Annotated in this window: 95 protein-coding genes and 1 tRNA gene (1 of these 96 running past the window's edge); 45 read left to right on the plus strand and 51 right to left on the minus strand. The window is 32.8% G+C overall.

The annotated features are described in order from the left end of the window. The 8 genes from Q0829_RS21655 to Q0829_RS21690 form a co-directional block, all read right to left on the minus strand. On the minus strand, positions 1 to 1,822 hold a 1,822-nt coding region (locus Q0829_RS21655), incomplete at its 3' end, for a PorP/SprF family type IX secretion system membrane protein (RefSeq protein WP_298546896.1). A gap of 3 nt (positions 1,823 to 1,825) precedes the next feature. Next, positions 1,826 to 3,859 carry a gliding motility-associated C-terminal domain-containing protein gene (locus Q0829_RS21660; RefSeq protein ID WP_298546897.1) on the minus strand — a complete coding sequence of 678 codons (2,034 nt, stop codon included), beginning with the start codon at positions 3,857 to 3,859 and terminating at the stop codon, positions 1,826 to 1,828. A 698-nt stretch (positions 3,860 to 4,557) separates the two neighbouring features. Then, positions 4,558 to 5,085, minus strand: coding sequence for an OmpH family outer membrane protein (locus tag Q0829_RS21665; RefSeq protein ID WP_298546898.1), 528 nt, complete (start codon positions 5,083 to 5,085; stop codon positions 4,558 to 4,560). 231 nt (positions 5,086 to 5,316) lie between these two features. Then, entirely contained in the window at positions 5,317 to 6,165 is an 849-nt protein-coding gene (locus Q0829_RS21670; protein ID WP_298546899.1) for a class I SAM-dependent methyltransferase, read from the minus strand. A gap of 388 nt (positions 6,166 to 6,553) precedes the next feature. After that, a complete protein-coding gene (locus Q0829_RS21675) occupies positions 6,554 to 7,033 on the minus strand; it encodes a hypothetical protein (protein ID WP_298546900.1) in 480 nt (159 codons plus the stop codon). Beyond that, positions 7,033 to 8,904, minus strand: coding sequence for a tRNA uridine-5-carboxymethylaminomethyl(34) synthesis enzyme MnmG (mnmG, locus tag Q0829_RS21680; protein WP_298546902.1), 1,872 nt, complete (start codon positions 8,902 to 8,904; stop codon positions 7,033 to 7,035). Before mnmG ends, Q0829_RS21675 begins: the two co-directional genes overlap by 1 nt. 84 nt (positions 8,905 to 8,988) lie before the next feature. Continuing rightward, complete coding sequence (gene ybeY / locus Q0829_RS21685) at positions 8,989 to 9,411, minus strand: rRNA maturation RNase YbeY (protein WP_298546904.1); 423 nt, start codon at positions 9,409 to 9,411, stop codon at positions 8,989 to 8,991. Beyond that, complete coding sequence (locus tag Q0829_RS21690) at positions 9,404 to 12,832, minus strand: DUF4175 family protein (RefSeq protein WP_298546905.1); 3,429 nt, start codon at positions 12,830 to 12,832, stop codon at positions 9,404 to 9,406. Before Q0829_RS21690 ends, ybeY begins: the two co-directional genes overlap by 8 nt. Before the next feature lie 102 nt (positions 12,833 to 12,934). On the opposite strand from Q0829_RS21690, the gene Q0829_RS21695 reads away from it, so the two are divergent. From Q0829_RS21695 to Q0829_RS21715, 5 genes are all read left to right on the plus strand, one after another. Next, positions 12,935 to 13,972: an alkane 1-monooxygenase gene (locus Q0829_RS21695; RefSeq protein ID WP_298546906.1), complete on the plus strand. Its 1,038-nt coding sequence runs from the start codon at positions 12,935 to 12,937 to the stop codon at positions 13,970 to 13,972. Between the two features lie 105 nt (positions 13,973 to 14,077). Next, positions 14,078 to 15,589, plus strand: a complete 1,512-nt coding sequence (gltX, locus tag Q0829_RS21700; protein WP_298546907.1) for a glutamate--tRNA ligase — start codon at positions 14,078 to 14,080, stop codon at positions 15,587 to 15,589. A 131-nt stretch (positions 15,590 to 15,720) separates the two neighbouring features. Next, positions 15,721 to 15,900 (plus strand): DUF4177 domain-containing protein, encoded by a 180-nt coding sequence (locus tag Q0829_RS21705; RefSeq protein ID WP_298546909.1) that lies wholly within the window; start codon positions 15,721 to 15,723, stop codon positions 15,898 to 15,900. Positions 15,901 to 15,965: 65 nt separating this feature from the next. Then, positions 15,966 to 16,910, plus strand: coding sequence for an SPFH domain-containing protein (locus Q0829_RS21710; RefSeq protein WP_298546911.1), 945 nt, complete (start codon positions 15,966 to 15,968; stop codon positions 16,908 to 16,910). Positions 16,911 to 17,194: 284 nt separating this feature from the next. Next, on the plus strand, positions 17,195 to 17,704 hold the full coding sequence (locus Q0829_RS21715) for a hypothetical protein (protein WP_298546912.1): 510 nt from the start codon (positions 17,195 to 17,197) through the stop codon (positions 17,702 to 17,704). 9 nt (positions 17,705 to 17,713) lie between these two features. On the opposite strand, the gene Q0829_RS21720 is transcribed toward Q0829_RS21715, so the two are convergent. Then, positions 17,714 to 19,219, minus strand: a complete 1,506-nt coding sequence (locus tag Q0829_RS21720) for a phosphoethanolamine transferase (protein WP_298546913.1) — start codon at positions 19,217 to 19,219, stop codon at positions 17,714 to 17,716. Positions 19,220 to 19,228: 9 nt separating this feature from the next. Further along, positions 19,229 to 21,274 (minus strand): glutamine--tRNA ligase/YqeY domain fusion protein, encoded by a 2,046-nt coding sequence (locus tag Q0829_RS21725; RefSeq protein ID WP_298546915.1) that lies wholly within the window; start codon positions 21,272 to 21,274, stop codon positions 19,229 to 19,231. 152 nt (positions 21,275 to 21,426) lie between these two features. On the opposite strand from Q0829_RS21725, the gene folB reads away from it, so the two are divergent. Together folB and Q0829_RS21735 are read left to right on the plus strand one after the other, a co-directional pair. Further along, on the plus strand, positions 21,427 to 21,783 hold the full coding sequence (gene folB / locus Q0829_RS21730) for a dihydroneopterin aldolase (protein WP_298546917.1): 357 nt from the start codon (positions 21,427 to 21,429) through the stop codon (positions 21,781 to 21,783). Positions 21,784 to 21,836: 53 nt separating this feature from the next. Beyond that, positions 21,837 to 21,907: transfer RNA gene (locus tag Q0829_RS21735), tRNA-Cys, on the plus strand. Positions 21,908 to 21,941: 34 nt separating this feature from the next. Here the strand turns inward: Q0829_RS21735 and Q0829_RS21740 are convergent. The 3 genes from Q0829_RS21740 to rnr all read right to left on the minus strand — a co-directional run bounded on the left by Q0829_RS21740 (position 21,942) and on the right by rnr (position 25,617). Continuing rightward, entirely contained in the window at positions 21,942 to 22,637 is a 696-nt protein-coding gene (locus Q0829_RS21740) for a LysE family transporter (RefSeq protein WP_298546919.1), read from the minus strand. Between the two features lie 40 nt (positions 22,638 to 22,677). Continuing rightward, positions 22,678 to 23,352, minus strand: coding sequence for a head GIN domain-containing protein (locus tag Q0829_RS21745; protein ID WP_298546921.1), 675 nt, complete (start codon positions 23,350 to 23,352; stop codon positions 22,678 to 22,680). A 66-nt stretch (positions 23,353 to 23,418) separates the two neighbouring features. After that, the gene (gene rnr / locus Q0829_RS21750; protein ID WP_298546923.1) at positions 23,419 to 25,617 is read right to left on the minus strand and encodes a ribonuclease R; all 2,199 of its coding nucleotides are present in this window, start codon (positions 25,615 to 25,617) and stop codon (positions 23,419 to 23,421) included. Positions 25,618 to 26,089: 472 nt separating this feature from the next. Between rnr and Q0829_RS21755 the strand changes: the two genes are divergently transcribed. From Q0829_RS21755 to Q0829_RS21770, 4 genes are all read left to right on the plus strand, one after another. Next, positions 26,090 to 26,329: a DUF2007 domain-containing protein gene (locus tag Q0829_RS21755; RefSeq protein WP_298546925.1), complete on the plus strand. Its 240-nt coding sequence runs from the start codon at positions 26,090 to 26,092 to the stop codon at positions 26,327 to 26,329. A 574-nt stretch (positions 26,330 to 26,903) separates the two neighbouring features. Beyond that, complete coding sequence (rpiB, locus tag Q0829_RS21760; RefSeq protein WP_298546927.1) at positions 26,904 to 27,335, plus strand: ribose 5-phosphate isomerase B; 432 nt, start codon at positions 26,904 to 26,906, stop codon at positions 27,333 to 27,335. Between the two features lie 12 nt (positions 27,336 to 27,347). Then, entirely contained in the window at positions 27,348 to 28,268 is a 921-nt protein-coding gene (locus tag Q0829_RS21765; RefSeq protein ID WP_298546929.1) for a cation diffusion facilitator family transporter, read from the plus strand. A gap of 3 nt (positions 28,269 to 28,271) precedes the next feature. After that, complete coding sequence (locus Q0829_RS21770; protein ID WP_298546930.1) at positions 28,272 to 28,718, plus strand: GNAT family N-acetyltransferase; 447 nt, start codon at positions 28,272 to 28,274, stop codon at positions 28,716 to 28,718. A 55-nt stretch (positions 28,719 to 28,773) separates the two neighbouring features. Here Q0829_RS21770 and Q0829_RS21775 read toward each other — a convergent pair whose 3' ends face one another. The 6 genes from Q0829_RS21775 to Q0829_RS21800 all read right to left on the minus strand — a co-directional run bounded on the left by Q0829_RS21775 (position 28,774) and on the right by Q0829_RS21800 (position 35,746). Further along, on the minus strand, positions 28,774 to 30,396 hold the full coding sequence (locus Q0829_RS21775; protein WP_298546932.1) for a S41 family peptidase: 1,623 nt from the start codon (positions 30,394 to 30,396) through the stop codon (positions 28,774 to 28,776). A 46-nt stretch (positions 30,397 to 30,442) separates the two neighbouring features. Next, positions 30,443 to 30,823, minus strand: coding sequence for a ribonuclease P protein component (gene rnpA, locus Q0829_RS21780; protein ID WP_298546934.1), 381 nt, complete (start codon positions 30,821 to 30,823; stop codon positions 30,443 to 30,445). A gap of 114 nt (positions 30,824 to 30,937) precedes the next feature. After that, positions 30,938 to 32,767, minus strand: coding sequence for a M1 family metallopeptidase (locus Q0829_RS21785; protein ID WP_298546936.1), 1,830 nt, complete (start codon positions 32,765 to 32,767; stop codon positions 30,938 to 30,940). Positions 32,768 to 32,782: 15 nt separating this feature from the next. After that, on the minus strand, positions 32,783 to 34,486 hold the full coding sequence (locus Q0829_RS21790; RefSeq protein ID WP_298546938.1) for a S8 family peptidase: 1,704 nt from the start codon (positions 34,484 to 34,486) through the stop codon (positions 32,783 to 32,785). Further along, positions 34,470 to 35,330, minus strand: a complete 861-nt coding sequence (locus Q0829_RS21795; protein ID WP_298546939.1) for an MBL fold metallo-hydrolase — start codon at positions 35,328 to 35,330, stop codon at positions 34,470 to 34,472. Before Q0829_RS21795 ends, Q0829_RS21790 begins: the two co-directional genes overlap by 17 nt. 131 nt (positions 35,331 to 35,461) lie before the next feature. Then, positions 35,462 to 35,746, minus strand: a complete 285-nt coding sequence (locus Q0829_RS21800) for a hypothetical protein (RefSeq protein WP_298546941.1) — start codon at positions 35,744 to 35,746, stop codon at positions 35,462 to 35,464. 320 nt (positions 35,747 to 36,066) lie between these two features. Here Q0829_RS21800 and Q0829_RS21805 point away from each other — a divergent pair, with 320 nt between their 5' ends. Both Q0829_RS21805 and Q0829_RS21810 read left to right on the plus strand, forming a co-directional pair. Further along, positions 36,067 to 37,902 carry a sodium:proton antiporter gene (locus tag Q0829_RS21805; RefSeq protein WP_298546943.1) on the plus strand — a complete coding sequence of 612 codons (1,836 nt, stop codon included), beginning with the start codon at positions 36,067 to 36,069 and terminating at the stop codon, positions 37,900 to 37,902. A gap of 120 nt (positions 37,903 to 38,022) precedes the next feature. After that, on the plus strand, positions 38,023 to 38,310 hold the full coding sequence (locus tag Q0829_RS21810) for a hypothetical protein (protein WP_298546945.1): 288 nt from the start codon (positions 38,023 to 38,025) through the stop codon (positions 38,308 to 38,310). A 57-nt stretch (positions 38,311 to 38,367) separates the two neighbouring features. On the opposite strand, the gene Q0829_RS21815 is transcribed toward Q0829_RS21810, so the two are convergent. Further along, positions 38,368 to 39,423 (minus strand): endonuclease/exonuclease/phosphatase family protein, encoded by a 1,056-nt coding sequence (locus tag Q0829_RS21815; RefSeq protein WP_298546947.1) that lies wholly within the window; start codon positions 39,421 to 39,423, stop codon positions 38,368 to 38,370. A gap of 125 nt (positions 39,424 to 39,548) precedes the next feature. On the opposite strand from Q0829_RS21815, the gene Q0829_RS21820 reads away from it, so the two are divergent. Together Q0829_RS21820 and Q0829_RS21825 are read left to right on the plus strand one after the other, a co-directional pair. After that, positions 39,549 to 42,548 carry a TonB-dependent receptor gene (locus Q0829_RS21820; RefSeq protein WP_298546948.1) on the plus strand — a complete coding sequence of 1,000 codons (3,000 nt, stop codon included), beginning with the start codon at positions 39,549 to 39,551 and terminating at the stop codon, positions 42,546 to 42,548. A gap of 29 nt (positions 42,549 to 42,577) precedes the next feature. Then, entirely contained in the window at positions 42,578 to 43,969 is a 1,392-nt protein-coding gene (locus tag Q0829_RS21825; RefSeq protein ID WP_298546949.1) for a DUF5689 domain-containing protein, read from the plus strand. 79 nt (positions 43,970 to 44,048) lie between these two features. Here the strand turns inward: Q0829_RS21825 and Q0829_RS21830 are convergent, their stop codons facing one another. Together Q0829_RS21830 and Q0829_RS21835 are read right to left on the minus strand one after the other, a co-directional pair. Beyond that, complete coding sequence (locus tag Q0829_RS21830) at positions 44,049 to 44,768, minus strand: hypothetical protein (protein ID WP_298546951.1); 720 nt, start codon at positions 44,766 to 44,768, stop codon at positions 44,049 to 44,051. A gap of 442 nt (positions 44,769 to 45,210) precedes the next feature. Next, on the minus strand, positions 45,211 to 46,182 hold the full coding sequence (locus Q0829_RS21835) for an endonuclease (protein WP_298546953.1): 972 nt from the start codon (positions 46,180 to 46,182) through the stop codon (positions 45,211 to 45,213). 162 nt (positions 46,183 to 46,344) lie between these two features. Here Q0829_RS21835 and hflX point away from each other — a divergent pair, with 162 nt between their 5' ends. Beyond that, entirely contained in the window at positions 46,345 to 47,553 is a 1,209-nt protein-coding gene (gene hflX, locus Q0829_RS21840; RefSeq protein WP_298546955.1) for a GTPase HflX, read from the plus strand. A gap of 14 nt (positions 47,554 to 47,567) precedes the next feature. Here the strand turns inward: hflX and Q0829_RS21845 are convergent, their stop codons facing one another. Continuing rightward, positions 47,568 to 48,593 carry a DUF3078 domain-containing protein gene (locus tag Q0829_RS21845; protein WP_298546957.1) on the minus strand — a complete coding sequence of 342 codons (1,026 nt, stop codon included), beginning with the start codon at positions 48,591 to 48,593 and terminating at the stop codon, positions 47,568 to 47,570. 172 nt (positions 48,594 to 48,765) lie between these two features. Here Q0829_RS21845 and Q0829_RS21850 point away from each other — a divergent pair, with 172 nt between their 5' ends. Beyond that, positions 48,766 to 49,197 carry a GNAT family N-acetyltransferase gene (locus Q0829_RS21850; protein ID WP_298546959.1) on the plus strand — a complete coding sequence of 144 codons (432 nt, stop codon included), beginning with the start codon at positions 48,766 to 48,768 and terminating at the stop codon, positions 49,195 to 49,197. 53 nt (positions 49,198 to 49,250) lie between these two features. Here Q0829_RS21850 and Q0829_RS21855 read toward each other — a convergent pair whose 3' ends face one another. From Q0829_RS21855 to Q0829_RS21875, 5 genes are all read right to left on the minus strand, one after another. Further along, positions 49,251 to 50,198, minus strand: a complete 948-nt coding sequence (locus tag Q0829_RS21855; protein ID WP_298546961.1) for a DUF3078 domain-containing protein — start codon at positions 50,196 to 50,198, stop codon at positions 49,251 to 49,253. Positions 50,199 to 50,392: 194 nt separating this feature from the next. Further along, a complete protein-coding gene (locus tag Q0829_RS21860; RefSeq protein ID WP_298546963.1) occupies positions 50,393 to 50,902 on the minus strand; it encodes a DUF2480 family protein in 510 nt (169 codons plus the stop codon). A 24-nt stretch (positions 50,903 to 50,926) separates the two neighbouring features. Continuing rightward, on the minus strand, positions 50,927 to 51,253 hold the full coding sequence (locus Q0829_RS21865; protein ID WP_091406545.1) for a DUF59 domain-containing protein: 327 nt from the start codon (positions 51,251 to 51,253) through the stop codon (positions 50,927 to 50,929). A 51-nt stretch (positions 51,254 to 51,304) separates the two neighbouring features. Next, positions 51,305 to 51,727 (minus strand): SufE family protein, encoded by a 423-nt coding sequence (locus Q0829_RS21870; RefSeq protein WP_298546965.1) that lies wholly within the window; start codon positions 51,725 to 51,727, stop codon positions 51,305 to 51,307. A gap of 94 nt (positions 51,728 to 51,821) precedes the next feature. Next, positions 51,822 to 53,036 carry a cysteine desulfurase gene (locus Q0829_RS21875; RefSeq protein WP_298546967.1) on the minus strand — a complete coding sequence of 405 codons (1,215 nt, stop codon included), beginning with the start codon at positions 53,034 to 53,036 and terminating at the stop codon, positions 51,822 to 51,824. A 78-nt stretch (positions 53,037 to 53,114) separates the two neighbouring features. Here Q0829_RS21875 and Q0829_RS21880 point away from each other — a divergent pair, with 78 nt between their 5' ends. After that, positions 53,115 to 54,467, plus strand: coding sequence for a serine hydrolase (locus tag Q0829_RS21880; RefSeq protein WP_298546969.1), 1,353 nt, complete (start codon positions 53,115 to 53,117; stop codon positions 54,465 to 54,467). A gap of 54 nt (positions 54,468 to 54,521) precedes the next feature. On the opposite strand, the gene sufD is transcribed toward Q0829_RS21880, so the two are convergent. The 11 genes from sufD to Q0829_RS21940 all read right to left on the minus strand — a co-directional run bounded on the left by sufD (position 54,522) and on the right by Q0829_RS21940 (position 67,610). After that, positions 54,522 to 55,835, minus strand: a complete 1,314-nt coding sequence (gene sufD, locus Q0829_RS21885) for a Fe-S cluster assembly protein SufD (protein ID WP_298546971.1) — start codon at positions 55,833 to 55,835, stop codon at positions 54,522 to 54,524. Positions 55,836 to 55,837: 2 nt separating this feature from the next. Next, positions 55,838 to 56,590 (minus strand): Fe-S cluster assembly ATPase SufC, encoded by a 753-nt coding sequence (gene sufC / locus Q0829_RS21890; RefSeq protein WP_298546973.1) that lies wholly within the window; start codon positions 56,588 to 56,590, stop codon positions 55,838 to 55,840. 32 nt (positions 56,591 to 56,622) lie between these two features. After that, complete coding sequence (locus tag Q0829_RS21895; RefSeq protein WP_298546975.1) at positions 56,623 to 57,042, minus strand: hypothetical protein; 420 nt, start codon at positions 57,040 to 57,042, stop codon at positions 56,623 to 56,625. 26 nt (positions 57,043 to 57,068) lie between these two features. Continuing rightward, a complete protein-coding gene (sufB, locus tag Q0829_RS21900) occupies positions 57,069 to 58,514 on the minus strand; it encodes a Fe-S cluster assembly protein SufB (protein ID WP_298546977.1) in 1,446 nt (481 codons plus the stop codon). Between the two features lie 44 nt (positions 58,515 to 58,558). Continuing rightward, positions 58,559 to 58,888: an iron-sulfur cluster assembly accessory protein gene (locus Q0829_RS21905; RefSeq protein WP_298546979.1), complete on the minus strand. Its 330-nt coding sequence runs from the start codon at positions 58,886 to 58,888 to the stop codon at positions 58,559 to 58,561. 128 nt (positions 58,889 to 59,016) lie between these two features. Then, positions 59,017 to 60,069, minus strand: coding sequence for a cytochrome c peroxidase (locus tag Q0829_RS21910; RefSeq protein ID WP_298546981.1), 1,053 nt, complete (start codon positions 60,067 to 60,069; stop codon positions 59,017 to 59,019). Then, positions 60,070 to 60,852 (minus strand): MbnP family protein, encoded by a 783-nt coding sequence (locus tag Q0829_RS21915; RefSeq protein ID WP_298546983.1) that lies wholly within the window; start codon positions 60,850 to 60,852, stop codon positions 60,070 to 60,072. A 3-nt stretch (positions 60,853 to 60,855) separates the two neighbouring features. Then, positions 60,856 to 62,220: a hypothetical protein gene (locus Q0829_RS21920; protein ID WP_298546985.1), complete on the minus strand. Its 1,365-nt coding sequence runs from the start codon at positions 62,218 to 62,220 to the stop codon at positions 60,856 to 60,858. A 14-nt stretch (positions 62,221 to 62,234) separates the two neighbouring features. Continuing rightward, a complete protein-coding gene (locus Q0829_RS27630; protein ID WP_366893791.1) occupies positions 62,235 to 64,724 on the minus strand; it encodes a choice-of-anchor B family protein in 2,490 nt (829 codons plus the stop codon). Between the two features lie 164 nt (positions 64,725 to 64,888). Beyond that, positions 64,889 to 66,331, minus strand: a complete 1,443-nt coding sequence (locus Q0829_RS21935) for a choice-of-anchor B family protein (RefSeq protein WP_298546987.1) — start codon at positions 66,329 to 66,331, stop codon at positions 64,889 to 64,891. A 52-nt stretch (positions 66,332 to 66,383) separates the two neighbouring features. Then, on the minus strand, positions 66,384 to 67,610 hold the full coding sequence (locus Q0829_RS21940; RefSeq protein ID WP_298546990.1) for a choice-of-anchor B family protein: 1,227 nt from the start codon (positions 67,608 to 67,610) through the stop codon (positions 66,384 to 66,386). A gap of 194 nt (positions 67,611 to 67,804) precedes the next feature. Here Q0829_RS21940 and thiL point away from each other — a divergent pair, with 194 nt between their 5' ends. Further along, positions 67,805 to 68,851, plus strand: a complete 1,047-nt coding sequence (thiL, locus tag Q0829_RS21945) for a thiamine-phosphate kinase (RefSeq protein ID WP_298546992.1) — start codon at positions 67,805 to 67,807, stop codon at positions 68,849 to 68,851. Between the two features lies 1 nt (position 68,852). Here thiL and Q0829_RS21950 read toward each other — a convergent pair whose 3' ends face one another. Beyond that, positions 68,853 to 69,122, minus strand: a complete 270-nt coding sequence (locus Q0829_RS21950) for a hypothetical protein (protein ID WP_233558491.1) — start codon at positions 69,120 to 69,122, stop codon at positions 68,853 to 68,855. A 220-nt stretch (positions 69,123 to 69,342) separates the two neighbouring features. Next, positions 69,343 to 70,122 carry an alpha/beta hydrolase gene (locus tag Q0829_RS21955; protein WP_298546994.1) on the minus strand — a complete coding sequence of 260 codons (780 nt, stop codon included), beginning with the start codon at positions 70,120 to 70,122 and terminating at the stop codon, positions 69,343 to 69,345. Positions 70,123 to 70,192: 70 nt separating this feature from the next. On the opposite strand from Q0829_RS21955, the gene brnQ reads away from it, so the two are divergent. Beyond that, a complete protein-coding gene (gene brnQ, locus Q0829_RS21960; protein WP_298546996.1) occupies positions 70,193 to 71,479 on the plus strand; it encodes a branched-chain amino acid transport system II carrier protein in 1,287 nt (428 codons plus the stop codon). On the opposite strand, the gene Q0829_RS21965 is transcribed toward brnQ, so the two are convergent. The 3 genes from Q0829_RS21965 to Q0829_RS21975 form a co-directional block, all read right to left on the minus strand. Next, positions 71,476 to 71,850 (minus strand): VOC family protein, encoded by a 375-nt coding sequence (locus tag Q0829_RS21965; protein ID WP_298546997.1) that lies wholly within the window; start codon positions 71,848 to 71,850, stop codon positions 71,476 to 71,478. The two genes, brnQ and Q0829_RS21965, sit on opposite strands and share 4 nt — an antisense overlap. 115 nt (positions 71,851 to 71,965) lie before the next feature. Then, entirely contained in the window at positions 71,966 to 73,456 is a 1,491-nt protein-coding gene (locus Q0829_RS21970; protein ID WP_298546999.1) for a serine hydrolase domain-containing protein, read from the minus strand. Between the two features lie 193 nt (positions 73,457 to 73,649). Continuing rightward, positions 73,650 to 74,939, minus strand: a complete 1,290-nt coding sequence (locus Q0829_RS21975; RefSeq protein WP_298547001.1) for an aminopeptidase P family protein — start codon at positions 74,937 to 74,939, stop codon at positions 73,650 to 73,652. A gap of 135 nt (positions 74,940 to 75,074) precedes the next feature. On the opposite strand from Q0829_RS21975, the gene Q0829_RS21980 reads away from it, so the two are divergent. The 17 genes from Q0829_RS21980 to Q0829_RS22060 all read left to right on the plus strand — a co-directional run bounded on the left by Q0829_RS21980 (position 75,075) and on the right by Q0829_RS22060 (position 95,806). Beyond that, complete coding sequence (locus Q0829_RS21980) at positions 75,075 to 77,927, plus strand: exo-alpha-sialidase (RefSeq protein WP_298547003.1); 2,853 nt, start codon at positions 75,075 to 75,077, stop codon at positions 77,925 to 77,927. Between the two features lie 102 nt (positions 77,928 to 78,029). Then, on the plus strand, positions 78,030 to 79,721 hold the full coding sequence (locus Q0829_RS21985; RefSeq protein WP_298547005.1) for a helix-turn-helix domain-containing protein: 1,692 nt from the start codon (positions 78,030 to 78,032) through the stop codon (positions 79,719 to 79,721). A 156-nt stretch (positions 79,722 to 79,877) separates the two neighbouring features. Further along, entirely contained in the window at positions 79,878 to 83,771 is a 3,894-nt protein-coding gene (locus Q0829_RS21990) for a hybrid sensor histidine kinase/response regulator transcription factor (protein ID WP_298547008.1), read from the plus strand. Between the two features lie 202 nt (positions 83,772 to 83,973). Next, positions 83,974 to 85,239, plus strand: a complete 1,266-nt coding sequence (locus tag Q0829_RS21995; RefSeq protein WP_298547010.1) for a helix-turn-helix domain-containing protein — start codon at positions 83,974 to 83,976, stop codon at positions 85,237 to 85,239. A 299-nt stretch (positions 85,240 to 85,538) separates the two neighbouring features. Beyond that, positions 85,539 to 86,849 carry a hypothetical protein gene (locus Q0829_RS22000; protein ID WP_298547012.1) on the plus strand — a complete coding sequence of 437 codons (1,311 nt, stop codon included), beginning with the start codon at positions 85,539 to 85,541 and terminating at the stop codon, positions 86,847 to 86,849. 153 nt (positions 86,850 to 87,002) lie between these two features. Beyond that, entirely contained in the window at positions 87,003 to 88,028 is a 1,026-nt protein-coding gene (locus tag Q0829_RS22005) for a kelch repeat-containing protein (protein WP_298547014.1), read from the plus strand. A gap of 34 nt (positions 88,029 to 88,062) precedes the next feature. Continuing rightward, positions 88,063 to 88,602: a peptidoglycan DD-metalloendopeptidase family protein gene (locus tag Q0829_RS22010; RefSeq protein WP_298547016.1), complete on the plus strand. Its 540-nt coding sequence runs from the start codon at positions 88,063 to 88,065 to the stop codon at positions 88,600 to 88,602. Between the two features lie 70 nt (positions 88,603 to 88,672). Next, positions 88,673 to 89,284: an SIMPL domain-containing protein gene (locus tag Q0829_RS22015; RefSeq protein ID WP_298547019.1), complete on the plus strand. Its 612-nt coding sequence runs from the start codon at positions 88,673 to 88,675 to the stop codon at positions 89,282 to 89,284. A gap of 48 nt (positions 89,285 to 89,332) precedes the next feature. Further along, positions 89,333 to 89,974, plus strand: coding sequence for a hypothetical protein (locus Q0829_RS22020; protein WP_298547021.1), 642 nt, complete (start codon positions 89,333 to 89,335; stop codon positions 89,972 to 89,974). A gap of 36 nt (positions 89,975 to 90,010) precedes the next feature. Beyond that, complete coding sequence (locus Q0829_RS22025) at positions 90,011 to 90,307, plus strand: hypothetical protein (protein WP_298547023.1); 297 nt, start codon at positions 90,011 to 90,013, stop codon at positions 90,305 to 90,307. Positions 90,308 to 90,456: 149 nt separating this feature from the next. Continuing rightward, positions 90,457 to 91,041 carry a collagen-like protein gene (locus Q0829_RS22030; RefSeq protein ID WP_298547025.1) on the plus strand — a complete coding sequence of 195 codons (585 nt, stop codon included), beginning with the start codon at positions 90,457 to 90,459 and terminating at the stop codon, positions 91,039 to 91,041. Between the two features lie 128 nt (positions 91,042 to 91,169). Continuing rightward, entirely contained in the window at positions 91,170 to 91,772 is a 603-nt protein-coding gene (locus Q0829_RS22035; protein WP_298547027.1) for a hypothetical protein, read from the plus strand. 10 nt (positions 91,773 to 91,782) lie between these two features. Beyond that, the gene (locus Q0829_RS22040; protein WP_298547029.1) at positions 91,783 to 92,487 is read left to right on the plus strand and encodes a hypothetical protein; all 705 of its coding nucleotides are present in this window, start codon (positions 91,783 to 91,785) and stop codon (positions 92,485 to 92,487) included. Between the two features lie 278 nt (positions 92,488 to 92,765). Further along, complete coding sequence (locus tag Q0829_RS22045) at positions 92,766 to 93,329, plus strand: hypothetical protein (RefSeq protein ID WP_298547031.1); 564 nt, start codon at positions 92,766 to 92,768, stop codon at positions 93,327 to 93,329. A 156-nt stretch (positions 93,330 to 93,485) separates the two neighbouring features. After that, positions 93,486 to 93,881 (plus strand): DUF2721 domain-containing protein, encoded by a 396-nt coding sequence (locus Q0829_RS22050; RefSeq protein ID WP_298547033.1) that lies wholly within the window; start codon positions 93,486 to 93,488, stop codon positions 93,879 to 93,881. 45 nt (positions 93,882 to 93,926) lie between these two features. Continuing rightward, a complete protein-coding gene (locus Q0829_RS22055) occupies positions 93,927 to 95,378 on the plus strand; it encodes a PAS domain-containing sensor histidine kinase (protein WP_298547035.1) in 1,452 nt (483 codons plus the stop codon). A 20-nt stretch (positions 95,379 to 95,398) separates the two neighbouring features. Beyond that, complete coding sequence (locus Q0829_RS22060) at positions 95,399 to 95,806, plus strand: response regulator (RefSeq protein ID WP_298547037.1); 408 nt, start codon at positions 95,399 to 95,401, stop codon at positions 95,804 to 95,806. A gap of 54 nt (positions 95,807 to 95,860) precedes the next feature. Here the strand turns inward: Q0829_RS22060 and pyk are convergent, their stop codons facing one another. The 5 genes from pyk to Q0829_RS22085 form a co-directional block, all read right to left on the minus strand. Further along, positions 95,861 to 97,288 carry a pyruvate kinase gene (gene pyk, locus Q0829_RS22065; RefSeq protein ID WP_298547039.1) on the minus strand — a complete coding sequence of 476 codons (1,428 nt, stop codon included), beginning with the start codon at positions 97,286 to 97,288 and terminating at the stop codon, positions 95,861 to 95,863. Beyond that, positions 97,288 to 97,782, minus strand: coding sequence for an IPExxxVDY family protein (locus Q0829_RS22070; protein WP_298547041.1), 495 nt, complete (start codon positions 97,780 to 97,782; stop codon positions 97,288 to 97,290). Before Q0829_RS22070 ends, pyk begins: the two co-directional genes overlap by 1 nt. Positions 97,783 to 97,981: 199 nt before the next feature. Continuing rightward, positions 97,982 to 98,719, minus strand: coding sequence for a ribonuclease III (gene rnc / locus Q0829_RS22075; protein ID WP_298547043.1), 738 nt, complete (start codon positions 98,717 to 98,719; stop codon positions 97,982 to 97,984). Positions 98,720 to 98,721: 2 nt separating this feature from the next. Next, a complete protein-coding gene (gene fabF, locus Q0829_RS22080) occupies positions 98,722 to 99,975 on the minus strand; it encodes a beta-ketoacyl-ACP synthase II (RefSeq protein WP_298547045.1) in 1,254 nt (417 codons plus the stop codon). A 17-nt stretch (positions 99,976 to 99,992) separates the two neighbouring features. Continuing rightward, positions 99,993 to 100,226, minus strand: coding sequence for an acyl carrier protein (locus Q0829_RS22085; RefSeq protein ID WP_027394586.1), 234 nt, complete (start codon positions 100,224 to 100,226; stop codon positions 99,993 to 99,995). 178 nt (positions 100,227 to 100,404) lie between these two features. Between Q0829_RS22085 and Q0829_RS22090 the strand changes: the two genes are divergently transcribed. Then, on the plus strand, positions 100,405 to 100,983 hold the full coding sequence (locus Q0829_RS22090; RefSeq protein ID WP_298547047.1) for a phosphoribosylglycinamide formyltransferase: 579 nt from the start codon (positions 100,405 to 100,407) through the stop codon (positions 100,981 to 100,983). 234 nt (positions 100,984 to 101,217) lie between these two features. Beyond that, positions 101,218 to 101,853, plus strand: a complete 636-nt coding sequence (locus Q0829_RS22095; protein ID WP_298547049.1) for a ribonuclease H family protein — start codon at positions 101,218 to 101,220, stop codon at positions 101,851 to 101,853. 106 nt (positions 101,854 to 101,959) lie between these two features. Here the strand turns inward: Q0829_RS22095 and Q0829_RS22100 are convergent, their stop codons facing one another. Further along, on the minus strand, positions 101,960 to 103,030 hold the full coding sequence (locus tag Q0829_RS22100) for a matrixin family metalloprotease (protein ID WP_298547051.1): 1,071 nt from the start codon (positions 103,028 to 103,030) through the stop codon (positions 101,960 to 101,962). 370 nt (positions 103,031 to 103,400) lie between these two features. Here Q0829_RS22100 and Q0829_RS22105 point away from each other — a divergent pair, with 370 nt between their 5' ends. Both Q0829_RS22105 and Q0829_RS22110 read left to right on the plus strand, forming a co-directional pair. After that, complete coding sequence (locus Q0829_RS22105) at positions 103,401 to 104,327, plus strand: PfkB family carbohydrate kinase (protein ID WP_298547053.1); 927 nt, start codon at positions 103,401 to 103,403, stop codon at positions 104,325 to 104,327. A gap of 92 nt (positions 104,328 to 104,419) precedes the next feature. Then, positions 104,420 to 106,318 (plus strand): amidophosphoribosyltransferase, encoded by a 1,899-nt coding sequence (locus Q0829_RS22110; protein ID WP_298547055.1) that lies wholly within the window; start codon positions 104,420 to 104,422, stop codon positions 106,316 to 106,318. Positions 106,319 to 106,593: 275 nt separating this feature from the next. Here the strand turns inward: Q0829_RS22110 and Q0829_RS22115 are convergent, their stop codons facing one another. Further along, entirely contained in the window at positions 106,594 to 107,202 is a 609-nt protein-coding gene (locus tag Q0829_RS22115; protein ID WP_298547058.1) for a superoxide dismutase, read from the minus strand. A gap of 203 nt (positions 107,203 to 107,405) precedes the next feature. Between Q0829_RS22115 and Q0829_RS22120 the strand changes: the two genes are divergently transcribed. From Q0829_RS22120 to Q0829_RS22135, 4 genes are all read left to right on the plus strand, one after another. After that, complete coding sequence (locus tag Q0829_RS22120) at positions 107,406 to 110,558, plus strand: exodeoxyribonuclease V subunit beta (protein WP_298547060.1); 3,153 nt, start codon at positions 107,406 to 107,408, stop codon at positions 110,556 to 110,558. A 284-nt stretch (positions 110,559 to 110,842) separates the two neighbouring features. After that, on the plus strand, positions 110,843 to 112,237 hold the full coding sequence (locus Q0829_RS22125) for an OmpA family protein (protein WP_298547062.1): 1,395 nt from the start codon (positions 110,843 to 110,845) through the stop codon (positions 112,235 to 112,237). Between the two features lie 74 nt (positions 112,238 to 112,311). Beyond that, the gene (locus Q0829_RS22130; protein ID WP_298547064.1) at positions 112,312 to 115,047 is read left to right on the plus strand and encodes a PD-(D/E)XK nuclease family protein; all 2,736 of its coding nucleotides are present in this window, start codon (positions 112,312 to 112,314) and stop codon (positions 115,045 to 115,047) included. Between the two features lie 2 nt (positions 115,048 to 115,049). Then, a protein-coding gene (locus Q0829_RS22135; protein WP_298547067.1) for an alpha/beta fold hydrolase crosses the window boundary here: on the plus strand, positions 115,050 to 115,343 show its start. Its footprint extends 555 nt past the window's final position; only the first 294 of its 849 coding nucleotides appear in the window; its start codon is at positions 115,050 to 115,052; the stop codon falls past the right edge of the window.

Consider the following 115,343-nt stretch of genomic DNA (forward strand, 5'->3'; position numbering starts at 1 on the left):
CAGCTAATCTTGCAGCTTCTGCTTCCTGACGTAATCGCTCTTCCTCAGCTAATCTTGCAGCTTCTGCTTCCTGACGTAATCGCTCTTCTTCAGCTAATTTTGCAGCTTCCGCTTCAGCATCTTTCTGTATGGCTACTTCTCTTTCTAAAGTTTTCTGAGATTCTTCTCTTCTTTTTTGCTCAGCCATCTCAAGCTCTAATTTCTTCTGAGCTGCCAGTCTTTCTTCTTCGGCTTTTTGAGTAGCCATTTCCAATTCTAGCTTCTTCTGAGCAGCTAGTCTTTCCTCTTCCTGTTTAGCAGCTTCTGCTTCTGCTTCCTTCCTAGCCAACTCTGCCGCAGCTATTTGCTGTCTCTCTGTTTCGGCAGCTTCTTCTGCCAATCGAACAGCTTCTTCCGCTTCTCTTTTAGCTTGTTCTTCTGCTTCTGCAGCAGCTTCCTGTTGCTCAGCCTCAGCTTCTCTTGCTGCTTCTTCAGCGGCAATTCTCGCTTCTTCTTCTTGTCTTCCTGCAGCCTCTTCAGCTTTTTTCTGTTCAGCCATTTCTAGCTCAAGCTTTTTCCGAGCAGCTAATCGCTCCTCTTCAGCCTTTTGCTCGGCCATTTCAAGCTCTAATTTCTTCTGAGCCGCCAACTCTTCTTTCTGCTTGTTAAGTAGCTTAACCTCTTCTTCTCGCTGTAGTGCCAGTTCTCTTGCTTTTCTTGCTTCTTCTTCCTTGGCTTCTTGAATTGATCTTTCTAATCTATTCATAGATCTCTGTGCCTGAGATAAAGAATCACTGTTCGTGCGTTGCAGTTCTCTTATTATCTTATTTTGATCTAAAATTTCTTTCTTTAATCTTCTTATCTCAGAATCTCTTTGTAACGAGCTTTTCGAAGAAATATTTCTTCTTTTTCTTCTCTTTTCTTCTTTTGCAAAATTAAAGGCTAAGCCAAATTCATGGGTTGCTCCAAATTCTGCAACATTAGAATCTCCACCTATTCCAGGTTCTACCGTGTACCCGATAGAAATCATCTTTGTAATATTTGCTCCAATACCAATAGAACCACCATAAAAACTATTATAGCCTAATTGTGCCCATCCGTATTTTGGTATTTCAAATAAAACATTTCCTCCATATCGTAAATCTTGTTCTCCTGGCTTAGATGCGTACACCATTCCTCGTAGTTCATTATCCATTCTCCTCCAGTCTAACTCGGTAGTATACATGACATGACCAGAATATTCAAAATTATCGGTTAATAATTCACTCGCTGTAAGATTGTATGTCACCAAATTGCCTACGGAAACTCCAACATCAAAATTCCCGTAATTAAAGTTTACTCCTGGTCGAAGTAGAAAAACAGAACTGTTCTCATAATTATTAATGATGTCATCATTTACCTGTGCCTCATCTAAATTACTTTTTAAAGCACTCTGAGAGTAACTTAAATTTAACCCAAAGGTGAAATTCATGTCTCTATTTAGTTCTATATTATATGCGTAGTTGGCTGTGGCTCCAAAGAATCTAAATATTCCAACATTTTGCTGGAATAGCCCAACACCAATTCCCGTTTTTTCTTCGAATCTTGCTGAATAACTAAGAAAATATGTCTGCGAATTATCGCTAAAACTTGCTCTAGGATTCCTATTATAAATATTTAATGAATTTTTGTTTTCTCTAACTAAAGAAAAAGTAGGATTGAACAAAAATCGATTATATTTAAGAGAATTATGTAATGGAATATCTGATGGTAATATACCTGATGTATTAGATGATCCGTCCTGTCCGCTCACTATATGTGAGCAAAAAATGAATGCGGATATATAAAGTATTTTTTTAATCATAAATTATCTCATTACTGTAATTGTCCCCTTTTTTACAACTGTATTACTTCTAGATATTATATAATAATAAATAAGTTCGTTTGCTTGCGAAGCAGAGTTAGTTGGCCAATCTCCATTATAACCTCCATTTTTTTGGAAATCTACTTTTCCATTAGAAGAGTATATAGTCACCTCCACATCTGTTTCTCTAAAGGAGTTGGGTAAAACCCAATCATTATTAGCTGCGTTACCACCGGGAGTAATAACGTTTGGTATTAGTTCTGATAACGCCTGTGGACCTCCTACCGAAGCAGTTAGTGTATCTGTTGTACACAATGAAGTACTTATTCTAGCGAAATATTCTCCCTCTTCCGTTACTGTTAAAGTATTGGTAGTTTCTCCTTCGATTAAAACTTCTTCTCCATTCTGAATCACATACCATTCATATGTAAAATTAACATTTAATGGCGCTGTTAACACTACCGATTCTCCCGCTTCTAATACCGGAGGCGTAATATCCAAAACTATATCGCTGGACAGGAAATCTATAGGTAAATTATTAGAAACAGCATCTAGCGTACCTCCTGGTTCCGGTCTAAAAATAGCTCTTAACTCAAAACTTCCTCCGCTATCTGCACGACTTACATCTAACGACAAAGAAGTCTCACCTGTAGAGACTCCATCTTTAAACCATTCAAAATCGAAAAAATCAAATTGTTCTGTGGTGAGAGGAACTGACTCATTGTCTGCTGTTATTCCCGCCATTTCAGCTAATGCAATGGTTATTGGGTCTTGTTCGCAATCGACGACTTCTTCTGGAGCTATGACTATATTAATTCTAGTAGCAGCTCTTACTTTGGTTTCTGTTACTAGGAAAGAATTACAAGGGTCATCTGCTTCAATTTCTATTCTATAATCTCCAATAAAGGGAGCGGGAAATGTTAACGTTTGACTTGTTGTTACACCTTGACTTTGAATATTCGTATCAACAATAAACCTAAAAACACTTCCTATAGGGGCATCCGTTTCTATAACTAAGTTTAAAACTTGAGTAGGTAACAATATTAAACCTTCCGGCAAGGGAAGTGTAATACTAGAACCTTCGTTTGTAACTATAACCGACTGAGTTAATAAAGTACAGTCCTCACTTAGTGTGATTTGCAATGTATATTCGCCTCCAAAATCGTTATCTGGTAATATAATCGTCGGACCAATCTCTCCTTCTAGTGGTTCATCATCTTTTAACCACTGATAATCATAAGAAAAATCTATTTCACTAGCCCTTAGCTCTTTAAGTTCATCTGGACAAAAAGAAAAATCTGGAGCATCAGTTACGATAGAGATATCCCCAACGCTTACTAAAGATGCATCTACTCTATTAGATTTATTGAATCTAAAAACATTATTACATAACCCTACCGGAACTCTTGCCTGATACGTTCCTTCTTCTGTAATTAATAGCGTAGGACTATTTTCTCCAGGAATAATTACTCCGTCTTTTAACCATTCCCAATTAAAATCATTAGCATCTAATACATCATCTCCATTGGTAACTTCTACTGCTACCTCTTTAGCAAAAGATGCTACATTACAAAATATTATATCATCTCCACTGTTTAAACGTATCAACAAATTATCATCATCAAAAAAATGAAACGGTATAGGTTCTGATATTGTATTTGTAACATTTCCTTCGGTTGCTGTTACTCTTAATCTATAGTCATCACTACCTGCGTTTTGAGGAACTGTAACACCCATAAAAGTAATATTCGAAGTACCACCTGAAGCTTCGTTAGGACCTGGAACCCTTAATAGTTCTTCTCCTCCATTCGCAAAGCTTCCTGTAGGGTCTGATAATTCTAAGATAAATTGATTACTTGCAGGTAACGCAGCACCGGGAGATAATTCTGCCACAAAATCAAAGCTGTTGGATAGTGTACCACAAGCCTGCGCTCCAGAAGTTAAAGAAGGAGGTCCAATAATACGTTGTGCTTTGACCACATGGATACCAAGTGCCAAAAATATCACGACGATTGTAAGGTTAAGTCTTTTCTTCATAGTTATCACACCAGTTAATTTTATGTGAAAATATGCACTATTAATCAACCGATTTGGGGCGCTTGTTAATAATGTTGTTAATATAATTATTGTAAAGTCATAAAATTATGAATTAAAAATTTATATCAAACCAATTTTTCGTTTTTTTTTGTAATAATATTCTTACTCGTTCTAGATGCAATAATTACATGTGCAAAAGCTATTAATCTTAACAAATTACACTTATTATAATTACCTATAAATCAATACATTAAAACACAATTTAATAAAAAAAATGAATCTATTACACAATGAATTTTTTTCATTTGAGAACCGAAAAAAAGCTAATTTATAGGCTAAAAAAATAAAAAAAGCTGGCAAATACCTTTTTTACTTGGGTTAAAAAACACGTAAAAATGACAACTTTTACCGATTAAGTGTATTAGTTTTTCTTAAAATTTCAATTATAATTTTAGGAAAAAAAGAATTTGTTAATTTATAATTAAAGTTTCCAGACGGATAGATATACCCCAGAATATTGAGTATTATTTGTTGTAGGAAAAACGCCGTCGATATGTGAATAAGTGTTCATTTCATTGGCGACGTATACATTGGAAAATTATCTTAAATAATCGCGGAATTTTCCCTTAAAAAACAAAAAAATCCCAAAAAACTTAAATGTTTTTTGGGACTTTCTTTAAACCTGATGATTTTACTTTCTACTTCTCTTCTGTAGAGGCTTTTTCACCGTTTAATTCTGCAATAATTCTATCTGTTAAATCTAGCTCTTCCTTTGCATAAAAGATATTCTTCACCTCTGTTTCTCCATAGATATATGTATATCCATTGTTTTTTCCATAATCTTTAATAAAGTTCTCAACTTTAGCAATAATAGAATCAATTTCCGTCTGGCTTCCTTGTTGAATTTCTTGCATTCTGGTTTGTTGTTCTCTTTGCAAACCTTGTTGCTTCACCATTAGTTCTTGCTCCTTTTTTTCTCTATTAGCTTTCGTCATAGATTTCATTATATTCTGATATCCTTGAACTTCAATCTGAAACTGTTTAGCTTTTTCTTCTAATTCTGCTCTAACTTCATTATTCTTTTTTGTCCACTTTTCCTTAGCAGTTTTCATTTCGCTAAAATCTGATACTACTTTCGTGTTATTTACATAACCGGTTTTTTCAATTTGTTGATTGCATGAAGTCATTCCGATTAATGCAACAGCAATCCATATAAAATTTCTCATTATTTTAAAAATTTAGTTCTGCGCAAAAATATCAAAGTTCATCTGATGTTATACTCATAACTTCATCAAATTAAGAAGGTATAAGAAAAAACAATAAATAACAAATAAACTATTGTAAAAAACAATGGAAATAGGCTAAAAACGAGCCTTTTTATGAGTTTTTTAAAAAAAACTAAAGTGTACTATAGAAAAGTTATTAGAAAAGGCTTTAAAAACTCTTAAAAACAATATTTATGTGTTTTTTAATATATATATGTGCGAAGAATATTCTTTTAAACGTCTTCCTTTAATATTTGACAATAAACCTATCCATAATGCTTTCACAAAATTCATCTTCCCATTCTTATACTTTTCCGATAAAAGAGAAACGTAAAACGCATCGAATACTAATGGCATGATTTTTTTTAGCTTCATTTCTTTTTCCTCAAAAAGTGTTTTTATAGAATTTTTCGAAAAATGCCAAAGATGCCTTGGCACGTCATAAGCAGCCCAGAAAGATTTATAATATTGAGCATCGTATGATTTAAAATTTGGAACGGCTATGACTAAATGCCCTCCTGGTTTCAAAAGACGTTTTAACTCTTTTATCTGAGCTGACAAATCAGGAACGTGTTCTAACACATGCCACATAGTGATTATATCAAAACCATTAGAATCTAAATTAACCGTGTCTGATTGTAAAACTATTCCTTTTTCTTTTGCAAGTACTCTGGCCTGCTGGTTAGGTTCAATTCCTACGACTTCCCATTTTGTTTTGTTTGCTTCTATTAAAAAATCACCTGTTCCGGCTCCAATATCTAAAAGAGTACCTGTTCCTTTATGTAACTTCGATATAAGTTTTACTTTCCTATTAAGCGAAAATTTCTTCACTAGGTGGTATGTTTTTTCGAAAATAGTTCGTTTAGCATCTGTATGAGAAATATAGTCTTCGCTTTCATAATACTTTCCTAAACTATTTTCATCTGGTTTAGGAATGGTAACCAACATATCATGATCTCTATCTCTATAAAGTTTAAAATTTTCGCCAGAAACGGTATGATCGAGACATTCTATATATAAATCTAACTTTTCTTTATTCATTGCTAATTAAAAGAAACTATTACTATAATCTTATTTTTTGATGTTGTCGGTACTCATTAAAACACTTTTATTAATAAAAAAGTGTTTTCCATAAAAGTAAATTCTATATAAACGTGAGTTTCTATATAAGAAAACTTATGTCAGTTAGAACAATTTTTGTCCAAAACCTATAGATAGAACTCACTTTGTATTAGTATCAAACATTCTTTATTTACTATTCTTATTATAAAATCTATCTACTTATTTATAATCTTCGAAAAACATTGTATCAAAACTATTGATTTTTCCATCTCTAAAAAACACTAAACTGTTTTGCGGTTATAGAACATATAAATTAAAACAATTAACACTTAAAATTAATTGTCAAAACAAAATGTTCCACGTGGAACTATTGCTTCGTCGCATCGTGAATTTCGAGATCTAGTAATTCACTAAGCTCTTGTGCTTTCTTTAGTGCTTTTTGGTAATTGTCAGTTTTATACAATGTTACTTTTCTGTTATCTGTAAAAAAGCGAACCACTAATTTATCATGTCTTTCTTTAGTTCCTATAGCGCTTACAGCACCCCATTCATTATCTAAACTAAAAGATCCAGAAAAAACAGAAATATAATCCGGGAACTCCATTTCAAGTTTTGATCTAAATAAAACTAAACTGAAAACCGAAAACAACTTTTCATTATTAAAGTCCTTATTAATTTTATACGATGTAGTAAATCCAAAAACAAATAAAGAACCTATAAAAAAAAGAAGTCTCGTATAAAATGGTTCTGGTCCCAAAAATAACATAGCTGACGAAAAAACAAGAACAATAGTAATTAAAATTCTGCCTTTTATAGCTCTATCCTGTTTACAGATTACATAGCTCATTATCGACCCATATAAACTAATAACACCGAAATATCACTTGGAGAAACTCCACTTATTCTAGACGCTTGTGAAATTGTGGCGGGTTTTATTCTTGTCATCTTTTCACACGCTTCGTAAGAAAGAGATTTAAGCTTTGTGTAATCAAAATCTTTAGGGATTTTTATATTCTCTAAACGATTCAATTTATCAGCATTATTCTTTTCCTTTTCTATATAGCCCGAATATTTGACTTGTATTTCTGTCTGTTCTAAAACCTCTTTATCTAAATCATTTTCCTTAATATATGCAGAAACTTTTTCGAAATGCCTAATATCATTCAATGTAATCTGAGGACGAGCAAACAGTTTAAACATCTTACCGCTTTGATTAATTAGCGATGATTTCTTTTCTTCCAAAACTGGATTCGCCTCTTGAGGCGTTACACTTGTTTCTTTAAAAAACTGCACAAAATCGTTTGCCTTTTTTTCCTTCTCCTCCATTCTTTTCATTCGATCATCAGATGCTAATCCAATTTTATGAGACATAGGTGTTAATCTAAAGTCTGCATTATCTTGTCTTAATAACGTTCTATATTCTGCTCTGGATGTAAACATACGATAGGGTTCCTCTGTTCCTTTTGTGATTAGATCATCAATCAAAACACCTATATATGCTTCACTTCTTTTAAGAGTAAACGCTTCCTCCTCTTTTACCTGTAATGCGGCATTTATTCCAGCCATTAAACCTTGTGATGCTGCTTCCTCATAACCTGTAGTTCCATTTATCTGTCCAGCAAAAAACAAACCAGAAACTAACTTTGTTTCCAATGTGTGTGTTAATTGAGTTGGAGGAAAATAATCATATTCTATTGCATAACCCGGTCTAAAAAATTTTACTCCTTCAAAACCGACAACCGAACGTAAGGCTTTAAATTGAACATCCTCTGGTAACGATGTAGAAAAACCGTTTACATACACCTCTACTGTATTCCAGCCTTCTGGTTCTATAAACATTTGATGTCTGTCCTTATCGGCAAATCTATTTATCTTGTCTTCTATAGATGGACAATATCTAGGTCCAATACTTTTAATTCTTCCATTAAACATCGGAGAACGATCAAAGCCTTCTCTTAACAAATCATGAACTTCTGAAGAAGTATAAGTCATATAACAAGATCTCTGATTTGTTAACGGTTTAGATAAATCCGTATAACTAAATTTTTCCGGAATTTCATCACCTGGTTGTTCTATCATTTTAGAATAATCCAAAGATCTTCCGTCCACTCGAGGAGGTGTTCCTGTTTTCATTCTTCCTGAATCAAAACCTAAGTCCACCAATTGTTCGGTAATTCCAGTAGCCGCTCTTTCACCAGCTCTACCTCCTCCAAATTGTTTTTCTCCTATATGTATCAAACCATTAAGAAAAGTCCCATTTGTTAGAACAACAGTCTTAGCTCTCACTTCAATACCAAGAGAAGTTTTCACTCCTTTTATCTTTCCGTTCTCTACTATTAGACCACTTACCATTTCCTGATAAAAATCCAAGTTTGGGGTTTGTTCTAACAACAATCGCCACTCCTCTGCAAAACGCATTCGATCACTTTGCACCCTTGGACTCCACATAGCCGGACCTTTTGACTTGTTCAACATTTTAAACTGTATTGCGGTTCTATCACTTACAATACCGCTATATCCTCCAAGCGCATCAATCTCCCTTACAATCTGTCCTTTTGCTATTCCACCCATAGCAGGGTTACAACTCATTTGAGCTATGTTCTGCAAATTCATTGTGATCAACAACGTGCTACAACCCAAATTTGCGGCTGACGCCGCTGCTTCACTTCCAGCATGACCAGCACCAACAACTATAACATCATATTCCTTATCAAACATAATACATCTCCATTTGTTCCACGTGGAACAGTAAAAATTATACATAAAATTTGTTCCACGTGGAACAAATTCATATTATCAAAACTAGCTATGTTCCACGTGGAACATAGCTAGTTTTTCATTTTCCTTATTTCTCATAACTACACTTTCATCATCAGTTTTATCCTTAAAACCACAAAAGTGTAATACTCCATGAATTATAACTCGCCTTAATTCTTCTTCAATTGAAACAGCATATGTTTCAGCATTATCAACCACTCTTTCATATGATATAAAAATATCACCGTGCAATTCATTTCCTAATGAATTATCGAAACTTATTATATCCGTATACGTGTCGTGATTGAGGAAATCCTGATTTATTTTCAATAGATAATCGTCATTGCAAAAGATAAAACTTATCTCTCCTTCTTTCTTTTTTTCAGATATTATTACATTATGTATCCATGAAGAGATACGTTTTTCGTCTATAACTATATCAACCGATTCGTAAAAAAAATTAATCATTTCCTTTCTTAAAATACTCCTGAACTTTACGCTTATAATTTTGCCGCAAAGGTAATACTTGTCTGTTTAATATTTCGGTAGTATTAAAATATTGTTTTGCCTTTAATATTTGTTCATTACTATCATTATCAAACAGCTTATTATTACTTTTACTCTCTCTTCTCTCTTCTTCTCCTTGTTCAAAAGTAGCGTCATCCAACTTCAATAATTCATGTTTTAACTCTAACATTTTACTTAATGTTTGATCATTAAAACCTTTTTCTAACAACTCACTCTCCACCTGCTCCATTCTTCTTAATAGATCACTTCCTTTTCGATTGCCTATTCCTTGTTTTTTTAATTTGTCTTGTAAAGCATTTCTAAGCTGTTGCTGTTGTTTATATATTTCATATAATTCTCCATTCAGATCCTCCTTTTGCATCTCTGATTCACCATCTTTACCATTTCCGTTTTTTCCTTTCTTATTACCATTCTTCCCATCTCCACCTTCTCCTTCACCGTCTTCTCCTTCTCCATTCTTACCTTTTCCTTTTTTACCCTCTTTACCATTTTCCCCTTTCTCTCCAGATCCTTCTCCACCAGATTCTCCTGCTTTTTCTCCTTTCTTCTTTCCTTTTCCTTTCTCCGTTCCCTCTTTCATTTTATCATTTAACTCTTCTTGTTTTTTGATAATATCCGGTAATTGAAAACCGCGAGATTTACTTCCACTTTTACCCTTACCAGATGCAGACATACTGTTTTGCATTTGATCCAAAGCCTTACTTAAAAAATATGCCAAATCATTAGAAGCCGTAATCGCATACTGTTGATTCGCCGTTCCCTGAATAGATTGGTTTTCTGCTAAACGTTCTAGTGATTTATCTATATTAAATTCTATATCGGTTAACTTACTGGTAACCTCATCTGATATTGTCGGTGTACGTAAAGCTAATGCATACAAACTATCATCAATATGAATAAAATTTTCTCTCAGTATACTTTGCTTTTTTAGTTTATTAGAATACGTAGGATTATCATTATTAATACCTTTAAACCCTTTCATAAGTTCCTCCTGCTCCATTGAAAAATCTACCAGATTATCTAAAATCTGTCTCAACATCTCCATATCCTCCTGTTGTTGTTCTCCTCCTCCCATCTGCATTTGCATTTGCATACCCTTACTCATTTCTTTCATCTTTTGCGCAGCACTTTTTTGATTTTTCTTAGCATCAGATTTTTGATTCTTATCTAAATTATCGCTCGCTTTTTGTTGTTCTTTTTTAATATCGTCTTCATCTTTCTTCTCTTGATCTAAATTCATTGGCTTCTTCAGATCATCATTATCCTTTCTTAACTCATCCATTTCTTTTTGGAATTTTTCGAATTCCTCATTCAACTTATCCTGTTCTTGCTTCGTATTTTCCTCCTCATTCTTATTAGATAATTCCTCTTGCTTCTCCGATAAATCATTCAACTTGTCCGCTAACTTTTCATGCTTTTCAATTACATAATATCTTTTCGTCAACTCCAATAATTGTTCTAAATTCTTTTTCAGATTCTTATTTTCCTTTGCTAATTCCTCTAATTTTTCAGTTAATTCTTCCTTTTGAATTTTCTCCGATAACTTATTTATTTCCTCTAAAAGCTTTTCATTTTTCTTCATTTTCTCTTCATTCCTTTCTAACATTTCCTTTAATGCATCTTTAAAAGGTTCCTCTTCTTTTTTGTTATCCAATTGCTCTAAATTATCCTTAAGCTTTTTAGAAAAGTTTTGCATCATCTTTTCTTGTTCCTTTTGGCGCTTTAAATAATCCTCAAGCTTTTTCTTATCGTTATAATCTAACTGCTTTTTTTCTTTTTGTAACTTACTTAAGCTTCTTAAATCCTGTTCTTGTTCCTTAAATTTCTTCAAAGATTTATTTAACCCTGATATAGCTTCATTCTGTTCTTTTAACTTTTTATCTTCTTCTTCTTCATTTGTTAACTTTCTAAAACCAAAAACCTGACTCTTCGTACTCTTAAATTTATGAATGACATCATTATCAAAAACTTCAAAATAAAACTCATAATTAACTCCGTCTTTTAACACAAGATTACCTGGAAATGCATAGACGAATTCATCAAATTCCGTATTGTTTACATTCAAGTCATACGTCATCTTGTTTGTCTGCTCTTCGCTATCATAATATACCAAACGCAACTTACTTAAACCATAATCATCACTAACTCTTCCGTAAAAATACATCGTACTGTTATCAACTGAATCTCTTTCCGAGCTTAAATTAATCTCTGGATATTGATCCTTTACTACCCTAATACTAAAAGACAAATTGTCGTAATCCTCTATGTTCTTATTGGAAGTTGTAATCTGATAATCCCAATCAGCATACAAATTATTTCCATAAGAAAAGCTAGAAGCATTTTTTTTAAACAATTCTGTAGAATCCTTTGATACCATATTTACCTTATCTGTATTTCTAGTGTTCACCTTCCAAGTAACCCTTGTTCCTTCAGGCACCGTAGCATTACCAGAACTTTCTAAAACTTCATCTTTTTTTTGTGTATAACCAGGATAATCCAATTCCATTTTGAAATCTAATAAAACCGGAACTGGTACTACATCCAAAGTATATTGTCTGGAATTAACATCATTAGAAGATAATACAAAGTCTATAGATTCCTTTGGTTGTATAAACGTATGTTGAAATTCGCCAACACCTGTACTCTTAAGAAAATAAATCTCATCATTATAATTAACACTAACATTCTCGGGAACAATTTCACCGGTAGTCTTCACCTCCAAAACAAAGTCCTTATTTTCTAGAGCATTGAGACTATTATTTACTACAAAAAACTGAAAAGGTGCAGGAGGTTCATACGCTGTTTCATAATTAACAACCCGTTTATAACTTTCTGAAAACCAAGTGTTTTCATTAAACAAACTTACTAGTAAAAAAACAGCGATTGGTACAAGCGCATATTTAAGATATTTTGTGTTTTTCTTAAAATCTATCGCTAACTTAAAGGGTATTGGCTTTAGTTGTAATGATTTCTGCTCTATACTAGCTAAAAGCAATGAAGATGATCTATCATCTTTACTAAGTTGTAAAAGATTTAATAATTTATCATTTACATCTGGGAAATGATTTCCTATTATTCTAGAAGCATTTACATAGTCAATGCCACTTGCTAGTCTAAACAACTTGGCAACTGGTACAAGTATGAACTTAATAAATAGTGATAACTCTACTACTACAAAAAGCCAAAATAACACAGTTCTCCAAGTACTATTTAACCACAAAAAGTATTCTATTAATAGCGTAATTAGAAAATACAAAACACCTGCAGCGAAAAAAAGTATTACCCCTTTTATCAACTCATTGATATAATATTTTTTAATAAATTGTTCTAATTTATCCTTTATGAATTCAAAACTATCCATTTTTTAAAGCCTTTCTTTTTCAGTAATCTATAAAACTACAACTTTATTTCTTATAGATTTGTTATATTTATTATAATTCAAATTCCTAGTATCTAAGCCATTATGAAAGATTTAAAATATATCTCCGCATATTCTATTCCAATCGTTGCTTTACTAAGTATATGGCTACAAGGTGTATATACATACTTAACTCCTATTTATGTCTTTGGTTTTATTCCTATTATTGAACTATTTACTCCTTCGTCTGAACAAAATCTTGAAGAAGAAACACGCTTATCCAAATCTAAAAAGAAACTGTTTGATTGGCTTCTATATATCAACTTACCAATTATATATGCCATTTTGTTTTATGCGTTATACACAGTATCTTCTTTTTCCTTAGAAACTTATGAAATCGTTGGAATAATAATATCTACAGGAATTGTACTTGGTGCTAATGGAATCAATGTTGGTCATGAATTAGGTCATCGCTTTTCTAAAGAAAGGTTTATTGCCAAGGCATTACTTCTGCCTTCTTTATATATGCATTTCTACGTGGAACATAATTTTGGACATCATCTAAAAGCCGCTACAAACGAAGATCCTGCTACAGCACGCTATAATCAACCTCTTTATTTCTTTTGGTTCAGTTCAGTTATTGGACAATACATAAGTGCCTGGAAAATTCAGATTAACTTATTAAAACAAAACAATCAATCTTTTATATCAGCAAAAAATGATATGTTTTGGTATCTTATTATCACCTTAGGATACCTAGGTATCATCTTTTCTTTTTTTAGTTTTTTCGGAATGCTAATTGCTATATTCTGTGGAATTGTTGGTTTCTTGTTATTAGAAACAATTAACTATATTGAGCATTATGGATTATTAAGAAAGAAAAATAAATCCGGCAGATATGAACGCGTTCGCGAGATTCACTCATGGAATTCTAACCATTTATTAGGTCGCATCTTACTTTTTGAACTTACCAGACATAGCGATCATCACTATAGAGCTTCTAAAAAATATCAACTTCTAGATCATCATCAAGAAAGTCCTCAGCTTCCATTTGGTTATCCAACCTCTATGGTACTTTCTTTATTTCCTCCTCTATGGTTTATGTTAATGAATAAACGCGTTCCTAAAGAAATGAAACCTTAACTTAGTTACGTGATTATTTGAAACAAATCTTTTTATATCACTTATTTAAGATTGTATCTTTGTCATCGCTTTTATACTCCTTTAATAAGGTTTAAAAACAAGATCATGACAAAAAACATCAGGGTAAGATTTGCCCCAAGTCCAACTGGACCTCTTCACATAGGTGGTGTAAGAACTGCTCTATTCAATTACTTATTTACAAAAAAAAATAAAGGAACCTTTGTTCTTAGGATTGAAGATACTGACCAAAATAGGTATGTTCCCGGAGCAGAAAATTATATTATAGAAGCATTAAATTGGTGCAATATTCCGTTTGATGAAGGGCCAGGAAAAGACGGTGGTTTTGGACCGTATCGTCAGAGCGAACGAAAACATCTATATAAACAATACGCAGATCAATTAATCGCAAACGGTCATGCTTATTATGCTTTTGATACCTCTGAAGAACTTGATTCACATAGAAAAGATCATGAAGCTCAAGGAAAAACATTTATTTATAATTGGCATAACAGAATGAAGCTGAATAATTCATTATCCATTTCTGATAGTGAATTACAACAAAAAATTAATTCTGGAAACTCTTATGTAATTCGTTTTAAATGTCCACAAGACGAAACCTTACACCTTATAGATGAAGTACGTGGTGATATTAAAATAGACACTAATTTATTAGATGATAAAGTGCTATTTAAAAGTGATGGTATGCCAACTTATCACCTGGCAAATATTGTAGACGATCACTTGATGAAGATTACCCATGTCATTCGTGGAGAAGAATGGTTACCTTCATTAGCACTGCATGTTTTACTTTATCGATCTTTTGGATGGGAAGCTCCTAGTTTTTCACACTTACCATTAATTCTAAAACCTACTGGTAAAGGAAAGCTAAGCAAAAGAGATGGTGATAAAATGGGATTCCCTGTTTTTCCATTACAATGGAACGATCCAAAAACTAACGAAACTGCATCTGGATATCGCGAAGATGGTTATCTACCACAAGCTGTTATCAATATGCTTGCTTTCTTAGGGTGGAATCCTGGAACAGAACAAGAGCTATTCTCATTAGAAGAATTGATTAAAGAATTTGACCTAGCTAGAGTTAATAAAGCCGGTGCCAAGTTTGACCCAGAAAAAACAAAATGGTTTCAGCAGCAACATTTTCAACAAGCAGCTATTAATCTACACGTGGAACAATTAGAACAAATACTTTCTGATAACAATATTTCTACCACATTTGATCTTACTGAGGTTGTTAATTTAATTAAAGAAAGAGCTGTTTTTTCCAAAGACCTTTGGGATCTTAGTATGTTTCTTTTTATAGCTCCTACTCAGTATGATGAAAAAGCGACCAAGAAAGCTTGGAAAGAAGATACTCCTGCTCTTATGGAAGAGTTAATAAAAATAATTGGTGATATAACAAACTTTACTTCCGACAATATTTCTAGTATCGTAAAAGATTGGATTAAATCAAAAGAAATTGGATTTGGAAAAATTATGATGCCTCTTCGTATTGCACTAGTAGGATCACTTCAGGGTCCAGATATTTTTGAAATAATACAAATTATTGGGAAAGAACAAACCATTAACAGAATTGAATCTATTATAAAAAAACTATAATATTATAGTTTTTAATATCTAATAAATACCCCATTATCTTCGGCAAGATAATGGGGTATACTTTTTTTAAACGTGTAACATTTTTACATAAATATCTACATATATAGTAACAATTCTAAAAACTGTCAACTATGCGAAAACAATATAAAGTGCTAAAAAGATCTAATCTATGGTCTACTGAAAAGCTAAGAAAAGATGTTGAAGATACTTTAAACAGTGCTGCACAGGATGGATGGGAAATTATTTCTGTGGCTTTTGGATCCTCAGGAAGTTCTGGAATATCTACTGCTATGATAACTATAGCAAAATAAAATTGTAGAACAACATTTTATCTTTACATTTAATACAATACTATTAACCTTAAAATTTAATATAAATGAATTATTATATTATACCCTTAGCAATTATAGGATTCTTCCTATTCATTAAATTTTTCTTTGTTGTTAAACAGCAAACATCTGCTATTATTGAAAGATTTGGAAAATTTCATAGCATTCGTAACTCAGGATTACAAATGAAAATTCCGATTGTCGATAACATAACAGGTCGTATTAACCTAAAAATTCAACAACTTGACGTTCTTGTAGAAACTAAAACGAAAGATGATGTATTTGTACGTCTTAAAATTTCCGTTCAATTTCAAGTGATCAAAGAAAAGGTTTATGACGCCTTTTATAAACTAGAAAACCCACACGATCAGATCACCTCCTATGTATTTGATGTAGTTCGTGCAGAGGTACCTAAAATGAAATTAGATGATGTTTTTGAAAGAAAAGATGATATTGCGATTGCCGTAAAACAAGAACTTAATGAAGCTATGATTAATTATGGTTATGATATTATAAAAACATTAGTAACCGATATTGATCCTGATCTACAGGTAAAAGAAGCTATGAATAGAATTAATGCAGCAGAACGCGAAAAAGTTGCAGCAGAATATGAAGCAGAAGCAGAACGTATTAAAATCGTAGCAAAAGCACGTGCTGAAGCAGAAAGTAAAAGATTACAGGGTCAAGGTATTGCAGATCAAAGAAGAGAGATTGCAAGAGGTCTGGAAGAAAGTGTTGATGTATTAAATAATGTAGGTATTAATTCTCAAGAAGCTTCTGCCCTAATTGTAGTAACGCAACATTATGATACACTACAATCTATTGGTGAAGAGACTAACAGTAATTTGATACTATTACCTAACTCTCCACAAGCTGGTAGCGATATGTTAAATAATATGATTGCTTCATTTACGGCTTCAAATCAAATAGGAGAAGAAATGAAAAAACAAAATGCTAAAAAAGGTATTGGTAAAAAGAAACCTGATGCATAGAATTACTTTATAAAAAAACAAAACCCGATCACATTTTCTGATCGGGTTTTATTTTTTATCAATTTTCGGAATATCTATGTCCACAAATTACTAATTTTACCAAAAAAGAAAAATAACACGATTTAAGAGCTTTTTTATAATTAAGTTATACAATCATATTGTGCAACTTTTATTTTCTCTTAGAGTCTTTAATATAAACTTGTTTTTAATAGTAAAAAACAATGCTAAAATTTAATTAATAAATATTCTTTATTACAACAAAGAGTTCCTACAAAACCCTCAAAATGAAAAATTACCTAATTATATTTCTACTTGTCTCAGGAAGTATTTTTTCTCAAAACATTAACAAATTAAAAAAACAGGCAATAAGAGATGCAAAAATAGTTTCTGAAGCTTCTGTAAAAAAAGATGTCAATACACTTTTAGAGTATACACACCCAAAAATTTCCAAAAAATACGGAGAAGAGCAATTAAGAAATGATATTGATCAAGTCTTTAAAACGATGACTGCTCAAAAAATAAAAATTGTTAGTTCAAAAATTAACAAATTAATAGAAATCAAAAAAGAAAAAAAAGAATACCGTTGCCTTGTAAAAAATACTATAAAAATGGATTTTAATGGCAGAGCAATTACATTGAAAAGTTCATTATTCGGATTTTATGACAAGAAAAAAGAAAAATGGTATTTTATCGAATCTAATAAGTTATTAGATGATCCAGAAACTCAGAAAATCTTTAAGAATTTCGAAACAGAAATTGAAATCCCACAAGACGAACAAATAGCCGATAATTAAGATTATAAACTATTCTTTACAATCAAAAATAGACTGCTGGATATCATACTTTTTGATATTAAAAATATCTAAGATCGAATGATAAATAACATCCGTAGTGATGCTTTCTTCTTTTCTTTCTATTAAAGTATTTACTTTATTTTCATATGTTTCTTCGAATGAATTCGAATACCATACTATCATTGCTGGATTAGTAAGACTCTGAAAATGAGAGTGTAACCATTTTCCATCTTCGCCAAGTGCCTCACCGTGATCCGCTATATACACCATTATAGTAGGTTGGTTTTGACGTTCTAAAACTTTTATAATTGTATCCAAGAAGTTATCTAAATACAAAATAGTATTGTCATAAGAGTTGATCATTTGATCATTTGTCATTGAAGGAATATATTTACTATCAACTACTGGTAAAAATTTCCTGAACTCGTCAGTATATTTATCTTCATACCACCAATGGCTTCCTATCATATGCAATGTAAAAAGGCCTTTATTATGCTCAGAAATTTCCTCTTCAAATTTAGGAATTAAACTAAGATCCTGTTTCTTGTTAAAACTCCAAAACGATTTGAATTCATCAATAATAACCACATCACTATTAGTTTCTACTATAGCTTTATACGAGCTTTCTAAAAGTTGATTTCCGATCCATTTTGTTGGAATATTTTTAGAATTTATCATATCAAAAAGTGATATGATCGAGTCCTGAGGAACACTATAAATACCTTCATCAGTCAAAATTCTTGGTAAACTTAACGCTGTATTTGTTTTATTAGTAAATACCTTATCAAAACTTACAATATTTTTCCTAGTAGATAAGTTAGGAGTGGTTTTTCTAGAATACCCATTTAAATGTAAATGATCCGCTCTTACGGATTCTCCTAGAACCAACACTACTTTAACATCATTATCATTTGTATATTCAGTCTTTTTAATATTTTTTAATGGTAAATCTTCTTCAGAAGAATACTCGATCAAACTATAAAATAAGGAATACGGAAGTTTGCTACTAAAGCTTTTGAGTCTTACACCATCTGCCCAGAAAAATAAGCAAAATAACACCACACTAATAGGAAGAAAAACAAGAAAACCTTTCCTTTTTTCTAATTTATCATAATACTTAAAAACTAAAAACAAAACTCCAATTAAAACAAGTACAAAGAAAACTAACTGTATACTAATTAGATCTTTAACAACATATGGTTTAGTTGTTAAAGCTGCGTATATCAATGCTGAAGAAACCGAAATATCTATACTATATACCCAAAATGATAGAAAGCCTAACACTAAAAACAATACAGAAAAAAGTACTTTAAAAAGTACTTTAGATAACGAAATGATATATAATATCCCAGCAAATGTGGATTGAATAATACATAAATGAATTAGATATACTAAAACATCTTTTCCTCCTTTAAGGGGAATGTTATAATATGATGAACATGTAATAAAAAGAGCAAAAACAATGTTTAATAACAAGTGAAAATAAATCACTTTTTTATGCTCATCAAGTTTCATTATTATAAACTATATAGAAAATTTAGAAGCTATATCTGATGCTTCTTTACTTAACAATTCATTAGTATCTTCTTTTCCTTTTACTATAAAATCCTTAGCTAACTGATCTGGCTCTATCCCTTTTGTCTCTAAAACAACTCCCAGCGCTAACGTAATTACAATTCGCGTTCCTATTTTTTTAGCAGCAGTACCGTATAATGGTACTAATTCATCTATATCTACTTTTTTCGCTGCTTCTAAAATCTTAGTTTTAAGAGCCTCTCTTTTCTCTTCTGGTAAATTGGTATACTTCTTCCCCGCTCTTTTAATTTCGTCTATTGGAGACACTTCTCTTTGCTTATTTTCGTTTGGTTTGTTAGTATTAGATTGTTTATTAGTTGTAGGTTTAACTTTAGCCCATGTATCTCGTAAACCAACTGTTTTATTAAACACCAATGCATTAGATGTACTATCAGGATCCACATTAAAATATCCTAATCTTTGAAACTGAAACTGTTCCAGTAGTTTAGTATCTTTAAGACTAGGTTCTACATATCCAGTAATCACTTTTAACGAATCTGGATTCAGAAATTCCATAAAATCTTTCTCCTTATGACTATCTGGAGCTTCATCATTAAATAACCTATCATACAATCTAATTTCGGAAGGAATAGCGTGTTTTATGGATACCCAATGTAATGTTCCTTTTACATTACGTTTCGATTCTTCAGTACCACTACCCGATCTGCTTTTAGGATCATATGTACAATGGATTTCTGTAATATTACCATCGTTATCTTTTACAACACTTTCTCCTTTGATAATATACGCGTTTTTAAGACGAACTTCTTTACCAAGTGTTAATCTAAAATACTTGCGTCCTGCATCCTCTTTAAAATCTTCCTTCTCAATATATAGCTCCTTAGAAAAAGGAACTTGTCTTGAACCAGCTGTACTATCCTCAGGGTTATTTTCTGCTTCTAACCACTCCTCTTTTTCATCAGGATAATTAGTAATCACTAATTTTACTGGATCCAGAACCGCCATTACCCTAGGTGCTATTTTATTAAGATCCTCACGAACGCAAAATTCTAGTAATGAAACATCAATAACGTTTTCTCTTTTAGCTACACCTACTGTTTCTACAAATTTTCTTATAGATCCTGGCGTATAACCTCTTCTTCTTAAACCTGAAATCGTTGGCATTCTAGGATCATCCCAACCTTTTACAATACTATCATTAACCAATCTAAGTAATTTACGCTTACTCATAATCGTATAACTTAAATTAAGGCGTGCAAATTCTCTTTGTTTTGGTCTTATATTATCACTATAGATTTGATCCAAAAACCAATCATAGAGCTTTCTATGTGGTTTAAATTCTAATGAACACAGTGAATGAGAAATATGTTCTATATAGTCGCTTTCTCCATGAGTCCAATCATACATAGGATATATACACCACGTATCACCTGTTCTGTGATGAGATTTTTTTAATATCCTGTACATCAAAGGATCACGCATTAACATATTAGGATCGGCCATATCAATCTTCGCTCTAACTACGTGCTTGCCTTCATCAAATTCACCAGCCTTCATTCTCTGAAATAAATCAAGGTTCTCTTCTACAGATCTGTTTCTATACGGACTATTAATTCCTGGCTCTGTAGTAGTTCCTTTTTGTTCAGCGATCTCTTCAGAAGATTGGCTATCTACATAGGCTTTACCTTCTTTGATTAACGCAACTGTCCAATCATATAATTGCTGGAAATAATCAGAAGAATAACATTCTTTATCCCATTGATATCCTAACCAAGAGATATCTTCCTTAATAGCATCAACATACTCTTGCTCTTCTTTAGCAGGATTAGTATCATCAAAACGTAGGTTTACGGGAGCATTATATGTAATTCCTAATCCAAAACTAATACCTATTGCCTTGGTATGACCAATATGTAAATATCCATTAGGCTCCGGAGGAAAACGAAAACGCAAATCTTTTGGATTCATTCCATTTGCCAGATCTTCTTCTACAATATGTTCTAAAAAATTGAGTGATTTTTTTTCTTCTGTCATTGGTAAAAAATAAAATACAAAACTACCTAATATTTCTAATGATACACAACAATTGTATAATATCTGTTTTATAACTATATCACTTGTATAGAAAAGGGTTCTTTTCCTGTAAATTCTTACAAAAGATTCTAGTACCTTTGTAAAAAAAATTTGTGGGATTAATTACACTTAAAAACATCAAGATATATGCATATCACGGATGTCTGGTAGAAGAGAAAAAAATTGGTTCTGATTATAGAGTTGACTTAAAGATTAAAGCTAATCTTACTACGTCTGCTCATTCTGATCATCTTTCAGATACTGTTGATTATGTGCATCTTAATCACATTGTTAAAGAAGAAATGGCGATTCGTTCTAAATTACTTGAACATGCTGCAGAACGAATTTTAACTCGTATATTAGATGAGTTACCTTTGGTAAATAAAGCAACTGTTGATGTTTCAAAAATTAACCCACCTATTGGAGGAAATGTACAAATGGTTACAATTACTAGAAGTAAAAAAAGATAAATAAATCTGAAGTAATCATAAATTTTTTTACATTTGCCCTCGAAGACAAAAAGGGTGTCGTGGCCGAGTGGCTAGGCAGTGGTCTGCAACACCATCTACAGCGGTTCGAATCCGCTCGACACCTCAAAAAAAAGTCCTGTAATTGATACAGGACTTTTTTATTTAAAACCAGAATCTGGTCTTATTTTTTCAATCTTATCCTGAATTTTCTTTTCCATCGTATCAGGAAGAACACCTTTCAGAATCAGAAAAACTCCAAAAACCACCATAATCATACTAATTGCTCTTTTGATTATATACGTACGTTTAGGAGTTAATTTTCTTTTTAGACGCTTAGCTAATAACATTTTAAGTATATCAATAAATAGATATGTACTAAGAACCATTACAAAAAATAGAACAATTCTATTAGTATCCATATCCATTTGAGGACCTGCAACTACAATAATTCCAATCCAAAAAGCTAAAACACCAATATTTATAAAGTTTAATAAAAACCCTTTAAAAAAAAGCATAAAGTAATTATGCTTATTTATAATTTCTACAGAAGTATCTCTTAATTTGTTATAATTTTTTCTTTCTTTAATAAAAGAAATAGAACCATAAGTCGCTAATAACATCCCTCCAAAAACAAATAAGGCAGGATCATCTTTTATTTTCTCTAAAATTTGATTGGTACTGAAATACGCGATTAAAATAAATACTATATCTGCAAATATAACTCCTAGATCCACAGCTAAAGCTGCTCTAAATCCCTTGATAGCTGCAGTTTCTAGTAAAACAAAAAATACTGGCCCGATCAAAAAGGCTAATATAAATCCTAAAAATATTGCTGCCTGAGCGTCTTGAAACATAGAATGTAAGCGTGTTTCTTACAAATTTAGAAAATAGAACTTAGTTTACCTCTATAATTTTACCACCAAATACTTTTTTTCCATCAACTTCTTTTGGGTTTCCATAAATTCTTATAGTACCACCAGCAGCTGTATTAGCTTTTACATAATCACTAGCATGTACATTTGCTCTACCACCAGCACTAATTTTTACTTGAGTCCTAATAGTTTTTAAATCTTCTGAAATAAATTGTCCTCCAGCTTTAACAGTTACTTCTTGTTCTTCTGCGCTACCTTCTAAATGTAATCCACCACCACTAACTGCTCGTGCTAATAATTTATCAGTTTTTATCTCTGCATATATATCACCACCTTCTTGTGCTCTTAGATCCAACTCTGAAGCTTCTATTACTCCTTTTACCGTTATCTTAGCTCCTTCGTTTACATCCAATTTTGAAATATCTGTATAATACACAGTTACGTTAGTGTCATTATCATCCCAGGTATTACTTAAAGACATTTTAATTTTTAGAACATCATCTTTAAGAACTACATCAACTTCTTTTCTACTAATACCTGATATTTCTACCTTATTTTCTGATCCCTTAATAAGTTTAACTTCTATTTTATCAAAGACTTTAAGTTCATTAAAATCTCCTACATTTTTTGTTATAACCTTTTGAGCATTTAGCATAGATACAACAAATACTAACGAAAGAAATACTACTTTTTTCATTTCCTAAATAAATTTAAAATTGATAAATGTGTGATTTATATTTTGATTAACGATTACAACTCTTCTTTATTCTACTTCTTGTTTACTTCCAAGTAAAGTAAAGTCTAAATGTCTTTTAATAAGATCAGCATTCTTCACTTTTACATATACTTCATCTCCTAATTGGTATACTTTTTTAGAATGTTGACCAATTATAGCATATTCATCTTGATCAAATACATAATGATCATCACTCATATCTTTAAGACGTATCATTCCTTCGCACTTATTACTAATGATCTCCACATAAATACCCCATTCAGTTACTCCAGAAATGACTCCTAAAAATTCTTCGTCTTCATGATCTTTCATGAATTTGATTTGCATATACTTTATAGAATCTCTTTCTGCACTTGCTGCTAGATTTTCCATAGAACTACTATGATTGCATCGTTCTTCATATTCCTCTTCTGAAGCAGATTTTCCACTATCCAAATAATGTTGTAGCAAACGATGTGCCATAACATCCGGATACCTTCTTATAGGAGAAGTAAAATGCGAATAATAATCAAAAGCTAATCCGTAGTGTCCGATATTATGAGTAGTGTATTCAGCTTTGCTCATACTTCTAATTGCTAATGTATCTACAAGATTTTGTTCTTTTTTTCCCTGAACATCTCTTAATAATCCATTTAGTGAATTAGTCGTAGTCTTACGATCTCTTAAATCCAGTTTATAACCAAATCGTCCTATAACGTTTTGTAAAGCTGCTAACTTTTCGTCATTAGGTTCATCGTGAACTCTGTATATAAATGTTTTCTTTGGATTTTGCTTTCCAATGAACTCTGCGACCTTTTTATTAGCAAGTAACATAAACTCTTCAATAAGCTTATTTGCATCCTTAGAAGTCTTAAAAAACACTCCTATCGGATTATTTTCTTGGTTTAGATTAAATTTCACTTCTACTTTATCAAAAGAAATAGCTCCCTGCCCCATTCTTTTAGAACGCATAATCTTAGCTAATTCATCTAATTTAAGTACTGCATCGGCAATTTTTTGATCTGCTTTATACTGTTTTCCAGTTAAAGAAATTTCTTTTGGAATTGTATTTTCTTTAGTTTCTATAATATGCTGTGCTTCTTCATAAGCAAAACGTGCATCAGAATACGTAACCGTTCTACCGAACCATTGGTTTTTAATTTCTGCTTTATTATTTAATTCAAAAACAGCCGAAAACGTATACTTTTCTTCATGTGGTCGTAAAGAACAAGCATTATTTGATAAAACTTCCGGAAGCATCGGCACTACTCTATCTACCAAATAGACAGAGGTTGCTCTTTCATAAGCTTCCTCATCCAGAATTGTCCCTGTTTTTACATAATGTGATACATCGGCAATATGTATTCCTATTTCGTAATTTCCATTTTCTAAAACCTCAAACGAAAGTGCATCATCAAAATCTTTAGCATCTTTAGGATCAATAGTAAAGGTTAGCGTTTTACGCATATCTCTTCGTTTCTTTATCTCTGATTCCTGGATAGATGTATCTAATTCATTTGCATATGCTTCTACTTCTGGTGGAAATTCATATGGTAAACCATACTGCGCCAATATCGAATGAATCTCGGTGTTATGGTCTCCTGGTTTACCAAGTACTTTTATCACTTTTCCGAATGGAGAATCTGCTTTTTCAGGCCAATCTTCCAGTTTCACTAATACTTTATCACCATCTTCTGCATCTTTTATTTTATTCTTAGGAACAAAAATATCAGTATACATCTTACCATCCTGCATATTCACAAAAGCATAATTCTTTTGTATTTCGATGACACCTACAAATTCTTCTTTCTTCCTAGAAATAATTCTGGTAATCTCTCCTTCACTTTTTCCTCTTCGCTTACGTTTATATACATATACCTCAACTTCATCTCCGTTTAGCGCTTTATTAAGATTATTATTTGGTATAAAAATATCATCCTCGAGATCTGCTACTATTACATACCCTGTACCTTTTGATGTAATATCTAATCTTCCTGAATATGTATTAATATTTGGTACAATTTTAAACTTTCCTCTGTCTATTTCCTCAATCTCTTTTTTAGCCGCAAGTTGTGATAGTTTCTTTATTATTTGATTTCGGCTACTGGGATCGTCTACTCCAAATTTAGCAGCAATCTGCTTATAGTTAAAAGTTTGATTTGGTTCTGATTTAAGTATTTTGAGTATTCCTTGGGTAATATTTTCTATTTTCGGAGACTTTTTTCCTCTTCTTCTTTTTCTTTTCATTAATGTCTTTTAAATAATCTAATATAAAATTACAGCTTATCTTTTAACATAAGTTGATTTCTATATAAACTTTTATTAAATATTAAATTTTATTATTGTTTATAGTTAAAAAAATATGTTATCTGTAAATCAGTCTATTACAAACAACTATTATCAACAAATCTTCTTCTTTTTCTTAAAATTTACTTAATTTTAAAATACCAAGATTGTTATTTAATCGTTTGGTACTAAGTATATGATACCTAAAATCAAAAAAATTCATAAAATTATATTTCTATTTACGCTAATATTTTTATTAGGTATATATTATTCTACGCTTTATATTGGAAATACAATGGATCAGAAAACAGATACCAATGAGAAATCAGAAATAAATGGTGCTATACACTCTGATAAGGAAGCTACACAAATTAATTAACTCTTTTTTTATATAATTTGTATATTTAGATAATCTATTATCTGGATTATTTTTATGAAAGATTTTATTACAATTGCAACCTTTACGTATCCAAACGATTATGTAATATTACGACTTCTTTTGGAAAGAGAAGGTATTTCTTATTTTTTTGAGAACGAAACAATGATTGGAGTCTTTCCGTTTTACTCAAATGCTCTGGGTGGAATCAACTTAAAAATTCATCAAAAGGATCAAATTAAGGTTCAACAAATCATAGATGATCTAAACACAAATTCACATCTTAGAGTTATATAATCTATAAATCATGTTTTTATAGTTTTCAACATATATTATATATATACTTTTCTTTTCTTTAAAATTTAAAAATAAAAATGATGATTATGATGTAGTGTTGATAGCGGTATAACTTTATTAGAATTTATTTGTTTATTGAGTTAGTTTGATTTTTCAAATACATATTAACAACATATGAATAGGTTAATCAATTGAAAATCTTATAAAAATGATTTTTAATTAACAACTGTTTATAGTTTATAAACACATGTTTTTATTAATATTTCTACGGTAAAACCATAGTTGATAACAATAATTTAATGTTTAAAAACTTAGCAAGAAAAAAGTGGTAATAAATTTTGATATGTGCTTAGTAGCCATGTATTCTAATAATATTTAAAACCACCAAAAAAAGTTTCTCAATTTTAGGAACTATTTATCCACATGTAATGTTAACAGGAGGTAAGGGGTTATTAACATTAAGGTAATATTGGGTTAATTTATTGATTTTTTGAACTTTACTTTTTTTGTTTAAAGTATCTTTGCTTTCAATAAAAAATCTTAATCTTCTAACATAATTTAAAACTTAAAAGTTGTGAAAATAGCTATTGGAAATGATCACGCAGGAACAGAATATAAATTTGGAATAATAACATATTTAAAAACTCAAGGGATAGAGGTTGTAAATTATGGTACTGATGAGAATAGCAGTGTAGATTACCCGGATTTTGTTCATCCTGTAGCAAAAGATGTGGACACTAATAAGGTAGATTTTGGGATACTTATTTGTGGTAGTGGAAATGGTGTTTCAATGACTGCAAATAAATATAAAAATGTACGTGCTGGTTTATGTTGGACTAAAGAAATAACTGAATTAACAAGACAACATAATAATGCAAATATTATAAGCATTCCAGCAAGGTTTACATCCTTACCGCAAGCGATAGAAATGGTAAAAACCTTTTTAGAAACAGAATTTGAAGGAGGAAGACATCAGAATAGAGTAAATAAGATCTCTATGTGTTAATGAAAAGAATACATGGTAAAAACTCACGCTCATAACCATCATACACATTCACATCCAAAGCTAAGAGGGCGTAATTTATTAGTTTCTATTTTATTAAATATTGTAATTACAGTTGCACAAGTTATAGGCGGCTTAGTTTCTGGGAGTCTTTCTTTATTATCCGATGCACTTCATAATTTTAGTGATGTACTTTCTTTAATTGTTAGTTTTTTTGCCAATAGATTAGCAAAAAAAGAAGCATCTATTCAAAAAACTTTTGGATTTAAACGAGCAGAAATAATGGCAGCGTTTATAAACGCCTCTACCCTTATTGTCGTGGCTTTTTTTTTGGTTGTAGAAGCAATAGAGAGACTGCAAAACCCACAAGAAATTACAACTCAGACGGTCATTATATTATCTTCTGTAGCTATTTTAGGTAATGGTATAAGTGTTTTGTTGTTAAAAAAAGACAGCAAGGTAAATATGAATATGAGATCTGCATATATACACCTTATTACTGATATGATGGCGTCTGTTGCAGTTTTATTAGGAGGATTATTAATGAAGTTTTATCAAATATTTTGGGTAGATAGTGTTCTTACTTTTATTATCGCTATTTATTTAATTATTGTTGGGTATGATTTACTAAAATCATCTTTTAAAATATTAATGTTATTTACTCCGGAAAAAATAGCCGTAAAAGAGATTGTAACTATTGTAAACAATTTACCAGAGGTTAAAAGTATTCATCACATACATGTATGGCAACTTAATGAAGAGGAAACACATTTAGAGGCACACATAGATTTTGATAATGATATTCATGTGTCCAAATTCGGAGAAATATTACATATTATTGAGAATATATTGCACGATAAATTTGGCATTAACCATGTTACCTTGCAACCGGAGTATAATAAAAATGATAGTAAAGATATTATAGTACAAGATTGATATATGGATATTGAATTTAGAATTAAACGTTTTAATGAATTAGAACTTATAGAATTATATAAAATTTTGCGCTTACGCGCCGAAGTTTTTGTAGTAGAACAAGATTGTGTATATCAAGACATTGATAATAAAGATCAAAAAGCACTTCACGTGATAGGGTATAAGAACGATGAAATTGTAGCTTATACAAGAATATTTAACGATGGAGATTATTTCGAAAATGCCAGTATAGGTAGAGTAGTAGTATCTGAAAATTTCAGAAAATATGGCTACGGACATGATCTTATAAAGAAAAGTATTGAAGGAATAAAAGAAGAATTCCACGCTGATCAAATTAAAATATCAGCACAATGTTATCTTAAGAGGTTTTATGAAAAGCACGGATTTAAACAAATAGGAGAAGAATATCTGGAAGATGGGATTCCACACATAGCAATGATCAGGTCATAATAGAAAAACCGGCGATATCGCCGGTTTTTTGTTATAATAAATAAAAGAAGTTTAATTATTTTAAGATCTTATCGTATGTAGCTTTATTTCCTAAAACTTCTTTACTCTTTTTGATTTCTGGATTATGATTTATATAGTAGTTATAAAGTCCTTCTCTATACGAATAGCGTTTTACAATCTCATCAGTAAGTAAATTTGCAATTTCTGTTTTGTAGGTGTCTAATCCTTTCTCTTTAGAAACTTTTATAGATGCTAATAAAGCATTGTAACTTTCAGAAATATCTTTATCAAGTTTATCTTTTTTAGCTACTTCTAAGGATTTTTTAAGAGATTTTTCAGTAGCAGTTTCATAATCAAAACCGCTTTGTTTTACAAAATTTTTAAAATCCTCATAGTCCTTGTCAGTAAATTTGAAATTGGCAATATTATCATTTTGATGAGCATAGTAATATTTTGTTCCGTAATCAAATATAGCATCCGATTGAAGTAGAGAAGTGGTAATATTACTAAATTTCGAAGTTTCCATTTCGATATCTGGTTGAATTCCTCCACCGTCATATACAGTTCTTCCTTTTTTTGTTTTAAAAGCTTTAAAATCTTTTTCACTTATACGAACTGCTTTATTATTCTCATCACGATTCCAATAATCCAGGGCTTGTATACACCTTCCACTTGGTGTATAATAGCGAGATATTGTTATTTTTAGTTGCGTACCATAGGTTAATTTCTTGGGGCGCTGTACCAACCCTTTACCAAAACTTCTAGCACCAATCACAACACCTCTATCTAAATCCTGAATACTTCCAGCAACAATCTCACTCGCAGAAGCACTTCTACCATTTACTAATACTACTAATGGAATCTCTGTATCAATAGGGTTCTTTTTAGTGAAATATTCTTTATTATATTTTTTTACAACCGATTTGGTAGTGGTGATAAGTTCTCCTTTAGGGACAAATATGTTGGTAACATTTATAGCTTCGCTAAGCAGACCTCCGGGATTTCCTCTAAGATCCAGAATAATTTTATCTGCACCTTTAGCTTTTAGATCTTTTAGAGCAGCAACAGTTTCTGAGGATGCTTTGTTATTAAATTTAGATAACACAATATAGCCGGTATTATCATCTAATAATGTAGAAAACGGAACTGCTTTTACTTCTATTTCTTCTCTAGTTAGGATTGTGTTTTTTGTTTGATCTTGTCTCTTATAAGTAATTTCTACTTTGGTCCCACTAGCTCCTTTAAGAAGTTCTCCTGCATCTTCTTCAAAATCTGACACAGTTACATCACCAATCTTAATAATTTCATCTCCTGCCTTAAGACCAGCTTTATCTGCGGGATAATCTTTATAGGGTTCTACAATGATTATTTTATCCTTAACAGTTTTAACAGAAGCGCCAATCCCTGTATATTCTCCTGCATTTCTAATTTTGGAGGCCTCTACATCTTGTTCGTTCCAATATTTAGTATAAGGATCTAAATCGTCTAGCATAGCCTTAATAGCAGTGTCCATAAGTTCTGCAGGATTTGTTTCATCCACATAATTCATGTTTAACTCTTTAAACATCGTAGTAAAAATTTCAATCTGTTTGGCGATTTCAAAAAAATCAGATTTAAAACTTACAGTAGATAATAGAATAATAACTGCAACTGCAGGATAAAGGATTCTCTTTTTCATACTTTTTATCTTTTTCATTTTTTATCAAGCAATAAGATATTTAAAACTAAGGTGTTTCAATTTCTTTCGCAATGAACTTTTGTATTATTTCTTTTATTTTAGATTCTATCAATATATAATCAGGCATTTCTTTACCCGTATATAAGAACATAAAAGCAAATTGATGAGTAGTGTTATTGCTTACAAGATACTTATTTTTTCTATAACTTTCGCGCAGTAAACGTTTTATACGATTTCGATCTACTGCCTTTTTAAAATTACGTTTACTAACAGAAACTCCTGCTTGAATCTTAGCTTCTTTTTCTAAGGTAGTTTTTCTGTAAATAAGACGTACTGGATATTTGGCAATAGATTTCCCTTCTGAAAAAAGAAGCTCTATTTCCTTTTTACTTTTAAGTTTTTCATTCGTACCAAAGGTTGCTTTCATGTTTGGGTAAAAATACAATAAGATTCGGTATAAGATATTCTTAAAAAGAAAAACCAGAGTTGAAACACTTCAACTCTGGTTTTCTGAATTATTTTAAAAAATCAATACTATTTACTATTGAGCGAAATTATTATTAGCAGTGTTTACATCTGCCATCTGTTTAGTAATATCAATAGAAATTGTTTTTATAGCAGATTTAGGCTTAGAAATTTCTAACGAATAAGTTGGATTTGTCCACGCCCAATCGTCTAAAAGTGTACGTTTCATCTTCGGAAATGGATTATCCTTTTCCTTTCTCATCATTCTTAAAGGAATGTAAAAAGATTCTTTGGTTCCATCTAAATATTCTACATATACATCTATAGGCATTGGCATGAGTCCGATACGCTCTAATGTGATGGAAGTTTTCTTTTCTGTTTCTAAGACTTCTTTTATTCCATAATCAACAGTGTTCGTAGTTTGAGTCCAGTCTGTTAGATACCAGTCCAATTGCATACCAGAAACTTTTTCTGCTACACGTTTAAAATCATTAGGAGTAGGGTGTTTAAACTTCCATTCATCATAGTATCGTCTGATTGTTTTGGATAAGTTTTCTTCCCCTATAATATAGCCTAGTTGTGCCATAAAAACAGCTCCTTTTGCATATGCAGAGGCTCCATAAGCTCCATTTCTTGTATACCGATCTGCATGTGTAGATTGTGGTTGCTCTATACCAGAAGTAGCTAACTGAAAATATCCTTGGTACATTCCTGACATGGGGTTTGTTTTGTTTTGTTGCATTACTTCGTTCATTGCTAATGTCGAAATATAACTGGTAAAACCTTCATCCATCCATTCGTGTTTAGCTTCATTCGTTGCTAAAATATGCTGAAACCAAGCATGTGCCATTTCATGAGCAGTTACGCCTACTAAACTTCCGAAATTTCTTCCTCCTGTAATCAAAGTACACATAGCATACTCCATTCCACCATCTCCTCCTTGAATAATAGAATATTGGTCATATGGATATTTTCCTATTGTCGAACTAAAATATTTCATTAATTCTACAGATTTAGGCTGTAGTTTTTTCCAGTTTTCTAGATATTCTTCTTTGTTTTTATATAAAAAATGAAGTACTGGTCCATCAGGAACTTGAACTACATCGTGAATATATTCTGGATCTGCAGCCCAAGTAAAATCATGAACATTAGGTGCTACAAAGTGCCAAGACAGTTTTTTTCCTTTTTGTTTCACTTTTGTTCCTGGTTTTTCATACCCATATCCAATTTCCTGCGGATTCTGTAAATAACCTGATCCGCCTAAAATATAATTTTTATCAATGTTTATTGTTACATCAAAGTTTCCCCAAACACCGTGAAATTCTCGAGCAATATATGGATCCGCATGCCAACCTTCGAAGTCATATTCAGCCATTTTAGGATACCATTGTGTCATCGATAATGCAATATTTTCTTCATTATTACGTCCAGAACGACGAATCTGATTGGGAACCTGTCCATCAAAATCCATAGAAAAAGTTACCTTTTCTCCTGGCGCAACAGGTTTGTTTAACTGTACTTCTAAAACAGTACCAGCTACTTCATAAGTTACTTTTTTTCCATTTTGTGTTAAATTAGAAACTTTTAAGTATCCAATTTCTTCTGGAGTAAGTTTATTGATTTTATCCATTACTCTTGGATCCGGATCTGCAATGTTTCTAGAGCGTACATCCATTTCGCTTCCTGGCTGAAATGCATTAAAATATAAATGATAAAAAACTTGATACAAGGAATCTGGAGAATTGTTAGTGTATACTAGTTCTTGCTTTCCTGTATACTGAAAATTTTCCACATTCATGTCCACGTTCATTTTGTAATCAACGTGTTGCTGCCAGTAGTCTGTATTATTCTGTGCCGAAACACCTAAAACAGATAGTAAAAATCCAATTGAGATTATTTTAAACATAACTTGTTTTGTTTTTTATTTAGATATTTTCTCTGCTAAAATAAGAGCGTTATATAGATTTACCATCTTACCAGATTTAGATAATTCTGTAAATTTATCAGAATTGGTGGCATCACCACCAACTACTACAGTAGCAGTAGAGCTTAGACCACTGTTCATTAATATTTGTTTTACCTGAGCGGCTTTTAATTTTGGATAATAAGATCGAATAATCGCTGCAACGCCTGATACTGCTGGAGCTGCCATAGAAGTTCCCTGAAGGTACTCATAGGTGTTAGACGGAGTAGTAGCCCATATTTTTACACCAGGAGCAAAAGCATCTACATTACTTTTTCCGTAATTAGAAAAATCAGCGACAAGGTTGGAACCATACTCATAATTTAATGCTCCTATAGTAATAAAATTATCAGAAACTTCAGAAGAATTATCTGTTTGATCATTAGGATATACCGGTTTTTGATCTAAGTCTATGCCTTCATTTCCTGCCGCATTAACAATCAAGACGTCTTTTTCTGCTGCATATTTTATAGCTTCTCTTACCCATTCCGGATGAGTCGAATAGTACTTTCCAAAACTTGTATTAATAACTTTAGCGCCATTATCTGTAGCATATCTAATGGCTAAAGCAATATCTTTATCATATTCGTCGCCATTAGGAACGGCTCTAATTGCCATAATTTCTACATTTTTTGCAACTCCATTAACTCCTTTTCCATTATTTCGTTCAGCAGCAATAATTCCTGCAACGTGAGTTCCGTGTTTTATACCTTCTTTTTCAGGATTAGGCCCCATTACTTTGTTATTCCCATAGCTGTTATCACTAATGTTATCAACATTATCTCCTACTTTGGCTCTTCCATCAAAATCAAGATTAAGATGGTAGTTTAATTGTTCTGTAAAATGCTTAATACCATCCTTTAAATTGTTTATTAAGTCTGGAATCGTTTCACCTTCTTCTAAAAACCCAAACATCTGAGAAAGTATTGCTACATATTGCTGCATTTCGGGAGTTTCAGCTTTTGCAGAAAGTAATTCTTGTTGGGTATAATTTTCTTTTCCTAATACTTCAGTAAGCTTTTTGTGAGAGATGTTAACTTGCTGCAATATCTGTTCATATCTATTTTTATTAGCAAGAGCCTCTTGGTATTCCTTTTCATATTCTGCTTTAGCTTCAATATAAGTCTGGTACTCATCTTTATCCGATGAATCAATAGAGGCTAAATTTTTCCCATCATATTTTGGCTTAAGTTTTTTTACGATTCTCGTGTATTCTAGATTTTCATTATCGGAGTCTCCTAAAAAATTCCAACCGTGAATATCATCTATATATCCATTTTTGTCGTCGTCTTTTCCATTATTTTTGATTTCTTTGGTGTTGGTCCAAATAACATCATCAAGGTCTTCATGTTCTATATCTACACCACTATCTATAACAGCAACAATAACAGTCTGTCCTTTTTTGGTTTTGATTAACTCAGTGTATGCTCGATTAACACTCATTCCAGGAATGGTATCAATAGTTAAATCTGAAGAGTTCCAATTTTTTAGCTGAGCTTCGGTTAATACAATGTTTTTTAAAGGAATAGTGTCAATATTTTCTATTGGTGTAGAAATTATTGAAGGCGTTCCGCAACTACTCAATAACATTGCAGAGGCAACAGAGGTTATTATTATTTTATTAGACTTGGGAATCATAGTATTATTAATTAAATATTTCATTACAAGTAAAAGTTTCTTTGTATCGTACACCTTTTTCGGTTTGTTGTACTGTTATAATCTCATTATGTGCGTCGTGCTCCATAAACAGGTACCAATTATTTGAGGCTGCATTTTCCAAAAATAATTTTTTTTCTGGTAATGTTAATAACGGTCTGGTATCATACCCCATTACATATGGTAAAGGAATGTGACCGGCAGTAGGTAGAAGGTCTGCCATAAACACGATTGTTTTTTCTTTATATTTTATATGTGGGATCATTTGTTTTTCTGTATGACCATCTACAAATAGTACGCCAAATCCCAATTCAGTGTTTTTTTGAAATGTTTCTCCCGTTCTAGTAATAAAGCTGAGGTTTCCGCTTTCTTTAATAGGAAGAATATTTTCTTTTAAGAAAGAGGCTTTTTCTCTAGCGTTAGGTTCAGTAGCCCATTTCCAGTGGTTTTCATTGCTCCAGATTTTAGCGTTTTTAAAAGCCAGTTCATAACCTGTTTTATTATCATTCCATTGTACGACACCACCGCAGTGATCAAAATGTAAGTGAGTTATAAAAACATCTGTAATATCATCTCTATGAAACCCTTTTTCTTTTAGAGATGTGTCTAAGTTGTCATCACCCCAAAGAGAATAATAACCAAAAAACTTGTCTGATTGTTTATTTCCCATTCCTGTGTCAATCAAAATCAAACGATCTCCATCTTCTATTAATAAGCACCTGGCGGCAATATCGATCAGGTTATTAGCGTCGGCTGGATTCGTTTTATTCCATAAAACTTTAGGAACGACACCAAACATGGCTCCACCGTCAAGTTTAAAGTTTCCTGCTTTTACTGCATGTAATTTCATGTGTTAATACTATTGTTTTTGATGTCACATGAAACTCTCCAAGGAATTATTTTGATGCGAATCAGAAGTTTTCTATTGGTTTGTTTCATAATTGAATAAAAATCTTTGCAAAATAGAAAAAATGTAAAGGATCAAGATTTAATTTGTAGACTTTTTAACAATATTCCATCAAAATCGATCTGTGATATAGCTTTCTTTAATCTAATTCCACAATCTAACAATGTCTTAAATTCCTTAACACTGGCAACACGTTCTTTTCGCATTAATAACAGTTCATTACCATAAGACTTGGTATGATAATAAGGATTGCTTTCAAAAAACAATATTAATTCATCTGTAAAGAATAGTTTTATTTTTTCTATATGTTCTCCTAAAAGACAAAAACGTTTGGAAAAATTTGGGTGATCCTCTATCAAAATATCCTAAAATTAACTTTTTAATAGCAACTTGTTTTTCTTTTGTTTTTAATCCAACATGAACAAGTATTAACTTAGAATCAAAAAAACCGACCATTCTCATGGCTTCTTATACATGGTTCTTAAAGTTTGGAGAGAATGCCAATCCTATAAGTATGGTTTTAAATTTGTGATCTAATAATCCACCCAATATTGTATGGTCTAAAAATGTCAAGGCGAGAATATAGTGTTATTTTTCGGAAGTATAAAATCAATAAAGAGATACATATTTCTAAAAAAATTCCGATATTTTGCTGCTCTTAGATAATTAAGTAAAGAATATGGTAGAATTAGCAGGCATTATAATTTTAGGAATTTTAGCCCAATGGGTCGCCTGGAAGTTTAAGATTCCAGCAATTTTGCCTCTTATATTGATCGGACTCTTAGTTGGGCCGATAGCAACGTTATATACTGCAGATGGAGCTAAATTAATACAACCAATTTACAATGGAAAAGAAGGTCTGTTTCCTGGTGAGAGTTTATTCTATTTTGTTTCATTAGCGATTGGTATTATTCTTTTTGAAGGAGGATTAACACTAAGAAGAAATGAAATTCTTAATGTTGGCCCAGTAATTCTTAAGCTAATTACTGTTGCTGTTTTGGTAACATTTTTTGGAGCTGGATTCGCTGCACATTTTATTTTCGAGCTTAGCTGGCCAATTTCATTTTTATTTTCTTCTCTTATTATTGTAACAGGTCCTACAGTGATTACGCCTATTTTGAGAAATATACCTTTAAAAAAGGACATTTCTGCGGTATTAAAATGGGAAGGAATTCTTATAGATCCAATAGGTGCTTTGGTTGCTGTTTTAGTTTTTGAGTTTATAAGTGTTGGAGAAGAACAGGCTTTTACGAAAACAGCACTTATTGAGTTCGCAAAAATAGTTTTATTTGGTTTTACATTTGGTTTCGCTTTTGCCCACGCATTAGCTTTAGCAATTAAGAAACAAGTAATACCACATTATTTGCTTAATGTTTTCACCTTGGCAACAGTTATGGGTGTTTTCGTTTTATCGGATGTTTTTGCCCATGAATCTGGTTTGCTTTCTGTAGTTGTAATGGGTATGGTATTAGGTAATACTAAGTTACCAAATATTGAAGAACTATTGTATTTTAAGGAATCCTTGAGCGTTTTATTAATTTCTATTTTATTTATTCTTCTAGCGGCAAATATAAATATTGAAGACTTAAAATTAATTTATAACTGGAATGCTCTTTTACTTTTTGCATCTGTTGTTTTCTTTATTAGACCTTTAGGCGTTTTTCTAAGTTCTATGAATTCTGGACTTAAATTATCAGAAAAACTTTTTATAAGTTGGGTTGGTCCCAGAGGAATTGTAGCAGCCGGGATTGCTTCTTTATTTGGATTAAAGCTTGCCAAGAATGGAGAACCTGGAGCAGAGTATATTACTCCATTAGTTTTTATGATAGTTTTGGGGACTGTGCTTCTAAACGCAACAACAGCAAGAATGTTTGCTAAAATGGTAGGGGTGTTTCTAACAAAATCAGAAGGGATTCTTATAATTGGAGCATCAAAGGTTTCTAGGTTAATAGCTTCATATTTAAAAAATAATCAACGCCACGTGGTATTGGTTGATAGTAATCGTGATAATATTAAGAAGGCAAAGGCTTTAGGCTTAGAAGCTTTAGAAGGCAGTATATATAGTGATCAATTAACAAATAACATAGAACTAAATGATATTGGTTTTTTAATGGCACTGACCGGTAATACGGATATAAATAAGTTTTCAATTAATAAATTTAGAGATCAGTTTGGAGAAAATGGTTCTTTTAGGTTAGTCAGTTCTGAAGAGATGAATGATCCAGAAAATAATCCAAACGAAGGTTTGTTTTCTCATACCGATGATTATAGTAATTTAATGAATTTAGCAGAAAAATATCCAGGTATACAGGAGATTAAAATTAAGGATGCTGATCATTATAGCTCAATGATTACAATTACGAAACAGGATAAAGACATTATTCCCTTATTTATTAAAGATCCGGATGGAAATATTAGAATTATTTCTGCTTACAGCGAAAAAATGGAACAAATTAATAAGGATAGTTTTTTAGTATATATTGGTAAGCCAATAGATGCGGAAGAGGTAAAGTAAAAACGACAAAAAGTGGGTTTTTTCCGTCAAAATACACAGTTTTAACAAAATATTTTGTTAATTGTAAATTAATCCTATATATTCGCAATCCTAAAAATTTAATTTTTTAAAACCCAAATTATGAAAAAACTTATGTTTGTTGCCGTTTTCGGTATGGCTTTAGGATTTACTTCTTGTGGAGAAGATGATGTTGTAGATTTTGTATGTGATGCTTTAGAAGAAGAGCTTAGAGTTGACGTTGAATCAGCATTTGCTGAATACGAGGCCGACGCTACACCTGCTACATGTGCTGGTCTTAAAAATGCAATTGATTCTTACAGAGCAAGTGATTGTGGATCAGCTGATGCATATGCTGCACAAAGAGATGCTTTACCAGAAGATTGTGCTACTGCTGGTGCAGGAAACTAAACGACATTCTTACAATAAATTGAAAAGGTGATCATAATGATCACCTTTTTTTATAAATTAATTTGCCTCTTTTATAAGATAAATGTAAACCGGAAAATGATCACTATACCCTCCAGTGTAGGCACCGTTAGCAAAGCTTCTATAAGGGTATCCTTTATATCTTCCACGTGGATTAGCTAAATAATTTTTATTATAAACACCGGCTTTATAGTATTTATATGTGGTATAATCTTTATCAAGTAAACCTTTAGAAACAATAATCTGGTCAAAAAGATTCCAGCTATCCCTCCAGGCGAGAGAACCAATTCCTTTTTTAGACATATTATACATTGGATTGTATAAACCTTTTAGTTTTACATCTTCTTTGTCTGATTTGGCACCGAGTACTTTTTTCACGCTTGTATTGTCCGGGTCATCATTTAAGTCGCCCATGGTAATTACCTTGGCGTATGGGTCCACAGCAAAAAGCGAATCAATAATTTTTTTATTCAACGCTGCCGCCTTTTCTCTTTTATAACGACTACGAGCTTCACCACCACTTCTTGATGGCCAATGATTAACAATTACATGTATTAAATCTCCATCAAGATATCCACTAACTAATAACTGATCTCTGGTATAGACACGTTTTTTTTCATCACCATTATTATAGATTAATAATTCATGAACACTAGTGTTTATAGGTCTAAACAAAGATTTTTGATATAATAAGGCAACATCAATACCTCTTCTGTCTGGAGAGTCGAATTGTACAATCCCATAGTCTTTAGGTAAAAGAACAGGTTCATTGACTAAATCTTCTAGTACTTTTCTGTTTTCTGTTTCTGCTACTCCTATAAGTGCAGGAGCATTTTTTGTGACATCAGAACCTATTTCAGAAATAACCTTGGCCATGTTTTTTAGTTTGTCCTTATATATCTTTTCTGTCCAATGATCTTTGCCATTTGGTGTTCGATCGTCATCATACGTAATCGGATCATCTTCCGTATCAAAAAGATTTTCAACATTATAAAAAGCAATTGTATTTACCTTGTATGTTTTCTTTTCTTGAGAAAAAACACCGAAAATAGGGCTTATTACTATGATTATGGCAAGCAAATATTTTGAGTTCATTATATAATTGATTATTAACTTATTGTAAATTGTATTCCAAACTTTGGGCCAAAATTAGCTTTTCTATTTAAAACATGTACTTTTGCGCCGCGGAAATGTTAAATATTTAACTAAAACAACAATTAATGAAAGTGTCACAACTCAAAAAGAATCTATTCTTTTTAATGATTTTTTTAAGTTCTGTTGCTATGTCTTATGCTCAGCAAACAGGATTAAAGGGTAAAATTGTTGACGCATCTTCAAATGAAAATCTTGCTCAGGTATTAATCACTATCGAAGGAACGTTAGTTTCTGCGACAACAAGTGCTTTGGGAGATTTTGTTTTTGGAGGCGTACAACTACCATTAGGAGAACAAATTGCGGTCATATCAAAAGATGGATATGTTACTAAACGTTATCCTATTGTAATTAATGAAGGAAATGTCTTAGACCTAGGCGTAGTAGGTTTGGATTATGATCTTAATTTAGAAGAAGTTCAGTTAGGTACTATTAGCCTTTCTGACAATGAATTGGATGACGGAGATGATGATGCTTCATCAAATGTTTCGGGATTACTACAAGCATCAAGAGATGTATTTCTAAGTGCAGCAGCCTTTGACTTTAGTGCTACGTTTTTTCGTCCAAGAGGTCTTGGTAACGAAAATGCAAAAGTACTGATCAATGGTATCGAAATGAACAAGCTTAATGATGGGAGACCTCAATGGAGTAATTGGGGAGGATTGAATGATGTACAACGTAACCAGGAATTCTCAATGGGGATTTCTGCAAATGATTATACGTTTGGAGACCTATCAGGAGCTACTAATATCATTATGAGAGCTTCTCAATACCGTCAGGGCGGGAGAATATCCTATGCTGCATCTAACAGAAGTTATACAGGTAGAGCAATGGCTAGTTATAGTTCTGGTTTAATGAGCAATGGTTGGGCTTATACTATTTCATTAGCTCGTAGATTCGGAGAAGAAGGTTATATTGATGGAACTTTATATGATGCTAATTCGATTTTTGCCTCGATAGAAAAAAAGATTAATGATAAACATAGTGTAAACCTAACTAGTTTTTATACTCCAAACAGAAGAGGAAGATCTACCGCTATAACCGAAGAAGTCTTTAACTTAAAAGGAAGACAATATAATCCTAATTGGGGTTATTTTGATGGAGAAAAGAAAAACTCCAGAGTTCGCGAGATTGAGGAACCTGTTTTTATGTTAAACCATTACTGGAATATTACGGATAAGACTACTTTAAATACAAATGTAGGATATCAAACTGGTAAAATAGGAAACAGTCGTATAGATAATGGAGGAACTGAATTGGTGAATTTCAATGGACAAGAATCGTACAGAGGTGGCGGAGCTAGTAGAGATACAAACCCAATACACCCAAGTTATTTACCTAGCTCTTTCTTGGATGACCCTAATCCCACACCTCTTGATTATCAAAATGCGTTTTTAGCACAACAAGAATTTATTAGAGACGGACAATTAAACTGGAATCAATTGATACAGACGAATCAATTAAATGCTCAAAATGGTATCAATTCTACTTACATTTTATATGAAGATAGAATTGATGACACACAATGGAGTTTTAATTCAATTTTGAATAGTCAGGTATCAGATAATATTACGATAAACGGAGCTTTAAATTATAGAACTTTAAAAAGTGAAAACTTTGCAGAGGTAACAGATCTATTAGGTGGAAGAGGGTTTTTGGATGTAGATCTATTTGGATCGCAACAAGATAATGATGTTCCTCCAGAAGACAGACTAACAGCAGAACAATTGGCGGATAGAGCTCAGAGTGATTTGAGAAATCGTAACAGAGTTGTAGGGGTTGGTGATCGTTATGATTATAATTACGAGATTGATGCAGATGTAGTAAGTGGATTTGCTCAGGCTCAGTTTAAATACAATAGAGTAGATTTCTTTGTAGGAGCTAATGTTTCTCAGACCACTTATCAAAGAACAGGTTTATTCGAAAATGGATATTTTGCTGGAGAAGGAAATCTAGGATCATTTGGTAAAAGTGATAAACTAGAGTTTACTAATTATGGAGCTAAAGGAGGATTTACTTATAAAATAAATGGACGTAACTTAATTGATGTTCACGGAACTTATTTTACAAAAGCGCCAACGATTCGTAATTCTTTTGCTAATGCTAGACAGAACAATAGAACAATAGATCAGTTGATCAGAGCAGAAAGAGCTTTTGAAGAAGCGGAAGTATTGGCTGGCCGATTGGAAAACGTAAATATTGGTTCTTCTGAACAAGAAAGCGAAAAAGTTCAATCTATCGATGCTAGTTACATCTTAAGAACTCCAAAAGTAAAAGCCAGATTAACTGGATACTATACTAAGATAGAAGATGCAACAGAGCTGTCTTTCTTCTTTACACAAGCAATTTCCGGGTCAGATGTTGGATTTGTTCAGGAGATTCTTACTGGAGTAGATAAACAGCATATAGGTGCAGAATTAGGTATTGAGTATCAGGTAACACCTACTATCAAATTAAAAGGTGCGGCAGCCATAGGTCAGTTTACATATGCTAATAATCCTGATTTATTTGTAGCAAGTACCAGCAGTGACTTTTTAGGAGAGTCTGCAGGAGACTTAGATCGAGTAAAATATTTTGGTAAGTCAACCTTAGAAGATTATCGAATTGCAGGAGGTCCTCAGAATGCAGCACAATTAGGCTTCGAATATAGAGATCCTAATTTTTGGTGGTTTGGTACTACAGCCAATTATTTCTCTAATGCATATATTGATGTAAGTCCTTTTGCAAGATCATCAAACTTTGGTGAGGATGTAGATGGTTTACCATTTAATGATTATGACGAGGATATTGCTAGAGAACTGTTAAGACAAGAGCAATTTGATGACTACGTATTAGTGAATGTCGTAGGAGGTAAGTCGTGGAGAGTAAAAGATTACTATGTAGGATTCTTTGCGACCATTAACAATGTTTTTGATAAGCAATACAGGACAGGTGGATTTGAACAAGCTAGAAATGGTAATTACAGATTAGCATTAGAAGAATCGCAAAGAGAAACTCCTGTTTTCGGTCCAAGATATTTTTATGGATTTGGTACTTCGTACTACCTTAATGTATATGTAAGATTTTAATGATGAACACAACAAAAAAAAATTATAAAATGAATTCAATTAATTTAAAGAAACTAATAAGCGTTTTAGTTTTGGCAGTTACATTTACTGCGTGTGTACAAGACGATGATTTTAAAACTCCCACGTTGGTTATCGAAGAACCAAACATTGATAGCAACTTAATTGTTGAGTTAGATGGTATTTTGGGAGAAATAGCTCAAGCCAATGGAGAAGCGGTTAATTTTGAAGATTCTGATAAATTTGTTGCTGGATACGTAGTATCTACGGATAAAGCAGGTAACTTTTTCGAAGAACTAGTTATACAAGATAAACCAGAAAACCCAACAGCAGGGATTAGAGTTCTTATAGATGTTAACCCATTATTTACTTCCTATGAATTTGGAAGAAAAGTATTTATAAAACTTAAAGGATTATCTGCAGGTATTGAAAACGGAGTTGCTACTTTGGGAGTACTTTCTGGTGATGAAGTAGATCAAATACCATCTTTTTCTCAGGAAGATGTAATTATAAGATCGGCTGAGGTAGCTACGATTACCCCTTTAGAAATTACGATTGCTGATTTTTCTGATGACCTTGCTAACTTATTTATTAAGATTAATAACCTACAGTTTAATCGCAGTGATGTGTTAGGAAATGAAACCTTAACTTTTGCAGGAGAACCAAGTGACGATTTTGATGGAGAGAGAAATTTAGAAAGTTGTGATAGTGGTGCTATCGCTGTATTAAGTACAAGTACTTTTGCGGATTTTAAATCATTGCCTTTACCTACTCAACAAGGAAGTTTCGAAGGAGTTTTGACTAAAAATTTCTTTGGAGATACTTTTAATTTAGTTTTAAACGATGTTACAGGGTTAGTATTTGACAATGAAGAACGTTGTGATCCTAATGTATTAGAATGTACAGGTACTAGTGGAGGAGCAAATGTTGTATTCGAAGAAGATTTTACTGGATTAAGTATTAGCGATCTAGAAAACGCTGGGTGGCTAAATGTTAATACTACAGGAGGAAGCCTTGATTATTTTGTTGGAAGCTTCAGTGGTAATCAATATGCTCAGATTTCTGGATTTAACTCAGGAGAAAGCCCATTCGAGGTATGGTTAGTAACACCAGAAATTGATTTAACAGCTTCTTCAGCAGAAGAATTGGCTTTTGATATTCAAGCTAATTTCGATAACGGTAATATCCTTACTCCTTTTATCACAAATAACTTTACTGGCGATGTGACTACGACAGAGTGGACTCAGTTAGATGCAAGTATTCCTAATGGAAACCCAAGCGGGTTTGGAAGTTTTGAAACTGTTGGACCAGTTAATATTTCTTGTATTGATGGTGCAGTGAGAATTGCATTCCGTTATGCAGGAGCAGACCCAGGACCAACTACAAGATATCATATTGATAATATTTCGATTTCAGGAAACTAAGAGTTTCTGAGATATTAAGCAGAATAATAGAACTCCCTGAAGAATTTTCTTCAGGGAGTTTTTTATGAACAGCTTCTATTTAATTACTGAAATTCACAGTATATGCAGAGCTTCGTTTTGATTTTACTCTAAAACGGAACTGGTAGTTTGTATTTGCTGTAAGAGAATAACTGTTACCATTAGACAGAAATCTCCACTCAGATACCATAATCGCCCATCCGCTTGTGCTATAAGCTTTACGCTTTAATCCAAAATACACTCTTCTTAAAGCAGAATGTCTATCTATAGTAGCTATAGTTTGACCAATTCCACTGTAATGTGTCCAAAATGACCAGCTTTTTGCAATATTTTCTGGATGATAAAAACTTACACTATAGTTTACATTAGGGTTAGTTTTAGCAACTGATACCATTTTAAAAGCGATACCCGCTCCAGCGTTCTCTTTTGTATCAAAATCAGTCATTTCTTCTTCTTGTTCTAAAGAAATATCACTATCATCTTTGATGTTTTGACGAATTAAGCCTTCGCTTAAGGTCTCACTTTTAAGAGTTTCTACTAATTTGAAGTGTTCACTTGTATAGCTAGCCACAGCAGCTTCAGAGTTAGAATAAACACGCATAATAGCCTCACTTCCTCCTTCAGAGGTTATTTTAACATCTTTATGAAAATCGTATAAGTCTTTTTCAAGATCTATCGGTTCCGCAATAGCGTTGTCTACGATCTCATTAGATTCTTCTTTTTCGCAAGAAGTAAAGAATAACAACCCAATAACTGGTAATGCATAAAATAATTTTTTCATTTGTTTGGTTTTTAAGAATAATTAAATTGATATGTTTAGTTTTAGGACACTAATGTATCCTGATTTTCACGGTGTAGAATAGTTAGATTATGTATGAAGAAACTAGTTTTGGCGCCAATTTTGTTTCTAATCCAATAGATGGTTGATCTTTATAATCAGTCGTATCATACGAGTGAAATTAGAACTATAAGAGTATCCTTATAGATTCTTAATCAAAAGTATGATAGGGCTTGAAACCGACAAAAGAGAAAAATTATTTTGCGGAAATTTCCGCAAAATAAAAACCTGATAAACAGAGTTTTACTGTTTTCTTAAGGGTTTATTGTCAAAGTAAAAAGGGTCGTATACCCCACACTTCTGTAGTGGAATCCCTTTATTAGAAAAAGGTATTTAGTGGGCTTTTTTCTATGGTAAGCACGTATTTGTATAAAGAATGAAGTGCTTAATTATGTTTTAGACAAACATATACCGGAAAATGGTCACTATATCCTCCTTTGTATTTTCTTCCGGCGTAGGTTCTAAAAGGATTTCCTTTGTATCTGCCTTTATAGATTTTTAAAAAACTATCATCGAAAATATTAGCCTCAGAAAAGCTATGAGAACCTTTTTGATATTTATGAAAATTGTTGCTAAAAATAATCTGGTCGAATAAATTCCATTGACTTTTATAGTTAAGTGTTCCTCGATAACGAGTGTGCAATCTTTCCATAGGGTTATAAAAATCATGAGATACCAAATGTTTTCTTACACTTTCGTCATTAGAATCATCATTAAAGTCACCCATTACAATGATTTTTGCTTCGGGATCTTTTTCCATAATTTGGTCAATGATTTCTCTATTTTTAGTAGCTGCAGCAATACGTTTGTATGACGTTGAGGCTGCTCCATCTCTACGAGAAGGCCAGTGATTAACTAAAAGATGAATCTCTTCATTGTGTAATTTTCCGGTTACCCATAAAATATCACGGGTAAAATCCCTTTCGCCATATTCGTTATTAACCAGCACCTGAACACTTTCTGAATTTAAAACAGTGAAACTTTCTTTTTGATAAATAAGTCCCACATCAATTCCTCGTTCATCTGGAGACTCGTGGTGGACGACTCCGTAGTTTTTGTTAACCAAGTGCTTTGTTTTGATAAGATCTTCTAAAACAGCCTTATTTTCTACTTCAGCCACGCCTAAAATAACTGGAGCTTTACCTGTTTTAGCAAATCCAATATTAGAAATAGCAGTTCCTAATTTAAATATTTTCTTTTCATACCTTTTTTTATTCCATCGTTTTTCTGAATCTGGTAAAAAATCATCATCTAAAGTATGAGGATCATCCTTAGTATCAAAAAGGTTTTCTAAGTTGTAAAAAGCAACTGTATGTAGGTTTGTATGTTTCTTTTTAAAATAAAGCTTTGAAGACATTCAATAAAAATTTGTTGTAAACATCTAATGTACAAATTCAAATGCACACAATATTGTACCTTTGTGTATTAATTAGAGAAAAGAGCAAACCGCTCTGTTATAGAACGAGATTTGTTTTCTTTTTGAATTAATAATAAAATAAGCTTGAAGAAGGAATAGATAATGATAGAAAAGGAAAAAACAATATACGAAAAAGCAGTTTTAATAGGAATTATTACCAAAAATCAGGATCAAGATAAGTTAACTGAATTTTTAGATGAATTAGAATTCCTTACCTATACAGCCGGAGGAGAAGTGGTAAAACGGTTTACCCAAAAAATGGATGTACCCAATCCTAAAACATTTATCGGATCTGGTAAAATGGAAGAAGTGCTGACATATGTAGAACAGCACGATATTGGAACAGTAGTTTTTGATGATGAATTAACACCTGGACAGCAACGTAATATTGAGCGTATCCTAAAAGCTAAGATCATTGATAGAACCAATCTGATTCTCGATATTTTTGCACAACGGGCTCAAACAAGTTATGCAAGAACGCAGGTAGAGTTGGCGCAATGTCAATATTATTTACCAAGACTAACAGGACTATGGACTCACTTAGAGCGACAGCGAGGTGGTATTGGTATGCGTGGTCCCGGTGAAACAGAGATTGAGACTGACCGTCGTATTGTAAGAGACCGTATTTCTTTATTAAAGAAAAAATTACTAACGATCGATAAACAGATGGCCACTCAACGAGGCAATCGAGGAAAATTGGTTCGAGTAGCGTTAGTAGGATACACCAATGTTGGTAAGTCCACTTTAATGAATGTTATTGCTAAAAGTGATGTGTTTGCTGAGAATAAGCTTTTTGCAACACTTGATACTACGGTAAGAAAGGTAGTCATTGGTAATCTTCCTTTTTTGCTGAGTGATACGGTAGGTTTTATAAGAAAGTTGCCAACGCAATTAGTAGAAAGTTTTAAAAGTACATTAGATGAGGTAAGAGAAGCCGATTTATTACTACACGTAGTGGACATATCACATCCTCAGTTTGAAGATCATATCGATTCTGTAAATAAAATTCTTAACGAAATTGATAGTGTTGATAAACCGGTTATTATGGTTTTTAATAAAATTGATGCCTATAAACATGAAACCATTGATGAAGATGATCTAACAACTGAAAGGACGAAATTCCATTATACGCTTGACGAGTGGAAGCAAACCTGGATGAGTAGGATAGGAGATAATGCCTTATTCATATCTGCTATTAATAAGGAAAATATTGATGCATTTAGAAAAAGAGTATACAAAGAAGTAAGAGATATACACGTAACACGTTTTCCTTATAACAACTTTTTATATCCGGAGTTTGTAGAGGAGTAGAAGAGGTTAAGGTTTTAAAACTCGTAATTAAGTCCAAGTCCCAGAACTTCTCGGATTTGGAAGCCACTGGTAGCATTATCGTCATAGATTGCCTGAAAGACAAAACTTCCGGAAATGTACTTATTTACAACGAGGTTTAAGTTTAATGTATAATCAATATCTACGTTATAAGGATCTTCTATATAATTGGAGTATAGATTAAGAATGTTTTCCATGGTAATATTTTTTAGTATCTGAAACTTGATATATGCTGATAAAGATCCACCAAATTCAAATCGAGAACTCCTACCTTCATCTACTCCAAAATAGTCACCATCCTCATAATCAGGAATGCTTGTAAACTGATTATCAACAAAAATCATACGAGAAGTTACGGGAGCGATATTGACATTAAAATCATCACTTTTTTTCCATAAAATACCAGGACCAATTTGTATAAAAGCAGGAGAAAAGAAATGAGTTTCTTCGGTTCTAATCGTTTCATCAGTATCAGGATCTTTACTAAAGCTATATCCTTTGGCGAACTGAGACCTAAAGTTAACAAATAACGAATAGTTCCATAAACTCTCACCGATTCGTTGTCCTAATCTAGAATTTAGTTCTATCCTGTCATTGGTTTTGCGAGCAAAGTTCTCTCCTTTTAAAAACGTTAGGCCATAATCTGCTAAAACTTTATTATCCCAAGTTAAGCTATTTTTTTTATAGTTAAATTCATAATTAAGAGTAGTGTTACCGGCAATATTAGAGGTTCCACCACCTTGCCAATCATAGTTAAAAGCAGATTGATTAAAAAAAAAGGAAAACTTCCCAAAAGATTTCCATCCTATATGTGGCTTTTTAACAGGTTTAGGGTTTAATTTTTTTAAAAGATCTTTTAATACAATGACATTAAGCTCTTTTGGCGTATCTTTTAGTAAACTATCTAAAGACCTCGCTAAAAGAACCTGAATAGAGTCCAGTTGTTTTATTTCCTTCTTTTCTTGACCAATTAATTCGGACATAGAAATGAATAAAAAAATAAACACAACAATCTTTCGCATAGTATAAATAATGGATTTGTGCACAAATATACTTTATGTACACAGCTTTTTCAAATATGGCTAAATTGAGCCGAAATAGTTATTTAATGAAGAGTGATTGTTGTATTTAAAAGAACTTTGATTTTTGAAAAATAGTATAAACCATGAATAAAATTATATCACGAAAAAGAAGATGAATATAAAATTAGTCAAGGCAAAAGATTCAGACATGTTATTTCTAGTAAAATTGAGAAAATTAACGATGGTTGAATATCTAGAAAAAGCAGGACTGCATTTATCGGATGATCAACACTTATCTAGAGTAAAAATCCATTTTAATGCAGCATATATAATAAAACAATTGGATGAAAGAGTAGGTCTATTAAAATGTATAGAAACCAAAGATTCTATAGAAATACTTCAGTTTCAGATACTACCGAAATATCAGGGAAAAGGGATTGGCAACTATCTCCTTAACTATGTAATAAAACTATCTGAGTCTCTCAATAAAAACATACTATTGAAAGTTCTAAAAGAAAACCCTGCGAGATATTTATATGAACGAAATGGTTTTGACATTTATGATGAAGATCAATATGAGTTTCATTTGGAGCTTAAGAAATAAAAAAGAGGCATCTAGATATCTAAATGCCTCTTTTTGCAATAAAAATTTTCTACTTAGAAAGAATAGCTCAATCCAAGATTCCAGAAAGATTGTAATTCATTATCTGTGTTTTCTAATGTAGGGGTTACAGTTGGAGGAGGAACAGCTATAGCTGCTTGCCCTAAAGCATAATTAAATGCTTCTTGTTTGTTTCCTCTAAGCCCAAAATCAAATCCAACACCAATAGCTTTCCATAAAGTATAAGAAAAAGAGTTTGTCCAAGTCCAGTTAGAATAATCACCATCTTCATAGCTTAAGAAAGCAGAAAGATTAGTTTTAAAGTTGATGGCTCCGATTTTACGAGTATAGTCTGCAACTATTTTTGCACCTAAAGAAGATTCATATTCTGCAGCTCCTTCACTAAATACAAAATTGTAGTTAAGAGGATGTACGACTACGACTAAGTTGTTTATAGGAGTCCAGGTAATACCCACACCAAGATCTAAGTATCCTGGGTCGTTGAAGTTATTTAATACAGAAGTTCTATATTCTCCTAATGTCGAAACAGCTAATGTTTTAGTAATCTTGTAACCGAATAACGAAGTAATATTAAATACATCTGTTGATTCTCTGAAACTATCATCATCTGTTGGATCATCTTTATCATCCAATTTCACCCAAGCAAGGTTAACGTTAGCACTATTTCTCCAAAAATATTTTTCTTGTAATAAATTAGCGTAAGCATTTACTGTAATACCAATTGTTCCTGCATCGTTGTTAGGAATACCCTGAGAGAACCAGTTATTAAACCCAGAAATACTTCCTCCAATTGTACCAAAAGCACCAATTTTCCACCCTGGCAAAGCATCAATTTGCGACTGGATAGCATTAGCTCTTCCTTGTATTGCAGCAATAGAGTCCTTTTTTGCAGATAATTTTGTTTTCAATTCTTCTTCTGTTTGTGCAAGACCAACATGGATACCAGCCAATAGAAGGATAAATGTGAATACGATTTTTTTCATAATTAATAGTTTTAAGTAGTTTGTTTTTATATACCAAAAGAACGTTATAATAAAAATACTTTTATAAAAACAAGTTCAAGATTTATGTAAAATTTTGCGTTGACAAATATACTTGAAGTAACGTTTTTCGTTGTAAAACGATGTAGTTGTGAAGTAGATTTTCGATAAAAAACAGCTTTATGGGATGAAATGAGCTATTTTCTCTTAAACAGGGGGACTGAGGAGCAAGCTTCTCCGTACATGATGCTTTTAGCAACAGGTTGTAGTTTTTGGATGAGTTCTATATATGCACTTTCGGGAACAGGTTTATTAGAACACCCTTTTATTATAAGAAGTTTGTCTTGATATTCTGAAACATCAAGTGCATTGATAATACTGGTATAGAGAATGGTTTCCAGGTTTTCTAATGATCCAACAGCTACTTTTTTAGCAAACGGCATTAATGAGCTTGTCAATAATAAGTAAGCCCAACCAGGAATAATAGCATCTGTAGAACAACTTAGAGCGACATATTTATTCTGATACTGACTCCAGTCATGATCAGAAACGTGCTTTCTGAAATCTTTTTCACGCAGTATAAAACCTTCATAAAGCCAATCTTTTATATCAAACAATACACGCTCCCCATTCGGGTAATACTCCTCTAAATCAAAGGTGATTAGATTTTTGTTATTAGCGACTCTATTGATAATTTCTTCTGCCATTTGTTGATATAGATATATGTTTTTTTAAAGCATGCCTAATTCTAACTTTGCTTCTTCGCTCATTAGATCTTGTGTCCAGGTTGGCTCAAAAGTAAGTTCGAGCTCTACATCATTTACAGCATCCAAAGATTTTACTTTTTCCTTAACCTCTTCTGGTAATGATTCTGCAACTGGACAATTAGGGGATGTAAGTGTCATAAGAATTTTCACATCATAGTCCTCATTTACAAAAACGTCATATATCAATCCTAGTTCGTATATATCCACCGGAATTTCTGGATCATAAATTGTTTTTAGTACTCGTACAATTTTTTCACCAAGTTCTGTAGTATCTATGTTAGTCTCGCTCATAGTATATTTTTAGTCGACTCCGACAGGCTAAACCTGACATTAAAAGACGAATTAATTTAGTTGTGTTTGGTATGCGATGGCATACATTTTTAATTGTTTGATCATACTCACCAATCCGTTTGCTCTGGTTGGCGATAAATGTTCTTTTAAACCAATTTCATCAATAAAAGCTGTGTCTGCATCCATAATATCCTTTGGGTGTTGACCAGAAAACACTCTGATAAGAATAGCAATAATACCCTTTGTTATAATAGCGTCGCTATCCGCAGTAAATTCGATTTTGTCGTTTTTCATTTCTGCGTGTACCCAAACTTTACTTTGACACCCTTTTATGATATTTTCATCAATTTTATATTTTTCATCAATTAGAGGAAGTGATTTACCAAGATCAATCATATACTCATAGCGCTGCATCCAATCATCAAACATGCTAAATTCATCAACAATTTCCTCCTGAAGTTCCTGTATAGACATATACTTACAATTTTTGACAAAAGTACAACATGAATCTTTGCTATTCAATACTTTCTGTCAATGATAAGATAGTATTAACTAATGGCTTGATTTTTTAACTCAACATCATTTTTGCCTTTTTTAAGGCTTCTACAAGAGTATCTATTTCTTCCTTCGTATTATAAAAAGAAAAAGAAGCACGTATAGTTCCGGGGATTTTATAAAAATCCATAATTGGTTGCGCGCAATGATGACCGGTACGCACAGCAATACCTAATTTATCAACTATAGAACCTATATCATATGGATGGATAGTACCTATATTAAAGGAAATAACAGAGGTTTTGTTTTTAGAAGTTCCATAGATTCTTAAACCTTCAATTTCTAATAGCTTTTTGGTTCCGTATTCAAGTAGTTCATTTTCGTATTCGGCAATATTATCAAAACCAACACTATTCATATAGTCCAGAGCAACTCCAAAAGCGATGCCACCACAAATATTGGGCGTTCCGGCTTCAAACTTATGCGGAAGACCTGCATAGGTGGTTTTTTCAAAAGTAACTTGATCAATCATTTCACCACCACCTTGGTATGGAGGTAATTTATTAAGCCATTCCTCTTTTCCGTATAATAAACCAACACCTGTAGGTCCACAAAGTTTATGAGCAGAAGCCACATAAAAATCTACATCTAAGTTCTGAACATCAGGTTTAATATGAGGACAAGATTGAGCACCGTCGATGAGCACAGCTGCGCCTACCTTATGCGCTTTTTGTATGATTTTTTCAATAGGATTAATTGTTCCTAATGCATTAGAAATATGATTGGTAAAAACTAGTTTGGTTTTATCAGAAAGTAGTTGATCATAAACGTCCATTAACAGCTCTCCTTCTTCATTCATCGGAATGACTTTAAGAATGGCTCCTGTTCTTTCACATAGCATTTGCCAAGGAACAATATTAGAATGATGCTCTAAAGCCGAAACAATAATCTCATCTCCTTTAGTTAGTAAATTAGTAAATCCTGTAGCGACAATATTAATACTGTGCGTGGTTCCAGAGGTTAGAATAATTTCGTGAGCGTGTTTCGAATTAAAATGGCATTGTACTTTTTTACGAGCAATTTCATACGCATCTGTGGCTTCTTGTGATAACGTATGTACACCTCGATGAATGTTAGCGTTGTAATTACTGTAATAATCTACAATTGCATCAATCACTACTTGTGGAGTTTGTGATGTGGCTGCATTATCAAAATATACCAAAGGTTTTCCATTTACTTCTCTTTTCAGAATAGGAAAATCTTCTCGTATTTTTTGTACATCTAGCATATCAATTTCTTTCTGCAAAAATAGGAACTATTTCTAAGTGATATTGTTTATTTTTAAAAGGATTTAACACTTTACGCAATGAAACGATTTAAAAAGATTTTAGGATATATATTCATAGGAATTATTGGGCTTATAGTTATCTCAGTTTTTTGGAACTATCCTAAACTCACTATACTTTCTGGCTATTCCGCTAAGAACATGGCTTCATCTGTTTTTATCGGTAATCGTACCGTAGAATTTACAGATATTCATGACAATAATTTTGCTCCGGTTAACTTAGCAGAAGATGAGGTAAATACGACTGAGAAATCGGCAATTGCCTCTGTTTTTGGATTAAAAGAAAGGAAAGCAATTTACAGAGAAGGACTAGGAAGTGTATTGATTAATGACAATTTTGATGAAAAGGCTCCTTATTTAAAACCCTCTCGTAGTAAATCAAAAAGAAACGTACCGTTTCCTTATGGAGATTTGCCCCAGAAGGATACTGTGTTTACTACAGTTGATTATGATAAAATCAATGATGTTGTCAATTCGGTTTTTGATACAGAAGGAGCACAGATTAAAAAAACAAGAGCAGTTTTAGTCATTCATAAAGATCAAATCATTGCAGAAAAATACGCAGATGGATTAGATCAAAACTCTATTCTATTAGGATGGTCAATGACTAAAAGTATATTGGCTACTAATTATGGAATATTACAAAAGCAAGGTAAGATTAATATTAACGAAAAAGCGCCCATAAAAGAATGGGAAAATGATGAAAGAAAGGAGATAACAATTAATAATTTGTTACAGATGAACTGTGGATTGGCATGGGATGAAGACTATGGATCTATTTCTGATGCAACAACGATGTTGTATATAGATGAAGATATGACGAAGCCTCAAATTTATAAAGAAGCGATTCATAAGCCTAATGAGTACTGGTATTATTCATCTGGTGTTTCTAATTTGTTATCAGGGATTCTTAGACAACAGTTTGATAGTTATCAGGAGTATCTTGATTTTCCGTATCGAGAATTTATTGATAAAATAGGAATGAACTCTATGCTTATAGAAACGGATATGGCGGGGAACTATGTGGGGTCCTCATATGCCTGGGCTACAGTCAGAGATTGGGCTAAATTTGGGTTGTTATACCTTCATAGAGGCAATTGGAACGGAGAACAGATTTTTAATCCTGATTGGGTTGATTATGTAACTACTCCAACTGCAACATCTGATGGAGATTATGGAGGACATTTTTGGTTGAATGCAGGAGGTTTTTATCCTGATGCTCCCAGAGATATGTATTCTGCTAATGGATTTCAGGGACAGCGAGTATTTATTATCCCTTCTAAAGATTTGGTAATCGTTCGTTTTGGATTAATCGGGGATGCAGGTGTAGATTTTAATAGGTTTATAACAGAGATTACGGAAGCCGTTAAATAAAAAAACCTCAACAAATATATGAAGAGGTTTAGTATATATTACGATTATTCTTTTCTACAAATCAAATCCAATGTTTACACCAAGTTTATTGGCAATTAATTTATTGATTCGCTGTTTAAGCTGAGGTATTTTTACACTTTCTAATACGTTATTGGCAAAAGCGTACATTAATAATGCTCTCGCTTCTTTCTCACCAATTCCTCTGGATCGCATATAAAACAATGCTTGCTCATCTAATTGACCAATGGTACAACCGTGAGAACATTTTACATCATCTGCAAAAATCTCTAATTGAGGTTTAGAATTAATGGTAGCTTTATCACTTAATAAGATATTATTATTGGACTGAAACGCGTTAGTCTTTTGCGCTTCTTTATTCACAATAATTTTACCATTAAATACACCTGTAGCTCTCTCGTCAAAAATACCCTTGTAATCCTGATGGCTTTCGCAATTTGGTTCTGTGTGATGCACTAAGGTGTTATGATCTACATGTTGTTTACCTTCGATAATAGTAACTCCATTAAGAATAGAATCAATTCCTTCTCCTTTCTGATAGAAATTTAAATTATTTCTAGTCACATTACCCCCAAAAGCAAATGTATGTACGGATGCTACACTCTGCGCTTGTTGCTGAATGTATGTATTGTCAATCAATGAAGCGGTTTCATTATCATTTTGAATTTTATAATAATCCACAAACGCTCTTTTATCCGCAAAAATTTCTGTTACTGAATTCGTTAAAACAGGGTTTTCGGTTAAGCTTTGATGGCGTTCAATAATCTGTACGTGAGAGTTTTCTTCGACTACGATAAGGTTACGAGGCTGCAAAAGCTGTGTTGATTCTTTTCCTGTAGAAAAATGAATAATCTGTATTGGTTTATCTGCCTGCTTATTCTTTGATATATAAATATACGCTCCTTCTTTGGAGAAAGCTGTATTTAAAGAAGTAAGGCCGTCTTCTGGAGCAATTTTATTAAAATAATTGTCAATAATAGGCTTATACTTTTCATGACTCAGCGCCGAAGACATTAAACAAACATCAATCTTGTCATGGGTAGTTTCTGATAAGTGAGAAGAATATTTACCGTCAATAAAAACAATTTTATAAGTGTCTAGATCGTAAAGAAAGTATTTTTTTACATCCTTAAATTCTAGTGCATTTTCTTCTTTTGGAAAAATACTGTAATCATGCTTCAAAATAGCATTTAACGAGGTATACTTCCAGGCTTCTTCTTTTTTAGTAGGAAACCCTTTTTCTTCAAAGACTTTTATAGCTTGACTTCTGATATCGTGAACAGGAGCATCTACATCTACTGTATTTTCAAAAGCAAGAAAAGAAGATATTAATTTTTCTTTCAGCTCCATAACTATGCGTTTATCTCTTCTTTAATCCAATCGTATCCTTTTTCTTCTAATTCTAAAGCTAATTCTTTAGTTCCTGACTTTACTATTTTACCATCATATAAAACGTGTACAAAATCAGGTACGATATGGTCTAATAAACGTTGATAGTGAGTAATTACAATAACAGCATTGTCCTTACTTTTTAATTTATTTACACCATTAGCAACAATACGTAATGCGTCAATATCTAATCCAGAATCAGTTTCGTCCAAAATAGCCAGTTTAGGTTCCATCATGGCCATCTGAAATATTTCATTTCTTTTTTTCTCACCACCAGAAAAACCCTGGTTAAGAGAACGAGATAAAAATTTACGATCAATATCTAGTAATTCAGATTTTTCTCGAATTTTCTTTAGCATATCCTTAGCTGGCATTTCTTCCAGACCTTGTGCTTTTCTAGTTTCGTTAATCGCAGTTTTCATGAAATTAGTTACCGTAACACCAGGAATCTCTACCGGATATTGAAACGAAAGAAAAACTCCTTTATGAGCACGTTCTTCTGCCGCTAACTCTTCGATATCTTCACCGTCTAACAGGATATTACCTTCTGTCACCTCATATTCTTCTTTTCCTGCAACGATACTAGCTAATGTACTTTTACCGGCACCATTAGGACCCATTATCGCATGAACCTCTCCTGCTTTTACATGTAGGTTAAGACCTTTTAAGATTTCTTTATCTTCAACGCTAGCGTGCAAATCCTTAATTTCTAACATCTTCTGTTTTTATATCTTTTTTAAATAATTTTTTAGTGATTATGACCTTCATGCCCTGTTTCACTTGACTCTTGTAATGAATCTGATGATTTTATCTTTGTTGGTAATTCTTCTGTTGGTTCACTCACACCAACAATCTCTTTTATCTCTACGACTTGTGGCCAACCATCTTCTGTGTTAGGTTTTACAACACCTTTAATTACCACAGGTACCATATCATATTCTTCTCTTTGTAATGGCTTTACTTTTTTAGCTAATTCATGAGCCATATCATCAATGATTACTCCATAAATAAAATCCTTACCTTTTAGAACACCCGCGTTGTCAATTAATATATATTCTCCGCGAATTAGGCTTGATTCGATATCAGAATCTGATGATGAAGTTGATTTTTCGTTTTTACAAGAAAAAATTAATAGGCTTACAATGATGATAAGAAATGGTTTTTTCATTTATGTGAATTTGTTAGTTAAACACTTTATCCTACAGAACCTTCTAGAGAAATTTCTAAAAGTTTTTGAGCTTCTACCGCAAATTCCATTGGGAGTTTGTTCAACACCTCTTTACTAAAACCGTTAACGATCAATGCAATTGCTTTTTCTGTATCAATACCTCTTTGGTTACAGTAAAAGATTTGATCTTCTCCAATCTTACTAGTAGTAGCCTCATGTTCTATTTGAGCAGTTTTATTCTTTGCTTCAATATAGGGAAACGTATGAGCACCACATTCATTGCCCATAAGTAAAGAATCACATTGAGAAAAATTACGAGCATTGGTTGCTCTACTATTAATCTGTACTAATCCTCGATAACTATTTTGAGATTTTCCAGCAGAAATTCCTTTAGATATAATAGTACTTTTAGTATTCTTACCTAAATGAATCATTTTAGTTCCTGTATCGGCTTGCTGAAAATTGTTGGTAACAGCAATTGAGTAAAATTCGCCTACAGAATTATCTCCTTTAAGAACGCAAGAAGGATATTTCCATGTCACTGCTGATCCTGTTTCTACTTGTGTCCAAGAGATTTTAGCATTTTTTTCGCAAATTCCACGTTTTGTCACAAAATTAAAAACACCACCTTTTCCTTCGGCATTACCAGGGTACCAGTTCTGCACGGTAGAATATTTAATTTCTGCATCATCCAGTGCTATAAGTTCTACCACTGCTGCATGCAATTGATTTTCATCTCTCGATGGTGCTGTACAACCTTCGAGATAGCTTACATAGCTGCCTTCATCAGCAATTACCAATGTACGCTCGAATTGACCTGTACCTGCCTGATTGATTCTGAAATAGGTTGATAATTCCATCGGACATTTTACTCCTTTAGGAATATAACAAAAAGAACCATCACTAAATACAGCGGAGTTTAAAGCTGCATAAAAATTATCTTTTTGTGGAACAACAGAACCGATATATTTTTTTACAAGCTCAGGGTGTTCTTGTATTGCTTCAGAAATTGGACAAAAAATAATACCTTTTTCGCCAAGTGTTTCTTTAAAGGTTGTTGCTACAGATACAGAGTCCATAACAATGTCTACAGCAACTCCAGCTAATTTTTTTTGTTCATCCAGAGATATCCCAAGTCTTTTGAAAGTATCCAATAATTCAGGATCTACTTCATCAAGGCTATCATATTTTGGTTTACTACTAGGAGCAGAATAATAGGCTATATCTTGAAAATTAGGCTTTTCATAGTTTACGTTTGCCCATTCTGGTTCTTCCATTTGTTCCCAAATACGAAAGGCCTCGAGTCTCCAGTCTGTCATCCATTCTGGCTCCTCTTTTTTCTTGGAAATTGCACGAACAATATCTTCATTTAGACCAACAGGAAATGTGTCGGATTCTATATCAGTATAAAATCCATACTCGTATTCTTTGGTTTCTAATTCTTTTTTTAAGTCGTCTTCGGTATATGCCATCTTACTAAATCCTACGTTTTAGTTTAGGATCTTTTTTTAAATTTTTAAAGGGAAAAACTTTCTCCGCAACCGCAGGTTCTATTAGCGTTGGGGTTGTTAAAAACAAAACCGGTTCCATTAAGTCCACCGGAATATTCTAAGGTAGTACCAATTAAGTATAAAAAACTTTTTTTATCTACAATTATTTTTACACCGTTGTCTTCAAAAACCTTGTCTCCATCTTCCTGGGTTTTATCAAATTTTAAGTCATATGACAAACCTGAACAACCTCCGCTTTTAACACCTACACGAACGTAGTCTGAAGAAGCGTCATAGCCATCATCACTCATCAATTCTACGACTTTCTTTTTAGCGGTATCTGATACTTTAATCATACTATAAATAGATTAATTCTAAATTGAATGCAAATATACTACATATGTAGGTTTTATTTACAGAACCTAACATTTATCTAACATATATTAGGATAGGTATAAACTATAATGAAGTAAGGAAAAGAATTTTAGAATTCAGAAAAACGATTGTCATTCACAAAATTATCATCCGTAAGTGTTTTTAAAAAGGAGATGATTTGTTGCTTTTCTTCTTCGGTCATAGGGATTCCTGCAACAGTTCCATCGGTTTTTTTGAAAACAGGGTCTAAGGTTTCAGAATCGATCATCCCGTCGCTATAATGATCTAATACGTCTTTCAGTGTTTTTAATCTTCCATCATGCATATACGGAAAGGTTAACTCAATATTTCTAAGAGTAGGCACTTTGAATTTGTATAGATCAGAAACCAAACCGGTAACTCGATTTCTACCTATATCGTTATATTGTGGATCTACCGGTAATCCGTTATTACGATAGGATTGATCGGTAAACAATGTTCCTGCATGACAGGAAGCACATTTAGATGTAAAAAGCTCAAATCCTACTGCTTCATCAGAAGTAAAAACCGAACCTTCGTTTCTCTCAATTCTGTCATATTTAGAATTAGACGAGATCATCATAATCATAAATTGTGATAGTGCTTTGAGTAAATTTTCAGAATTGATTTTCTGATCTTCAAATGCTTCTCCAAATAGTGTTACATATTCTGGTTGTTCTTCAAGTTTTTGAAGAATACTACTGAAAGACTCATTCATTTCTACTTCTGCAGTAATAGGTATTATGGGTTGTAAATCTAAATGTATCGCAGCACCATCCCAAGTGAACTCTTTCATAAAGGCTAAGTTATGTAAGGGTTGTGCATTGCGCGTACCTAATGCTCCGTTTACACCATGACTTACGATATGTGTATGATGTGTAAAAGCAAAATCCTGAATATGACAGAAACCACAGGAGATAACACCATCAGAAGATAAACGGCCATCATAGAATAGTTTTTTACCTAATTCGAATCCTTTTTCCGTTGGGGGATTAAGACTTACATTATAACTGGGTTCTGGAAAATTAGATGGAATGGAAAATTCTAATTTTGGATTTTTGTCAATAGGCACGTATTCATCTTTCTCAGAGCTACAGGCTGCTCCAAGAAGAATGAATACTATGTAACCTATATTCTTTATCATTTAATTGGGAATTTCGTTTATTGTAGTAAACATGGTGCTTATATTTTCTGCCAATATGGGTGCATTTACAGGATCTACCTGAACATCACTTTTTTGTTCTAACGAGTATGTATTTGTACTGTCAAAAATTTTAGAGACGTCTGCATTGATTGATAATTCAGAAGTTGTTTGATCTCCAATGATGAGTGTGCTAGATAAATCTAAGGTGACTTCCTTATAATTGTCTAAAACTTCTCCGTGACTTCCTATGTGTAGCAAAAAATCACCAGTCGTACCGCCTTGTGGAGTAAAAGAACCTTCGAATTTCAAAAACTTATATCCAGCGGACCAAGACCAAAGCATCCCACTTTCTTCTGCAGTAGGAATAAAGTTGGCTACTCCATTAAGTGGATAGTTAGATTGATCTACACCAACCCCAAATTTAATTTTGGTGTAAATACTAGCATCAATGTTACTTAGTGTAACTTGTTTACTAGAAGGAACTTCTTCATTAATCAGAAAATAACTATTCGCAACTGGATAAGTAAACTCATCTCCATTTTCTTTAACCAAAACAATATTACTAATGATGTATTTTAATTCAGAAATGGTGTAGGTTTCATTACTTAGATTTGTGTAGGATCCAGTATTTAAAGTAACAAGATCCCCGACCACTTTATTATTGAAATTTATATTTAATGTTCCAAATTTAGGTGTATTATCAATTTCTACTATGTTGGGATCATCGTCTTTACACGATATTATTGTTATTATAGCGAGTATTATGAGTGTGAACTTGTTCATTTTCTATTTATATTTTATTAGTATAACGTCTTTACTTCCTTGATTATTAGGTATGTCTATATCATTGCTTTCAGAACTGCCGGCAATAATGATTTTTTTATCTTGAGTTTCCATACATCCTTCTGCAAATTCTGAAAGGCTTCCACCTAAAGTAGATTCCCAGATGACATCTCCATTATTGTCAATCAGAACACTCCAGATATCACTTTGACCTTGATTTTCATCAACATCTCCATTGTTACTTCTAGAATTACCGGTAATAATAAAACCACCTTCTTGTGTAGCCTGAATTCCTCTCGCTGTGTCAAACTCTGTTCCTCCTAAGGATTTTTCCCAGATAAGATTTCCGTTACCATCAATTTGAATCATCCATAGATCTGCGTTTCCTTTGGGATCCGAGATATCTCCATTATTACTTCTAGAATCTCCTACAATAATATATTTTCCATCACCTGATGTTGCCATTGCATATCCTACGTCAATTTCAGATCCTCCGTAAGATTTCTCCCAAACTTTAGTTCCTTCAGTATTTATTTTAACTACCCAAAAGTCGTAACTTCCATTAGTTGCACTAATATCAAAATCGTCACTTTCTGAGGATCCAATCATTAAAAAACCTCCATCTTCGGTCTGTACGGTATCGTAGCTTCTATCATTATTCGTTCCTCCAAAATAACGCCTCCATTCTTTGTTTCCAGAAACATCTAGTTTAATTCCCCAAAATTCTCCAACACCGTGTTTTTCAAATTTTTTTCTATTGTCATTTCCTTCACCATTACTAGCAGTAACATCTAGAAATCCTGTCAAGAAATAACCATTATCAGCGGTTTGAACAATGGAGAAAGCTCTATCAATACCAGGAAATCCAAAAGATTTTTCCCATTGTAAATTTCCTGAAGCATCAATTTTTACCATCCAATAGTCTTGCAGTCCTGCGTTTTCACTTACATCACCATCGGTACTTCTGCTGTAACCTACTAAAGCATAACCACCATCATTAGTTTTAATAACTCTTTGTCCACGATCATCTCCAGTACCACCATAGGTTTTGCTCCAGATGACAGTTCCTTCAGGTGAAAGTTTTAAAACCCAAAAATCACTGTCAGTAGCGTCTTTATCCGTTATATCACCATCCACACTTTGAGTATATCCGAAAACAACATAACTTCCATCTTGGGATTCTACTACGGATAAAGCGTCGTCTTCACCGCTACCACCAAAAGTCTTAACCCATTCTACAGTTCCCTGAAATCCATCTTCAGGATTGGTAGGAGGTAGAGGGGTTGCACTGTCATCACTACCGCAAGCTACAATACTTATAACAATAAAAGTTAATAAGGATTTATTAAAGAACTTGAATTTGCACATTTGTTAGTATTAAATTATTTTTTTATTAAACGTTTGGTAATTTGGTTACTATCATTAAAAACTTTTAAAAGATAAACTCCAGGATTCAAATTTGAGACGTCTATTGTTTTTGTAACGTTTCCTGTACTTATCAATTGTCCGGTAATAGATATAATTTCATATGATGCTGTTTTATCCATATTTAAAAATACTTCTAAGACTTCACCAAATACTGGATTTGGATATATTTTTAAAGCCATAATATCTTCATCTTCATTACCAAAAACAGGAATGATATTAGAGGATACTACCTGCACATTATTAGATCTTCCACAGGAGCCTTCATAGATTTTTACAGAAGAGAAATCCGACGTATTACCAGAACCACTATCATTATCATTGATAAATACCAATCGATCCATTGTTCCGGTATAGAAACTTCCTACTGGTATTACATACGTTGTAAAATTACCGCCAGAATAGTTATCATAATTGGTAACACCGTAATTCTGAGTACCATGTACCTTGAAATATCTAGTGGAAGTTAGGCTATTATCATTTTCAAAACCAACAGCATGAATCTCTCCTTGAGATGAGCTTCTGAATTCAAATTCAATTACTGTATTAGGAGTGACTACGTAGTTGTAAGGAATATATTTCCAAGTATTATTAGTAAGGGACAGTGTTGTTCCAGTATTATTTACAACAAAGTCACCAGCTGAGTCCTGATTGGAGAACGGAGTGATCTGGAAATCTCTAAAATCGATACTATCACATGTAGGAGGAGGAGTATTGCCATCTGTAATATTTACATCATCTATGGCAATATCGCTTTGCCACCCCTGAGAACCACTTCCTGTTACTACACTAAACCGTAATTGTACACTTGTTTCTCCTGAATAAGAGGATAAATCTATTGTTTCGGTATTCCAGTCACTTCCTTGAGTCCCATTTCTGCTAAAAATAGATGACCAGTTGCCTTGGTTATTAGTTCTTGCTTCTACTGTTAGATTATTAATAGCACTTCCTAACATGTGATACTGAAATGTAAGACTTGGAGAAGTAAGATTGGTAAAATTTAAACAAGGAGAATTCAAAATAGCTCTTTTATTTGGGAAGCCGGTTCCATTTCCTGAAGCCTCTACATAAATATAAGTATTACCATCTGCCGCCCCACTAGGACCAGTATTATTAGAAGGCGTACCACCTGAGTCTCTAGTCCAATCTAAGTCATCTCCTGTAGTAGCATTTTGCCAAGACCCAAAACCAGATTCAAAACTTTCATTGAACGGAAAAGAAGTTACTACCGAAGGACAGTCACCTCCTCCGCCATCTCCAGGTTCACTTTTTCTTACCAAGAAAAATCCTCCTTCTATATCACTGATAACAATATTTCCGCTTGCAAAATAAGGATATACATTCCAAACTCCATTAAAAGAAGCACTATTACTAGATGGGAAGGTATCAAAATACCCAATTTCATTAATATTAGTGTTTCCAATATCTGAAATATCAATAACTCTAAATCCAGCTCGATAATTCGCTAAATAAAACTTATCTCCTTTTACATATCCATTATGATCCGTAGCTGCTGTTGGTCCATTATAGATCATATGTTGTTGTGGATTGTCTAAATCTTCAAAATCAAATATAATAGTCCGCGTATTAAACCCTACTCCTTGCTCATCTGTTTCATCTCCTAAAAGGAAATATCTCATATCATCAGTAAACCAACCTTGATGTACATATCCTATATTCGAGTATTGGATTGTGGAAATTGTTACTGGGTTAGACTTATTGGTAATATCCGCTATTACAATTTCAATTTCATTACTACCTATAAGAATTTCTCTTCCTGTGTAATCTGAGTCAGGACCATTATAGGTAACCACTTGTGCATCATGAGTATAAGCTCTTTGACCACCTGACAAAAAACCACCAGCATTTATTGGGTTTTTAGGATCTTGAATATTTATAAAGAGAGGTCCTCCATTATATGGTCCGGAACCTCTTTGTGCTCCTACGATATAAGCAAACCCAGTATCTTCATTGATTACGATATTGTGCGCGTTTCCAAATTGAGTATATCTTGTATCTGCCGAAAAATTTGCAGGTGGATTGGAAACATTGCGTAACCTGGTAAGATCAAAAACTTGCATTCCATGTCCGGATGCTTCGCTTACAATAAAAGCGTGATTGTTATAGACTTTGACATCTCTCCATAAGCTGTTACTGGTGGCGGTGGGAAGTTTTCCTAGATAAATTGGATTGATAGGATCGGATACATCTATAAAGGCAGTACCATTATTTAGACAAATAATGGCATATTCTTTTGATGTTTGGGAATCTGTCCATCCCCAACTATCATTTCCAGAGCTAGCGTTCATTTGAGAAAGTGAAATTGTAGACATAAGATCATAATCTTTACATGGATAAGATCCTGCAAATCCATTCGTGCAAGGTGTTTGACTTTGGCAAATAAGGGTAAATACCAAAAAGCATAAAGCTAAGGGTAGTTTTTTCATGAGTTTGTGTGATTTAGTAGTTAGTTTGAACTAGTTCTTAAAAACTAGTGCTTTACACAAAATTAATCTAAATAATCCCAAACCCAGTCCTTGCTTTCCATACTATTTCGCCGGTTTAACCACCTTATTATCAATATTTAATCGTTTTTAACAATTATTAGACATCAATTAATAATCAATTTCTTAGTAACATCATTTATCCTAAGGAGATAAATTCCAGGATCATATTCTAAATTGATGATTAAGTTATTAGAATTATCAAATTTTGTTATTTCCTGCATCTTTTTACCTAAAACATTAAAGATTTCTATTTTTCTTATTTCAGATGTATTTATACCTTCAATGGTAACTCCAGATTGTGTTGGATTTGGATATAAGGTAAATGCTGTTTTTTGCGTAAAATCATTTACACTTAAAGTGTTACTTTCTCTAACCAATAAAAATCCAGACTCAATATCACTGATCACAATATTTCCACTATCGAAATAAGGATATACGCTCCAAGCACCATTTTGGCTTACTGAATTACTAGATGGAAAACTATCAAAATATCCTATTTCAGTTATATTTTTATTTGCTATATCAGAGATATCCATCACTCTTAAACCTGCCCTATAGCTAGAAAGATAGAATTTATCCCCTTTAACATATCCATTGTGATCAGTAGCAGATGTTGGACCTGTATAATTCATATGAAATTTAGGATCATCTAGATCATTAAAATCAAAAATTATGGTTCTGGTATTAAAACCTACATTAGCTTCATCTGCTTCGTCTCCAAGTAAAAAATAGCGTTGATCTTCAGTAAACCATCCTTGATGAACATATCCAATGTCCGTATACCCAATTGTAGATATGGTTACCGGATTTGCTTTATCCGTAATATCAGCAATTACTATTTCAATTTCATTACTTCCTATCAGTATTTCACGACCCGTATAATCTGTATCAGGACCATTATAGATTACGGCTTGTGCGTCGTGACTATAAGCTTCACCTCCAGTAGATAAAAAACCGCCTGCATCGACTGGGTTTTTAGGGTCCCGAATATCAATAAATAGAGGTCCACCTTCAAATGGTCCAGATCTACTCGTTCCCACAGCATAGGCAAATCCCGAATCTTCATTAATAACAATATTGTGTGCATTACTAAAACCAGTGTATCTATTATCTGCTGTAAATGTTTCTGGAGCGTTGGTAACATTTCGTAATCGTGTCAAATCAAAAACTTGCATTCCATGACTTCCAGAAAATATAAAATCGGCCACGATATAGGCATGGTTTTGATATACTTTTACATCTCTCCAGGAACTTGACCCTACAGCAGAAGGAAGTTTTCCTAGATATATAGGACTAATAGGGTCTGAGATGTCAATGAAAGCAGTTCCATTATCCAACCCAATTATTGCATATTCTTTTCCTGTAGTAGTATCAGTCCATCCCCAGCTATCACTACCTCCATTAGCATTCATTGTGGATAAAGGAATCTGAGACATTAAATCGTAATTATCGCAAGGAAATGAACCTGCCATTCCGTTTTCACAAGTAGTTTGGGATTGCAAAATAAATGCAGATAAAATTGAACTAAATAGGATTATTTTTTTCATTGGTTGAGTTTTTAAGTAGAGTCAAATGATGATTTATGTTATAATTGTGTTATTAAGGAGTATTTTCTTTGACTAATATAAATCCAGAATTTATATCACTTATCACAATATTTCCACTTTCAAAATAAGGGTACACGTTCCATGCACCACTAAAGCCTACACTATTATTTGAAGGAAAGGTGTCAAAAAAACTGATTTCGCGCATCGAATTAGAACTTATATCAGAAATATCAATGATTCTAATACCAGCTGTATAATTGGCTAAATAAAATTTATTTCCCTTTACATACCCATTATGATCAATAGAAGATGTGGAGCCTGAATAATTCATATGAAATTTTGGATTGTCAAGATCTTCAAAATCAAATACAATGGTACGTGTATTAAAGCCAACATCTGCCTCATCAAGTTCATCACCTAGCAAGAAAAATCGCTGATCTTCAGTAAACCAACCTTGATGAGTATATCCGATATTAGCATAATTAATAGTAGCGATAGTTATAGGAGCATTTTTGTCAGTGATATCTGCAATTACGATTTCTATTTGGTTACTTCCTATCAAAATTTCTCTTCCAGTATAATCACTATCTGGTCCATTATAAGTTACCACTTGTGCATCATGACTGTATGCATCACCACCATCAGAAATAAAACCTCCTGCTGCTACTGGATTCATTGGATCCTGAATGTTTACGAAATGTGGTCCACCGCCAAAAGTGGATGTTCCTACACCATATGCAAAACCTGTATCTTCATTAATTACTATGTTATGGGCATTACCAAAACCTGTATATCGTGTGTCGGCAGTAAATATTTCTGGTGGATTACTAACATTTCTCAATCTAGTTAAATCAAAAACCTGCATTCCATGACCAGCTGCCTCACTAACAATAAAAGCATAATTTTGATAAACTTTTGCATCTCTCCATTGACTACTTTGCGTAGCAGTAGGTAATTTTCCTAAATATACAGGAGCTTCAGGAGTGGATATATCAATAAAAGCGGTACCATTATCAAGACACATAATAGCATATTCCTTACCATCACTTGGATCTGTCCACCCCCAACTATCATTTCCATCCGAAGCATTCATTGTACTTAGGGATATCGAAGAGACAAAATCAATACCACAACTTGGATAAATCCCACCAGATACTTGGTTTGTGCAGTTTGCATTTTCATCTCCGTCATTTCCACTAGTTTGATCATCATCGTTACTGCAGTTTATAATCGATAATAATGTAAAAAAACAAATTACTATACCAAGATACCTTTTCATTTGTCAGAATTAAATATTAATTAGAGACTTATATATATAACAGTTTATTAACTAAATACCCTACTATAAGTAGGAAGACACTAATTTAGTGTTTATTATTGTTAATAAATTATTAAGGTCTAAAGAGATTGGATTATATAATATTTTTCAAAACTTTATATAATGAAATCACCTTGTTCCCTACCTTTGCAATTATGATTGAAGATAAAAATACATCAAGAACATCCTTATCAGAATTAGGAGAATTTGGTCTAATAGATCATTTAACCAAAAATTTTGAAATCAAACAAGAATCTACTATTCGTGGTATTGGTGATGATGCTGCTGTTTTAGATTTTAAAGGTAAAAAATGTGTATTAACTACGGATTTATTGATTGAGGGAGTACATTTTGATTTGTCCTATGTTCCATTAAAACATTTGGGTTATAAATCGGTCATGGTAAACCTTTCTGATGTGTATGCAATGAATGCGACTGCAACACAAATTACAGTATCTATTGCAGTATCTAATAGATTTCCGTTAGAGGCCTTAGAAGAACTATATGCTGGGATTCAAGCCGCAGCAAAAATATATAATGTAGATGTAATAGGAGGTGATACAACCTCATCTACTACCGGATTGATGATTAGTATTACGGCTGTTGGCCACGCGGATGAAGATAGCTTGGTATATCGAGATGGAGCTGGGGAAAACGATTTATTGGTAGTGACAGGTGATTTAGGAGCGGCATATCTAGGACTTCAGATATTAGAAAGAGAGAAACAGGTATATAAGGCAAACCCTAATTCTCAGCCAGATCTAGATCAGTATTCTTATTTAATAGAACGGCAATTAAAACCTGAAGCTCGAAAAGATATACCAGAACTTCTTAAAGCGTTAGAGGTGAAACCAACTAGTATGATTGACATTAGTGATGGTTTATCTTCCGAAGTGATACATTTGTGTAAAAAATCTAAAGTAGGAGTAAATCTATATGAAGAAAAGATACCGCTAGATCCTGCGGTTATTTCTACTTGTGAGGAGTTTAAATTAAATAGTACAACCGTAGCCTTAAGTGGAGGAGAGGATTATGAATTATTATTTACTATTAAACAAGAGGATTTTCCAAAGATTAAAGCGAACCCTAACCTTACCGTAATTGGTCATATGACCGATGAGAAAAGTGGAATAGGATTAGTTACCAGAGCTAATGAAAAAATTCAATTAACAGCACAAGGGTGGAATCCTATTAAAGAATAATTTAAGAAGCGGTCTGAAGACTTATTTTACCTTTATTCCTTGCAATTTTCTTAGCGTGAACAGATGCCAATGCATCATTAATTTCTTTAAGTTTTGGGGTCATTACTTCTAATCGACCTCTGCTATTTGTAGTTGCTTGTTCTCCACAATGAGAACATGTGTATTCTTTTATGTGATGTGTAACTTGCTTGGAAGTAACATAATCATGACCGAATAAAGCACAATAGATTTTTGATATGGAGAATGACGAATTGGGTATGGATTTCTTCATCTTTGTGGGGGTTAAAAGTTCATTATCAATACAATAATAAGTTTTTTTTAGTTATTAACAACAATTTGTAAGAAAAATTTTTGAAAAAACTTCAAATTTTGCCTTAAAAGTGTATTTTATAGTGTTTTTGACCCTTAAAAATGCATTTCGTCGGATAATTAAGGAGTGGTTATGGTCTTTTTGTAATAGAGGGCGAAGACCATAAAATGGGGAATATATGTCAATATTGTTGTAAGAATTGATCAAGGTTTTTTAAAAGCTCATCTCGGTTTTCAATATAGGACATGTGGCCTCCATTAAGTGAAACCAAATCCGTTTTACATTGTTTTGATTCTTCGACATTTTGTTGGTACGATAGTACAGGGTCTTTTTGTCCTGCAAAAATTATCTTTGGCTTTTTAAATTTTAATAAGGTTGTGGTATGATCTTTTCTTATTTTCATGCCTTCTAATGCAGAAATGATTCCTTGTAAAGGTATTTTTGAAGCCTCATTTTTTATGAGTTCAATTTGATCTCTATGTTTGTCACGGTTTTTTTCAGCAAAAAGATTAGCAATCGCCATACTGGTATATGCATCAGGGTTTTTCTTCACAATATCAATTGCTCTACCTCTATTAATTTTTCTTTCTTCGCTATCAGGAAAAGAAGTTGAGTTAAGTAATACCAGTCCAGAAACTTGTTTAGGAAATAAATCTATGTAAGCCAATGAAACATACCCACCCATAGAATGACTTATGAATATAGGGTTATCAATTTTGATGCTATGCAAAACAGCTCTAACCGCTTCTGCCATGTCTTCCATCCTATGAATGTAACCTAAACAATCCGTTTTCCCATGGCCTAAAAGGTCTATAGAGATACAATTATGAGTATCAGAAAAATGAGGAATTATACCATTCCACATTGTCGAGTTTTCTAAAAAACCGTGTAAAAAAACTAATGGGGTACCTTTTCCGAAGATGTTGTAGTTAATTTCAATCCCTTTATATGCTAATGTCATTTTGAAATTTTATATTTCAACTTTTTTGTCAAATTATCAATATTTGTTTAAGCGATATAAACCTAACTAAATGCGATTTAATAAAGAAACTTTTATAACAGGATTTGCTTTGTTCTCTATGTTTTTTGGAGCAGGAAATTTAATTCTACCTCCTAATCTGGGTTTTAAAGCTGGTGATATGTGGTTTTTGGTTGTTATTGGCTTTGTTATTTCTGCAGTGGTACTTCCGTTACTTGGTATTTTTGCTCACGCTAGATTGCAAGGAACTATGTTAGACTTTGGAAAGAAAGTGTCCCCTACTTTTAGTCTTATTTATTGTTTTATCGTTTATGCGATTTCTATTGCATTACCATCTCCCAGAACCGCATCTGTGACTCACGAGATGGCTATACAACCTTTTTTTGGCACGAGTTCTTTATTAACGAGTAGTATATATTTTGGTTTCGTATTGTTTTTTGTACTGAACAGATCAAAAATTTTAAATATCCTAGGAAAATTCCTCACTCCTATAATTTTTATTGTTATTCTTAGTATCATTTTCATTGGAATTTTTTCTACACATCCTCCGATGAATAGTTCAATTTTTCCAACACCTGTGATAGATGGACTTCTAGAAGGATATCAAACATTTGATGCAATTGGAGCCGTTGTAGTGGGAGGAGTTATTATTATTTCACTTCGAATCAAAGGAAGAAAGAGTTTTCAAGAAAACAGAACGCTCATTCGTAATTCAGGAATCATTGCTGGTATTGGTCTCTTTATTGTATACGCCGGACTAATATATAATGGAGCTTTATTTAATGGAGCTTTCGAAAAAGAAATTAGTAGGACAGAATTATTATCTGGTTTAAGTTTAAAAACACTTGGAAACATTGGAAGCACTTTTTTAAGTGTTCTAGTGTCTCTTGCCTGCTTTACGACAGCAGTGGGAATAGTAACAGGAACTTCTGATTTTATTAAAGGAATATTTAGAGAATCTCAAAAAGCATATATTATAACAGCAATTATTGGCTGTATTCTTGGTGTGGTAATGGGACAATTAGATGTTCATGATATTATTGTAGTAGCTGTTCCCGCACTAATGTTTATTTATCCAATTACAATTGTATTAATATTATTAAATGTACTGCCAGATAAATTTACTTCATCAGTAGTATTCAGAGCTGTTGTTATTATTACCATTGTGTTTAGTTTACCAGATTTTTTAGCTTCTATAGGTTTTAAAAATCAGGTACAATCGATTTTAGAAATGATTCCGCTTGGAGAATACAGTTTAGCCTGGTTACTACCTGCTTTAGTTACTTTGGTAGTTATGAACCTAATAATAGGAAGTACAATTAGCAAAAAAGAAGTTTAATTTAACGTAGCAATCCACCAGGTGTTTCCATAAGGATCTTTAAAACCAGCTCCACGAGCTCCATAATCTTCTTCCATAGGTTGCATTAAGGATGTAGAGCCTGCATCTATAGCGTTATAGTAGGTTTGATCGGTATCTTTTACATAAACATACATCGATGTATGTTGAGCTGGATATGTTTTGGAAGCTTCAGTGATCATGATGGTAGTATCTCCGATCATTACTTCGGAATGTTCCACTTTATAAGCTGCATCTACTTTTCTAATCATTTCCTGAGCGTTGAATATTTTTCTTATAAAATCAATAAAATCATCTGCATTCTCGACTACCAAATAAGGCATTGCTTGTTGATGGCCTGCTGTAATTTTCATTCGTTGCATTGTTATTCTTTAACGTTTTGCTATGCAACGATAAAATGATTATAAATATTCTATAAAATGTTAGAAAATAGTATTAAAAAAATCCAAAGCTTAAAATTCTGAGAAATTATTTTTTCAATATTTCTACCCACCCTCGAATTTTTTTTGCAACAGGATCCGCTCCACGATCATAGTTAGACATTACGACCATTATGTATCCATTGTCCAAAAACATGGACATTTGTGAGTTAAGACCAGGAAAACCTCCTCCATGGCCCACAACTTTACCAGCTTTACTTTTATTGATAGTGAAACCATAACCGTATCCAGATTTTATATGATCAGTCCAAAGTAGTTCTGAGGATGATTTAGAAACTAATTCTCCATTACTCAATGCTAATGCAAAATTATGTAGGTCTTTAATCGTAGAAAAACCTCCTCCGGCAGGACCTCCTTTAATAACATGTTTAAAGATATTATTTTTCCAACCTGTCGAGTTATTGGCTGTAGGAATATATCCTATAGCTAGATTTTCTATAGGTTCATCCATCTCAAAGGAATCAGAACTAATCATTCCAGCAGGATGATAAATATGTTCTTTAATATATTCAAAATAGTCCTGTCCTGAAGATTTCTGGATAATCACTCCTAAGAGCAACATTCCTGTATTACTATATCTATATTTTTCTCCTGGAGTAAATGAAAGAGTACTTTCTTTTACTAAAGGTTTAAACTGATCTATATTTCGGTATAATTCTCTTGATGAAGTAAAAAAAGTTTTATTAAAATAACTTCCTAATCCACTAGTATGCGATAGTAAATGATGGATGGTTATTTGGTCTGTTATTTCTTTAGAAAGCCAACTCTCATCTACATATTTACTGATAGGATCCTGTAATGCTATCTTTTCTTTTTCTGCCAATTGCATTATAGCAATAGCTGTAAACATTTTGTTCATCGACCCTAGATTAAACTTAGTATTGATGGTATTAGCCACGTGAAACCTCTTAGAAGCTTCACCATAGGCTTTTTCAAATAAAATTTTATTCCCTTTTGCTATCAAAACTGCTCCTGAGAATATATCGTTTGTAGAAAGTTTATTAAGAAGTACTGTAGTCTTATTTATGAATTCGGTTTCTGATATATCTGATTCCATGACATTCAAAGGAACATCTGCAGACGAAAACCATAAACTATCAACTATGTAATCTGTTGTATTTGTAAAACTTAAAACAAATGAATAGAAGGCATCAAAATTATTGTCTTTTACGATGATTATTGTTTTGTCAGGATTGGGAGGCGTATATGTTCTTACGCTATAAAAGTTTACACCTCCTGTTTTTCTTGAGTTATCCAATAAATATTCTTGAATATCTCTTAAAGAGAATTTTTTCAGGATATCATCCTTACTGTGTTTTGTGATAAACTGAGTTATTTTTTCAGGATCATTTGCATTAAACATGTCTATAGTTTCCTGAACTATTTGCCCCATTTTTCCTTTAGGAAAATTAAGGTCATCCTTAAAACTTATTTTAGCTGTCTGCTGGGTATAACATAAAAACGGAAGCATTAATAAGATGAATAATGTCTTAAAGTTGTTGGTGTTTTTTAAAGTCATTATGATGGTTTTAAAGTTTAGTCCGCTACTATAGTTTTCGACAGAAATAAGACTTAGCGGATAGACAATTTATGCCATCAAATATTATTCCATTTGACAATAAAGGTCATTAAGAAATTTTTAACTTAAAAACCTCGAAGATTTTTTGGAATCCTCAAGGCTTTAAATATGTTTGACTATATAAAATATGTTACTAGTTCATTAGTTCTTCTATCTCTTCCGCTTCAATAGGAATATTTGCCATTAAATTAAAAGGATCTCCTTTTTCCTGTATCACAACATCATCTTCCAATCGTATTCCAAAACCTTCATCAGGGATATAGATACCAGGTTCTACAGTAAAGACCATATTAGCTTGCATTGGCTCTGTTAAGATTCCATAATCGTGTGTATCCAATCCAATATGATGAGAAGTACCGTGCATAAAATATTTTTTATAAGCCGGCCAGTCCGGATCTTCATTTTGCACATCAGATTTATCAATAAGTCCAAGTCCTAATAATTCTGAAGTCATAATTTTACCAACTTCTACATGGTAATCTGCCCAAATAGCACCAGGCACTAACATTTTTGTGGCTTCATTTTTTACTCGTAAAACTGCGTCATATACTGCTCTCTGGCGATCCGTAAACTTACCTGATACAGGAATTGTACGGCTTAGATCACTAGAGTAATTAGCATATTCTGCAGCAATGTCCATTAGGATTAACTCTCCTTCTTTGCACTGTTGGTTGTTTTCGATATAATGCAATACATTGGCGTTATTACCACTAGCGATAATAGGAGTATACGCAAAACCTTTAGATCGGTGATTTATAAATTCGTGTAATAATTCTGCTTCAAGATTATATTCCCACACTCCTGGTTTTACAAATCCCAATAATCTTCTGAATCCTTTTTCTGTGATATTACAAGCGGTTTGCATCAGATCAATTTCTATTGGATCTTTTACAGAACGCAGTCTTTGTAAAATAGGATTACTTTTTGCTACAGCATGAGCAGGATATTTAGCTTTCCACCATTTGGTAAAACGATCTTCTCTGGTTTCGGTTTCTACATTTGATCTATAATGTTCATTTGTATTTACATAAACGGTATCACATTGTGTCATGATCTCAAAGAATACTTTCTCCAGATCCTGTAACCAATACACGGTTTTTATTCCTGAAGTTTCAAAAGCCTTTTCTTTGGTTAATTTTTCACCTTCCCAGATAGCAATTAATTCACTGGTTTCTTTTAAGAATAAGATTTCACGGTGTTTTTCATTTGGCGCATCCGGAAAAAGTATTAATATACTTTCTTCTTGATCTACCCCACTTAGATAAAAAATATCTCTATGCTGCTCAAAAGGCATTGTACTATCAGCGCTAATAGGATAAATATCGTTACTATTAAAAACTGCAATACTATTAGGTTTCATCTTAGCTACAAAGTTCTTTCTGTTCTTTATAAAAAGATTTTTATCTATTAGGTGATATTTCATATGTTCAATGTATTAGATGTGTATTATGGAATTCCAAAAATACTAAAGCCAAGAGGATGTATTGTTAAACAATATCTAAAAATTTTGACACTATATTAGCATTCTATACTTTCAGCCAACTAAATTTCCATCGTAATGAAAACTTATAGCTTAACTTTTTTACTATTATTCGTTAGTATTTCCATTTTTTCTCAGCAACCTGCTACACAAGCTGAAGAGATTCAAAAAGGATTATTACAAAAACAACAACTAGAAAAATCATCTCTTGTTAAGAATGTTCCTTTTGAAAACATAGGTCCATCTGTTATGAGCGGTCGCGTAGTAGATGTAGATGTAAACCCGGGAAATACTTCAGAGTTTTATGTTGGTTATGCTTCTGGCGGGTTATGGTATACTATAAATAATGGAACGACTTTCGAACCTGTATTGGATAACGCAGAAACTATTAATGTAGGTGACATTGCGGTGGATTGGAAAAATGGAACTATCTGGGTTGGTACTGGAGAAAATAACTCATCCAGATCGTCATATGCAGGAATTGGAATTTTAAAATCTAATGATAAAGGAAAAACCTGGCAGAATGTTGGACTGATTGATTCTCATCATATCGGAAGAATTGTAATAAACCCTGTTAATTCTAATGAGGTAATCGTTGGAGTTACAGGACATTTGTATTCTAATAATGAAGAAAGAGGAATATATAAAACTACTGATGGAGGATCTACCTGGAAAAAAACATTGTTTATTAATAGTGAGACGGGAATTATTGATGTTGGATATGCTCCTGATAATTTCAATATTATGTATGCTGCAGCCTGGGACAAGGATCGTAAAGCTTGGAATTTTGAAGGAAATGGAGTGGGGTCAGGAATTTATAAAAGTACAGATGCAGGAAACACCTGGAGTAAAATTTCGATAGAAGGAAGTGGTTTCCCGACGGGGAATGGAGTAGGAAGAATTGGATTAGCTGTTTTTGATGAGAATACCTTGTATGCTGTTCACGATAGCCAATTTAGAAGAGATGATAGTAAAAAAACTGAAAAAAGTTCTGGACTCATTAAAGATGATTTTAAAACCATGTCTGTAGATGCTTTTTTAAATTTAGAAGACAAAAAACTGAATCGCTACTTAAAAACAAATGGATTTCAGGAAAAGTATCGTGCAGAAAATGTGAAACAAATGGTGAGAAGCGGTTCTGTAAAGCCAATTGATTTGGCAAAGTATTTAGAAAATGCGAATGCAGCTCTTTTTGATACTCCGGTAATTGGTGCTGAGGTGTACAGAAGTGATGATGGTGGTAAAAGTTGGAAAAAAACACATAAGGAGTATCTGGATGACATCTTCTATAGTTATGGATATTACTTTGCTCAAATACAAGTAAACCCTGTAAACAAAGATCATATTTATATTTCTGGAGTACCGATTCTAAAATCAAAAGATGGAGGAAAAACGTATAAAAGTATTAGTGCAGAAAATGTACATGCAGATCATCATTCGCTTTGGATAAACCCTAATAACCCAAGCCATCTTATTAATGGAAATGATGGTGGTGTCAATATTACCTATGATGATGGAGAGAATTGGATTAAGGCCAATCAACCTAGTGTTGGACAGTTTTATGCAATCAATATAGATCATGAGAAACCTTATAATGTATATGGAGGACTACAGGATAACGGTGTTTGGGTTGGTTCTGTAACTGCTCAAGAAGATGCTTCCTGGCATCAAAGTGGTCATTATCCTTGGAAAAGTATTATGGGAGGTGATGGTATGCAGGTACAGATTGATAATCGAGATAATAATATTGTGTATACTGGATTTCAGTTTGGAAATTACTTTAGATTAGATCGATCAACTGATGAACAAACTTATATCCAGCCAAAACATGAATTAGGAGAATCACCGTATCGATTTAATTGGCAGACACCTATTTTATTATCACCACACAATCAAGATATTTTGTATTTAGGCGGAAATAAATTGATGAGATCGATGAATCAAGGAGATGAGTGGACGGCAATTTCGAAGGATCTTACCAATGGAGGTAAAAAAGGAAATGTGGCATATGGCACGCTAACTTCAATTTCTGAATCTGTTTTTCAGTTTGGGTTGATATACACAGGTAGTGATGATGGTTTGGTTTATGTTACCAAAAATGCAGGAGGTAATTGGAATAAAATTTCTGATAGTTTTCCGAAAGATTTATGGGTGTCTAGGGTTGTTGCCTCTACTCATAAAAAAGAGCGAGTTTATGTGAGCTTAAATGGATATCGATGGGATGACTTTATTGCATATGTATATATGAGTGATGATTATGGTCAAACCTGGAAAAACATAGCAAAAGAATTGCCAATATCAGCGGTTAACGTAATACAAGAAGATCCTAAAAATGAAAATGTGTTGTATGTTGGATCGGATAATGGTGCCTATGTTTCTTTGGATAAAGGAAACACTTGGCAGGTATTTTCTAATGGAGTGCCAAACGTAGCAGTGCACGATATTGTGATACAACCCGAAGCCAACGATTTGTTGTTAGGAACTCATGGTAGAAGCATTTATAAAACAAATATTGAACCGTTACAAAATTTAAACACAGAAGTACTTGATTCTGAATTGTATTTGTATCCAATGAATGAAGTAAAAGCTTCACCTCGTTGGGGAAGCTCCTGGAGTAAGTGGTTAGATGCCTATGAGCCTTCTAAGACTATTAAATATTATGCAAATAACGTGGGAACCGTTACCGTTAAGATTGCTTCAGAAAGTGGAAAAACGCTTCAGGAGTTTTCTTCGGACTCAGATAAAGGATTGAATTATACGGAGTATGACCTTACAATTTCTGATAAAGGAAGAAAAGCATTGTTAAAAGAGTTTCCGGATGAAGACATTTCAGAAAGAAAAAACGGTAAGTACTATCTTCCTGTCGGAAAATATGAAGTGATTATTTCTAATGGTAAACAAACAGAAAAAGTTCCTTTTGAGGTAAAATAAAACATAAACTTAGATTTATTACGTTTAGGATTTATTAGACAATTATATAAAGACAATCAATCTTTTTGCGTTACTTTATAGTAAAGTTTATTAACCAACGTAATGAAAGTAAATCCCTACAATACGGTCATCTTATTAGGATGCCTGACACTTGTTGTTATGGCATTGTGGAAGCTGCTTGTTTACTGGAAAAAGGGCAAAACCTATCGGTTTTTTTACGGAATCTTAATTACCGCTAATCTTGTAATAATACAAGTACTACTAATGGATTTTGGAGTCCACAAGGAACATGCTTGGATACTAGCTTTTTTTATTCCCTTTCAATATCTGTCACCAGTATATTTTACGGCATTTATCTGTTACTATCTAAAAAAAGAAGAAATATACAAAAGGAATCGAAATTATTTGTTCCTTCCGTTTATTGGTTTTTTTGTATTGTACACGATACTTAAGGTAAATGTTTTCTTGGATTACGCGTGGATTTCGAAAGAAGTTTTTACCATTATTCATACCGAAATTGATGAAAACTCAACATTGACATTTAGTATTATTCTTAGTATTTGGAATCTTTTGATTATTAGTGAGTATGAAAAAACTATTGGTAAACTATCTTTTGATCAGGTAAGGAAAAAAACACAATGGATTAAAACCATTGTTACCGTATTTATTACGTTCAATGTGATTTGGTTATTAACGATTGTTCTGTTTTTTATAAGAGAAGATATAAGCGGTCATTTTCCATACTATCCATTTTGGATCCTATATCTACTGTTTTTTTACACGTTTTTATATTTAGGATCAACGCATCTTAATGAAGTATCTAAAAGAAAACAATCTGATGAAGAAGCAGTGCAAAAAGCAATTCAGAATTTTAGAATGTCAGGACTGAATCATATGTTTTCAGAAGAAGAACTAGAATTGATCCATTATGACAAGCCATCTCAGATTACAGGGATATTAAGCTATTTTTCTACATCGTTGTTTGATAAAAATAAGCTGGAAGATGTATTGTGGGATATTGTAGAAAATTGTATAGCATATCTCCAATTAGAAGACTGTATCATATATATATTAGATGCATCAAAAAAGGCACTTATTCAGAAAGCTGCATTTGGAAACAAAAACCAAGGAGAGCGCAAAATATTGAGTCCAATAGAAATTTCTATAGGAGAAGGAATCGTAGGGCAAGTTGCTGAATCAGGAGAATATGAATGCGTGTACAATGTAGCCTATGATGATCGATACGTTGTGGATGATATAAGTAGGAGGTCTGAATTAGCAGTTCCGATTATGATTGAAGATAAAGTTATAGGAGTTTTAGATTCTGAACATTCTGAAGAAGGGTTTTTTAATGAACATCATATTCTTTTATTTCAACTTATTGCTAAACTTACAGCAAAGAAGCTTGCGCAGCTTAATATTAAGAATACAACTAACATAACCAATGATAATTTGTATTTTAAAGAGCTTCATTTTTTGATGAAAGAGGCTAAAATTTATAGAGATTCGAATTTAGGTCTGGACAGCATTTCTAAAATGTTGAAAATAAGCAGCAATTATTTATCCCAAATGGTCAACAAATTAAGTGGATCTAATTTTTCGGATTATGTAAATAGTTTTCGTATAGAAGATGCTAAGTCAAAGCTTAAAAACCCGAAATTTATAAACTATACCATACTAGATATAGCATTAGAAGCAGGCTTTAATTCTAAATCTACTTTTTATAGCGCTTTTAAAAAACACACAGGCATTTCGCCCAAAGAGTACAGAGAAGCTTCATTAGAGATGAAATAACCCATAACAATTCATTGATTTAAAACTTTTTATAGCATGAGCTTAAAGCTGGATATTGTAAAAAAAGTTGTTCTTTTACAATAAGATATACCATGGTACAATACCTGTTAAGTTTCATGAGATTTATAAGAGCCCATGAAGTACATTCATAAATTAATGGCATTTAGTATATGCTTTCTACTGTCTTCTTTTAATGTTTCTGGACAAGTAGGAGTTACCTATGATGTCAAATCATATAATGTTTTTAATGGGTTGTCGAACAATTGGGTTTCTGATATCTTTCAGGACGAAGATGGTTTTATGTGGTTTGGTACACAATATGGGTTAAATCGTTTTGATGGTCAGAAATTTAAGATTTTCACATATGTTCCAGGGGATACCAGAGCGCTTAGAGCCAATTGGATACGATGTATAACACAAATTGATGATGATCACCGGATATATTTAGGAACACTAGGAGGAGGAGTAAATGTTTTGGATCCATATCAAGAAAGTTTTTCAAAACTTTTTATCAAATCAGACACGACAAATTATAATATGTCCCTTATTAACAATCTGGAAAGTGATCATAAAGGAAATATTTGGATTTCTTCTACTATTGGAGCATTTCGATACCATCCACGAGATAGCACAATCAGAAGATTTTATGATAAGCCATCATCTAATATTAGTATTTCAGAAAAAGGATCAAACCGTATTTTAGGAAGAAAATCCCAAGAAATACATGATGTTAGAGATGATACCATTCACAAAATGGATCTTTTTGAGGGGAAATCATTCTACAATATTTTTACGATTTCTAAAGATAGTACGCTGGTATATACAACCGAGGAACTATTGTTGGTTTATCAATCTGATGATATTTGGCATCAGAAAAAACTGGATTTTGAAACTAAATACAGGACAAGTGTACGAGAACTCCCATTTATTTTTAAAGATAAGAACGCATACATCTGGGTAAATGCCGGAGATGTAATCTATAAATTCTCACCTGATCTCAGTAAACAGGTTGAAATACAGCTAAAGGACTTATTAAACTTTAAATCATCAAAAAGAATTAAGGCCAATTGTATGTTTCAGGATAAAGAAGATAACTATTGGATTGGAACTAATTTAGGTGTATTTCAACTGATACCTCACAAGCCGCTTAGACATCCCTTTTTAGGCCATTTAGGTAAAGTTAGAGAAATTGTGGGATGTGGTAATAAGATATGGTTTGCACTTCCTGATGGTATTTATTCCTGGGATAAAAATCCTAAGAATCCTCCTAAAAAAGTCAGAAAAAGTGTAGTTACATCTATGGTATGTGCCAGCGATAAATTTTTGTACATCATAGGTAGTGATGACGAAAATCAACAGGCATTATTAAAAGTAAACCCCGATACAGAAATGACTGAGTCGATCTATTTTTCTGATGTAGAATTTCCTATAGGGGTAAGTTGGAAAGTTATAGAGGATTCTAATGAACGTTTATGGATTGCGCAATGGGATAATATTATTGTTTATAACCTAAAGAGTCAGCATTATTTTAATATTCCTGTTTTTAAAGAAAACACAGGTATTATAGAGTTGTATGCAGACAATCAAGACAATGTATGGTTAGGAAGTATTGGAAAAGGGTTGCTTAAGTTTTCAAACGCTGGTACAATCACCGAAGATAGTTCTCATAGTTACAAAACATATCTTCATGATATCAATAACCCTCAAAGTATTAGTTCTAACCTGATTCAATCTATACATCAAGACAATAAAGGTTTGCTATGGATAGGTACCGATGGAGGGCTTAATAATCTTGATATCAATACAGGAAAATTTAAAAGATTTCTTAGAAATGATCAAATGCCAAATGATAAGATATTAAATATTACTAGTGATACGTATGGTGTTTTATGGTTGAGTACGGTAAGTCATGGAATTATATCGTATAACCCAAGTACTGAAAAATTCAGTAATTATAATGTAAAGGATGGCTTATATGATAATTCTATGGTACTTAGTTCTATATATCAAGATAAAGAAGGATATATATGGACTGGGAGCGAAGTAGGAGTTCAATACTTTCATCCGGATCAGTTGACTTCAACAATAGATAACACCCCTAATTTAGCTTGGTTATCATTTACAAAATATAAGGCTGACACAACGTTGATAGAAAAATTTCCTGCTAAAAGGAAAATAGAACAAGATCCTATTAAAGTATATCCAGAAGATCAAAGTATCAGTTTTTATTTCCAGACATTAACCTATGAAAGGCCTGAAAATGTTGGATATCAGTTTTGGTTACAGGGGTTTCATAACGATTGGTTACCAATACAGGAAAACGGATTAATTACATTATCATATTTACCTAAAGGGAAATACAAATTACACGTCAGAGCATCTAGTTCAGAAAATGAATGGGAAGTAATGCACAATCCCATATCAGTGATTGTATTACCTCCTTGGTATAAGACTAATGTCGCATATGTAATGTATGGGTTATTCTTATTGCTGTTAATGTATGCCTTTTATAAAATCCAATTAAGAAGAAAAATAGCCGAAACAGAGAAAGAACATGTTTCTGGTTTAGCAGAGGTTAAAACACGATGGTTTAATCAGATTGCTCATGAATTTAGAACTCCTCTAACTGTTATTTTGGGTGCTGTAGATCAGATAAGAAATAAGAACAATAAAGGGATTTTAAATAAAGAAGATAAGCATTTACATCAGATCGAAAATCAAGCAAATCATTTATCCAATCAGGTACATCAAATTTTGGAAATTGCACAGATGCAAGAAGATCAATTAGAGATGAACGAACAGATGGGTGATTTTGTTTCTTTTCAGCGGTATTTGTTGTATTCATTTAAATCCCTTGCTGAAGAAAAAGAAATTTCGCTTACATTTTCTAGTGACCAAGAAGAATTACACATCTATTATGATGAAGACAAATGGAGAAAAATTACTACGAACTTAGTTTCTAATGCGATTAAATATAATGTAACTGGAGGAAAAGTGTCTTTACACATAAATTATTTAGAAGATGAAGACAACAATGCTATGATCCATGTTATTGTGAAGGATTCGGGTATTGGAATTTCTTCTGATTTCATGGAGATTCTATATGACCCTTTTACAAGATCACAAACCAAAAATGAAAAAGGTGTAGGACTAGGGTTAACATTGACTAAAGAACTTGTAGAACTAATGAAGGGGAATATTAGAGTAGAAAGCAAAGAAGAATCAGGAACTACATTTACAATAAGTGCACCCGTGATTGTATCTTCAGAGGTTCAAAACTCTGAAGAAAATTTGATCATGCAGGATGCATCTTTACCAATAGTTTTAGTAGCAGAAGATCATAAAGAAGTACAAGAATATATTCAATTTTGTCTGGAACCAACGTATACAGTATTATTAGCCAATAATGGTCAGGAAGCTTGGGAATTATGTCAGGAACATCTTCCGGATCTGGTGGTTTCTGATATTATGATGCCTAAATGGGATGGTATTAAGTTGGGGACAATGATTAGAAGCCATATCGCTACAGACCACATCCCACTTATTTTCTTAACCGCTAAAGCGAATCAGCAAAGTCAGATCGAAGGCCTAAAAATTGGAGCAGATGCTTATTTAGCAAAACCCTTTGATAGAGAAGAACTGTTGATTCGGGTAAATCATTTAATACATACCAGAACAAAACTTCGAGAAAAGTATGATCAGGAGGAGGTAGGTAAGGTTTCAGAAAACAAAATTATAGACAGCTTTATGCAGTCTGTGATCGATATTGTAAAAGACCATATGGACAATGATGAGTTTAGTATACCGGTATTAGCTGAGCAATTACATATGAGTAGAGTCCATTTGTTCAGAAAGATTAAAAACCTAACAGGCATGTCTCCAACAAAATTTATTCGTAAAATTAGATTGCAGCATGCACGCGATTTATTGAATAATAAAGAATATTCTATAGCAGAAATTGCATATCAAACAGGGTTTAAAGACCCGGCATATTTCTCTCGAGTATATGTAGAAGAATTCGGGAAACCACCATCCGAATCTAGAAAATAATGGATAGAATCCCTTTATTTATGCCAGATAACCCATTCATGTAACTGTAGTACAAGTAATGGTAACCATAGTGCAATACAGCATTTGATTCTTGTTTTACCTTGCTTTTGTAATTGAAAGCAATCAAGAACTATTTTGAATTATATAGTGTCTCTTTTGAGGTGTAGTTCAAGTAGTTTTTGGTAAGGACAAAAAAATCAAAATGGACATTCAGAAAAAATCAGGCAATAAAAACGCCTCAGAAACAACTCGTAAACTTTTTAAACCATGTATAGTATTTGTAATCATTACAAGTATACTTTATACATTAAAAAACTATGTACCTTTATTACATAGTGATGTACGTATAGGAATAAACTTTTGGGTTATTCTAGCGACCTTATCTATTTTCTTTTTTTATGTATTCTCAGAAAAATCAAACTTGTTGTTACTAAGTAATTCTTTTTATATTTCGTTTGATCAGAATAGTATTCAGAAAAAAAAATCTTTAAACCTAAAACAGGATAAAAGAGAAACAAATACTAAAGAAGAAAAACCATCTAGACATAAAAAAACTGCCTTACCCATACCCTATCTTGATGAGGTTTTTCAGGAATTTGACAAGGATTATATACACAATGCTCCTATTGAGACGATCTCTATACTTAGTTACTTTGCAACTTCACTTTTTGAAAAGAATAATGTAAACGATGTACTCTGGGATATTGTAGAAAATTGTATTTCGCATCTTCATTTAGAAGATTGTGTTATCTATATGTTTGATAAAGAAAGACAATATTTGGTCCAAAAAGCAGCTTTCGGGAATAAAAATAATGGAGAGAAAAAAATTGTAAGCCCAATAAAAATAGAAATGGGTAAAGGGATTGTTGGGAATGTTGCGAAATCACGAAGATATCAACGTGTCAATGATGTAAGTAAAAGCACAGCATATATTATTGATGATGCTTCTAGAATGTCAGAACTATCTGTACCCATATGTATTGAAGGTGTTATTATAGGGGTGTTAGATTCTGAACATTCAGAAAAGAATTTTTTTACCAATGATCATGTATTCTTGTTTCATTTAATAGCAAAACTTACAGAAAAAAAACTAAAACAGATATGTGGTAATAACACTACCTGTAATATCACTAATGATAACACATACTATAAAGAATTAGAGTTTTTGATGAAAGAAGCCAAAATATACAGAGATCCTAATTTAGGGTTGGATAGTGTGGCAAAAAGACTTAAAATTAGTAGTAACTATTTATCACAATTAGTCAATAAATTAACAGGTAAAAACTTCGCAGACTATATAAACACATTTAGAGTAGAAGATGCGAAGTTAAAATTAAGGAATATCAATTTTGTAAATTACACTATTGTTGGTATTGCCTTAGAATCAGGGTTTAATTCTAAATCCACATTTTATAGCTCCTTTAAAAAAATGACCGGAATCTCTCCAAGTATTTATAGAAAAAAGTAAAGGTGTCCTGATTCTTTGAATTTCAACCTTTCGGGACATCAATTATTCTTAGAGGCGGTATATTTTCCAAAAATTCAACCAATGGAAACTTTATGACCGATGACAAGAGGAATATTAATATTACAAAGAATCGAAAAGGAACCAGAAGAAATTTTGAGTATTAAATTAGAATAGAGGTAAGAACATGTAATGATTAGGTTTTTGTCCAACTGCTTTTCATTACTAGTGGGTCCTCATTATCTAACCTGATCAACAGTGATGAGGATCCTTTTTTTTAAATTTATATACAAAATAAACTGATGAAACGACTTACACTATTTTTAGTATGCACCTTCTCTACTTGTTTTTTTGGGTATTCTTGTTTTTGGGATTATGACACTATAGAGATGGAAAGAATACAATTTCCGGATGTAATCGAATTAATATCAGGAAAGTTCTTAAGACACTCACCAGAGTTCTATCAATGGAGAATTAAGGATAGAACCTTAAAACTTCGAAAATCTCCTGATAGTATAGCCCTATACGATGATCTTGCGGTTGCATATTCAAAAATCGGCAATGACTCAAAGGCGATTCAGATTATTCTAAAAAAAGACAGTATCGTTCCAAAAAACTATAAAACATATGCCAATTTAGGAACTTTCTATATCCATGATGGTCAATTTTCTAAAGGCTTGACTTATATAGATAAAGCAATTGCGATCAATCCAGATGCTCATTTCGGAAGAGAGATATATCAGCGATACCTGGTAGAATATGTATTAAGTAAGATGAAGAATGGAAAAGTAGTGTTGCCATTATCTATTGATTTCAGTCCTAGTTATGAGCGTTTTCCTCGATATAAATCGGATAATTTTTATACTTTTTTAGCAAATAAATATAGTAGCAAAACAGGAACTCTTTTAAAAAACAACACCTTACCTAAAGAAGAGCTTGATAAGGCCATTAAAGGTATTATGGGCATGATGAAATTCGGGAATTATGATTCACCGATTTTATTAGAAGCATTAGGAGATTTATTGATGGCTAACGGTTGGAAAAATGGAGCAAGGCAATTGGCATCAAGGGCTTATTTTAAGGCTTCTTATCATAGTAAAGAACCAGAAACAAAAAGTTTATATAAACAGAAAGTAGCATTTGCGATATATCATCAATACACAAAAAAAGGAGGAAAAAGGTTTACTGCACAAGAGTTAGAAGAACTTTTGAAACAAGAAATAGTAGAAGGAAACAATTATTACCAAAGAATTCGAAACGATGAAATACAGTGGATACAACTTGGTAAAAACCCAGAAGAGGAGTTCTCTAAAAAGTATTATCAAGAACCCTCACTTGGAGCACGAATTCAAAGAACAAATACTTCGGTTGGGATCGTTGAAAGCAAGTATCGAGAAAATGAACCAGATGATACTATTACCCTAAAACTTTTACCCAAAGACACTATTTTTTTGAAGGATAACCTGGCTAACGAAACGGAAAAAACACTCGTAAAAAAACAAGAGACAACAGATAAAAATCAAACCAATATACCTACTGAAATTTTCTTTATAATCCCTGTTATTATTATCATTCTGGTGTATGTCATTAAAGTTCGCAGAACAAAACTGTGATACTATTAAACCCTAAAAACAATTACTTCTCTGTCCATAATCATATCAACACTTAATTTATTATAGTATCCTAATTCTTTGAAATTCAAACTTCTCGGACATTTAACTTAATGACTCCATTTATTTTTGATCATAATATTAAAAATGATTAACATGAAAAATAGATGTAGCATACAATACATTTTTAGTCTTTTGGTAACCACACTGTTAGTATGTAGTTGTGAATTAAATGATAACTATACTAGCGAAGAAATCCCTAAGGCTTCATCAGAAAAAATGTTGCCAATCGACGGAATTAATCTTCCAAGTACTGTGGTAAATAAAGAAACGCCTTATGGAAGAAGAGCTGCTCATACCTCTACTGTATTTGAAAATAAAATGTGGATGATCGCGGGCATACAAAATCAATTTACATTTAACGATGTTTGGTGTAGTAAAGATGGTAAAAACTGGGAAGAGATAAATTCTAAAGCAGCATTTGAAGCAAGATATGGCCACGCTATGACAGTTGCTGATAATACCATGTGGATTACCGGAGGTACGCAAGGAAACCAGTTCTTTAATGATGTTTGGCGAAGTAAAGATGGAAAAGAATGGGTGCAGACTATAGAAAATGCTCCTTTTTCTGCTCGTAGATGGCATACACTGGCAAGTATTAAAAACAGAATGTTTCTTATTGGCGGGTTAAGTCCTAATTTCGATGTAAGAGGAGATGTATGGACAAGTAGTGATGGTAAACAATGGAATTTGGTGACTAATCTAGCTCCATTTGGCAGACGCTATGGACATGCAACAGTAGTATATGATGATAAAATATGGGTTATAGGAGGATACGATAATAATGGAAACTACCTTAATGATGTTTGGTATTCTAACAATGGGTTTCAATGGAACTTAGCAATACCAAGTGCTCAGTTTTCTCCAAGAAGAAATCATGCAGTTACAGTTAATGAAAAAGGAATGTGGCTAACAGCTGGTATAGGACCTAAACATGACTATCATAATGATATCTGGTTTAGTCAAGATGGAACTGCCTGGGAACACGTGAGTGTAAAGAAAAAATATCCAGAAAGAGGATATCACACCTCTTTACATTTTGAGGATAGACTTTGGGTTATCAATGGTTTTAGTCTTGAGAACACAGCAGTTTATTTTCAGGATATATGGGGATATCAATAGTACTGTGGCATTCTGAAATCTTAAAAAACTGGATATGAAATTAATTAAGGTTTTGATGATTTGTCTATTAGTTGCGAGTTGTAGTGATGATGATCTTTTTATGGATCAAACACCGCCCTCTTTTACTATTACACCAATAGCAATTGATCAGGTAAGTTCATTTATAGCATTTGGGGAGTCACTAACACCTGCGCAGCAAAACCCGGCAATCGAATATTTTACCAGCCAATCCAATATACAGCTGCTATCTGTTTCAGATGGTATAGTAGAAGATATCAGAATGAACGCTAATATTGAAGATTTCGAAATATGGATAAAACCAAATGATAAATCTTCTTGGCTTATTATCTATGACCACGTATTAGACCTTAATATTTCGTTAGGTGACCAAGTGAGTGCTGGTCAAGTAATAGGAAACATAGGTATAGGAAACAGAACAGAACTTCAGGTTAACAGAATTAATGATAGCAATGATGTAGCTTATTGCCCACTAAATTTTGGAACAGAGAACTTTGTTGAACAACACACTGATTTTTTTGAAAATTGGTGTGTTGCCGAAACCGTAATTCCTTAGAGAAATACGATTGTCTAAACAGCTAAAAAACATTTTAAATTATTGAATTTTAAACATTAATAAAAAAATCATGAAGTATATACAAAATTTATGCATCCTATTCGTTTTTTGTTACAGTAGTGTAAATGCACAACAACAAAATTCTATCACCGTATTTGGTGAAACAATAAAAATTATTGAAATCGAAAAGTACCTTATCACTGTTGAATTCAGAGAAGTTGTAGGGGATAATTACACCAATGTTTCTGCTAAAAGTATCGCAGAACTAAAAAAAGAGTATGCCTCCATGTTAAGTAAGGTTAATATTAACTTTGATCAATTTAAAGAAGATGTATATTATAATATTACTTCTACCTTGTATAATTATTCTTCGCAATACTATTACGAGACGAGTTCTTTAGAAGAAGTAAAAAGAATAATAAGTCAAAAAATGAAAGGAATTGGAAGCGCTAGGGTTGATATTATTTCAAAAGAAATATCGAATGAACAAATTGCAGCATTGAATAAAAAAGCTATAGATGATGCTAGAGCAAGAGCGGAACAAATAGCATCAAAAGTGGGCAAAAAAGCTAAAGAAGTAATAAGGGTTGAAGACCTAAATTATAAATACGATTATTTTAATAGTGTAGGGATCAAAAAGCCTTCCAAATATTATGTAAAAGTTACATTTTCATTAGAATAGCCATATATGTACTTTGTATAAAGTATCTTTATTTAAGATGATGATCAAATGGATTTAATTAAGACATATATTCTCAGTTTTGTTATTGTAATTACTAGTTGTTCAGATAAAAATAAGAACCAGGAAAAAGAACAACCGTTAATAAATCAGATTGAAAAAGAATCTACAGATACATTTGTTAAATCAGATACATTAGAGGTTGGTTATACCTACTGGTGGCCTGAAAACGGTCCTTTTATAGGCAACTGTGGTGAACAATATAGTTTGGTTTTTCTGGGAACTATTCATGAAGTTTACAAAAAAACAGAACAGCAACAGTATGCATCCCAGATGGGGGTTATAAAAGTGGATAAAGTACTTATTGCGGCAGCACTTAAAAACAAAACCTACCAAGACGAACAGTATGTTACCTCGGATTGTTTTGCACAGGTTGACGCTAAGAAAGGAGATAAAGTCCTGGTATTCTGTTACGAGTATGAAGGTAGTATCAGTATTCCTGGAGGAAAATCAATACTAAAAATTAATGATAGTAGTGATCCAATTGTAGCGTCAATAAAACGATATATTGGATCCAATCAAAACCCTCTATCCATTGAAGATGATCTTCATATTTGGGAGGAAATAGAACTTGGATCGGAACTTTCACAAATTATTTCTTGTAAAAAAACATTATCTAAAAATAAATTTTAATCAGAGAGGATTTTTCTCGATATGAAAAAATAACAAATGGGAGCAACGTTCGAAGATTCAAAAAAATATAACTTAAGCAAGCCTGAATTAATTCAAAACGCTAAAGAGGCAATTGAAATATCTAAGTTTGAGACAGAACAGATTGATGAAGAAAATGGGATTATTTATGCCAAATCAAAATTAAATATTTGGTCTTGGTCAGAAAAAATAGTTATAAGAATTGAAAAAGATGGAAATGTAACGATAAAGAGTGAATGCTATCTTTCTACTCAAATATTTGATTGGGGCAAAAATAAAAGAAATGTGAAAACACTTTTCGAACACATGGAATGATAATTAAAATTAACCAAACTGTTTTAATTTGGCATAAACCTATTTAAAATGTCCGAATTCATTGAAATTCAATCTTTTCGGATAATTAGAAAACACTCCCTATTTAAGTTTGCTTCATTAACATAAAAAACTTTTATAAAATGAAAGCAATGAAAAATTTATTCGGATGTATAGCGGTAGTATTAATGTCGATATGTGTTATTTCATGTGAAGGAGAAGATGGTGCTGTAGGTCCACAAGGAGAACAAGGGATCCCGGGTGACCAAGGTCCTCAAGGTGATCCGGGTGATCAGGGAGATCAAGGGGATCCGGGAACAGCAAATGTGATGTATTCTGATTGGATAGTTAGAGACTATGAAAACAGTGGTGGATTAGCACAAGAGACCAATGAACAATTGCTAGCTACATTAGGTCTTGGCGATTTTGACCTTACTCAAGATATATTATTGGTGTATGGTAGACGAGTGGTTAATTCTATAGTTACTGAGATAAACCAACTTCCGTATATACAGGTTTCGGATAATGATTTTTATGGTTTTGAGGTTGCCAGTTTTAATGGGGGTTTTACCTTAAGGATACAGGTCGCAACATTGGATGGTGCTACTAGTGCATTTGCATTCTTCGAGGATTTTAGATATGTAATAATCCCCGGAGGAGTCGCAGCAGGAAAATCAGCTAATGATTATAAAAATATGTCTTACCAGGAAATAGCAACCCTTTTTAACATCCAATAATTATTTGAAATAGTAATCTAAAAGTCCCTGGGATCTGGTCTCGGGGATTTTAAAAAATAAGGCTAATATTACCTTTTAAAAAGATATTATTAGTGTCGTTTTGTGTAAACCACTAAAATAAAAAGAGTATGATACTTTATGGAAGTAAAGCAGTTCATATAAAATCTGAACAATCTAAAACATCTACTTGTCCGAGTTGCGAAACTCAAGGTTCTCTAATTTTAAGTGTATTCAGAAGACATGTTCATGTTTTCTGGATTCCGTTATTTCCAATTGGTAAAAAAGGAATGTCTCAGTGTCAGCATTGTAAAAATGTTCTTAAAACTAGAGAGATGCCAGCACCAATAAGAAAGGAGTACGAAATCTTAAAAAACTCTGCTAAAGGTCCTGCATGGCAATTTGTAGGTTTAGGGATGCTTATAGTTTTGATTATTTGGGGTAGTTATGCTGATAGCCAGAATAAAAAATTAGCACTTGAGTACATAGCATCTCCGATGGATGGGGATATCTATGAATACAAAATTGAAACAGGAAATTATTCTACTTTAAAAGTAACCGCTGTTTCAAAGGATAGCGTATTTGTGGCTCCAAATGAATATGAAATAAGTAAAAAGAGTAGAATATATAAAATCAATAAACCTCAAAATTATTCCAAATTGTCCTACGGAATCTCAAAAAACAGATTAAAAGAAATGTATAGCTCCGGAGAAATTTTGGATATAAATAGATAAAATTTTAGAAATGAAAACAATTAAATATATAGGAGCCTTATGGGTATGTATAATCATACAGGCTTGTAATAACGATGATGATACTAATGGTTTAAGAATCGTGTATGAAGAAAATTATATAGAAACCTTATTTTTAGAAGCAGGAGAAACCATACCTCCAGTAGTAAATTGGTCAGGAGAAACAGGAACATTCTCTGCTACTACATTACCCTCTACCGCACCAGATGATTTATTTAGGAGAAATTTATCTATTGACGAAGAAACAGGGGTGCTTTCTTGGGATAGATCGATCCCTTTGGGTGAAATAGAAATTATTATAACAGCATCCAGTTCATCAGAAACGGCAAGCACAACCATAACAATTAAGAACACTTTTGTTGGGGGTTTGTTTTATGGAGGATTTAATAGTGACATATCTGATAATCCAGATATATCTATGATTGATTCTAGTAATTCTATAAACTTTACTAAAGAAGGTATCGTTGGATTATTAGGAACTAGTGATGGAGATATAATTTCTATGTCAGGAACCTGGACTATTGATGAATCATTTATAACGGTTAATTTCGACACTAATAACAGAGTAATGATAGGTGATATGAATGCTAGAAATGGTTCACCAGCGGCTACATTTATTGGGCAATGGGGAGAAGGATTGGATCAAAACAATACTATTGAAAATTTGATGGGAGCATTCATATTTGAAAACGATTAAAATTGTTTTTGATTTTTTGATGAAACTAAATCCACTAACTCAAATGTGACGAATGATTTGAGCAAACTACAAAATCTGTAGAATATGAATGTGTCTATAAGATAGTTTAACAGCAAAGAAACGCACTCAGATTACTATTAAACCCTGGGGCATTTCACCCCGAAAATACAGGGGAACCCCCTAAATAATGTCCATATTCTTTGAATTTCAAATTTTTCGGACACATTGATTTTAGCCCATTACTAGGTTTGTTGTATTAATTTTTAAATCGTAAAAAAATGAAAGCAATGACAAATTTAGGGAGGCTTATTACTGTAGTAATTTTATCAGTATTTATTTTTTCCTGTGAGGGAGAAGATGGAGCCGTTGGTCCGCAAGGAGAACAAGGACCTCAAGGAGAACAGGGTCCGCAAGGTGAACAAGGAGAACCAGGAACAGCAAACGTGATGTATTCTGATTGGATTGATTCTGGGTTTGAGAATGATATTACGGATGGTTTTGATGCATTCAATATCGATGCTCCAGAAATTACACAAGAGATTTTGGATACGGGTACGATTTTGGTATATGCAAGAAGTACAACCAATACCATTTATAAGGTTCCGGTTACCTTTTATGGTTCTTTAAACGAGAGTTATTTTTTTAGGGTAATAAATGCCGGAACACTTAACATTGGTGTAGAAGGAATCGGTATTAATGAGATAGGAGAATCGTTTCTTAATGATGTTTTTAGATATATAATTATTCCTGGTGGAGTGTCTATAAACGGTTCAAGATCTGCAGAAGATCTTAATCACATGAAGTATGAAGAAATAAGCGAAATGTTTAATATACCAAAATAACCCTTAGATACTAATATTTATTATTTAGGATTTGTAGCGGTGAGCAGGATATTCTTGTTCACCGCTTCGTTTTCTATTATCTTATGATGATTTATGAAGTAAAAGTAAGTGAAGTATAAGTTTTGAAGTAAATTAGTGTCTATAAAAAAGTTTTCTATGACACTTACCATGAGCATTCCAGCATTACTTTTTCCAGCAATATCTTTAACGATGCTTGCCTATAATGCCAGATACCTTGCCATTGCAGGTCTAATACGTCAGTTACATAAAGAGTATTTAACCTCTCCATCAAAGAATACAGGATTACAAATAAAGAACCTCAGAAAGCGATTATGGTTGATAAGGAACATGCAAGCAATTGCCATTGTCAGTTTTCTTACCAGTGTAATTACTATGTTTTTACTATACGTAGAAGAAAATAGCCTGGCTAATCTACTATTTGGGATCAGTTTGTTTGCCCTAATGATTTCACTTTTTTTATCATTTATTGAGGTTCAGATTTCTACTAAAGCATTGTCTATAAGGTTAGACAGAATTGAAGAAAACAACTAGAAATTCTTATATTGTTAGGATCATTATTTTTTTAACCGACTTTAAATGCTCCAAAATGAACTTTTTAATAATGTAATGCAAGATTTCAATACGGGTTATTGGGAGCTACATCGCGATCCGTATAGAGAAAATTGGTCAGCGAGGTTCTATGAAATCCTTGGATACTCTATAAATGATATAGAGTCTAACTTCGATTATTTTTTAGAGAACCTTATTCATAAAGAAGATGTTGATGTCTTTAGAGACAATTTTTTAAATTATCGAATAAATTCTGTAAACTTCAAACAACATATTAAGATACTAAATAAAAAAGGGGAGTATCAGTTGTTTCGATGTGTTACTAATGATGCGTTACCAGTAAATATTAAAGCTGAAACCAGTTTTGTTTTTTTCTTTGAAATAAAACTGGAACCCGAAAATACAATTAAAAAAGACAACTTCTATTATAAAGAAACCGCCCAGATGACGGCTACCGGAAGCTGGTATGTAGATTTTCATAAAAAAGGAAGTTATTGGGATTTTGAGACGTATAGAATACTAGAGTATCCAGAAGATTATAGGCCTTCTCTAAAAGATTCCGCTAATTATTATACAGAAGATTGTAGGCAATTGGCTGCGGATTGTTTCTTTAATTGTGCCATGATGGGGACACCGTTTAATACCGAAATAAAAATGGTTACCGCTAATAAAAGAGAATTTTGGGCAAGAGCAATAGGAAAACCTGTTTACAATGAAAACAAAGAAATTATTGGTATTCGGGGTGTTTTTCAGGACATTGATGATATAAAAAGTAAAGAAATTAGACTACAGAAATCTGTGGATATTATAGCCGCGCAGAATTCTAGGCTATTTAATTTTGCACATATTGTTTCTCATAACCTTAGATCACATACTAGTAACTTATCCCTACTAGTTCAACTTATAGAAGATATTGATGATCCTAAAGAAAAAGAAGAATTAATTAAAGAGGTAAAAACCATTTCTTCTAACCTAAATACCACGATAGAACACCTTAATGAAGTTGTTACAGTACAAACCAATAACAAACAAGAAAGAGTACCCGTAAAGTTTAAAGATGCTTTAAAATTGGTGATCAATGGAATCAGTCATGTGATTAGCAATAGCAATTGTCAAATACGGTCTGATTTTAGTGAAGTCGAAGAAATCGATTATATACCGGCTTATCTAGAGAGTATTTTACTCAATTTAATTACGAATGCAATTAAATATAAACATCTGGATAGAGACCCTATCATTATGATAAAAACATATATTGATGAAGGAAATAAATATCTAAAAGTTTCGGATAATGGAATGGGGATTGATATGACACTTTTTAAAGACAAAGTGTTTGGAATGTATAAAACCTTTCATTACAACAAAGATGCTGTAGGTATTGGGTTGTTCCTAACCAAAAATCAAGTAGAATCAATGGATGGTACTATAAGTATAGAAAGTGAGGTTGATATAGGGACAACTTTTACTATTGAATTTTAAACACAAACAATTCTTATATAATGGGCGATAAAATAGGAGTAGCATGCATTATCGATGACGATAGCGTATATGTAAATCTAGTGAAACGAATAATTGAAGCAAAACAACTTTGCCAGAACTTATTAGTTTTTGAAAATGGAAAGGAAGCTTTAGGATATTTTGAAGCAATTTTAAGCAACTTGAATGAGGAAAGCATTCCCGAAATTATTTTTTTAGATCTTAATATGCCGGTAATGGATGGATGGGAGTTTTTAGAAAAATTTATTACGATTAAGAATAAATTCGGAAAAGTAATTACGCTTTATATTGTAAGTTCTTCTATTAATCCACTGGATATCAATAAAGCAAAAAGCATAAAGAGTGTCAAGGACTATTTAATTAAACCAATTACGATTGAAGAGTTAGAGTCTATTTTTAGTGTAGCTTAAAACAATTGAGGCCTCATTTATGAGGCCTCAATAAAATATTTTAATAAACAATATTTACATCTGAGATACTCTTAATGTATTTACCATCCCTTTTTCTGCTACAGGCATAGCAGCAAGATTGATTAACATATCACCTTTTTCTACAAAACCACGTTCCAAGGCTAAATTATTAACATCTTGTACTGTCTCATCAGTACTAACATATTTATCATAATAAAACGCTTTTACTCCCCAAAGAAGACTAAGTTGAGATAGAATTCTTCTGTTACTTGTAAAAACCAGAATATGAGCTCCTGGTCTCCAAGCAGAAATCTGAAAAGCAGTATATCCACTATTGGTTAATGTACAAATGGCTTTGGCATTTATATCATTTGCCATATGTGCCGCGTGATAACAAATAGATTTTGTAATAAATCGATTTGTTCTTATGTGCGGAGGACTTTGAGGAACTTGTATAAGATCAGAGTTTTCTACACTATTAATTATTTTTGTCATCGTTTCGATAACCTGTACAGGATATTTACCCACAGATGTTTCGCCAGATAACATTACCGCATCAGCACCATCCATCACAGAATTAGCTACGTCATTAACTTCGGCACGAGTTGGAGTTAAACTATCGATCATAGTTTCCATCATTTGTGTTGCTATGATCACAGGTATTCTAGCTGTTTTGGCTTTTAATACTAACTTCTTTTGGATCAAAGGAACTTCTTGAGCAGGAATTTCTACTCCAAGATCTCCTCTTGCAACCATTAAGCCATCGCAATACGCAACAATCTTATCGATGTTTTCTACACCTTCTGGTTTTTCAATTTTTGCAACAATAGGAATTTTATGTTCTGTATGTTGTTTTATAAGATCTTGTAACTCTATAAGATCCTGAGCATGACGTACAAAAGACAATGCTATCCAATCCACTTCTAGACTACAGGCAAAAATTGCATCTTTAACATCTTTTTCTGTAAGTGCGGGTAATGAGATATCGGTGTTTGGCAGATTTACCCCTTTTTTTGATCGTAAAGGTCCACCTTGAATTACTTTTGCTTTAACAGTGTCCTTATTATTAGTCGAAATTACTTCGAAAATTAATTTCCCATCATCCAATAAAATTCGTTCTCCTGATTTTACATCTTTAGGAAAATTGGCATAGTTCATATAAACACTTTCCGCAGTTCCTTCAAAAGCTTTTCCTGTAACAAAATTAATAAAATCACCATCATTAACAATGACATCACCTTTCATAACACCTACCCTTAATTTAGGCCCTTGTAAATCTGCTAATATGGATGCATTATAACCGTGCTTCAAACTTAAATCACGTATCATCTTTACACGCTCTTTTACATCTTCATAGTCAGCATGTGAAAAGTTAATTCTAAAAACATTTACACCCGCATTTAGCATATTTTTCAATACTTCCTTAGTACTGGTAGCAGGTCCAAGTGTTGCCACTATTTTAGTCTTTTTAGTTTTTGGCATTATTCAAATATTAAATTGTTCTTTGATTTTAGTTCTGTATAATCCACTACATAAGCTGTTATGATTTGTGGAATAGTAAGTAATTTACTTGTCAGTGATTTACTCGAAAATTGAGAAGTTTCTGCTTCTATCTTTAAAAAGTAATCTACATTTTTTAATTCAGGAATTAGATATTTAGTAACATAATTATCCTCTTCTTCTGCAGCAAATAAACCCTCTACAGCTTTAGTTTCTGATTCAATTTTTGTTACGAATTTATTTCCCAAAAGGCTATAGGTGTTATATTGAAAATGATCGTGATATTGAAACAGCGGAAAACTTGCCGAATGTGTATCAAATTCAAACTTTATATCTTGTTTTTTTCTGAAAAGTCGAAGATCCACATATTTGTTTAACCCAAAGGCTAATCGATATGAAGCTAACGAACAATGAATGGCAATTAGATCATAATCATCATCCATAATAGTATCTAAAACTAATCTTTGGACCGCCATTAGAATTTACATTTTTCCAGAATTATCGAGAAATATACAAATAAAATTTCCTTAGAAGTTTAATAAAACACAAAGATATTATACGAAAACGATTGAGTTAGTATCTTTTAGCTAAGCTTTGGTAAAACTGAGGTTAAAATGACAATTTTGTAATGTATTAACACCTTTTTTAGAGTAGAAATAAAAGAATGGTTCTGTTTTAAGGAAAATTAATTTTTGACTGGAATGCGAAATATGCTCTTTTTGATGCTTTTTCTTCTGCTTTTTTCTTAGAAGTTGCTCTGGCTTTTGCGACTACCTTTTCATCAATCCAAAGTTTTACCGCAAAATGTTTCATTTCATCTTTTCCGGTATCTTCATAGATTTCATAGTTAAAGTTCTTTTTTACTTTTTGACACCATTCTATCAATAAACTTTTATAACTAATAATCTGCCCTTCTAGGCTTTCTATATCTACATAGGGATTAATAACGGCCTCGTGTATAAAACGCTCACAATAAACAAAACCTCTATCGAGATAAATAGCACCAATTAATGCTTCGAATAGATTGCCATGAATATTAATACCGAATTGTGATTTTGGGATGTTTGTACGAACCAGATCAATTAATTTAAGATCTTTCCCCAATTCGTTCAAATGTTTTCTACTTACTACTTTTGCTCTCATTTTAGTAAGATATCCTTCATTACCTTCAGGAACTTCCTTAAACAAGTGAGCTGCAATAACGCTACTTAACATCGCATCACCTAAGAATTCGAGTCTTTCATAATTAACGGCGTTCCCTTTTTTGTCCTTAAGATTAAGAGATCTATGGGTAAAAGCTTTTTCGTAGGGAGCAATATTTTTGGGTTTGAACCCAAGAATATTCTGAATTTTGGAAAAAAAATTCCCGTTCTTTTCAGAGCGGGAATTTAATATGTTGCGAATAACACTCATTATTATTCGTCTAGTTTTTTAAATAATACACAAGCATTATGACCTCCGAAGCCAAATGTATTGCTCATCGCATACGTAATATCACGTTTTTGTGCTTTGTTTAAGGTTAAATTTAACCTACTATCTATGTTTTCATCCACTGTAGTGTGATTGATTGTTGGAGGAACTATACCGTGTTGCATAGCAAGTATAGAAGCAATTGATTCTATAGCTCCAGCTGCACCAAGCAAGTGTCCAGTCATAGATTTTGTTGAATTTATATTCATAGTAGGTGCGTGATCACCAAAAACTTTAGTAATAGCTTTCAATTCTGCAACATCTCCTAAAGGAGTGGATGTTCCGTGAGTGTTTATAGCGTCTACTTGTTCTGGTTGTACACCTGCATCTCTTAAACAGTTAAGCATTACACGTTCTACTCCAATCCCATCTGGATGAGGGGCGGTCATGTGATAAGCATCACTAGACATTCCACCACCAACAACCTCTGCATAGATTTTTGCACCACGTGCTTTAGCGTGTTCATACTCTTCAAGAATAAGGGCTCCACCACCTTCTCCTAATACAAAACCATCTCTGGTAGCATCAAAAGGTCTAGAGGCAGTTTCTGGACTCTCATTTCTTGTTGATAAAGCATGCATAGCATTAAACCCTCCCATACCGGCAATAGTAACTGCTGCTTCGCTTCCTCCAGTAACAATAATATCACAATGCCCTAAACGAATATAATTTAAAGCATCAATCATTGAATTGGCAGAAGAGGCACAAGCCGAAACCGTCGTATAGTTAGGTCCCATAAAACCATTTCTAATAGAAATATGTCCAGGAGCGATATCAGCGATCATTTTTGGGATGAAGAAAGGATTGAAACGAGGCGTTCCACTCCCATTGGCATAACCAATTACTTCTTCCTGAAAAGTTTCTAATCCACCAATACCAGCACCCCAGATAACACCAACTCTAAATTTATCAACCTTCTCAAGGTCGATAGCAGCATCTTTTATTGCTTCTTCTGAAGAAACAATAGCGTACTGCGCAAATTTATCAAGCTTACGTGCTTCTTTTCTTTCGAAATAATCTGTGGGATTGTAATTTTTGACTTCGCAAGCAAATTTAGTCTTGAAATGTTCGGTGTCGAAATAAGTAATGGGTGCGCAACCGCTTTTACCATTTACCAATCCATCCCAATATTCTTCAATATTGTTACCGATGGGCGTTAATGCCCCTAGTCCTGTGACTACAACTCGCTTAAGATTCATATTGTGTTGTGAAGTTATTACTTTGCGTCTTCAATATAAGATATTGCTTGACCAACTGTTGCAATGTTTTCAGCTTGATCATCTGGAATCTGAATATCGAATTCTTTTTCGAATTCCATAATCAATTCTACAGTGTCTAACGAATCAGCGCCTAGGTCATTTGTGAAGCTAGCTTCAGTTACAACCTCATTTTCGTCTACTCCTAATTTGTCAACGATTATCGCTTTTACTCTTGATGCAATGTCTGACATAATGTTTAATTTTAATTTTTTAATTAGGTGGCAAAAATAAAAAACTTTATTTTAAAACCCCACAATCCTCTAAAAATGTATTTGTATTTTATCAAATATATGGAAGTATTGGCTTTTTGCTACCTAAAAATGGATAATAATTATTTTTTTTGTGCTCTCTAAATTAACAACTCTATATATGAAGCGTATCATAATTTTTGCTTCCGGTTCCGGTACCAATGCCGAAAATATAATTAAATACTTTCAAGAGCGGAAAACTGCTAAGGTAACACATGTGTTCTCTAACAACCTGCGTGCCAAAGTCTTAAAACGAGCTCATGACCTGAAAGTAAAGGCTTTACACTTTGACAAAGAGTCATTTTATATGACTAATGAGGTGCTAAACATTATTAAAGATGCCCAGCCCGATATTATAGTATTAGCTGGCTTCTTATGGATTTTCCCAAAAAAGATCATTGATGCCTTTCCTAACAAGGTAATTAACATCCATCCCGCATTACTTCCTAAATATGGAGGAAAAGGAATGTATGGACACCATGTTCATGAGGCAGTAATTAAGAATGAAGAAAAAGAAAGCGGTATTACGATTCATTATGTAAATGAACATTATGACGAAGGAGCGATTATTTTTCAAGCAAAAACCCCCGTAGATAAGGGTTGTTCTGCTGATGATGTAGCTAATGCAATTCATTCCTTAGAATATAAATACTTTCCTGTCGTTATTGAAAAAGTGTTAGGATTGAGAGATGAGGTTTGAGGTAGTTACTGAGGATGTGAGAGGTGAGTTTTTTTCATGGCGTTCAGACGGACTTCCGCAATATCTTTTATATTTAATGTCCTTCTATAACCTCATGATACTAAATATAACGGATGCTGCTTCAAATGCTACGCATTCACGATTTCTTAAACAATTTAAATCAATGAGTAATCCCTAACGCAGAAATTAGTCTAACAAGAAAATTATCTATCAACTAATAACTGTCAACTAAATATGGCAAAAAAAGAGAAGTTTTATGTTGTTTGGGAAGGTCACCGACCCGGAATTTATACCAAATGGGATGATTGTAAAGCAGCTGTAAAAGGATATGCGAGTGCAAAATATAAGTCATTTGAATCATTTGATGTAGCCAAGAAAGCATATAATGGAGATTACGAGGATTATAAAGGAAAGAGCAAACCAAAATCTTCTCTTACCGAAGAACAACTGTCAAAAATAGGAGAACCCAACTTATATTCTATCGCTGTGGATGCAGCTTCTAGCGGAAATCCTGGTAAAATGGAGTATAGAGGTGTAGATACACAGACAGAAAAACAACTTTTTCATCAAGGACCATTTCCACAAGGAACAAATAATATAGGTGAATTTTTGGCTTTAGTACACGGATTAGCCTATCTAAAGAAAAAAGGAAGCGATCGAATTTTATATACAGATTCTAGAATTGCTATGGGTTGGGTGCAACGAAAAACCTGTAAAACAAAACTACAACGCAATCCTAAAAATAAGGAAATGTTTGATCTTGTGGATAGAGCAATTACTTGGCTTAAAGAAAATAAGTATACTACCAAAATAGTGAAATGGGAAACCAAAGCTTGGGGTGAAATCCCTGCAGATTTCGGCAGAAAATAATTTTAGAACAAGACATTAATACAAAATGCTCCGGAATTTACCGAAGCATTTTTTTAATAATAAGGTTTTTACCTAATGATCTAATAAGTAGGTATATAGTTATATTTTAGCCACCACAAGCTCCTAGATTACTCCATCCGGTAGAAGTTCTTTGGTATAAATCTCCATTATAGGTAACTTGATCTCCGGTAGAATACGACGTGCTACCATTGTATGGAGCTACACCGTCACATGGATCAGTACTAACAGGACCACAAGCTCCAAGGTTACTCCATCCAGTAGAAGTTCTCTGGTATAAATCTCCATTATAAGTAACTTGATCTCCAGTAGAATACGAGGTGCTACCATTATATGGAGCTACACCAGCACATGGATCACCACCTGTATCAGGAAATGGATAGATAGAACCAATAAAAGCTTTGTCGGTTGCAGATAATTGGTTGTTTGAACCTACTCCAACACCATCTAAAGTATGTTCTGCAGGAACAGGATAGTGCATAATCGATAATGGATCATATGTACTGTAGTTAGAAATATTTGCTTCATAACGTCTAAAAAGGTTGTTGTCAACCTGAGCTCTTGACCAATTATTTGGTGGCCCAGCATAATATGCATAAACAGTTTCTTTATCCCAGTTAATTCCAGCAACCGGATTTTGGTGTTCATGGATTAATCCAAGTGCATGTCCAAATTCATGAATTGTAGTTCTTCTGAATTCTGCATCAGTTGTATTATTGTCGAACCATCCAAAATGCATACTATGTGCATAACTATTAGAATCAGTTCCTAAATACGACCAGGAACCAGCTTCATTTGCATATTGACCTTCTCTAAACGCAATTTTGATGTTGGCACTGCTATTAGAAGAAACCCATTCAAATTTAAGATTTGCATAGTCTTCCCATTGTACCGCATATTGTCTAACTTTGGATTGAACAAAGTTGCTCCCATTTAGAAATTTTATACGGATGGTTTGGCCTGTTTCCCATTGTTTTGCTTTAACACTGGTGGCTTTTGCACCGTCCGGAGCATCCCATTTTGCGATACACACATGAGCGCTTTTGGAATGATCAATCTGATTTTCTTGAAATACTTCTTCAGTATCCTTTTCACAATTAAATAGAGAAAACGAAATTAGGGTAACTAGAGCAAGTCTAGCTAGTTTACTTTTTTTCATAATAGTGTTGAGTTTGTTAAATATCTCATAAAATTAACAAAAATTTAGTAGGAATACAAATTTATTTGAAGGAAAATACAAAGAACACATCTTATTGTTACGGTAAAACAGTAATAATAAATATCTGAAAACTAGTGTCTTAATAAGTATGAATAGGGCAAAAAAACACCTTTTTCTTTTGTGTTGTTGTTTTGTGGATTATTTAAAATAAAAGTTAAAAGAGTTCGATATTTTTAAAAATGATCCTGTATTTAAAATATAAGATTTACTAGAGAGCTATATTCGATTTTGTTGGAAAATAAGCTTTAAATTAATCCGCCTACTACTCAAAAGTAAAACGTATATTTGCAAAAAAATTATAAGCTATTTTATGAGCAAATTACTTATTGTGGGTACCGTAGCCTTTGATGCTATCGAGACACCTTTTGGGAAAACAGACAAGATCTTAGGTGGAGCCGCAACTTATATTGGTCTTTCTGCAGCTAATTTTAATATTCCTTCTGCAATTGTTTCTGTGGTAGGAGATGATTTTCCGGAGGAATATCTAACTATGCTTCAAAATAAAAATATTGATACCTCTGCAGTAGAGGTGGTAGAAGGAGGTAAAACATTCTTTTGGAGCGGAAGATATCATAACGATCTGAATTCTAGGGATACCCTGGATACTCAACTTAACGTATTAGCAGATTTTAATCCTGTAGTTCCTGTTGATTATAAGGATGCAGAAATTGTTATGTTAGGAAATCTACACCCATTAGTTCAGCTAAGTGTATTAAAGCAAATGTCGTCTAAACCTAAGTTAGCTGTTTTGGATACTATGAATTTCTGGATGGATAATGCTTTAGAAGATTTAATGAAAGTAATTGCAGAAGTAGATGTTATTACTATTAATGATGAAGAAGCGAGACAATTAAGCGGTGAGTATTCGCTAGTAAAAGCAGCAAGAGCAATAGAGAAAATGGGTCCTAAGTATGTGGTTATTAAAAAAGGAGAACACGGAGCATTATTATTTCATAATGATCAGATTTTCTTTGCACCAGCATTACCTTTAGAAGAAGTCTTTGATCCGACTGGAGCAGGAGATACCTTTGCAGGAGGCTTTGCAGGATATTTAACAAAAACAGATGATCTCTCATTTGAGAATATGAAAAAAGCCATTATTCATGCCTCTAATCTGGCATCTTTTTGTGTAGAGAAATTTGGTACAGAGAGAATGGAGAACTTAAAACGAGAAGAAGTTCAGAAACGACTTCAACAATTTAGGGAACTAACACAGTTCGAAATAGAATTGTCTTGATGAAAAATAAATAGCCCTGCCCATTTTGTGTAAGGGCTTTTTTAATATGAATTATACCTACTATAACGTAACAATAGAATTTTTGGAATACAATGAGTGATGCCTTAAAACATGAATGCGGAATAGCATTTATTAGACTACTAAAGCCATTAGAGTATTATAAGGAAAAATACGGAAGCGCATTTTATGGAGTAAATAAAATGTACTTGATGATGGAAAAGCAACATAATCGCGGACAGGATGGAGCAGGATTTGCAAGTATTAAATTAGATACGCCTCCAGGAGAACGATATATAAGTAGAGTCCGTTCAAGTGAATCACAGCCAATTCAGGATATCTTTTCGCAGATTAATGATAGAATTAATAAAGAATTGGTAGAACATCCTGAGTATACCGATGATGTAGAGTTACAGAAAAAAAACATTCCTTATATAGGAGAAGTGCTTTTAGGTCATGTTCGTTATGGTACATTTGGTAAGAATAGTGTAGAAAGTGTTCATCCGTTTTTAAGACAAAACAATTGGATGCATCGTAATCTTATAGTAGCGGGTAATTTTAATATGACCAACAATAATGTACTATTTGATAATTTAGTACGATTGGGTCAGCACCCTAAAGATCATGTGGATACTGTTACCGTGATGGAAAAAATCGGACACTTTTTAGATTCTGAAGTGGCCAAATTATATAAGAAACTTAAAAAAGAAGGATATAGCAAAGTTAACGCATCACCGCAAATTGTAGAAAGACTAAATGTTGCTAAAATTCTTAAGAAGTCATCTAGAGATTGGGACGGCGGATATGCAATGGCAGGAATGTTAGGTCATGGAGACGCTTTTGTTCTTAGAGATCCAGCAGGAATACGACCAGCGTATTATTATCAAGATGATGAGGTTGTAGTAGTAGCTTCTGAAAGACCTGTAATTCAAACAGTGTTTAATGTTCCATTTGATAAGGTCATAGAATTAGATCCAGGAAAAGCTATTATCGTTAAAAAAGACGGAAAAACATCCATAAGTAAAATTATAGAACCGTTAGAAAGAAAAGCCTGTTCTTTTGAACGTATTTATTTTTCAAGAGGAAGTGATGCAGAAATTTATGAAGAGAGAAAAAATCTTGGTAAACTAATTATGCCACAAGTATTAAAGGAAATAGATCATGATACTGTAAATACTGTTTTTTCTTTTATACCAAATACGGCTGAAACATCTTTCTACGGGATGGTAGAAGCAGCGCAAGATGAATTGAATAAACAAAAGAATGAAACCATACTTTCTGAGAAAGATTCGTTGACAGATGAGCGATTATCAGAAATACTTTCTTCTAGATTGAGAACTGAAAAATTAGCGATTAAAGACGCTAAACTACGTACATTTATTACAGAAGATAGTAGTAGAGATGATCTAGTAGCTCACGTATATGATGTTACCTATGGAGTAGTAAAACACCAAGACAACCTTGTAATTATAGATGATAGTATAGTAAGAGGGACAACCTTAAAGAAAAGTATTATCAAGATGCTCGACCGGTTAAAACCTAAAAAAATCATAGTAGTTTCTTCTGCCCCTCAGATTCGTTATCCCGACTGTTATGGAATCGATATGGCAAGATTAGAAGGACTTATTGCTTTTAAAGCTTCATTAGAGTTATTAAAGGAAAATGGGAATTATGATTTAGTAGAGCAAGTGTATGAAAAATGTAAAGCTCAAGAGCATCTGGCTGATGAAGAGGTTCAGAATTTTGTAAAAGAGATTTATGAAGGTTTTTCCGATCAGGAAATAAGCGATAAAATAGCGGAATTGCTTATTGATGAAACAGTGAATGCAGATATAAAGATTATTTATCAAACTGTAGATAATCTGCATATTGCTTGCCCTAAGAATTTAGGAGATTGGTATTTTACCGGTGATTATCCAACTGCAGGTGGAAATAGAGTCGTAAACAAGGCGTTTATAAATTTTTTCGAAGGGAAAGATGAACGTGCATACTAAAAAAACAAAAAACAGCGTTGTTAAAATCAGTTAATTTGTGTATTTCAACAAGTATTTTAGCTTTTCGTCTAAAACATTTTTACACAATGAAATAACGCTTTATATTAGCAGAGCCATAGCATAAGTAGGTTAAGTTCATGGTAGATTTGGGGCAAAAAAAGGTGGACTTTCCACCTTTTTTTATTTTAGAATAGTTTGTAAAATATAGATATAAAAAAGAGGCGTAAATTTTACGCCTCTTTTGTTTGTTATAAGGAATGCTAAATATAGTAGATCTATTTTCCTTGTGCATACCTTTTAGAAACTTCATCCCAATTAATAACATTAAAAAATGCAGAGATGTAATCCGGACGACGGTTCTGATAATTTAAATAATAAGCATGTTCCCATACATCAAGACCTAAAATAGGAGTCCCACCGCAACCAGTACCTGGCATTAATGGATTATCTTGGTTCGGAGTAGCACAAACTTCTACCTTACCACCTTCCTGAACACATAGCCAAGCCCATCCAGAGCCAAATTGAGTAGCAGCTGCTTTAGAAAAAGCCTCTTTGAAAGCATCAAAAGAACCAAAAGCAGCATTAATAGCATCTGCAAGCTCACCAGAAGGAGTTCCACCCCCATTAGGAGACATAATTTCCCAGAATAAGCTATGGTTATAGTAACCACCACCGTTATTTCTAACAGCACCATTAGATTTGTCCAGATTAATAAGAATGTTTTCTATAGTTTTACCTTCGAGATCAGTTCCAGAAATGGCTGCATTCAATTTATTAGTATATCCAGCATGATGTTTATCATGATGAATTTCCATTGTACGAGCATCTATATTAGGTTCTAATGCATCAAAAGCATATTTTAATTTCGGTAATTCAAATGACATAATCTATTTTTTTAGTTAATAAGAAAAAAATGAAACCAAATTTAGGAATAAGAGTGATGAATAAAAATTAATATTTGTTATAAATTAATTAAATTCAAATTTTTGCAAACTCCTTTCTATGCTGAACTTAAGTTCAATTTATTTTTAGTAGTTATTAATACATAAAAACTACTCTTTTTTGATACTTTAGTAAAAAAACAGACTTGAATTCTTCATACCCTTTTACAATTTATAATGCAGCTGCAGGAGCGGGAAAGACGTATACCTTAGTTAAGGCGTATTTAGTTGCCCTTTTGACTGGAGAGTATAAGGATGCTTACAAAAATATTTTGGCAATTACTTTTACCAATAAAGCGGTCGCTGAAATGAAAACCAGAGTTATAGAAAATCTGGTAGGTATTCGTAGCACAGAAACTTCATCCAAATTTGAGCTGTTATTAAATGATATTGTCCAAGAAACAGGATTAGAGAAACAGGCAGTAAAACAAAAGGCGGACAGAATTCTTAAAAGTATTCTACACAATTATGCAGCTTTTGATATAGTTACGATAGATACCTTTACACATAGGGTGATTCGAACATTTGCAAAGGATTTAGGAATTCCGATGAATTTTGAAATTGAAATGGATACAGAATCATTGATCGAAGAATCTGTAGATGCGGTCATCGCTAAAGTAGGTGAAGACACTACCCTGACAGAAACAATTATTGATTTTGCCTTAAGTAAATTAGAAGATGATAAAAGTTGGGATATTACCATAGAGTTAAACAAAGTAGCTAGGCTTCTATTTAGTGAAAATGATCGTGCACACTTAAATAACCTTTCTGATAAAACAGCAGAGGATTTTGAAAATTTAAAGGCAATCTTAAAATATAAAATTTCGGAAGCCAAAAAAGATATTTCTTCTAGTTCAAAAGAAATTCTAAATCAAATACGCGATAACGGATTAGAATATAAAGACTTCACTCGCGGGTCAATTCCAGCTCATTTTCAGAAACTTGCAGATGGAGATACCAAATTAGATTTTAAAGCAGCCTGGAAACAGAATATAGAGTCTGCTTCGTTTTACGGAGCTAAGCTAGATCCTCACAAAAAGGAAGCAATAGATAGTATTCGTCCTTTGATTGAACAAGTCTTTTCTGAGTCAAAACAACAGATACTGGATATAAAGTTATATGAAAATATAATTAAGAATCTTACACCTCTTTCTGTACTGAACGTTATTAATAAGGAGCTTCAAAAGATAAAAAAAGAAAGAAGCATCCTGTTAATATCTGAGTTTAATAAAATTATCAGCGAGGCAATTCAGGATCAACCAGCTCCTTTTATATATGAACGATTGGGAGAACGTTATAGAGATTATTTTATTGATGAATTTCAAGATACATCAGAGCTACAATGGAATAACATAGTTCCTCTTATAGATAATGCTATTTCTTCGGAAACATTAAGCGGCAAAAGAGGAAAATTAACCATAGTTGGAGATGCCAAACAAGCTATTTATAGATGGAGAGGAGGAAAAGCAGAGCAGTTTATTAATCTTTCTTTAGACCAAAACCCATTTTCGGTTGAAGAAAAACAAGTGCTTAATTTACCCAAAAATTACCGAAGTCATCAAGAGATTATTAAGTTTAATAATGACCTGTTTACTCTTTTGTCAAACGACTTTAGTGACGATTTACATAAGAAGTTATATTTATTAGGTAATAACCAAGAGTATAATGATAAAAAGGGAGGTTATGTACAACTTTCTTTTATAGAAGCTAAAAATGTTGATGAAGAAAATGAAATATATCCAGAAAGAGTGTATGAGTCTGTCTTAGAGCTTAAGGAAAGAGGATATCTGCTGAATGAAATTTGTATTCTTACTAGAAAACAAAAGGAAGGAGCTGTAATTGCAGATTTTCTTACTGAAAAAGGAATGTCTATTATCTCTTCAGAGACGCTATTACTTAAAAATGATCCAAGAGTACGTTTTATAGTTGATATGCTTACTTGGTTTGTGTATCCAGATGAGTTGTTGTCTAAAACTAATGTTTTACATTTTATAACAGAAGAATTTTCAATACCTGAGAAACACACTTTTCTGAAACAACTGGTATTTGCAGATAAAAAAACGTTCTGTGATGAGGTTAAATCATTAGGAGTTGAGTTTAGTTTTGCTCAATTGGATGTGAAACCTCTTTATGAAGGAGTAGAATATATTATAAATAGTTTTAATCTCACATCGGTATCACCAGCATATGTGCAATTTCTCTTAGACGTAATATTTGGATATACACAAAAACATGCTGAAGGTATTATAGGTTTTTTGTCTTATTGGGATCATAAAAAAGATAAGCTAAGTATCATTGCTCCAGAAGGAGAAGAAGCGATTCAGATAATGACAATACATAAGGCTAAAGGTTTAGAGTTTCCGTGTGTTATCTATCCATACGCAAACATTGATATTTATAGAGAAATAGAGCCTAAAACCTGGTTACCAGTCGCAAAAAAAGATTTTAGTGGTTTTCGAGAGGTATTTGTTAACTATAACAAGGAACTTTCAGATTATGGGATGCAAGCAGAAAAAATCGTTCAAGAACGACAATCACAATTAGAGCTGGATGCTTTTAACCTATTGTACGTTGCTTTAACCAGAGCAGAAGAACAATTATATATTATTTCTAAAGCAGAAATAAATAGTAAAGGAGAAGGTAATCCAAATAAATTTTCGGGAAAACTTATTAACTACTTAAAACATATAGGTATTTGGTGTGATGAACAATTATCATATGATTTTGGTAATGCCGCAAAACCTTTTAAGGAAACAGTATCTGTTAATTCTAAAACAAAGAATATAACACTTACTAAATTTGAGAACTCAAGGAAAAAGCGCAAAGTACATATTGTTACCAATTCAGGAAAACTTTGGGATACGTCACAGGCTGCTGCAATAGAAAAAGGTAATCTAATACACGAACTAATGGCATCTATATATTCTCATAAGGACCTAAATAAAGTTGTAGAAAATGCTTTTGAAACAGGAATGATTAGTTTTTTAGATAGAGAAACACTTTATAATGAGTTAAAAATGGTTTTAGACCATCCGGAACTCTCTAAATATTTTTCTGAGGATAAACAAGTGTTAAATGAAAGGGAAATCATCTCTAACGGACGTATTTATAGACCAGATAGAGTGGTAATTGATGCTCAGGGAGAAGCTGCAATAATTGATTACAAAACAGGAGAACACAGTGCTTCACACGGAAATCAACTAGAAGAGTATGGTTTACTTCTTCAGAAGATAGGATATAAATTAAATAATAAGATATTAGTGTATTTTAATGAAGGGATTACTTTAAAATACGTATAAATAAAAATTATTTTAGTAATTACTAGTAGAAATTTATTGATAAAAAATATTTTTATCTTATAATTGTACCGTAATTAAGGAAATTATAACAATAGGTTTCAGCTTAATACGGCAATTTTTTCACATTTGAGGGGGGCTTAAAGATTTAAAATACAACTTTAAAAACTTCGCAAAGGTCGATATACACTGGCCTATTAAGAAAAATTTATTAGTTTTGTCTTTGACAGTAATTTTTAACATATTACATTTGCTCTAATTAACACTTAAAAATTAAATTATTGAATATGAAATATCTTAGCAGATTTTTAGTGGCTTCGTTATTAGTACTTGGGTTTAGTACTGCGAATGCACAGGATGAAAACAACCCTTGGGCAGTATCGATTGGCGTTAATGCTGTTGATATCTTTCCTACCGGAGGAGATTTACCTATACAAGGAGAAATCTTTGACGAGTTTTTTAACGCTACTGACCACTGGAACATTCTTCCATCCGTTTCTAAACTATCAGTTGGTAGATATATAGGAGATGGTTTTACTTTTACCGCTGCTGGTTCGGTTAACAAAATTGATAAATTAGGAGAAACTCCTGATGGAACTCAAGTTACTGCCGATGACTTATCTTACTATGCAGTAGATGGAACAATAAGCTATAGCCTTAAAAACCTTTTAAAATCTAAATGGTTCGACCCTTACTTAGGAGTAGGTGGTGGATATACTTGGGTTGATGAAATTGGTGCAGGGACACTTAATGGTTCTCTTGGGCTTAACCTATGGTTAACTGAAAATTTAGCTTTCAATTTACAAACTACTTATAAGCACGTATTCGAAGACTACGAGGTTAGTAACTATCCTCCAACTCACTTCCAACACTCTGCTGGAATTACTTTCGCTTTCGGAGGTAAAGATACTGATGGTGATGGTGTATTCGATAAAGATGATGAGTGTATCGACGTTCCTGGTTTAGCAGAATTTAACGGATGTCCTGATACTGACGGTGATGGAATTACTGATGCTAAAGATGACTGTCCTGATACTGCAGGTACTGCAGAATTTAACGGATGTCCTGATACTGACGGTGACGGAATCGCTGATCCTAAAGATGACTGTCCTACAGTTGCTGGTTTAGCTAACTTAAATGGATGTCCTGATGCTGACGGTGATGGAATCACTGATGCTAAAGACGGTTGTCCTAACGAAGCTGGTCCTGCTGCTAATAACGGATGTCCTTACCAAGATAAAGATGGTGACGGAGTATTAGACAAAGACGATAACTGTCCTGATGTTGCTGGTACTGTTGCTAACAACGGTTGTCCTGAAGTAACTGAAGAAATTCAGAAAACTTTAAATGAGTATGCTGCTCAAGTATTATTTGACTCAGGTAAATCTACTATCAAAGATCAGTCTACAAAAGTATTGAATGATATTATTGGTATCCTTAAAGAGTATCCTACTGCTAAATTCGTTATCGAAGGGCATACAGATAGTCAAGGTAGAGAAGCTAATAACCAAAAGCTTTCTGACTCTAGAGCAAACGCTGTTAAAACATTCTTAACTAGTAATGGTATCGATCAGTTCAGATTATCTGCTGTTGGTTATGGAGAATCAAGACCAGTTGCATCTAACAAAACAAGAGCTGGTAGAGCACAAAACAGACGTGTAGAGATTAACTTAGTGAAGTAATTATTTTTCACTAAATAATATAAATACATATACAAAACGTCCCGATTATTCGGGACGTTTTTTATTTTTAATGGGTGGATAGTTTTTTAAAAGAAGTTATATCAGAAGTACAAAAAAAAGATCATAATATAAGTGAGCTTATTTTTATACTACCTAGTAAAAGAGCAGGGCTTTTTCTTAAAAAGGAATTGCTTGAAAAGTATACTGATCAAACATTTTTTGCACCTATCATTCTTAGTATAGAGGAGTTCATCACGCAATTGTCAGGATTACGTCAGATTGATGCCACACAAACCTTGTTCGAGTTTTACGAGACCTATCTTACAACCCATACTCATTTAGAAAAAGAAAACTTAGAGACATTCAGTAGTTGGGCTCAGACGCTGGTGCATGATTTTAATGAAATCGATCGTTATTGTATTGATAATGAAACTTTTTTTTCATACCTCTCGGGCATACAAGATCTAAATCATTGGTATCTTCAAAAAGAAAAAACCCAACTGATACAGCAGTATATAAGTTTTTGGAATAATCTATCAGATTATTATACCAATTTTAAAACAAAACTTCTGGAAAAGAAGATTGGTTATCAAGGATTGCTATACAGAAAAGCTTCAGAGAATATAGGAAGTTATATTAAGAATAATGATCAGAAACATGTTTTAGTAGGTTTTAATGCACTTAATAATGCGGAGCAAGTTATTTTTCAGTCATTGCTAGAAGCTAATGCTGCAGAGGTGTATTGGGATGTAGACACCTTCTTTTTAGAAAACAAATATCACGAAGCTTCTTTATTTCTAAGAGATTATAAAAATCAATGGAATTATTATAAAGAACAACCCTTTAAATGGATTAGGGATAATTTTTCATCTTCAAAAGATATTAAACTCATCGGAGTTCCTAAAAATGTTGGTCAGGCTAAATTAGCGGGTCAGATACTTAGAACTATTCCGTTAGAAAATATAGAAAAAACTGCGTTAGTATTGGCTGATGAATCGCTGTTATTACCAGTTTTAAACTCATTACCCGAATCTATTACTTCACTCAATATTACGATGGGATTACCTCTGAAAGATGTCCCGGTAGCTTCGTTTTTTGAGCTGTTATTTAAACTCCATAAGACGAGACATCCTAAAGGACTATACTATAAGTCTGTACTAGAGATTCTGAATAGTCAACCTAGTTATTGGTTATTGGGCTCTTTGACAAATCAATTGATCACGAAGATCTCAAGAGAAAATCTTATTTTCATTTCTTTGGAAAAATTGCAAAACGAAGCTAGTGAAATACAAAGAGAAGTTTTGGAAATATTATTCTCACCCTGGAATAAAGCATCAAAAGCCATAGAACAATGTAGAAAAATAACCCAGTTGTTAAAAGAAAGTTTAGATAAGGAAAAAGATTCATTAGAATTAGAGTATGTGTATCATTTTCATCTTGTTTTTAATAAACTGTTAACTCTTAGTAGAAACTATCAATACATCACAACGGTATCTTCTTTATATCATTTATATAAAGATATTATTAACTCTGAGACATTAGATTTTAGAGGAGAACCTTTTAGTGGATTACAGTTAATGGGTATGTTAGAGTCTCGTTGTTTAGATTTTGAAACTGTAATAATTACTTCTGTCAATGAAGGTGTGCTTCCAGCAGGGAAAAGTATGAATTCCTTTATACCCTATGACCTTAAGAGAGCCTATAATCTCCCAACATATAAAGAAAAGGATGCAATATATACATATCACTTTTATCGTTTAATTCAGAGAGCAAAAAACGTATATCTAATATATAATACAGAAGATGAAGGAGTCGGAGGAGGAGAGAAAAGTAGATTTTTACATCAATTAGAAATAGATAAAATACCGGCACATCAATTATCTAAATATATAGCATCTTCTGAAATACCTAAGCTTAAAAACGAACCATTAGTTGTTGAAAAGAATAATGCTATAATTGAAAAAATAAAGGAGTTAGCGTTAAATGGGTTATCACCTTCTGCATTAACATCTTACATAAGAAACCCTATTGATTTTTACTATAAATACGTATTAGGAATCAGAGAAAGTGATCAAGTAGAGGAAACGATTGCTGCAAACACCCTAGGAACAGTGATCCATAATACGCTGGAAAATTTGTACAAACCTTTAGAAAACAGGTTTATATCTGTAGAAGACATTACAAAGATGATTGCTCAAATTGATACCGAAATCAAATATCATTTTCGAAAAGAGTATTCTAAATTGGATATTACACAAGGTAAAAACCTACTGATCTTTGAGGTAGCTAAAAGGTATATTTATAATTTTCTTAAAACCGAAGAGAAGACTCTTACATCGGGATCGAAACTAAAAATTATCGCCATAGAAAGTAATCTAAAAACAGAATTAAAGATTCCTGAACTGGACTTTCCTGTTTTTATTAAAGGGAAAGTAGATCGTATTGATGAATTAGATGGACAATTACGAATTATTGATTATAAAACTGGTAAAGTGACCAAAAGTGATGTAGTTTTGATGGATTGGGATGTGGTTACAGAAGATTATAAGTATAGCAAAGCCATACAAGTATTAGCATATGGGTATATGCAATATAATCAACAATCACTATCAGAACCTTTTCAGGCAGGAATCATTTCTTTTAAAAACCTTAAAGAAGGATTTTTAAAATTTGGAACCAAAACATCTGTAAGAGGAAAAGTTGATTATGAAATAACTACCGAAGTGTTTGATGAATACTTACTGCAATTAAAAAAATTAATTACGGAAATTTCTACCTTAGAAATTCCTTTTAAGGAAAAAGAAGTATAGTTATGATTATAGAGAAAAAAGATATAATTGTAAATGGAAAACATCAAAGACCAATTCTTATGGATGTTTTTTATGATGATCAGAAAAAGCAGCAGCCTGTAGTCATTTTTTGTCATGGATATAAAGGATTTAAGGATTGGGGAGCTTGGCATCTGGTAGCAAAATCATTCGCAGAAGCTGGGTTTTTCTTCGTGAAATTTAATTTTTCTCATAACGGAGGAACTATACAGCAACCATTAGACTTTCTTGATTTAGAAGCTTTTGGGGAGAACAATTATATAATAGAACTAGATGAT

Source organism: uncultured Aquimarina sp. (assembly GCF_947492405.1).
Classification (GTDB): Bacteria; Bacteroidota; Bacteroidia; order Flavobacteriales; family Flavobacteriaceae; genus Aquimarina.

Bases quoted from the DNA above. Each gene is read 5' to 3' on its own strand.
- Q0829_RS22030 (WP_298547025.1), top strand. From the start codon at position 90,457: ATGAAAAATTTATTCGGATGTATAGCGGTAGTATTAATGTCGATATGT.
- Q0829_RS22095 (WP_298547049.1), top strand. From the start codon at position 101,218: ATGGCAAAAAAAGAGAAGTTTTATGTTGTTTGGGAAGGTCACCGACCC.
- Q0829_RS21875 (WP_298546967.1), bottom strand. From the start codon at position 53,036: ATGCTAGATGTACAAAAAATACGAGAAGATTTTCCTATTCTGAAAAGA.
- Q0829_RS22090 (WP_298547047.1), top strand. From the start codon at position 100,405: ATGAAGCGTATCATAATTTTTGCTTCCGGTTCCGGTACCAATGCCGAA.
- Q0829_RS21660 (WP_298546897.1), bottom strand. From the start codon at position 3,859: ATGAAGAAAAGACTTAACCTTACAATCGTCGTGATATTTTTGGCACTT.
- gltX (WP_298546907.1), top strand. From the start codon at position 14,078: ATGACAAAAAACATCAGGGTAAGATTTGCCCCAAGTCCAACTGGACCT.
- Q0829_RS22070 (WP_298547041.1), bottom strand. From the start codon at position 97,782: ATGGCGGTCCAAAGATTAGTTTTAGATACTATTATGGATGATGATTAT.
- ybeY (WP_298546904.1), bottom strand. From the start codon at position 9,411: ATGATTAATTTTTTTTACGAATCGGTTGATATAGTTATAGACGAAAAA.
- Q0829_RS22110 (WP_298547055.1), top strand. From the start codon at position 104,420: ATGAGTGATGCCTTAAAACATGAATGCGGAATAGCATTTATTAGACTA.
- hflX (WP_298546955.1), top strand. From the start codon at position 46,345: ATGATAGAAAAGGAAAAAACAATATACGAAAAAGCAGTTTTAATAGGA.
- Q0829_RS22035 (WP_298547027.1), top strand. From the start codon at position 91,170: ATGATACTTTATGGAAGTAAAGCAGTTCATATAAAATCTGAACAATCT.
- rnc (WP_298547043.1), bottom strand. From the start codon at position 98,719: ATGAGTGTTATTCGCAACATATTAAATTCCCGCTCTGAAAAGAACGGG.
- Q0829_RS22115 (WP_298547058.1), bottom strand. From the start codon at position 107,202: ATGTCATTTGAATTACCGAAATTAAAATATGCTTTTGATGCATTAGAA.
- Q0829_RS21895 (WP_298546975.1), bottom strand. From the start codon at position 57,042: ATGAAAAAACCATTTCTTATCATCATTGTAAGCCTATTAATTTTTTCT.
- Q0829_RS21795 (WP_298546939.1), bottom strand. From the start codon at position 35,330: ATGAAATTACATGCAGTAAAAGCAGGAAACTTTAAACTTGACGGTGGA.
- Q0829_RS21955 (WP_298546994.1), bottom strand. From the start codon at position 70,122: ATGACATTAGCATATAAAGGGATTGAAATTAACTACAACATCTTCGGA.
- Q0829_RS22085 (WP_027394586.1), bottom strand. From the start codon at position 100,226: ATGTCAGACATTGCATCAAGAGTAAAAGCGATAATCGTTGACAAATTA.
- Q0829_RS21990 (WP_298547008.1), top strand. From the start codon at position 79,878: ATGGCATTTAGTATATGCTTTCTACTGTCTTCTTTTAATGTTTCTGGA.
- Q0829_RS22045 (WP_298547031.1), top strand. From the start codon at position 92,766: ATGAAAGCAATGACAAATTTAGGGAGGCTTATTACTGTAGTAATTTTA.
- Q0829_RS21845 (WP_298546957.1), bottom strand. From the start codon at position 48,593: ATGCGAAAGATTGTTGTGTTTATTTTTTTATTCATTTCTATGTCCGAA.
- Q0829_RS21975 (WP_298547001.1), bottom strand. From the start codon at position 74,939: ATGAAATATCACCTAATAGATAAAAATCTTTTTATAAAGAACAGAAAG.
- Q0829_RS21855 (WP_298546961.1), bottom strand. From the start codon at position 50,198: ATGAAAAAAATCGTATTCACATTTATCCTTCTATTGGCTGGTATCCAT.
- Q0829_RS22060 (WP_298547037.1), top strand. From the start codon at position 95,399: ATGGGCGATAAAATAGGAGTAGCATGCATTATCGATGACGATAGCGTA.
- Q0829_RS21850 (WP_298546959.1), top strand. From the start codon at position 48,766: ATGAATATAAAATTAGTCAAGGCAAAAGATTCAGACATGTTATTTCTA.
- Q0829_RS21740 (WP_298546919.1), bottom strand. From the start codon at position 22,637: ATGTTTCAAGACGCTCAGGCAGCAATATTTTTAGGATTTATATTAGCC.
- Q0829_RS27630 (WP_366893791.1), bottom strand. From the start codon at position 64,724: ATGAAAAAACTACCCTTAGCTTTATGCTTTTTGGTATTTACCCTTATT.
- Q0829_RS21720 (WP_298546913.1), bottom strand. From the start codon at position 19,219: ATGAAACTTGATGAGCATAAAAAAGTGATTTATTTTCACTTGTTATTA.
- Q0829_RS21910 (WP_298546981.1), bottom strand. From the start codon at position 60,069: ATGATAAAGAATATAGGTTACATAGTATTCATTCTTCTTGGAGCAGCC.
- Q0829_RS21905 (WP_298546979.1), bottom strand. From the start codon at position 58,888: ATGATTAAAGTATCAGATACCGCTAAAAAGAAAGTCGTAGAATTGATG.
- sufC (WP_298546973.1), bottom strand. From the start codon at position 56,590: ATGTTAGAAATTAAGGATTTGCACGCTAGCGTTGAAGATAAAGAAATC.
- Q0829_RS21880 (WP_298546969.1), top strand. From the start codon at position 53,115: ATGAAACGATTTAAAAAGATTTTAGGATATATATTCATAGGAATTATT.
- Q0829_RS21770 (WP_298546930.1), top strand. From the start codon at position 28,272: ATGGATATTGAATTTAGAATTAAACGTTTTAATGAATTAGAACTTATA.
- Q0829_RS21870 (WP_298546965.1), bottom strand. From the start codon at position 51,727: ATGTCTATACAGGAACTTCAGGAGGAAATTGTTGATGAATTTAGCATG.
- Q0829_RS21805 (WP_298546943.1), top strand. From the start codon at position 36,067: ATGGTAGAATTAGCAGGCATTATAATTTTAGGAATTTTAGCCCAATGG.
- rnr (WP_298546923.1), bottom strand. From the start codon at position 25,617: ATGAAAAGAAAAAGAAGAAGAGGAAAAAAGTCTCCGAAAATAGAAAAT.
- Q0829_RS21675 (WP_298546900.1), bottom strand. From the start codon at position 7,033: ATGAGCTATGTAATCTGTAAACAGGATAGAGCTATAAAAGGCAGAATT.
- Q0829_RS21980 (WP_298547003.1), top strand. From the start codon at position 75,075: ATGAAAACTTATAGCTTAACTTTTTTACTATTATTCGTTAGTATTTCC.
- Q0829_RS21915 (WP_298546983.1), bottom strand. From the start codon at position 60,852: ATGAACAAGTTCACACTCATAATACTCGCTATAATAACAATAATATCG.
- Q0829_RS21940 (WP_298546990.1), bottom strand. From the start codon at position 67,610: ATGAAAAGGTATCTTGGTATAGTAATTTGTTTTTTTACATTATTATCG.
- Q0829_RS22125 (WP_298547062.1), top strand. From the start codon at position 110,843: ATGAAATATCTTAGCAGATTTTTAGTGGCTTCGTTATTAGTACTTGGG.
- Q0829_RS21985 (WP_298547005.1), top strand. From the start codon at position 78,030: ATGAAAGTAAATCCCTACAATACGGTCATCTTATTAGGATGCCTGACA.
- Q0829_RS21790 (WP_298546938.1), bottom strand. From the start codon at position 34,486: ATGAAATATTTAATTAATAATACTATGATTCCCAAGTCTAATAAAATA.
- Q0829_RS21765 (WP_298546929.1), top strand. From the start codon at position 27,348: ATGGTAAAAACTCACGCTCATAACCATCATACACATTCACATCCAAAG.
- Q0829_RS21705 (WP_298546909.1), top strand. From the start codon at position 15,721: ATGCGAAAACAATATAAAGTGCTAAAAAGATCTAATCTATGGTCTACT.
- Q0829_RS21865 (WP_091406545.1), bottom strand. From the start codon at position 51,253: ATGAGCGAGACTAACATAGATACTACAGAACTTGGTGAAAAAATTGTA.
- brnQ (WP_298546996.1), top strand. From the start codon at position 70,193: ATGCGATTTAATAAAGAAACTTTTATAACAGGATTTGCTTTGTTCTCT.
- Q0829_RS21920 (WP_298546985.1), bottom strand. From the start codon at position 62,220: ATGTGCAAATTCAAGTTCTTTAATAAATCCTTATTAACTTTTATTGTT.
- Q0829_RS21690 (WP_298546905.1), bottom strand. From the start codon at position 12,832: ATGGATAGTTTTGAATTCATAAAGGATAAATTAGAACAATTTATTAAA.
- Q0829_RS21860 (WP_298546963.1), bottom strand. From the start codon at position 50,902: ATGGCAGAAGAAATTATCAATAGAGTCGCTAATAACAAAAATCTAATC.
- Q0829_RS21935 (WP_298546987.1), bottom strand. From the start codon at position 66,331: ATGAAAAAAATAATCCTATTTAGTTCAATTTTATCTGCATTTATTTTG.
- Q0829_RS22100 (WP_298547051.1), bottom strand. From the start codon at position 103,030: ATGAAAAAAAGTAAACTAGCTAGACTTGCTCTAGTTACCCTAATTTCG.
- Q0829_RS21710 (WP_298546911.1), top strand. From the start codon at position 15,966: ATGAATTATTATATTATACCCTTAGCAATTATAGGATTCTTCCTATTC.
- Q0829_RS21785 (WP_298546936.1), bottom strand. From the start codon at position 32,767: ATGTTTAAAATAATCTCAATTGGATTTTTACTATCTGTTTTAGGTGTT.
- Q0829_RS22025 (WP_298547023.1), top strand. From the start codon at position 90,011: ATGGGAGCAACGTTCGAAGATTCAAAAAAATATAACTTAAGCAAGCCT.
- pyk (WP_298547039.1), bottom strand. From the start codon at position 97,288: ATGCCAAAAACTAAAAAGACTAAAATAGTGGCAACACTTGGACCTGCT.
- Q0829_RS21825 (WP_298546949.1), top strand. From the start codon at position 42,578: ATGAATTCAATTAATTTAAAGAAACTAATAAGCGTTTTAGTTTTGGCA.
- Q0829_RS22105 (WP_298547053.1), top strand. From the start codon at position 103,401: ATGAGCAAATTACTTATTGTGGGTACCGTAGCCTTTGATGCTATCGAG.
- Q0829_RS21965 (WP_298546997.1), bottom strand. From the start codon at position 71,850: ATGAAAATTACAGCAGGCCATCAACAAGCAATGCCTTATTTGGTAGTC.
- sufD (WP_298546971.1), bottom strand. From the start codon at position 55,835: ATGGAGCTGAAAGAAAAATTAATATCTTCTTTTCTTGCTTTTGAAAAT.
- Q0829_RS21715 (WP_298546912.1), top strand. From the start codon at position 17,195: ATGAAAAATTACCTAATTATATTTCTACTTGTCTCAGGAAGTATTTTT.
- Q0829_RS21775 (WP_298546932.1), bottom strand. From the start codon at position 30,396: ATGAAAAAGAGAATCCTTTATCCTGCAGTTGCAGTTATTATTCTATTA.
- Q0829_RS22055 (WP_298547035.1), top strand. From the start codon at position 93,927: ATGCTCCAAAATGAACTTTTTAATAATGTAATGCAAGATTTCAATACG.
- mnmG (WP_298546902.1), bottom strand. From the start codon at position 8,904: ATGTTTGATAAGGAATATGATGTTATAGTTGTTGGTGCTGGTCATGCT.
- Q0829_RS22005 (WP_298547014.1), top strand. From the start codon at position 87,003: ATGAAAAATAGATGTAGCATACAATACATTTTTAGTCTTTTGGTAACC.
- Q0829_RS21695 (WP_298546906.1), top strand. From the start codon at position 12,935: ATGAAAGATTTAAAATATATCTCCGCATATTCTATTCCAATCGTTGCT.
- Q0829_RS21835 (WP_298546953.1), bottom strand. From the start codon at position 46,182: ATGTCTTCAAAGCTTTATTTTAAAAAGAAACATACAAACCTACATACA.
- Q0829_RS21670 (WP_298546899.1), bottom strand. From the start codon at position 6,165: ATGAATAAAGAAAAGTTAGATTTATATATAGAATGTCTCGATCATACC.
- Q0829_RS21970 (WP_298546999.1), bottom strand. From the start codon at position 73,456: ATGACTTTAAAAAACACCAACAACTTTAAGACATTATTCATCTTATTA.
- Q0829_RS22050 (WP_298547033.1), top strand. From the start codon at position 93,486: ATGACACTTACCATGAGCATTCCAGCATTACTTTTTCCAGCAATATCT.
- fabF (WP_298547045.1), bottom strand. From the start codon at position 99,975: ATGAATCTTAAGCGAGTTGTAGTCACAGGACTAGGGGCATTAACGCCC.
- Q0829_RS21815 (WP_298546947.1), bottom strand. From the start codon at position 39,423: ATGAACTCAAAATATTTGCTTGCCATAATCATAGTAATAAGCCCTATT.
- thiL (WP_298546992.1), top strand. From the start codon at position 67,805: ATGATTGAAGATAAAAATACATCAAGAACATCCTTATCAGAATTAGGA.
- Q0829_RS21745 (WP_298546921.1), bottom strand. From the start codon at position 23,352: ATGAAAAAAGTAGTATTTCTTTCGTTAGTATTTGTTGTATCTATGCTA.
- Q0829_RS21950 (WP_233558491.1), bottom strand. From the start codon at position 69,122: ATGAAGAAATCCATACCCAATTCGTCATTCTCCATATCAAAAATCTAT.
- Q0829_RS22020 (WP_298547021.1), top strand. From the start codon at position 89,333: ATGGATTTAATTAAGACATATATTCTCAGTTTTGTTATTGTAATTACT.
- Q0829_RS21725 (WP_298546915.1), bottom strand. From the start codon at position 21,274: ATGACAGAAGAAAAAAAATCACTCAATTTTTTAGAACATATTGTAGAA.
- Q0829_RS21820 (WP_298546948.1), top strand. From the start codon at position 39,549: ATGAAAGTGTCACAACTCAAAAAGAATCTATTCTTTTTAATGATTTTT.
- Q0829_RS21810 (WP_298546945.1), top strand. From the start codon at position 38,023: ATGAAAAAACTTATGTTTGTTGCCGTTTTCGGTATGGCTTTAGGATTT.
- rnpA (WP_298546934.1), bottom strand. From the start codon at position 30,823: ATGAAAGCAACCTTTGGTACGAATGAAAAACTTAAAAGTAAAAAGGAA.
- Q0829_RS21755 (WP_298546925.1), top strand. From the start codon at position 26,090: ATGAAAGATTTTATTACAATTGCAACCTTTACGTATCCAAACGATTAT.
- Q0829_RS21665 (WP_298546898.1), bottom strand. From the start codon at position 5,085: ATGAGAAATTTTATATGGATTGCTGTTGCATTAATCGGAATGACTTCA.
- Q0829_RS22000 (WP_298547012.1), top strand. From the start codon at position 85,539: ATGAAACGACTTACACTATTTTTAGTATGCACCTTCTCTACTTGTTTT.
- Q0829_RS22040 (WP_298547029.1), top strand. From the start codon at position 91,783: ATGAAAACAATTAAATATATAGGAGCCTTATGGGTATGTATAATCATA.
- Q0829_RS22010 (WP_298547016.1), top strand. From the start codon at position 88,063: ATGAAATTAATTAAGGTTTTGATGATTTGTCTATTAGTTGCGAGTTGT.
- Q0829_RS21830 (WP_298546951.1), bottom strand. From the start codon at position 44,768: ATGAAAAAATTATTTTATGCATTACCAGTTATTGGGTTGTTATTCTTT.
- Q0829_RS22015 (WP_298547019.1), top strand. From the start codon at position 88,673: ATGAAGTATATACAAAATTTATGCATCCTATTCGTTTTTTGTTACAGT.
- Q0829_RS21995 (WP_298547010.1), top strand. From the start codon at position 83,974: ATGGACATTCAGAAAAAATCAGGCAATAAAAACGCCTCAGAAACAACT.
- sufB (WP_298546977.1), bottom strand. From the start codon at position 58,514: ATGGCATATACCGAAGACGACTTAAAAAAAGAATTAGAAACCAAAGAA.